The organism is Paenibacillus sp. J31R109, from assembly GCF_059692055.1.
Genome location: NZ_JCAUAR010000004.1, coordinates 1 through 114,281, shown reverse-complemented (window position 1 = coordinate 114,281; position 114,281 = coordinate 1). Strand labels below are relative to the sequence as shown.

Below are 114,281 nucleotides of genomic sequence, written 5' to 3'. Positions count from 1 at the left end.
ATAGGTCGTGAAGGGGATTATGTATTATTATGTATGGATACAAGTCTTTAGACCTAGTTGGGAGGCGGACGCAGCATGGACGATACCCCCTTAAGTCGCAGGTCATTCCTCAAGCATAGTCTATTGGCGGTTGGTTCACTAGGGTTGTTAACGGGACTGGGTGGTGCATATGGTATATTCGGTGAGCCGAATTGGATCCAGACAACGACGGTCAAACTATCCTACAAGCGTTACCCAGCTTCGTTCGCAGGTATGCGAATCGTACAATTCAGTGATACACATATTAGCAAATATTATGGCTTATCTCAATTAACCAGATTGGTAGAGCTGCTGCAGAGACAAGAGCCTGACATCCTTGTGTTTACTGGCGATTTATTTGATTCCAGACATGGCCAAATATCGAGTGACGTGATTCCAATTCTATCGCAGCTTCAAGCGGCGCATGGTAAATTTGCGGTGCTAGGTAATCATGATCTGCGAATGGATGCGGAACGAATCACAGAGGTACTGGAGCAATCTGGTTTTAAAGTACTCGTCAATGAAAACCATCGAATCAGTCGGGGGGATGAAAGTATTCATATCGTCGGTGTAGATGAGATGTTCCATGGTACCCCTAATCTACCACTCGCGCTACAAGGGATAGAGGAAGATGAATTCGTCCTCTTGCTCGCACATGAGCCTGATTTCGCTGACTTGGCTTTGAAACACCCAATCGATTTACAACTTTCCGGCCACAGTCACGGCGGACAGATTCGTATTCCTTTCTATGGCAGTGTGTTCACACCAGATCTAGGTCAGAAGTACTCAATGGGGTTGTACAATTTCGATGGAACTGAGTTCCATGTGTACACTAATCGCGGTATCGGTACGACTTTATTGCCTATTCGATTTAATTGCCGACCAGAGATTACTGTATTTGTCCTCGAGACGAATTCCATATAAACGCAAAAACTCCGCAGCACACTGGATGCAGCGGAGTTTTCTATTAATAGCAGAACCATTTCTTCCAGATATCATAGGAATCTTCACATTCAATATCTTCATAATCGAAATCATCCCAACAATCTTCCCAATCATAATCGTCCCAGCCGTTATTGTTGTTATTGTTGTTATTGTTGTTGTTATTGTTGTTATTGTTGTGATTGTTGTTATTATTGTTGTTGTTGTTGTTGTGATTGCCCTTATCTTTGTCCTTGTCTTTGTCTTTATCTTTGTCGTTGTTGTTGTTGTTGTTGTTGTTGTTATTATTGCTGTTCGTGTTGCCATATGTATTTGAATTGAAAATTTTACTTAAATTATTCATGAATTGAGAAAGTAGACTATTCTTCTGTGAATTTCCGTTATCATAGCCTGAAGCAAAGGCTGATGCAGGAAATAGAATGGTAGTCAATAGGATAACAATAAGAGGTATTCTTAGCATTTTTTTGAACATAGGTGGCGCAACCTCCTTTCTTAGTAGTATAGTAGTATCATATTATTGTTCTTTATTAAGAATTATACATTAATTTTTCGGGTTTGAGAACAGTGAAAGGCATAGATCATTTCTTAAATTTATGATACAATATGTAACATAATAGATGTAAAGGGAGTGGTATGCCAAAAAAATGATATATTTCCCCAATGATAGATACATAACGTAACATATTCTATGAAACTAATTAAGGTATTGTGAGGTGCTATGCATGCAAGTTGTTCAACCCATCAGAGAACAGGAAAAGATTGAGCAGATTCAAGAAGTGTTGAAAGAGCAATCAGTGCGTGACTGGCTTCTGTTCACAATTGGGATTAATTCAGGACTTCATCTGAGTGATATTCTCTATTTAAAAGTGAAAGATGTGACGGATCGAAATGTGGTAAGCGTAAAAGAGGAGAAAACGGGGAAAGTAAAGACATTCCAGCTTTCTTCGCAGCTGAAGGCTTATATTAAGGAATATGTCCAGTATATGGATGAAGACAATTTCTTATTTCCTTCTCAACGCACCGGCTACCCTATTAAGAGAATACGTGTGTATCGGATTCTAAATCAAGCTGCAAAGCAAGTAGGCTTAACTGATATAGGCACGCATACCCTTCGTAAGACCTATGGCTATCATTACTACCTCAAAACGAGAAATGTCTCTGTACTTAGAGATTTATTTAATCAGTCAGCACCATCTGTGACTTTAAAGTATATCGGTGTCAACAATTAATCAAAGGCTGAGCGTTGCAACCAGTTAGTACTTATTCTAACGAACGCTCAGCCCTAACAAAAGCAATGAATCGTCTTGCTTCCTCCGCGGATAGTCGCTTGCCATCCACAGTTAATGAGAACTTTTGTAAAATACCCTCATCTGTTAAATCAAGATTTTCGACAAAATCACGCACATCGGCATCTAAAACAGTTTGTTGAGCATTAGTACGCCCAAGCAAATAGTCAATAGAAACATTGAAGAAGTTAGCAATCTTATTAATAGTCTCATAATCGGGTTCGCGGCGATTCGTCTCGTAATGAGACAGTGATGCCCTAGAAATACCTATTTTAATTGATAAATCCTCTTGGGTTAGGCCTCTTTTTTCGCGTAAGAGTGCAATACGATCTCCATACTTCAGCTTGATCAGTCCTCACTGTTCATAATCATTCAATTATTATATCCACTATCATTAACGAAATATACCAGAAGACAATTATATCAAAGCTAAGAATCATTTGACTAGATACAAAATGTATTCGAAATAACTTGAAACCTCTTGATAAGTTACGAAATGTATCATATAATGAATATTATATACATATTGTAACAGGTTACGACAATTAGTCATAGATTAAGGGGTGGTTATAAATGATTATTTTTGAAAAAGTATTTTGTGTCGAATGCAACGCAATCGTAGATAAGTGTGAGGCCAAGAAGATTTTTAAGACAGGCTACTATCATACGACAATTCCTTTGGCGCACTGTATCAAGTGTGATACGGTACAAACGATCTATTTTCCAAGCTTTATCGAAGGTATGACTGCTGCAAGTTGGATTTGAACAGATAAGGCGGGATCAACTTGAGAGGCTTAAAATGGTTGTGTAATCACAAATAAGCCACGTTCTCTTAAGTAAAATAAGAGGCGTGGCTTATTATTTTGTCATATTCTCGTGTTTTATGGGGATAAATAACTTCCTTGTTTTTCTATAATCGCGATGATACAATACGTATCTGAATAAATAGATAAGTTAAAGGGAGTGACTACATGCGTCGTTGGGTAGTTTACACTGCAGGCTTTCTCTTTGTTGGATTCATTGGGGGAGGATTAGGACTTTATTGGAAATATGAGCCTGCTCATCACTTTAAGCATATTGATGTACCGGTATTAAGTGAGCCATCGACATCTCTTTCTGTTAGGGGGGAAGCGGCGTTTGTTCAGTCGAATGCATTTGTGGAGTCAACGCCTCAAGTTACGCAGCAAGCACCTCCAAAGCCGATGAAATCATTCAATGTGCTTATCCTGGGTACAGATGCAAGAGGTGAGGAATACGCAAGGTCTGATGTTATTATGGTTCTACACATTGTTCCGAGTACACGTAAAATCATGATGATATCCATCCCTAGAGACAGTCGCGTCTATATCGAAGGTGTTGGATACACCAAAATCAACCATGCACACTTGCTTGGTGAGATGAAGGGAGGCAACGAGGAGGGGACGAAGAAAGCCCTTCAGACGGTATCAAACTTTCTGGATGTGCCCATTAATTATTATATAAAAACAAATTTTAAAGGTTTTGAAGATTTTATTGATACCATTGGCGGTGTCCAAGTTGAAATTGCAAAGGATATTTATTTATTTCATTCTCAAGTAACCTTGCTTCAAGGTGTACAACATATTGATGGCAAATTAGCTTTAAGCTTAGCTAGAGAACGCTATGCTTTTGCAGATGGGGACTTCGGCAGGCAAAGTGAGCAGACACAACTATTGAAAACAGTAGCTACAGAAATCTTAAAGCCAGAGAATATTGGAGAAATTGCGGGTTTGCTAACGAAGGTGAAGAAGGATATCGTGGATACCAACTTTGAGGATAACGATCTGATTAGCTTAGCTTGGTTATTTAAAGGAATGACAGCAGAAGATTTTACAAGTAAGCAAATTCCAGGTCGAAGCGGTTATGAAATGGATCCTATCGTGCATGTAAACTTGTATTACTGGATTCCGGACATGGTAAAGGTGAAGGAAATTAGCAATACGCTGCTAAAGGAATAAAGCTACTCAGAGAACGGTGAACCTATCATAAACATGACATGAAGTGTTTTTGACATTATATTATGATTTTTACAAAAATATCTTATTACAAGATCGCCTGATTCTATCAGACATGGGTGCGCTTCCAAGATTTCATAAGCTCTAACATGCAGGATTCTTAGCATAAACACGGATTTAAAGGCATAACTTTGAAAACAAAAGATGTTATTTTCATGCCTGTAATACAAGTCTTTGAGAAACTAATTATTAGTCATAATTAAGAAAAAATGTCATAAAACATAACATGATCAGGAGTGGTGTTCTTTTATGGTCAAAGAAAAGCCAGTAACACTTGAGATTAACGATGTTTTAAGTCATTTGGGACTGGATATGCAACAGTTTCTGTTGTGGAAAGAGAGCCAGTCGAAGAAAACCCTCCAAGTAAATCAAGGCATTGCTCCCTCAATCACAAGCGATAACACACGTCGCACCGCATCCAAATAAACCCCTAAATAAACGTTTACTTACACCGCTTTATCGCATATGAAAGTTAGCACTGTGTATACTCAAATCTATTGTGATACAAAATGTAACATGGAGGAGGGGAATAGATGACTACAACATTTGCAGATGAATCTGAATTGTTTTTGAAATATCCTTGTTATGGTCTGATGAACCTTAAGCAAATTAACAAACAAATGTTGGATTCTAAGTATACCCCTTTTAAAGTGATTGACATTAGTCCTTCACGAATGGGCTTTAGTTCTTATTTAAGCCTACCCATAAATGAAAATGTGATTTGGCGCTTTCAATTTAAGCTACATAGCGAAGTGTTATCCTTGTGCGGGGTTCTTCGTGAAAAAAGCTTATTAGCAAATGGATATATCTACGACGTCGAGTGGCTGGAGGAAGATCTATTTACAGGAGCAGCTGTGCTCCAATCCTTAAGTTTCTGGGAACATCAATTTAAGTATGATTTTGACAAGGCTGTACGTGGCTATGCCAATGTAATGGAGTTAGCGAATACGACAAGCATGGATGTCTCATGTTAATTGATACGCACTGTCACATTTTACCTGGTCTTGATGATGGCGCTGGAAGTCTGGAAGAAGCTATTGAAATGGCTATACAGGCCTCCAGCGAAGGCATTACAACAATTATGGCTACCCCTCACCATGGTGATGGAAAACACGATAATAAAGCGAATGACGTTGAATCCGCGGTACAAGAGCTCAACGCTGCACTGGAGAAACATCAAATTCCGGTTCAAATCCTCCCAGGCCAAGAAGTAAGAGTCTCCAAGGAGCTGCTTCTTGATTTGGATGCAGGGCGAATTCAAACCTTGAATCGCAGCCAATACCTATTGCTCGAACTACCCTCAACTGGGATTCCAAGTTATTTTGATGAAATGCTGTATGAACTGCATGTTCTAGGACTAACCGTCATTCTGGCACATCCAGAGAGACAGTTGGATTTTATGCGCAATCCTCGCTTGCTTTACAACTACGTGCAACAGGGGTGTCTGTGCCAAACAACCTCGCAGTCCATCATGGGGCTATTTGGCCGTAAAATACAAAGGTTCGCTATGTATATTTGCCAATCGCATTTAGCTCATTTGATCGCCTCGGATGCACATAATTTGGCCAGTAGGAGGAGTACTTTGGCAGAAGCTTATTCTTACTTAGAAAAGATTCAGGGTCGTAAAGCTCTGGAGCAGTATTCAATGAACGCAGCATGTGTCATACAGAATGAAAGGATTGTGCCGGAGAACTATCCGTACAAACAGAAATGGTGGTTTCTAACAGTACATTAACGATTGGGGGTCACTATGGAAATCGAACTCAGACATTATTTGACCATTGTTCAAAAAAAGATAGGGTTAATTGCAAGCATTGTGCTTCTGGCAAGTGTAGTTACTGGGCTTGTAAGCTACTATGTGATTGCTCCTCTTTACGAAGCGAGTTCTAAGATTATCGTCAATAAATCGACGGATATCCAAGGCAGAGATAATCTCGATTACGATTCCATACGGACAAATGCATTGTTGATTAAGACGTATAAGGAAATTATTTTAACCCCTGCCATACTGGACAGTGTTGTTACGAAGTTTCCTGATCTTGGTTTAACAAGTGCTGAGCTCAAGGAGATGATACTGGTTAGCTCAACCGTGGATACGCAAGTGATGACCATATCCATTAGAAGTATTTCCGCTGAGAACGCAGCTAAGACAGTAAATGCTGTCTCCGACGTATTCAAGAATACGATTCCTTCCATTATGAAGGTAGATAATGTTGTCATTTTAAGCGAAGCAAAGCCTGAGGATAATCAAGGTCCTGTTTCACCGAATATGATCATGAATGTGGCGATTGCTTTCGTAGTGTCACTAATGATGGCTATTAGCCTCGTATTTCTCTTGAATTATCTGGACGATTCTATTCAGTCGGAAACCGACATTGAACAATATCTTGGTTTACCTACACTCGCTACCATTTCTAAAGTAAAACCAGAAGATATGCAAAACAAAGCACTTTCTAAATCACATAGAAAGGTAGGTGATACGGTCTATGCGAACGCTAATCAATAAGCATCAGCTCATTACGGAATTGCATCCGAAATCACAAGTGTCTGAATCGTATCGGACCTTAAGAACAAACATTCAGTTCTCATCGATTGATCGCGTCTTGAAGACCATCTTAGTTACATCAGCACAGCCTGGTGAAGGCAAATCAACGACAGCTGCTAACTTAGCCGTTGCCTACGCACAAGAGGGAAAGAAGGTACTGATGGTTGATGCGGATTTACGAAAGCCTACCATTCATCATTATTTCGGTATGTCGAATCGGTATGGTTTGACCAGCGCACTAGTAAACCGAACCCCATTCGATGAGTTCATCAGTGAAACGTCGATTGAGAATCTATTCTTGATGACTTCAGGTCCAATTCCTCCGAATCCATCTGAATTGCTCATGTCGCAGAAGATGACTGCTTTATTAGAAGAAGTGGCAGCCAAATTTGATGTTGTTATTATTGATTCGCCCCCTACACTAGCTGTTGCTGATGCACAAATTTTGGCAACAAAATGCGATGGCGTCGTCATGGTCATTTGCGATGGGAAAGTAAAACGAGATATGGCTAGGAAGGCTGTTCATAACTTGGAACGCGTTCAAGCGAAGATTCTAGGCGTTGTTCTCAACAATAAGCGTCAAAGGAAAAGTGATGCAGCGTATTACTACTATTATGGAAATAAGGAATAATTAGATTCCAAAGACGCTAAATAGAGAGAAAAGCATTAGGAGGAGTATTGAATGGAGAGAACCGTAAGGAAAGCAATTATTCCTGCAGCTGGTTTAGGAACCCGATTTTTACCCGCAACGAAAGCGATGCCGAAAGAAATGCTGCCCATTGTTGATAAGCCGACCATTCAATACATCGTTGAAGAAGCTATTGAATCAGGTATTGAAGACATTATTATTGTAACGGGCAAAGGAAAGCGTGCCATCGAAGATCATTTCGACAATGCGTTTGAATTAGAATACAGCTTAGCGGAGAAAGGGAAGATGGAGCTTCTTGAGGAAATTCTGAGGCCCGCCAAAGTAGACATTCATTATATTCGTCAGAAGGAAGCGAAAGGACTCGGTCATGCTGTTTGGTGTGCACGTCGCTTTATTGGTAACGAACCATTCGCTGTGTTGCTAGGTGATGATATCGTAACGGCAGACGTACCTTGCTTAAAACAACTGATGAATCAATATGAACGAACGCAATGTTCCGTAATAGGCGTGCAGCCTGTTTCTGAGGAAGAAACCAAACGCTATGGCATCATTGATCCTGTGAATAGGAATGGAAAGTTGTATCAAGTTCGCAATCTTGTGGAGAAACCACAACCAGGGACAGCACCTTCCAAACTGGCTATTATGGGACGATATATTCTTACGCCGGAAATATTTGAATTTCTCGACCTTCAGGAACGTGGTGCAGGAGGAGAGATCCAACTGACGGATGCCATTTCGAAACTGAATGAGATACAGAATGTGTATGCCTATCATTTTAATGGGATTAGGTATGATGTGGGTGAAAAGCTCGGGTTTATTCTCACTTCGTTAGATTTCGCCCTTCGGAATAATGAGCTTAGAATGCCACTACTACAAGCGCTCAATGAAGTGCTGAAACGTGAAAAGTCACCTCGTGCGATTGGTTAGGAGGGAAGCGAATGTCTAAATTATCCAACGATTCATCGGTGATCGAGGCAAACCAATACTATCCTAGGACAAAGTGGAAAAACGCAGATAGTTCAATGGTTTACTATTTAATTGCTAAACGAGTATTGGATATTCTAGGTGCATGTTTTGGACTGCTTTGTTGCTTGCCCTTGTTCATTGTGCTGGCTATACGTATGAAGATCGAAGATCCAAAGGGACACATATTCTTTTATCAGCAGCGCGTAGGTAAAAATGAAAAAGTATTCAATATGTATAAGTTGAGATCGATGGTATCGAATGCAGAAGAACTTCTTGCGGATCTACTCGATCAGAATGAAATCGAAGGCCATATGTTTAAAATGAAAGAAGACCCCCGTATTACCAAAGTTGGCAAATTCATGCGAAAAACCAGTATGGATGAACTGCCACAATTATGGAATGTGTTGAAAGGGGAAATGAGTTTAGTAGGCCCCAGACCGCCACTACTTCGCGAGGTTGAGCAATACAGTTCCTACCATAAGCAACGGTTACAGGTTACTCCTGGGTGTACAGGGTTATGGCAAGTTAGTGGTCGGAACGAAATTGGATTTGAGGAAATGGTGGAATTGGATCTGACATATATTCGTGAGCGAAGCATTTCATTTGAACTAAAAATTATTCTGAGAACATTTAGCGCCTTACTCGGCTCCAAAAATGCGTATTGATTGAAGTCTGAATTCGTCCATTTGAATGAGGATAACTGGGTATACCTTGCGTTTCCCAGTTATCTCATAAAGGAGAGAGCTTAGATGAAGATTTGTTTAGCTAGTTCTACTGGCGGACATTTGGGGGAATTGAAGAAGATCATTCCAGCAGTTGATGAGCATAATTACTTTATTATTACAGAGCAAAGTGAGATGAGTCGCACGTTGAAATACGAAGAAAGGGTTTATTTCCTAGCGCAGCAAGAAAGAAAAAATCTCTTTCTAATCCTTCATTTGCTCCTTAATTTGTTTATGTCCCTGTATATCTTAGTTAAAGAGAGGCCAAGAGTCATTATAACTACCGGAGCAGGGGCTGTACTTGGACTCTGTTTATTAGGAAAACTGTTCGGATCGAAAATTGTATATATTGAAAGCTTTGCTAAAGTGTATACAGCGAGTGTCACTGGAAAGCTAATTTATAAAATAGCAGATCAATTTTATATTCAATGGGAGCAATTAAGAGAAGTTTATCCGGATGGGACGTACAGGGGGAGCTTATATTGATCCTAATCACCGTAGGTACCCAGAGGTTTCAATTCAATCGATTATTACGTGCCGTAGATCAATTAGTAGAAGAAGGCGTACTGACAGATTCCGTTATCGCTCAGATTGGTTATTCGGATTATAAACCTAGACATTATACGTATTCCGACTTTTACAAACTTGAAGATATTGACCAATTAACGAGAGAATGCGACGTATGCATTACGCATGGTGGAATCGGTTCTATTCTCAATGCGCTTAAATATGAAAAAAAAGTAATCGTGATGCCTAGAAAGCGAGTATTGGGCGAACACGTAGATGATCATCAATCCGAAATTTCATCTGCTTTTCAGGAGAAAGGATATATTCGGGTTGCAGAAGATGTGGATCAATTAAGATTACTTATTTCGAAGATCAATCATGTGCACTTTACCACATACATACAAGAGGAATCCAACCTCCTTTACGCAATTAAGGCTTATATTCAAACCTTAGAATAGAGGGAGCCAGATGAAATCGAAGATACTTGTTGTAGGTTCATCGTTAAAGGATATGGGTGGCATCGTTACGGTCATTAGAAATATTGAGCAATCGAATCTCACGGAAAGCTACGAGCTTACTAGAGTGGAAACTTACGTTACCGGGAGCGTCACGGCTCGATTATACATTTTCATCATAGGGCTGTTTCGCTACCTCTATCAGTTGTTATGGCATAGGCCAGATCTCATACACATTCACATGTCCAATGGTGGAAGCTTTTACAGAAAATCCATTCTGGTGATGATTGGGAAACTAGTCAGAGTACCTATTATCCTGCATATACATGCAGCAAGCTTCGATGATTTTTATAATCACAATAGGTTTCAAAAGAGGTATTGTCAGTTCATACTAAATCATGTTGATTTAGTAGTGGTTTTATCGCAAGAATGGAAAAATTATTTCTCAACAATTGTTCCTATGCAGAAGATAGAGATTCTCTATAATGGGGTTTTTAAAATGGAGGAGCTGATTCATCGGACTCATACGACAACCACTTGTCTTTTTCTGGGGAGATTAGGTGAGCGCAAAGGAACGTATGATCTGCTGCTAGCTATTAAAAACTTGAGGGAAAAAGGTGTTGCTTGTAAGTTTCTGCTAGCTGGTGATGGGGAAATTGCTGAAGTGAAACAGCTCATACATGAATATCAAATTGAAGATAGGGTAGAGGTACTAGGTTGGATTAACGTAAATGAAAAGGAAGAATTGCTGCGCAACGTTGATATGTTAGTCCTGCCCTCCTACAATGAAGGGTTGCCAATGGCCATTTTAGAAGCTATGAATTATTCATTGCCGGTTATCTCCACTTACGTTGGGGGAATACCTGAGGTTATTCAACATGGGGAAAATGGTTATCTCATTGAACCAGGTGATATTGAAGGGCTAACCCAATCATTGGAAATGCTGATTAATGACCAGAACAAGATTGTAACTATGGGAGAGAAGAACAGGACATTGATTCATAATCAATTTGATATCAATATTCTGATGAAAGAGTTATCACACATGTATCAACGACTTATTGTGAAATGACAAATAGCATCTAAAAGGAATGATTCATAATGAGTCTAACGATGAGATGTATCTTGTGTTTTTTCTTATTCATGTTTGCCCAGGATCTAGTAACCATCCATATGAACAGCACGTTAGGCAAGTATTTCTCATACATGGATGAATTATTCATTATAGGAAGCTTGAGCATCATGATCGTTACATCTAATTTTAAAATTAAAAAAAGTACGTTGATTTTATCGCTAATCACGATAGGCGTTTTGTTTTTCGGGCTGTTGTCTAGTGCGATTAATCAAGTGCCTGTAGGTACGACATTCGCAGGTGCATTATTAACGATTAAAGGTTTTTTATTATTTTTTATTTTTAAGAATCTAACGAGTAACGACAATAATAGTCAGCATTTGATACGGTTTTTGAAGGTGCTTGGTAGTATGGCTGCTGTTTTTGCGGTTGTTGATCTCTTGTTTCACGAGCAGTTTCGAGGTTTCCTACACACGAATAGTCTAGTAGATGCGAGATCCAATTTAGTCAGTGTGCAATCCTTTTTTATTCATCCAGGTACCTATGGTTGGTTTATGGTTTTTGTAGGTTTGTACTATTTATCGCATTATCTCATCCAAAAGAAAAAGAAATCACTCATCCTTACGATTGTTTTTTTTGCACTTGCTTTTCTTTCACTGCGATTTAAGGTGTTGCTGGCGATAGCCGTTATCCTAACTTTGGTTGCCATGAAGAAGCGTTTATACACGGCAGCACTTGCGTGTGTAGGCATCCTTATCTTTTTGTTTTTTGGAGACATGATTTACAATCTCACCATGCTAACCATTGATCGATACATATCGGTAGATTATATGGACTCCGCTCGTAAGGCTTTGTATCACACGGGTTTTACAATTGGTCTTCATGAATTTCCGCTAGGTGAGGGATTCGGGAGATTTGGGAGTTGGATGGCTCGAGTGGACTATAGTCCTGTTTATTATGAATATGGTTTACAAAGCGTATACGGTTTGAGCCCTGATGATCCGAAGTGGGCAACCGATACCTACTGGCCATCGATTATTGGCGAGGTTGGTATTCTCGGATCCATTCTATTTCTATCTTTCTTTCTCTATGTCATGAGAGGTATTTATATCAAATTACATGATACGAAAGTTAGCAAGAATGGAAGAGTATTTCTTCTCTTCTCGTTGTTTATCATCATTCAGAGCTTGGTTGAATCATTAGGCGAACAAATATTTAATGGCTCTCCACAGTATATTTTTATATTTGCAGTCATGGGAATGGCGGCTTCTCAAGTTGAAAAAGGAGATCACCTACTAAGTAGTCATACAAGTGTACAACTCTATGCTAAAAGGAAGTATGCCTATGACTCGAGTCCTGTTTAAAACAGGGTTAGTCTTATTTTTAATCACAATCATAAGTAAGCTACTCGGATTTTCAAGAGAAATATTGATAGCCAAAAACTATGGGACTTCTTCACTGGCGGATGCCTATTACATTGCGTTGACGCCAACTATGTTAGCCATTACTTTCTCCTTCACACTTAGCAGCGTATTTCTTCCCCTCTTTGTTACTTTCGCTTCTGATAAAAGAAAATCGAATTTATTTACAAACAATGTGTTATTCCTGTTTTTGGCGATTTTTATTGTGGCTTATACGTTGGTAATCGTTTTTACACACCATTTTATTCATCTACTTGCCCCTGGCTTAACAGACGAAGCGGAAGTCATGGCCGTAACGCTCGTGAGAATCTTATTTCCTCTCGTATTTATTGTCATAGCCATTCAGATCTATACCTTAATGTTAAATACATTCCATGATTATATGGCCTCAGCAGCTAGCATCCTTCCCAATAACCTCATAATTATTACCTATCTTTGGTTATTTGCAGATAAGTACGGTATTGTGGGTGTCGCTGTTACAACACTGGTTGCTTATGTTATACAACTTGTCATACTTTTCATACTGTTGAAGGGTCATCAATATAAAGTTGCTAGATATGTAGAGCCTTGGAGTTCAAACTCTAAGAAATTCTTGCTGTTGCTGTACCCGATCATGATTAGTTCTGGCTTCACGCAGTTTAACTCTGTCGTGGACCGGGTATTGGCTTCAGGCATTTCAGAGGGGGCCATTGCTGCACTGTCCTATGCCTTTAACTTAAGGGGGATCGCGACAGGCATCTGTATTACACCCGTCATTACTCTAACATTTCCCGAACTATCGCGGCTTTCGCATAACGAAGATTATAAGAAAGTGAGCACCCTTACCCAAAATAGTTTATTTGCACTGTTCATCCTGCTTATGCCGTTAACCGTTATTTTTATGTCTTTTAGTCATGTCATTGTCCAAACACTTTTAGAAAGAGGAAGCTTCGATGCACAAGCCACAGCCATGACTTCGACTATTTTCTGGGCTTATTCCATAGGGATTATTGCAATTGGGTTCAGGGAGGTCACATTGAGAGCTTTCTATAGTTTCGGAGATACGAAAACACCGACGTATGTGATGATTACTGGCACATTGGTAAATATTGTTCTTAGTTATATCTTTGTAAAAAGCATGGGGGTTATGGGGATCGGATTATCAGCAAGCATTTCATTTATCCTCACAGCTGTTATGACGGCTATTTTACTCAAAAGGAAACAAGCCTCCATATGGTCGAAAGAGTTTATAAGAAAAGTAATGAAACTAAGTGTCGCCATGTGTGGATGCGGCTTAGTCATCTATTTACTAAAGTTGGTTCCTTTATTCGGAAGCTTAATCGTAGTGAATAGATATTACTCAGTATTTGGTTTAAGTTTATACACGCTGTTAGCCTACTTCACTTTTATTGCTCTATTACTTGTCATGAAAGAAGATGACCTTATCCTCTTCATGAAAAAGCTAATCTTTCGTAGGAAAAAGGAGATGAAGCTAGGATGAATATTTTAATTATTAATGCCCATTCCTCTAAGAATAAAGGAGATGCAGGCATTGTGCTTTCGATGATTGATGCGATAAAAAAACACAATATCGATTGCAGCATTAGAATTCATAGTAGATTCCCTGAGATTGACAATGAATTTTATGAAGAACAAGTTTACTCTTGCGTGGATAATGTTTCGATTGATCCCGATACATCAAAAATAGAAAAGATCGGATCAGTCCTGAGGCTGCTGCCTTATTTAAAGAATCTAAGAAAAATAAAATCACAAGATTATGAATGGGCGGATGTGGTGGTCAGTTGTGGAGGGGGATTCTTACTCTCGCACAGATTTAGTGTTGCGCTTATGCAACATTTGGTTCAGATTAAAACCGCTTTTAACTACGGCAAGCCAGTTGTTATTTATTCGCAATCCATTGGCCCTTTTTATAACACCTATATGCAAAAGTTGGCGAAGGAGATTCTCGATCAGGTTGATCATATCTTTCTAAGAGAAGCTGTTTCCAAACGATGGCTTGAGAAAATCGGGTGTAGGAACGAAAATGTGGTATTAGTGCCTGATTCCGCTTTCTCCATGCAGGAAGTTATTTCTCCAAGGATAGATAGCATGATGGAGGAAATCAAGGAATCACACGATGGTCCCATTATCGGGTTTACAGTTAGGGATTGGAATTTTCCAGAGGTGAAAGATGTGCAAGCTTATAGGGCTAAGTATATTGGAAGTATCCGATATGCGATTCAACATATTCATCAAGTGTACAAGGGAAAGGTATTGTTAATGCCTCAAGTGCTTGGGCCTAATGCCTTTAACGATGATAGAATCATCAGCAGAGAAGTGCTAGAAGGAATGGACACTCGACATGCTGAGTTATTGGCTTTTGATTTTCACCCCAGGGAATTAAAGTATTTATACTCTAAAATGGATATGTTTGTTGGGACTAGAATGCATTCGAATATTTTTGCCCTCTCCAATCATATCCCCACAGTCGCTATCAATTATGAACATAAAACACGAGGCATTATGGAGATGCTTGGCTTAGATGACTATGTTGTGGATATCTCGGATATTGAACCCGATTCCTTCATTCAGATGATCGACAATTGTTGGCTGAATAGGCAGGAACTAAGGGTTAAACTTGCTAAAGAAATTCCTCTTGTTGTGGAAGAAGCAGAGTTGCCAGCCCAAATTCTTAAAGTGCTATAAAAGAACTTAACCAAATGGATAGATAAAGGGGGGAGAGGCCTTGATTACTTATTTAAGAGCTGACATTCTTCGATATGTAAAAGTAGGAAATCACGTTAGTTTATTATCTAAAATGAAAATGCTAATTCTTCATGAGCCCATGTGGTATCTCATCATCTATCGAGCAGGGAGTTATGTGAAAGAGCATGTTAAGATTCCAGTTATTAAACAGTTGTTATATATCTTCTTATTTATCCTTCATAAAGTCTTTTCAATCGTGATGGGCATTCAAATTCCGCTTGGAACCAAAATTGGCAAAGGGGTCTATTTACCTCATTATGGTACGATCGTGGTTCATCAAGATACGATAATTGGTGAGAATTGCAATATTGGACAAGGCGTTACGATTGGGATTGCCGGCAGAGGGGAAAAGAAGGGGGTTCCACAAATCGGAAATAAGGTATATATTGCACCTGGAGCTAAGATTATTGGGAAAATAAGGATAGGTAATAATGTGATGATTGGCGCAAATTCGGTCGTAACGAAAGATGTACCCGATAATGCTGTTGTTGCAGGTGTTCCAGCCAAAATTATTAGTTACAAGGGATGGGAATAGACATTTTTAAATAGCGGTTGTCCGTCGCAAGCTAGCGCACAATAGCTCAAAAACACGCCCTCTTGATGTAAGAGGGCGTGTTTTCTTCATAATTTTAAACCAACAAATGCTTAAACGCACTATAATCAATCTCTTGCTTCTCCAAAAAACTCGTCAAACTCCGATAATCCCGCTTAGGCGTCGCCAGTATGTAGCCCTCGATGCAGTGATCCCTTGTAACTTCCTCCGCGTTAGCCTCTAAAGCGACTTGTCCGATACGCGCGGCAATGGAATGCTTGGCAATATCACGGAAGGCTGTTGGTACAGGTGAAACCAATTGGTCGAGAAATGCTTTGGAATCTGACGTCCAGAGATGCCGTGAGCTGTCCACGTAATGATTTTGCCAATCGAGTTTGGACTTGCCGTCCTCTTTGGGAAGGACCTTAATAAACTTGCGGAACATGAAGAACCCGCCGATGGACATGAAGGCAAGCAACACGCATACCCAGAAAATGATGAAATACATAAAGAAATCATTCGCCATTTATTTGTCACCTCACTAACTTGCTTCAAATAGATAGTAAGAATTATACCTTATTTCTAGATTTCTTGCGACAATACGAGTAAAATAGGAGGGTAGCAGCCACTAATAAAGGAGTTATGAATTATGCCGAAAATTGGATCACACGTTTCGTTCTCAGATAAAGGCTTGTTAAATGCAGCTGAAGAAGCCGTTTCCTACGGATCATCCACGTTTATGATATATACGGGCGCACCGCAAAATACGCGTCGTAAACCGATTGAAGAACAGTATATTGAAGAAGGCAAAGCTGTGATGGACAAGCATGCGATGAATGAAATTGTCGTTCATGCCCCTTACATTATCAACTTGGGTTCTTATAAGGAAGATACGTTCGAGCTTGCTGTACGTTTCCTTCAAGAAGAAATCCGTCGGACGGATTACATTGGCGTTCGCAATATCGTGCTTCATCCTGGTGCTTATACAGATAAGGATGCGGACTATGGGATCGCAAGAATTGCTGATGGCTTGAACGAAGTGCTTGCTGGTGTTAAAGATACGAACGTTAACATTGCGCTGGAAACGATGGCTGGCAAAGGGACCGAAATCGGTCGCAGCTTCGAAGAAATCGCTGAGATTATGGAACGTGTAGAGTTCAACAACAAACTAACCGTTTGTATGGACACTTGCCATATTCATGATGCAGGCTATGATATTGTGAATGATCTGGACGGTGTTCTGCACCATTTCGATCGCACGATTGGGCTAGAGAAATTAGGCGTTATTCACTTGAACGACAGTAAGAATCCACGCGGCGCAAGCAAGGATCGTCACGCACCGCTAGGATCAGGATGGATTGGTTTTGAAGCAATGAACAATATTGCTAACCATGAGAAGCTGCAGCATTTGCCGATGATTCTAGAGACACCTTGGATCGGAAAAGAAGACAAGACACAGCGTCCGATGTACGAAGCGGAAATTGCATTGCTTTCCGGTAACCTAAGTGGCCGTTTTGGCGGCGAGTTCCTGGATCAAGTGGAGCGAATTGACTTTTTGATGAACAAAAAAGATATTCACTACCGCGATTTCGTTATTAAAACATGGGAACTGCTTAAAAATGATGCAAAAGCGAAGAAAGCAGATGGACGCGAGCCATTGGAGCGCTTATATGATATTCTTCATGAGGAACGCCTTTTCGCTGATCTTAGTGAAGAACAAATTAATCAACGATTGATTGTCTGGCTTGCTGGAAATGACATCTTGAAGAAAGCCTAAGCTTACAGAGACAGATATCGCTAGGGGGATACAAATGGAAGCGGGAACCACGAATAGCTCAAATCGCCGGGAGAGCGAATTGATGAATAGAGCAAGAATGCTTATTTCTTGCCCAGATCAGCCAGGTATTGTAGCAGCCGTATCACAATTTCTATTTGAATATGGGGCAAATATTGTGCAATCGGATCAGTACACGATGGATCCAGAAGGCGGCATGTTTTTCATCCGAATTGAGTTCGATTTAACAGAGTTGGCAACTCGTGTGGAGAAGTTAAGAGCTGATTTCTCAGTTGTTGCTGACAAATTCAAGATGGACTGGAGTCTGTCGCTAGCTAACCAGAAGAAACGGATTGCGATCTTCGTCTCGAAGGAAGACCATGCCTTGCTCGAATTGTTATGGCATTGGCGTGCAGGGGATCTGAACGCGGACATCGCGATGGTGATCAGCAACCACAATGATATGCGATCACTAGTAGAGCCTTTCGGAATCCCGTTTCACCATATTCCGGTTACCGCGGCTACGAAAGCAGAGGCTGAACAGCGTCAACTTGAAGTCATCGGCGATGGCGTCGATGCGATTGTACTTGCTCGCTATATGCAGATTGTTTCCCCTTCATTTATCCAAAATTACGCAAATCGCATCATCAATATTCACCACTCCTTCTTACCTGCTTTTGTAGGCGGTAAGCCTTATGCACAAGCGCATAACCGCGGAGTGAAGATTATTGGTGCGACAGCGCATTATGTGACGGACGAGCTAGACGCTGGACCGATTATTGAACAGGACGTTCAACGCGTGAGTCACCGCGATAATGTCGAGGATTTGAAAAGAATCGGCCGTCATATTGAGCGTATCGTGCTTGCTCGCGCGGTAGCGTGGCATGTGGAAGATCGGATTATCGTTCACAATAATAAGACGGTTGTTTTTAACTAAAAGCCAGGTTGTACCCATTTATGGGTACAGCCTATTTAGATATAGGTTAAAACTCTAAGCGTTTTAATGAGTTATTGTGGCATTGCCTTAAAGCAAATGGTACAATAATGCAAGCGACAAATGTCACTTGTATGTACAAGTTAGAGATTGATGAAAATACAGAAACATATGGAGGGAATCTTCGAATGACTGCATCAACGAAAACAATTGAACAATTAGCCGTGGACACGATCCGTACACTCGGTATCGACGCGGTTGAGAAAGCAAAATCCGGCCACCCAGGTATGGTAATGGGAGCTGCTCCAATGGCTTACGTGCTGTGGAAACAGCATATGAAACACAATCCTTCGAATCCTAAATGGGTCAACCGTGACCGTTTCGTTCTATCTGCTGGACACGGTTCCATGCTTCTATACAGCTTGCTTCACTTGTGCGGATATGATCTGCCAATGGAAGAAATCAAGAACTTCCGCCAATGGGGAAGCAAAACGCCTGGTCACCCAGAGTACGGTCACACAGCTGGTGTTGATGCTACAACGGGTCCACTTGGACAAGGTGTGGGTATGGCAGTCGGTATGGCGATGGCTGAAGCACACTTGAGAGAGACGTACAACAAAGAAAACTTCCCAGTTATCGATCACTACACGTACGCAATTTGCGGCGATGGCGATATGATGGAGGGCGTTTCCTCTGAAGCCGTTTCCCTTGCAGCTCATTTGAAATTGGGCAAATTGATTATGATGTACGATTCCAACGATATCTCGCTGGATGGCGAACTGAACATGGCGTTCTCTGAAAACGTGCAAGCACGTTTTGAAGCTTACGGCTGGCAAGTTATTCGCGTTGAAGAGCAGAATGACCTTGCTGCGATCTCCAAAGCGATTGCAGAAGCGAAAGCTGACACAACACGTCCTACGTTGATTGAAGTGAAAACGACAATCGGTTTTGGTTCCCCGAACAAAGGCGGTAAAGGTGGTCACGTTGGACCTCACGGATCCCCACTTGGCGGCGACGAAGTAAAATTAACGAAACAAGCATACGGCTGGCCGGAAGAGCCGGATTTCTATGTTCCGGACGAAGTTCGCGCACACTATGCGGAAATTCAAAAAGAAGGTACTGCAGCTGAAGAAGCTTGGAGCAACCTTTTGAACGAGTACATCAAAGCTTACCCAGAGCTTGGCAACCAATTCAGCGCTGCTGTGAATGGTGAGCTTCCAGCTGGTTGGGATGCTGATCTTCCTACATATACGACAGAAGACAAGCCTATGGCTACGCGTGTTGCTTCTGGTAATGCAATCAATGCCGTTGCAGGCAAATTGCCACAATTGATTGGTGGCTCCGCGGATCTAGCGAGCTCCAATAACACAATGATTAAAGGCGAATCTAACTACAGCGCTAGCAACTATGCTGGACGCAACGTATGGTTCGGTGTTCGTGAGTTCGGTATGGGTACAGCAATGAACGGTATGGCTCTTCACGGTGGGGTAAAAGTGTACGGAGCAACTTTCTTTGTATTCTCCGATTATCTACGCGCATCCATCCGTCTTGCAGCTTTGATGCAATTGCCAGTGATCTACGTGCTAACGCATGATAGTATCGCTGTTGGTGAAGATGGACCGACGCATGAGCCGATTGAACAACTTCCGGCACTTCGCGTAATTCCAGGCATCACAGTTATCCGTCCTGCTGATGGTAACGAGACATCCGAAGCTTGGCGTTATGCGATCTCTGAATCCAAAGGTCCAGTTGCGCTTGTCTTGACTCGTCAAAACTTGCCAATCCTTCCAGGTACGGTTGAAGGAGCAAAAGCGAACCTGCGCAAAGGCGGATACGTGGTATCCGACGCTGCAAACGGTCAACCAGATGCGCAAATCTTGGCAACAGGATCTGAAGTACAACTAGCTGTCGCGGCGCAAAAATTGCTGCAAGCTGAAGGCATCAACGTTCGCGTTGTTAGCTTGCCGAGCTTGGAATTGTTCGAAAAACAATCCAAAGAATACAAAGATTCCGTTATCCTTCCAGACGTGAAGAAACGTCTTGCTGTTGAGATGGCGTACCCACTTGGTTGGGAGCGTTACACAGGCGACGAGGGTTCAATCCTTGGAATCTCCACTTTCGGAGCATCCGCGCCAGGAGATACGGTTCTTAGAGAATACGGCTTCTCACCTGAAAATGTTGCAGCACGCGTGAAAGCATTGTTGGGTTAATTCATTAGCTGGGGCTCAGTTCATCTGGGCCTCGGCTTGCATTTATTCATAGCCATTTTAGAGGGGGAACTTTTAATCATGTCTAGCTTTGAAAATGTAACTGTACTTACGAAAGCCAATGTTTATTTCGATGGCAAAGTAACAAGCCGCACTGTGCAATTCGCAGACGGCACGAAGAAAACACTAGGCATCTTGCTTCCAGGTGAATATGAATTCGGAACAGACACGAAAGAAATCATGGAAATCCAAGCTGGTGAGCTAAACGTATTGCTTCCAGGCAGCACAGAGTGGATTACGATCAATGGCCAAGGTGAATTCACCGTGCCAGCGAACACGAAATTCAAGCTCGAAGTGAAAACAGTGAGCGATTATATCTGTTCGTATATTGCTGAGTAATCAAATAACTCGAAGCTTTTAACCGCAAAAACCATACATCATTTTGGACATTATGTTCAATGGATGTATGGTTTTTATTTTTTGGCTGACCAGCTGTAAAAGGACCGGATCTCCATCTGCAACACCTCTTCAATATCGGTCATGCGAATCCATAATTGTTGGATCTCAGGGGGATCCTGGAGTAAGATCGTATGTCGTTGCTTGATGCGGGAGAGGCTGATGCCGAAAGAAGCAGGACGTGCAGGATTGACAACAAGGTCCTCTAGCAGCACGGTGATTCCAGCTTCTAGTTCGGGGATTTCTTCGATATGCAGTTGTTGAAAAGGAGCACTGATCGGTATGTAAAGGGTGGACTTACTAAAATCAAGTTCGTTAGGCCGAAACCGAAGCGCCATAATGAGTGGTTGTATATGTTCTTCATGAAAGTCATAAAAGACGGCTAGTTTGACGATGGGCCATTCCCCCTTTTTGCTTTAAATGTTCCAGCTTGTTCATGATAGCGCGGGTTGCATCGGACCAGTTGGCTGGATTGTACGTCCTCACTTGACTCTGAGTAAACTGTTGGTATTCATAATCCAGAATCCCTTGCAGAACCCGCCGCTGAATCTGTTCGACCCGCTCGTTGGCAAGTCGATAGGTCACCTGAAATTCTTCTGCCAGAAAGGCGACCATTTCACTTTTTTGCTCAGGCAGTGACAATTTCTTCAACATAGACATGGGAATAGCCGCGTAAAGCTGAAATGAGGAGGCATCCTGCTCCTGCCAATCGACATAGCGATCGGGCATAACCATTTGGTTGCCGGAGTGGCGAAGCACATGACAAAGCTCATGCAGGAAGTCCTCCCACTGTTCTTTGACGGATAAGCGGCGGTCCACATTGATGCTGAATAGTCCATTTTTTTCAATAGCCATACTGTTCATATCCATCGTATAAACCCAAATATGCAGCTTGGCAGCCAAATTCGTCATATTGAGTTGAGTTGGTGATGTAATGCCAAGTTGCGTATATAAAGCTTCTACCCACTGTTCAAGGGAGGTCGGTTGGTAATGAGTGAACAGGTGAATACACCTCGCTTTTCTCAAAAATGGAATGTATGTTCGCTTATTGGGGCTAAAGAAAAGCCCATAAGGGCTTGCTTAATAAATTACTGCTCGCTGTCAGGTGTTCGAGACTGCTGCTGTTCTTTGATGAAGTTCCAGAAACGAAGCATCTCATCGCGGCGCTCTTTAGGGGCATTTTTGAAGTCTTTAAAAAATAAGCTAACATCAGGGTCATCGACTTCGTCAACTCCTGCTCCAGATAGTCCGTCGAGTGACTCCTCTTCCGTTGGAGCAAACCCAGCAAGCAGCAGAAGCTCGTCCTTCTCAGCAATACTCAGCGTATCGGCTAAGGCGATAACCGTTTCCCGTGACGGGCTGAAGCGATTATTTTCTATGGAGTTAATAAACGAATAACTAACACCGGACCGTTCGCCAAGCTCTCTGAGGGAATAATTGTTCATTTTTCTCAGCTGCCGGATTCGATTACCGAATTGCACCATATCTTTCATCGTTTGATCACCTGATTCTATTGTAAATGGTGAGCGGTGCAAAAAACAAGGGGAGATCCCTAAAAAGTTTTGAATATCAAAACTTTTTGTGTTGAAATTTTAAACAAGACAACGTATGATGTGTTTAGAATTACAAAACAAACAAATTTTAGGAGATGATCAAGGGATGCTAGAACGTATTTTGAATATAGAGAAAGAACAAATTGATCGCCGGGCAACGCGAAGAAGGGTAGAAAGTGTGCTTGAAGCCGTGCGTATGTATCGAGTGATGGGGGATTTAAGAATAGGAAATGAAGCTATTTCCGCTAGGAATCAATGGTTCAAAGTGGCGGAGCACACAGCTCCTTACCAGGCGGGATCAGATGAACACATGCGAGGTATATGTGAGGAAGTGGAGCAGGCCATATCTCGGCTAGATGAGCAAGAGCAGGGAATTATCCGGGAACGTTATTTAAAAAGAAAAAAGACGTTCGATTTTCTGTTGTATCATGAGCTTAATTTGAGTGAGCGTACGTATTATCGGATGAAGGCGAGAGCGATTGAGAAGCTAGCGTACATGCTGCGGTTGGAAGTGAAGCTACAACAAGGATGACTGAGAGTTGGCTGTTTATTGGCAGTTCACCTAAAATATGGCATGGTATGATCGTTGTGTAGCCAAGTTGGGGAGGTGAAGTTGCTAAACAGGATGTTGAAAAATCGTTCCTGCTATCCAATCATTGGTGAGACGAGGGGCTCGTAAAGGAGTGAAATACGTTTTGAAAAGAAAAAAATGTTTTGAAATTCAAAACAAAACGAAATGAAGCGGAAAGGAGGTGAGAGATTTGAATGATTAACTTGGCTGATCAACTAGTTCAATATCTCCACGCTAATGATGAGGGAACGGTAGGAGTTGACCTTTTCATTGACAGCTTGCCGACAACGCCAGACGAAGTGATTTGGTTCACTCATTTGGGTGGCAGTGCTGAATTCAAACTGGATGTCCCAGAAAGTTGGCGGAAGTTAAGTTTACAAACTAGAAGCGTAACCTCGGCTGGTGCAAATGAGCGAATATGGCGCGTGATTACCAAGTTGCTTGCACCCGATGACGGCGTCATCGAGGTCGATAATAAGTTGTACACGGTACAAATTACGTCATTGCCGGCTCTACAGGACAAGGATGCGAACGGCAGATACGTGATGAAATCAGCCTTGATTCTACGGCAAGTGCAACCAGTTGCAGAGTCGTGGTTGGGGGCCATCTCCCAATTTACGGAGGCGCTGCTCGGACCGCAATGGCACGTATATCGAGGATTCAATGGCACATGCCGACCCGCTGTGTCGTGGCAGTGTACAAGCTGGCAGAGTGCAACAGCATCTCAAAGTACTGCACAGCTTACCAAACAATATGTTGGGCAGATTGCGGCAAGGTCGGCAAGCGAGTATCAGTTGGCTGCTCAAGTTCTATTAGTAGGGCTGGCCGAACAGGTTAAATTGCCGGTAACTGGTACGGAAGGCAGATGGTTAACTGTAGTGAATTCGACGATTGCGATGCGGTCAGGAGATTTATCTACAGGTGTACTGACGCTTACCCTAAAAGGAGCAATTGCCGCTCCGCAAAGCACGCTTCCGCTGATGGCAGCCGTGCACACAGAAACACAAATTAATAGCTGAGGTGATTTTTATCAAACAAGGATTAAGTTCTACGAAAGGTCAAACAGAAGAAAACACAGCGGAAGCTGTGGGTTACGCAAAGGAAGAGCTAATCAGCTATTCACAGGAGCTGTTCGCTTGCCCGCCAGAGGTGCTTATTGGGGCGCTGCATGGTAAGAAGGAAACAGCATTCACCATTGCTGAGACGAAACAATTCATTCAAAACTTTTTACAAAGGAAGGTGCAAGAATAATGGCGGGTGGAACTTGGAGTGGGACGGATCGTCCGGTATTGCCGGGCTTTTATATGAATTTTGAGGCGGCGGCCTTAAGCGCGATTGAACCAGGTAGTCAAGGAACAGTAATCATCCCGGTGAAGGCCAATTGGGGAGCTGTACGTCAGTTTGTGGAAATTACGAGCGAGCAGGGCATCTACGATGCTTTCAGTATGGATCAGTCTGATGCTGCGACAGCTCCACCTGTGTTGAAACTGGCTTTGCTGGGCAAGCCGAAAAAAGTATTGGCATATCGAATCGCCGATGCAACAGCAGCGAAAGCGAGTGTAACGCTGAAAGATTCGGCATCAGCGAATGTGTTGAAACTTGATGCCAAGTATGAAGGAACACGAGGAAACAGCTTCTCCGTTATTGTACAAACGAATGCGGTGGATTCCACACAGAAAGATCTAAAGCTGCTTGAAGGCACCTCTGTGCTGAAAACATTTACTTTCGCAGGCAGCTCAGTTCAAGCGGCTGCTGATGCGATTAATCAAGATACGAGTAACGTATGGTTGATGGCAACTGTGCTTGCTCCAGGTAATGGCACGCTAGCCGCTGTGGCCGGCAGTGCACTTGCAGGAGGGAATTCCGGTGTAAGCGGCATTGCGGCAACCGATTATGTGAATGCCTTGAGCGCGATGGAAACGCAGAATTTCCATGTGTTGGCGCTGGATGGCGTTACGGATACGAGCATTCAAGCTTCTGTCGTCGCTTGGACAGCGAGACTGCGCAGCGAAGGCAAAGGCATCGTGACCGTGCTCGGCGGATCTTCCGCCGACGATACAGCGGCCGATGCCATTAGCCGAGCTGTGACGAGGAGTGCGACGTACAATCACGAGGCCATCGTGAATGTTGGAACAGGAGCGATCCTAGCGGGTGCGAGTTACAGCTCGGCGTATATTTCCGCGTATGTGGCGGGCCTCATCGCGGGTCAGAAGCTTAGCGAATCGACGACGTACGCGGTCTCACCATTCAGTGATGTGACGCGCCGCTCCACACGCAGTGAGCAAGAAAATGCCGTGAAAAATGGCGTGTTCCTGTTAGTTCACGACGGCCAGAAGGTGAAGGCACTGCGCGGTATGAACGCACTGAGCACGTTGCGTCCAGGCCAGAATGCGGCTTGGAAGAAAATTCGTACGATTCGTGTTATGGACACGATCAATAACGATGTGCTGCGTACAGCGGAAGATAGCTACATCGGGAAAGTGAACAATACGGAAGAGGGACGTCTCGCGCTTGTGGAAGCCGGCAAGCAATACTTGCAGGCACTAGCACAAGCTGGTGTGATTGAAGCGCAAGGTTTCGATGTGTATTTGAACCCAGCCTATTACGGACAAGGATCTGTACTCACGCCTGCTCCTGATCAAGTTTATATCAAGTGGGAAGCGAAATTAACGGATGTTATGGAACAAATTTTTGGCACTTTTATCGTAAATTAAGGGAGGCATATTGATGAGTTTAGATGCGAGTAGAGTTATTTTAGGCACATACGGAAGTGTATTTATTGCGGGTGAATGGCAAACGAATTTCAACCATTTGGAAGCCAATGTAGAAATTCAAAAGAAAGAGCTTAACCTGGCAGGCGATCCGTGGGTTCGTCATAAGAAAGGCGCTATGAAGGGGACGGGCTCGATGAGTGGCTTCAAAGTCACAAGCGATATGATTGCCCGCGGATTCGAGAAATTCAGTCTTGTTTCTAAACTTGGTGATCCGGATTCCTACGGCTTTGAGCGTATTACGCTGAATAATGTGATGTTGGACAAGCTTCAGTTAGCGAACTGGACGGCTGGTGAGGAAGTGAAAGAAGAAGTTTCGTTTACATTTGAAGGCTATACACTAAATGACCCGATTAAGGCGATTTAATTTCAACTATTTGAAGGAGGACATACCTAATGTTGACTGATGAACAAATTTTGCAAAAACTGCTTGAGGCGGATCAATTGCCAGAAAAGACGTTAACCCTTTCCCGGGTTGGCGTCCCCATTATTCTGCGTGGATTAACTGGGAAGCAGGTGTTTGCACTGCGTGAACGCTGTACAGAACGTTCGGATCGTCGAGGTGTCCAAACCGATCGGCTCGACGAAGAGCAGTTCAATGTCGCACTTATTGCCGCTGCTACCGTGTCCCCCAACTGGGGAGACTCTCGCTTGCTGACGAAGTATCAGGCCAGTTCTGGCGAGGAAGTGATCAAGCGAATTTTGCTTGCTGGCGAGCTTTCAGCGCTGGGGGATGAAGTGCTCGATCTGAGCGGATTTAACACGACGCTGGACGAAGTAAAAAACTAATAGCCTCCGGGGGGCTCCCGGCGATGCTCCATGCGATGTGGACGCGTCATCATTTGCTCCCCGGAGCATTTTGGAAGCTGCCTCGCGGGGAGCAGCTATTCCTGCTGGCCAGCTTGGAACTAGAGCTGGAGCAGGAACAAGCGCTGCAGCGAGAGCGTGAACGCGCAAGGAGGTGAGAGCCATGAGTGACATGGCGATGGCAGGCAATTTAGCAAGAGTGACAGCTGCGCAAGATGGGCTGCGAAGAGCTGTCGATCGGACTAGTTCAGCTGCACAGCGGCTATCAGGGTTATTTGATAAAGCTGGTGAAGCTGGCGCAAGACTCAGTCAAGTGACTGCAAGACCGACGATTGCTGTGCGGGATTATTATTCTTTTGTGATTGACCGGTTGCTGCTGCAACTGGCGGATTTGGGTCACACGAAAGTCGAAGTGAAGCTGATCATCAACGACCAGGTGATTGGTGCAGCGAAACAGCTGCGGCAATTGCTGACTGGGCTGGGCGGGACGTTATCCGTTGGCATGCAGGGCGGGGGCTCGGCGGGAGCGAGTGCATCTGCATCAGCTTCCGTATCGATGGTCACAGTGAAAGCAGCACCTGAGAAGAAAAGTCCGATAGATACTTGGATTGACCGCCTAGTGAGAATAGGTGAGGCGCTGAAGCTGTTTGGCGAAGCTTTTAGTGCTTTTGGTGATGGAAGCAAAGGTATTCGTGAAGGACTTCAAGGGATAGGTGAGGCATTCAAAAGTTTTGGTGCTGGCATCGGCGAAGGAATTAAAAGCATTGGCGCAGGCATCGGGGATGGTCTCACAAATGTCGGTGCAGGAATAAGTAGTATCGGCGACGGACTCAAAGGAATTGGCGCAGGGATTGGCAGCATTGGTGACGGTTTCAAAGAAATCGGTGCAGGGATCGGTGCTGGAATAGGCAGCATTGGCGAAGGAATTAAAAGTATCGGCGCAGGTATTGGGGATGGACTCACAAGTATCGGCGGGGGATTTAGTAACATTGGCGATGGAATCAAAGGGATCGGTGCGGGAATAGGCAGCATTGGCGATGGACTTCAAGGGATCGGCGCAGGAATTGGTAGCATAGGTGATGGACTTACAGGAATCGGTGCGGGAATTGGCAGCATAGGCGATGGAATTAAAAGCATCGGAGCCGGCATTGGGGATGGACTTAAATATATCGGTGATGGAATCGATAGCATCGGTGCGGGACTAGGTCGTATTGGTGACGGAATCACTGGGATCGGCGATGGGGTCAAAAGCTTCGGAGAAGGTATCAAAGCAGTAGGCGATGGCGTTAAAAACTTCGTTGAGGGGATCAAATCGATCGCTCAAAGCTTGAGTGCATCCGTTAAATCAATGGCAGATAGCTTTAAATCTGTTGTAAATAGCGTTAAATCTATGGTCGAAAGCATTAAATCTTTGCAGGGACTATCCTCGGGAAAAGGCAAGCTTGAAGGGAATAGTACAAAATGCTGCACGGATGCAAGTTCGAAGACTAGATCTAAGGCAGGCACGAAAACAGAGGCCAAGATGGGTACGACAACCAATCTGCAAGGGGATCGTACAACAGAACCAGTAGGTAACAGGAGGACGATGCCAATTGCTGCTGAGGTTGCGCTAGATGATAGAAATCCAGCGAGAGTCAATTCAGAAGGACACCCCGACGGACATCCTGAAGGACGACCGCCAGCTTCTTCGAGGGGACGATTAGGTAAGTTGTTTAAAGGCGGCTTGAAGATGGCAAAAGGAGCTAGCAAAGCGGTAGCACCTCTTGGTATTGGTCTGGCAGCTGTGGATGTGCTGACATCAGAGAACAAAGCGGGAGCGGCGATTCAAGCAGGTGCAGGCGCGGGAGGCGCTGCTCTAGGTGCTGCGCTTGGATCAGCTATTTTGCCGGTATTTGGAACTGCAGTTGGAGGCATGTTGGGTGGCTATCTCGGAGATAAAGCAGGCTCTTTTATTGCGAATAAATTTTTTGGGAAGAAGAAACCAGTGCAAGAATCAGAGTCCAAAACGTCTCTTGTACCTCAAGGGCGCGAGTCCTTGGCGGCAGATCCCGCTCAAGCGGTTTCTGCGGTGAATTCTTCGGCAGCGCAAGCTGCCCCTCCGAACCAGTATGAAGTCAAAGTGGATGGCGTAGCGGTTCATTTTCCAAAAGAGGAAGTTGATAAAGAGAAATTAGCTTTTACGATCGGGCATCAAATTGTGTCGCAAATGAATGCGGCGATGCAAAACCGCTCAGAGAATGGGGGCAGCGCTTTTGGCTATTGAGGAAAGGGTTATCAAAGCTATGGATATCACGTTGGAGGATCCAACTGGCTTGAGAATGCATTTTCCAGTTAACCCATCAGAAGTGAACATTCGCCGTGACAAAAGTTTTGAGACGATCACGATTATTCATGGCGGGGAACTAGATGTGCCGCTAGGTGTAAAAGTGAAGGAAATCGCCTTCTCCTCCTTTTTTCCAGCGGTATATGATGCTAGCTACTGTAAGTACCAACCGCTGCCTAACCCCCAAACAGCGATGAATCAACTCAATACATGGATGGAACAACGTGAGCCCCTTCGCTTAATTATGACGGAAACGGATGTGAATGTGCTTGTCATGCTTTCTGCTCATAATAGTAGCTTCAAAGGAGGTGAACCGGGTGACGTGTACTTCGATGTGACTTTTCGCACATGGCGTGACTATAAAGTGAGGACGCTGGCGGAGCGCAGTGGCACTTCTGGCGGAGAGGCACGACCTGATATCAAACCTGTGTCCACAACGTACACGGTTAAGTCAGGAGATTCTCTATGGGCGATTGCCAAAATGAATCTCGGTTCCGGCAGCCGTTGGCAGGAGATTTATGATATAAATCGAGCGTTAATTGGTGATAACCCCGATGCTATCCAAATCGATCAAGAGTTGGTGATGCCCTAATGGCCGTTTGGACGAGTGGATCTTATGATATTTGGCTGGATGAGCAGTATGCTTTAGGGGATTTGATTTATGAAATGACGTTGGAAGAAGCGCTCGACGAAATCTCCTATCGGGCGCAAGCGACGATCGTGGTGACACCGAATTTTCCTGGGATAAAGCCAGGTCAAGCTGTTCGTGTGCTAGGCAAGCCATATGGCGGGGCAGAGCAAGTGGAGTTGCTGCATCCAGCCGTTGTGTGGCAGTGCGAGAACAGTTATGAGCGAATGGATCGGCTAACCGTCACCATGTATGATCGGACGATTTATTTGGCTAAATCGGAGGATGAGTATGTATTTCCAGGCGGTATGAAGGCAGATGAGCGCTTACGCAGGTATGCTGAGGATTGGCATATTCAGCTTGGTCAGTTACCTGACACAGGTATCAAGCTTGCCAAAGCGATGTACCGTTCGGAGAACATATACGCCATGATCATGAAGGATCTCAAGGAAACAGCCAAGAAAGGCGGCCCGATGTACCGTCCACGCATGACAATTAACGGGCTGGAGCTTGTGGAAATTGGCAGTAATGCAACGGTGTGGTCCTTGGAGCCGAGTGAGAATGTAATGAACATTATGCAAAAGCGGACGCTCGAAGGAGCCGTTACGAAAGTGAAGGTGCTCGGCACGAAAGCGGCAGGGGATGACGCCGCAGCGCAAGTGTTGGCGGTAGAAGAAGGAGAGATTGCGGAGCTAGGTACGCTGCAAAAAATCGTCCAAGACAGCAGCTTTCAATCCGTTTCCGAGGCTAAAGAAGCTGCGCATGCGATGCTTACAGGTGTGCAGGAGACCATTAGCGTCACATCGCTGGATATTAACACCATTCGCGCTGGAGATAAGGTAGATTTGGCGGGAAGTGGGATGGAGCTCATTGCGATGTCGGTAAGACACGAGTTAGGGGATCCCGGCAAAATGGTACTGGAACTCGGCAGTCCCGAACTCGTCAGAAGGAGGTATTACATGAATGAATCCGTATAAAAAATTGGCTACCTTATTGGACAGTCGGATGTCTGGTCATGCCGCATCAGCGGTATCTGGTTTACCGGCGGAATTAGGCACAATGACTGCTGGTGGATTGAAACTCGATCGTTTTAAGCACGAAATCGCAGATTATTATGTGGCGGATTGGATGGCTAAGCTTCATCTGCCTAATTTCGCGCTAGCGGGCACGGTTTCAGGCTTAACCAGCGGCAGTGTTCCCGTAGCGGGGCAGGGTACGTTTGCTTTTTCAGAGTCGGAGATTGAGGATGTGCGAATGGAGTTTCAGCATGGCTTGAAGCCTGGGGACCGCGTGCTCGCGATTCCAATTGATGATGGCAACGATGCCGTGATTCTGTGTAAGGTGGTGAAATAGATGCCGAATTTATTTCCGGTAGTTGGCGCGAGTTCTGGGACTGGGGTTGGAGTTGGAACAAGAACGGAGGCATTTTTGGCAGCTGGCAAAAAGGGAGCGATTCCCTTCGGACGCAGTCCGAAGTTTGACCATTCCGTAGGTGAGTTCGTAACGACCCCAACGGGGAAGATCGCGGAATGTGTGGGCACCGAAGCTTGGCTGGAATGGTGCCAAAAGGCGCTGCGTTCGCGACGGTACACCCATCTAGTGTATTCTCGGGCCTATGGCCAGGAGTACGATGATTTGATTGCCCGGCATTTGTCGCGTCAAGCGAATGAAATGGAGATTTTACGTATGACGACGGAGACTCTGAAGGTCGATCCGCGTACGGCGGATGTTCGCCATTTTACATTTAATTGGGAAAAAGAGGGGTGCTCATTTCAATGTGAAATCGTGAACATACGTGGCGAGCAAAAGAACATAAAAGGAAGTGTGGTGATCAGTTAATATGGCAAGTTTACCCGATTATTTGGTAGAACAGACAGAAGAAGAGATTCGGAGCCGTATGTTAGTCAGTTTGCCTTCCGATTTGGACAAGTCAGAAGGTTCGTATATCTGGGATGCTTTGGCTCCAGCTTCCATAGAGTTGGCACTTGCAGCGCTGCAGTCACAGGAGGTTCTGCGAAGAGGATTCGCGGGAACGACCTTTGGACCGTATTTGGACTTACGCTGTGCGGAGCGAGGTATTACGCGCAAAGATGCAATCAAGGCTGTCGGTCAAGTGAAATTTACAGGCGCTTCGGGAACGGTTGTCCCACAAGGATCGCGGGTAGGTACATTGGCAGATAACATTCATGGTACGTCGTCCGTGATGTTTGAGACACTGGATGCAGTATCTGTGGATAACTCTGGATATATGATGGTATCCGTTTCGGCAGTTGATGGTGGTACGAAAGGAAATGTACCGAGTGGAGCTGTAAGCCTTTTGGTAACGCCAATTGTAGGTATAACGAGTGTGACGAATCCCGCGCAGATGACAAGTGGAGCGGATGTTGAAAAAGACGACTCACTGCTCAATCGTTATTACGCCAAAGTGCGTTCTCCTGGTACAAGTGGGAATAAAGCTGACTATTTGAACTGGGCGCTCGATGTGGCTGGTGTGGGTGCCGCACAGGTTCTGCCTTTATGGCAGGGACCAGGTACAGTCAAAGTTGTCATCATCGGCACGGATAAAAGGAGTGTTCCTGCTTCCATCGTCACAGCCGTGCAGCAGTACATTTACCCTGCTCCACCACTGGTGGGGAAAGCTCCGATTGGGGCGGTCGTCACTGTGGAGGCAGCTGATGAGGTTGCGATTGACATTCAGGCCGATCTTACATTGAACGGAACAAGGACGTTGGTACAGGTGAAAAATGATTTCACTGAGGCCGTTCGCGCCTATTTATACGAACTGGCATTCTCTAGTGATCCCGCGGTTCGCTATGTGCGCATAGGTTCCTTGTTGCTAGACACGCCGGGCGTGCAGGATTATGTCAACTTGCTGATGAATGGCGGCAGCTCTAACATCACGATCAACGTTGGGCAAGTTGCCGTTGTGGGGACGGTGTCGCTAGTATGACACAAGTGACTTCAACAAGCGGCAAGCGGATGCTGGGCTACTTGCCGGATTACTACGAGACATCGCGCGTCATGGGCTCGATCCTGCAAGCCCAAGGGGCAGAGCTCGATCAATTGCGTGTCTCCTTGGAGGAGACATTGGGGCAATTTTTTGTCAGCTCTGCGACGTGGGGGCTGGACGCTTGGGAAGCTGAACTCGGCATCGCATCAGTGCCTGGTAAGCCCGACGATCAGCGTCGGTCCGTGATTAACGCCAAGCTGCGAGGCGTCGGCACCGTCACTGTGGATTTGATTCAGAGCGTGGCCGAAGCGTATGACCGCGGGGTAGTGGAGGTTACGCAGGAGCCGGCTTCGTATCAGTTTACGGTGCGGTTTGTGGATACGTTGGGGACTCCGCCTAACATGAATGATTTGAAGGCTGCGATTGAGGATATTAAGCCGGCTCATTTAAACGTTGTTTATTCCTTCCGCTACCTAATGCTTTCAGATATTGAGGCAATGACAATTGCACAAATAGAATCAACAATGCTTGACCAAATCGCATGGGGGTGATTCGATGCCGAATCCAAAGACAAGTAACTTACAGTTAAACAAGATTGATCGCAGTTCGCCTTCGACTACTGCTTTTAACACTAAGCCAATTATTGATGACAATATGGATATTCTGGATGCAGCAATAGCGGCTAAAGCTCCAGTGAATAACCCTGCCTTTACAGGGACGGTTACATTGCCGGCTGATCCGACTGCAGCGCTGCATGCTGCGACGAAGCAGTATGTGGATGCTCAGGTGGCGATTGCGAAGACTTATGCCCCTTAAGTGAGGTTATTCTTAGAAAGGGAGTTAAATTGAAATGACGGCGTTTAGCAATGTTGTTTTAACCACAGTTTCTAGAGGTGTTGTTACTGTAAATCCGACAACTGGGAATTACGTTAAAACTAATCCCTACATCAAGTCTATGGGGATGTGTTCGCATGGAGATAATTACCTAGTTGTTGATGGACAGGGACTTGACTATTGTTCGTGAAGTTATTCGAGAGCATAAGTTATACGAGTTGCATGATTTAGCTGTAGTTGAAGATAAAATTATTATCGCCGATTCTAAAACCAACACGCTCAGACGGTACACTGTCGAAGGCATATATTGACTCTTTATTTCTTTGTATTGAACGCGAAAGAGACATAGCTCATATAAACTGCTTTAAGATTCAAGGGAAAACAATTTACTTATCTATGTTCGATGTAAGCACGCTTTCAATCCCAGTTGAAGGACTTGATACAGATCAAGCAAAGGTGGCTTCCTTAAATGCGGCATCCAAGCTTCGTGAAGGAGATAAGAGAGCAGGCTATGATACAGGTGTTGGGTACAGCAGTATATAAACATATTAGCCTTTGTCCAAGTGATAGATGCATTTTCTAGCAGAAGATTACATCTTATTCAACGGCATTCCTATACTCACTATTGCGCCAGTTGGTTTAAATTGAAGTTGAGGGAAGGACAACTTAGAGAATATGTAAACGAGAATTGGGAAGTTTTAGGAATATCAAGCAAGTCTGTAACCCCCAATAGATTCTATACATTCACAAATCACCTTCATAGGTGTGGATACCCACTTCGGATTCATACAGGTTTCGGCGGATCGCTTGAGCCGCGTTTGATCCTAGCAATGATTATGAATTACCACTATAAGAGAGGTGGGGTTGAACATGGGATTTACTAAGCATCACCAGAATGGAATGCTGTTGGCGCGAAGCCTTCACAGAGTAAGTTAGATACAGGGTTGATACCGTCTGAAAAGCCGCCCGCTGATTGGTTGAATTGGTTACAATACAAGGCGTACCAAGCAATCAAGGAAATGCAACAGAATGCGATCCATAAGGATGGTACGGTAACCTTTACAGCACCTATAGCGGTTAGGCTAACAGCAGACCCAACGGACAACATGGACGCAGCGACTAAACAATGGGTACTGGCTCAGGTAGCAACGGCTAAGAACTATGCCCCTTAATTAAGGGGCTTTAACAAAGGGGATAAATCGAATGAAATTAACGGTAAAAAGTTTTCCTGACAAAATTGGAAACTATATAGAATTATCCGATATATCCGAACTAATAAAACTCCCTGTATTAAAGTTCATGCCTATTGAAATGGTAAAAAATTTGAGTATACCTGTCTTTACTATGTTGTTAGATAACGCACCTTTGACAAATAGCAAAAAAGGAATATTCGTTTACAGTCGTACACAATTTCTATATGAAGGTTGTACCGCTACAATCAAACGGTTAGGGGAGTTTGACAGCGAATGGCATATGGATAATGCCGTTGATTGGTTCGAGGATAGGGATATTTTTCACCTATTTCAAACGGAATCGGATACGCCTACAGAGTTCAACAATAATGGTTTTTCGTTAGACGTACAAGACACTATTTCAAAATTAGAGTTACGAAAACTAATCAACGAAAGAAAAGAAGAATTAGGAATTTCGGGGGAGAAAGTTGAACCTAACAAGTTCTACACTTTTGACCGACACTTGCACAGAGCAGGAGTGCCAGCGAAAGATTCATTTCGGTTTATGTTCGGAATAATCGAATCAGATTACGTACAAGAAAGAGCGCATGAGCAATACATTGACAACAAATCTTATGTTTATGTAGGAACCCAAAAGACACTCAATATTGAGAACAGGGACGGGGAAATCATCATCCATAAGGAAGGGAGAGAAATAAGTTATGGCTGATTATTTAGCTCAAACAACTATAACTGGTGCGTACTACAAAACTAACGTGGCTGAATTGGCTGACGGTTCTTTAGTATTTGCTATATCTCAGAATATATCGCCTTATTATATGATTTTTTATAGATCAACTAATAACGGTCAATCATTTTCTGAATATTGTAGAGTTAAATGGCAAGTCTCAGGCAACTATGTTTATAGCTACATGCACATTTCAGCAAGAGGAACGCGTGTGGTAGTAGGTTGTTCATTCGGGGGAGTATCTGGGGTACTTGGTATTGACCTAAGCATTGTTCCACAAGGCGCAGTTTATGACACTATAGGCAATAATAATATCGCAGGTACATGGGGAGCTATTTTCGGTGGGGGATCAGGTTCCACAGTATTCTCTCTCTTGTTAGCATCCGATAATAGATTATACGTTAGTTGGTTTCAATGGCAGGATTATGATGGAGAAGATGATGTTTATTACTATCAGCATAGTTCTACAGCATGGGGAGCAGGTTCAGGTGTTTGGTTAGCAAATACTAATACCAATCTCACGAGCTATACCGTAGAAGAATATGGTGGATATGTTATATTTTCTTCACAGTTAGCCGCAGTCGTGAGAATGCCATTGAATGGTAGTGGCGCAAATGTCGTAAGCACCAATCCTACAACTATAACATTCGAGGGAGCCTTAATGCAGCACCCGACAGATGGATACTTATACGCAATTTCATTCACTGGAAACAACAATTTTAGTTTGTACAGGACAAATGCAGTTAGTGGGGCAAGTATTGTGTGGTCGTATGTATCGGGCGGATCATTTCCCGCAGGCTATACAACTTATGGCGCGCAAATGGGTGCCAATGGACTTATACAAGTAATGGGTATTTCCTCATACACAGTTTCAACGCAGATGATCAACACGGCGGGGAGTGTTGTTGAAGCTACAACCATTCGTTTAGTCTCGGGCAGTTCACCAACAATGCCATTTTTTAACGGTCTATTGGGAAAAATGAGTGGTCACAATAAAGTAACGTCTATAAGTGCTAACTTTCAAAGTAACCCAAGCATTGTACATACATGGACAAGGACATTCAATGCCGCACCTAACCCGCCTACAGTAACAAGCCCAACGACAGGGAGTTACACAAATAATAAAAGACCAACAATTACTTGGACGTTCAATGATTCGGATGCAGGGGATACGCAATCAGCCTTTGAAATCGCCCTATCAAAAGACGCTTGGGCAACATGGCACACGACAAGCAGCGTTGTAAATTCTTCCGTGAAATCATGGACACCAACCGTTGACCTTCCTGATATAAATTCATGGCAAATAGCGATTAGGACAGCCGATAGTAGCGGAGTATGGAGTGATTGGGGTTATGCAGGGTTATTTACTATTGATACTGTAGCGCCTACAATCGGCGGCATAACGATAGGTGAATACGTAAACACGACAGCTACAAAACGTTACACAATCACAGGAGTAACAGATACAAGCGGAATAAACGCGGTAACTTGTTATGTATCAGCTACGGATTTATCTACGTTTTCGGGACCATTTACCGCTACCAACGCGGGCGGCGGCAGTTGGTACTTTGACGTTACTTCGGCGCATTGGTCAGGACAAGGGCAACATTTAGTTAGATTTTGGGTTTATGATAATGCAGGAAATCAAAGTTACAAAGAGACTACACTATGGATCGATTCCGTGAAACCAACAGCGCCGACACAAACAAACGGGGTATTGTACGCAACATCTAACGGTGTATCATGGTCAGCCTTTGCAGATGCGGCGCCTTCATCTGGACTTTTACTAACCACCATAACGTTAGAGAGATGGAATGGCAGTGCGTGGGTTGTAGAGTCGACATATCCAAAGAGCATCACAGGGATAGCATACAGCTTTACAGGTCTTACACCTGCTACGCAGTACCGCTGGGGTGTCGTTTTTACAGACAACGCTAGCAATGCAAACGCGTTAAATTACACGACATTTACTACGAATTCCTATGCGGTATCAACAATTTTAAACCTAGCATCTAGTGGTTTTCTGTTGAATCAGAAGCCTAAGGTTAACTTTTCAGTAACCGACGCTAACAATGCGACGTTAAGTAATTTTCACATTCAAATAAGTACGGTTAATTCGTTTGCTTCAACCGTTTTAGATACAACTTCTGGATCGAATTCAACGGGATGGGCAGCAACCAGCGTATCTAGCGGTTTAACGAACAGTTACACCCCACAAAGTAACCTTGGAACTGGCTCTTTTTATGTAAGAGTTCGAGCGCACGATGGAATCGAGTGGGGAACTTGGAGCACGACAGTCAGCTTTACAATACATGCAGTCAGTTGGCCAACGATAATAGCTGATACCGACACCACTATAAGCAAAAGAACAATCGACAGCATTCGGATTGCTGTTAATAATGTTAGGCAGGCTCGGGGATTAGCCACAATCAACTGGACAGACACAACGATTAATGATTGGAGTAGTCCGAATAAGACGGCCATACGCGCGGTACATCTTACGGAATTAAGACAAGCCATTGGGGATATGTATATCACCCAAGGACTTAGTGCTCCGATTTGGACAGATACAACAATAACAGCTTCCACTACACAGCGTAAGGGGAAACACTGGAGTGAACTCAGATCAAATTTAATCGGTATTTAATTATTTTTAAGACTATAAATCCCACAAGAAAGGAGCACAAACGCATGAACCAAATCAATTTCAACCTATTCACAGCCACTCTCGGATCAATAGCCACCTACGCCTTCGGCGGGTGGAATGAGCTCATAGGCCTTTTCCTCATGGCGATACTCGTCGATTATGTCACGGGTATGGCGGCCTCCATCAAAGAGCAGCAGGGCCTCAACAGTCAAGTTGGTTTTTGGGGCCTTGCGCGCAAAGGATTGATGTTGCTTGTCATTATGCTGGCGCATCGTATGGACATTCTCTTGGATACAGATTTGATGATGACGGGCGCGATTTATTTTTACTTGGCGAATGAACTCATTTCGATTACTGAAAATTATCGACGTTTAGGTCTGCCACTTCCCACCTTTTTGAAGCAAATGATTCAAGTATTGCGAAGCAAAGGGGAAGGGCTATGAGCAAGGACATGTTTATTGAGCAAATTGCTCCTGCCGCACAAGCGGATATGCGGTCATTTGGCATTTTGGCTAGTGTGACCATCGCACAAGCTATTCTAGAAAGCGGCTGGGGTCGTTATGCCCCGGGCAATAATTTGTTCGGCATTAAAGGAAGCGGGCAGCTGCAGACTACGCAGGAATTCATTAACGGCAAATGGGTACAAATTATCGATGGTTTCCGAGTGTACGAGAGTTGGCACGATAGTATTCAAGACCACTCCTTCCTACTTGTTAGTAACCCAAGGTATGCACAGGTATTAAATGAACGAGATTATCGAAGAGCGAGCTGGGAACTGCTTCGAGCAGGATACGCAACAGATCCGCAATATGCGGACAAGTTAATTCGGATTATAGAAGGGAGCGATCTGACTCGTTTCGATCATACTACAGAGGAAAGGGAGTATGTGATGAGTCCGGAAGATGCCAATAAAATTATTACCTTTTTGTCTGCCGCATGGACAAGCACGGAGGATATCGAAGCTAGGGAAGAATTCCACCGGCTAGCCAATGAGCTACGTAAAGTGTCCGGGCAGATGTGAACCATCGGATTGCAGTATAAATAAAAAAAAGGTACCCACAGTCTGAACACTTTTTCAAAGTGTCCAGACTGTGGGTACCAGTGTATTCCATCTAAGGAGGACACCGTGTTCTTTTCTTATTAGTACGTCTTACACCGCACTCCCAATATGATCCTCAATATACTGCTCCAACTTAATCCTTACATATGGCGGCAGTCCCGAGAGCATGCAACCGTAGCGGAAGCTGCGTCCTTCGGTCACGATGCGAATGACCCGACCCGTGATTGGCGGCAAGCCAGCTTCTTGTGGGAAGTGGATGACGACGAACATATCGGGGGCAAGCAGAACATCCGTTGTGATCTGGAGTCCACTTTCGGACAGATCGAAGAGAGTGCCATCGATGTTTTGCCCGGAGAAAGAACCTTCTTGCTCCCATTGATAGATGGACAGTTTCAAGTTAATATCCAGCTGAACCCGTGTATTCTTGCGGCGTTCACGACCCGAGAGTGGAGAAGCGGCTTTCACCGGTTCCGCAACAACAGGCGCACTAGGCTTAACAACAGCTTGTCCCATCCATTCCTCGTAGCACTTAATGACAGCGCTAAGATCTTCTTCGCCTAAGCCCTTGCTTAGGCCGATTTGGAACAGATTAGTCGCAGATTGCAGCATGGGTGTCGGCAACTGAAATTTACTGGTGATTTCTTGCGCGAGGAGCAAATCCTTCAGCATCAGCTTCAAAGAGAATTGATTGCTGAAATCGCGATCGAGTATTTTCTCGCCTTTGAGCTCGACTTGTTTACTATTAGCTCCACCGGAGCGGACGATTTCTAAGAATTGGCCAGGGTGAATCCCAGCTTTCGTTGCAATGGACATGCCTTCAGCAAGCCCTGCTAGGTTAATACCGACCATCGTATTGTGCGCGAGCTTTGCATAAGAACCAGAACCACTTGGACCTAAGTAAAGTGCTTTGCTGCCAAGTGCGTGGAACAATTCGAGCTGCTCCTCGAACACTTCTTTACTGCCGCCGACCATGAACGTAAGCGTACCTGCTTCAGCAGCAGGCTTCGTACCTGTCACAGGCGCATCGAGGAAGTCGACGAAGTGTGCAGCGAGCTCTTCTGCGAGCTTTTGACTTGTTTGAGGAGATACGGTGCTGGAATCAATAATCGTGAGTGCAGGGTGAATACCGCTCAGAATGCCCTGTTCACTGTAAAATGTCTCAAGCAGCGCAGCATCATTGCTAAGCATTGTGAAAAGCACATCTGAATGGCGAGCGACTTCCGCAGCAGTAAGGGCAACTTCAGCACCCATTTGCTCTAGCTCGTCCACTTTGCCAGCAGTTCGATTATACACAGTTACCATAAACCCTTTTTGAATAAGGTTAGCAGCCATGGGCTTACCCATTGTGCCAAGTCCAATAAAGCCGATACGTTTCATGTCCTCACCTCTGACTTCATTTTAGCATGGGAATTAATACCTGTGAATTCCTTTCTCACTTGCTTTTGGACAAGCAAATAAGTATGCTAGGAAAAGGTGAAAAATAGAGATGGAGGCGAACCTATTGAGTAAAAAACTACAATTTGATTACAGCAAAGCACTATCCTTTTTATCGCAACATGAGGTCGATTACTTGTCGGCTCAAGTGGAATTAGCCCACAATCAACTACATAACAAAACAGGTGCTGGCTCCGATTATTTGGGCTGGGTGGATCTTCCTGAGAACTACAATCGTGAAGAGTTTGCTCGTATTCAATCAGCTGCGAAGCAAATTCAATCGGATTCCGAGGCGCTTGTCGTGATCGGTATTGGGGGCTCTTATCTAGGTGCACGCGCGGCGCTAGAAATGCTGTCTCATTCCTTTTATAATATTTTGCCAAGGGATAAACGTAAAACGCCTGAGATTTATTTCGTAGGAAATAATATCTCTTCGACATATGTCACGCACTTACTTCAATTGCTTGAGGGCAAGGATTTCTCCGTGAATGTGATTTCCAAATCCGGTACGACGACGGAGCCAGCGATTGCTTTCCGTATTTTCCGCGAACTATTGGAGAAAAAATATGGTAAAGAAGCCGCTCGTAAACGGATTTATGCAACAACGGATCAAGAGAAGGGTGCGCTCAAAACACTATCAAATGCTGAAGGATACGAGACTTTCGTTATTCCAGATGATGTGGGTGGACGTTATTCCGTACTTACAGCGGTTGGTTTGCTTCCAATTGCAACAGCAGGTATTGACGTTGAAGCGATCATGAAAGGTGCAGCAGATGCACAGCAAGAATTCTCCAATCCGAAGCTTAGTGAGAATCAAGCTTACCAATACGCAGCAGTTCGTAACTCTCTGTATCGTAAAGGGAAAACGATTGAGATCCTAGTGAACTATGAGCCATCCTTGCACTTCGTTTCGGAGTGGTGGAAGCAATTGTTCGGGGAGAGCGAAGGGAAGGATTACAAAGGGATTTACCCTGCTTCTGTAGACTTCTCCACAGATCTTCACTCCATGGGACAATTCGTTCAAGATGGCAATCGCATTTTGTTCGAAACGGTTATCCAAGTTGACCAAGTGGCTGATCATATTACGATCGGTACAGATGCAGATGATCTGGACGGTTTGAATTTCCTAAGCGGCAAAACGATGGATTTCGTGAACAAGAAAGCTTTCCAAGGCACGATGCTTGCGCACACTGACGGTCAAGTACCGAACCTGATCGTAACTTTGCCAGATATGACGCCTTACTCATTCGGATACATGGTCTATTTCTTTGAAAAAGCATGCGGCATCAGCGGTTACTTAATGGGTGTGAATCCATTCGATCAACCGGGTGTTGAAGCGTATAAAAAGAACATGTTTGCTCTCTTGGGCAAGCCTGGTTATGAAAAAGAAAAAGCGGAACTCGAAGCTCGCTTAGAGCAATAATGCGCCGTAAAAACGAAAAACGATCAATCCTATCGGATAGGTCGTTTTTTTGCACCTCTTTTTCCATTATTTAGATGGTAAATTTTCTTTCCATATTGTCGAAGTCGAGGCATGTGTGTAGAATATAGTGAAACAGTTGTTTCCTTCTACCGAGAAAGGTTGGCTATGCTAGCACATTATAAAACAATCCATTCGTATGGTTCGTCTGAGATTATCATCAAGAAGTCACGTTTCATCGGTCATGCTAAACCCGTAGATTCAGAAGAAGAAGCAATCCAGTTTATTGAAGCGATCAAGAAGGAACACAGGTCGGCGACGCATAATTGCAGTGCGTATGTCATTGGTGAGCGGGATCAAATCCAGAAGCAATCCGATGATGGAGAACCTAGCGGAACAGCCGGGAAGCCGATTCTGGAAGTAATGAAGCATCAAGGGCTCAAGAATACCGTTGTCGTAGTTACTCGTTATTTTGGTGGCATCATGTTAGGTGCTGGCGGACTTATTCGCGCTTATGCGGATGGGGCTGTGGCAGGCATAGAAGCAGGAAAGCCGATTTATAAAGTAAATCATCAGCTCGTGCTGATTGAAGTCGATTATACATGGTATGGCAAGCTGGAAAATGAACTGAGAAATCAAGGGATGCTGCTTGGGGACATCGAGTTTACGGACAAAGTGACCGTTCCTTGTTATCCTTTGGCTGCTAAAGCGGAAGCATTTATGAACTGGGCAACTGATGTTACACAAGGTCAAGGCGTAATCGTCGCTGGTGAGAGCGAGTACATCGTTCATGAGAGTTTGCCTGAATAGGCAGGCTCCCTGAATGAAAACCAAACAAAATTTCATATGAGCTGAGGATGCGGAGGGATAGGAATGGCTAGGAAAGCAGTCGCGCAAGAGCTTAGCAGAGAACGAATTCTTACGGAGGCGCGGGAATTATTCGCTACTTTCGGCTATCGCGCTTTAACGATGCGAAGCATTGCTAAAGCAATGGGGTACAGTCATGGGGCGTTATATTACCATTTTAATGAGAAAGCTGAATTATTTTATGCACTAATTAAAGACGATTTCGCCTCACTTCTGCAACGTCAGAAGGAAATGATCGTTCGTGAGCATGGGTTTAGCGTGAATTTGCTCCAAAAGTTAATGATGGAATTCGTCTGGTTTGGATTAAGCAACCCGAATCACTACGAAATGATGTTTATGATTAACGAGCCAGAACTGCAGCAGTACTCACGTACCGAACAAGCTCAGTGCTTGGATATGTTTGCGATTGTCATTCGTGAAGTTTTGAAAGACCAGCCAGGATTAGAGAGCCGCAAGTATACGCTTCCGTGGAATATATTTATGTCCTTACATGGCTTTATCTCTTATTGCATTCAGTTTAAACTTTCTTACGAAGAAGCACGCAAATTGGCTGATGAGCATATCCGATTGATCTGTGTCAGCTTGGATGTGGATTCCATAGAAGTTCAGCGTCCGCTTGTCAAAATGATTGGACAAAACGTGCGGAAATCCAACGTTATATAGAAGAAATGAAGGAAGCGAGACGATCTGTCTAAGCTTCTTTTTGTTTATTGGGGCAATCTGTATTTTACATTACCCCCTCTGTGCTTTAAAATGATGACAAGATACCGAGGGAAGGATGAGCATATACGATGGATTTGACGACATGGTCGGAAGAGAACGTTGAATTTATGTTTGAGGAAATTAAGAAAAAGTTGCGCATGGCGACTGGGGGATCTATCAAAGCCTCTAATGTTAAAGAAGAAGTCTACGAGGATCTGAAGGATCTCTATGATATGGTAGCAAGCAAGGATCGTTTCAGCATTAGCGAGATTGATGCGATCACGACCGAGCTTGGCAAAATTCGCAAAGCCTAATGGGTTCGACATTATCATAAGCCAAATTAGTAAGCCGCTGTTTCTGACGTTGTGTCGGGAGGGGCGGTTTTTTCTGTTTTCGACTGAAGCCCGGCCCCAACCCCGACCCCGCTCTCCAATTCGAAATAACTGGATTTTCTACATCTAATTCATGCCCAATCCTAGGGTCGTGGTTTCATTCGCAAAGCTGCTACTAGGTACAATAGAAGCGTCACGCCGAATAAATTCCAGAAGCTCGGTAGGCTCACTAGTGTCAGATAGAGTCCATAGGGAAGTGACCAGATCAAAGTCACAATTAGCAGCTTCTTATTCCCTAATAAGGAACCAATCAATCCGAGTCCAGCTGGTGCAAGTATCATCACAAAAAGGATCAGCATAGTACTCCTGCTAACTACTACGTCGGAGTAGGGATTCCAAAAAAGGAACCAACAGCAAAGCAGAATACTGCTCAATGATGCACAAACGCCAAGGCGAGAAATTGAACTTGTCATTGTAGGAATAGCTCCAAACGCCAATCATTACATTGCATAAAATGTCCTGGTGGGTACTCGAATTCACACTCAGATCTAAGGGTGAAACTAAGTTTGCGACACACCGCATTTGAGGCAGGATTGTGAATGGAAGGAAACGCATGCATCCATCGATACTTAGCACCCAAGTTTACATGAGAAATAGCTGCCTGCAAGGCGCTGCTCGCTATCCCTCGCCCTTGGAAGGTAGGAAGCACACTCCAACCGATTTCATAGACATTTTCACCTTGCCAATGGCTATCCCAGTATCCAATACTACCGACGGTTTCAAGGTTAGGCAGCATAACGATGCTAAACATATGTCCTTTACCTCTTTCGCTTAGGGTAAGATACCGGTTGTGGCGAGCGCGAAGCTGCTCTTCCGTTTCGGGGCCTCCAAGATGCTCCATCATCTCAGGAGCATTGCTTAGTCGAAGGAGTTCGAGATTCGATTCGGACCAAGGGACGATGCTAACTTGTGAGGCGTTCATTTTCTCAGACATGTTCTCACTCCTATCTATTTCGCTGTTATCGCTATTGTAATAGAACATACGTTCCGCATCAAGGGAAGTATCCACTCTCATACATACTATCACAACGACTAGGACAATATAGGTAGAAAATGGTACAAAAGGAGAACATGTACATTGACGCAACATGGAGAGGCTTCAACTGCCGCTTTACCGCAATTCCCCCAATCATTCTGGCTTGATTCTGTGGACAAGATCCCCCAATTTCCTAACCTGACAACCGATCTAAAGACCGATGTCGTCGTTATTGGTGCAGGGATTACCGGAATTACCACAGCTTATTTACTCGCGAAACAAGGTGTTAAGGTTATTTTGCTCAATGCAGGACCTATCCTTGAAGGTACGACAGGACATACCACGGCTAAAGTTACTACGCAGCATGGACTTATTTATCATGAGTTTCTTGCCCATTTTGGCGAGGAGAAGACTCGTCTTTATTATGAAGCGAATCACGAAGCATTGATGCTCGTCAAACAAACGGTTGATGAATTAGGCATCGAGTGTCAATTTACCGAAGATGACGCGTATCTGTATACATGTGATGATGCGTATTTACAGCAATTACAAGATGAATACCTGGCATATGGACAGATGCGAATAGGCGGCGACTATCTGGAATCAACCCCTCTGCCGTTCGAGACGAAAGCAGCAATAAGGATCAAAGATCAGGCCAGGTTTAATCCTGTACCTTACCTAATCCGACTGATGCAAGAGATCCTGCGGCTTGGCGGTCACATCTATGAAGGAACAACGGTGGTCAGTGCCTCCCATGAGAAGCCTTCTATTGTCAAAACAAAGCAAGGTCATCAAGTCACTTGTAATTACGTCGTTACCGCCTCGCACTATCCATTCAACGACATCCAGGGCGCATACTTTACTCGTCTGCATGCAGAGAAATCATACGTCATTGCTGCGCGTACGAAGCAAGCATTCCCCGGGGGGATGTATCTAAACGTCGAGCAACCTTCTCGCTCTCTCCGTGCTGCCACCATACAAGGGGAACCTGCGGTACTGATTGGCGGGGAAGGGCATAAAACGGGGCAAGGGCTGTGTACCCATCAGTATTATGAGAATCTACAGAAGTTTGGAGCGGATACCTTCGGGCTGCGGGAGATCCTATACCGTTGGTCAGCGCAGGATGTGTTCACATTAGATAAAATGCCCTATATAGGGCAGCAATTTTCCGATGCTCCTCATCTCCTCATAGCGACGGGTTATCGCAAATGGGGGATGACGAACAGCATGGTAGCCGCAATGCTGAATACGAAAATAATCCTAGGGGAGCAAAGTCCCTATGAAGATGTGTTTACACCGCATCGATTCCATGCGGATCCTAGCGTCAAAACATTTATCATGCAGAATGCGAACGTGGCGAAGCATTTTGTTGCTGGGAAGTTTGATTTAGAACATAAACAGCCTGAAGAGTTGTCGCCGGATGAGGGTTCTGTTGTACGTGTGAAAGGCAAGCGAGCTGGTGCTTACAGAGAACCCAATGGGGAACTGCACGTTGTTGATACGACTTGTACCCATTTGGGATGTGAAGTCGAGTGGAACGACGCGGAGCGAACATGGGACTGCCCGTGTCATGGTTCCAGATATTCCTTCCAAGGGGATGTGATCGAAGGACCCGCCAAGAAAGCATTGACCAAGCTATCAGTAGAGACATGAGCGTATTTTTATGTAAAAATGGACAGCTATCCATGCGATGTTACCCCATTAGCCATACACTGTAGAGCAATGTATCTCTGCTCACGTGAAGGAGGTGGACGTTCGTGGCATCCAGAATTCGTAAAGAAGAAGTACGTAAATTGATCGGAAAAGATATTTTGGCTGTTAAAAAAGATGGTACACAAGTGACTGGCAAATTGGTGCGGATCAGCGGGAACACGTTGATAGTTGCTCCACAAAATGGCAAAAAAGTTCAAGTAAAAGCGATTATTCCATTGGTTTTATTTGATTTGCTGGCTATTGGTACTGCACCTTATGCGTATGGTGGATTTGGCGGTGGCTTTGGAGGTTATGGTGGCGGCTTTGGCGGTGGCTTTGGTGGCTTTCCGTATGGTGGCGGCTTTGGTGGCTTCGGTGGTCCAGGACTCTGGTTCTGAGGATGATCGAAATCGAATAGGCATGGAAGACTCTCTCCTTCAGGGGAGAGTCTTTTGTTTTGTTGACTCCCTCATTTTGAGATTAAAGCACCAATTCGCTGCTTCTTGAATAGGCTATGATACAACTTTATGGCAGAGAAACCGCGGACAGGGAGTGAGCAGCATGCCGAGTTCCATCGTGTTTAACATGATTAATATTAATAACCAGAATACGAATGCCACGATTGGGATTGGAGAGAATGCCCAATCCAGTTGGGATTCCCATAGCAAAAACAATTACGGCAATGGTGAATTCATCGGTAATTCAGTCGCCTGCAACTTCGTCAATACCATCTTTGATAATGACTTTATCGATGCACCAATTAATGATCAGGACTTTAAACCAGCCATAACGAATCAAGCTTAGGGAAGGGTGGTAGTACGCCATGATGAATCTGCCTGGCCCCCTAGATCCACCTTTGATTCAATTTGATTCGATTCATGTCAATTCAATAACCGATGGTTCTGGTATATTCATTGGCACGAATGCACAGGTGAACTGGTCAACGAGTGGTAAAAACAATAGCGGCCTTGGTGAAGTGAGCGGCGAACATAATATAGTATGGAACAATGTGAATACGGTTTACGATAACGATATCATTGATGCGCCTTATACCAAAGGTGATTTGATCATTGGTCGTGTTTGAAAAAAAGCTCCGCGACAGCCTTATTCGGCCGTTGGCGGAGCTTTCGTCGTTGCTTCTGCCGGAGCCGCAGTAGCAGCCGCGGTGTTGGTGGTAAAGCCTGAAGCCTGTGCTTGAACAGTTATCATTTCCTGCAGCCACTCCGGTGTTTCATTATCACCGACATTGAGCATGTCGAGGAAATCGGAATCGTTCAGCATCGAACGGGTACCCACCAATTGGTTATGATCGCCTTCGACAGCGCCGAAGCCTTGAACCGTTTTTTGATTGCTCTGAAAATCAGTAGGCCAGTTATTTCCCATATTGATGCAGGATGCACTTTCGACGGATCCAATACGAATTGAACCGATGATAAAAGTTGGAGACATGAACGACGACATGGTAATCACCTCATCTTTACACTTTAGACTGGGGAGGGGTATAGCGGTAGCCCGTCGAGGTTCGCTCGGGTCCAGAACCCTCTTGCGCGGAAGATGCATGCGATACAGCGTCAGTGGATCGCTCTGATTTGGATTCTCTAGTTACTTGTGTACGTTGGATAGCTTTATCGACCGTATCATCATGCGATTTCCCATTCGGCTTGGCACCGAAATTGTTTCCTAAATTCAATGAACCACTCAATTCCTTAATATCGAGATGGTCGAGTCGAAAAGTCAAATTTTCAAGAACAGGCTGGTGGACGTGAAGGTTATCGATATGTATGCGTGGGTGTTTGGTGGAGAGGTCAGCTAGCTGATCTTCAAGCTTCCGCAGCCGTTGTTCCAAGAGATGGATGGTTTGGGCATGCACGGATGACGACGGTAGAGCTTCTGCTCTCGTAGGGAGTGGTGTTTTGGGTGTGGCAGCAGATGGGGCTGATGATGGCGGCGAAGCTTTCTTTTTTTGAAACCACATAGGTCAGATCAGCTCTTTCGTGAAATCGGTATAACATCAAACTTATCATTATCGAGGACCGTATGTTTCCCGCCTATCACCACAGTATGCTCACCACTTATTTCGCCTAATCCTTGATTACTTTTCGCAGAATGCCTTCTGCCACTGATCCGATTACTGCCTTTATTTACACTGGAATTCTCTGATATGTCATCGATATGAATGGATTTAAATTGGATCCGAACCATCGTTATTCCCTCCAAATCCTCTAATTCAGCGTCTCCTTTCCATGTATATGGGGACAAACGCAGAATCATTTCTCTTTTTGCAAAAACAAAAAGATCACCGTGCACGCCAAGAAGGGGCGTCGGTAATCTTGATCAATCGTTGTCTCACGTAAATTGTATCGGGATGACCTTCTCGCCATCGGGTGGAGCAAGTGGAATACGAATAATGAGCAATCCATTATGATATTGCGCTCGCATCCCATCGGTCAAAGCCCTGCCAGGCAAGCGGATCGCGCGCTCAAAGGTACCGAAATAACGCTCGGACAGCCGCATCTGCTCATCGCTGACCTGATAAGGCCGAACGAGCATGCCTCGAATCAAGAGTGATTGGTCACGAAAAGATAGCTGGATGTTCTCAGGGGACGACAATCCGGGTACCTCCGCAACGACAACGAGCTCTTGTGATGTCTCATACATATCAATTCTAGGTCCGGTTAGTGGAATAATACTGGCAATATCCTGCCAGAAATCAGGACCAAGTACATCGCCAGCTTGCGCCGACAGTCCCTTCCAATCGGGCTTTGACGAACGATTGCCTGGAGGATTCATCTGCCATCATCACCTGACTTCACCATTAAAAGTAGAGCCGCGAGCAGCTCGCTACTAGTTTATGTGCAAACGCGGCAGATTATGGCTGACTTCTAGACTTCGGACATGTGGACTACTGCCGCGGCCGCTGATTAGCAAGCTGCTGCTGGGCCATGCGCACAAGCTCACGGACCATTGCACCACCGATGGGGCCTCCTACTCTGCCGGCATCTTCTGAGCTCAGCTGCCCGTTGTAGCCTTGCTGCAAGGGAACACCTAGTGTGCGTGCAACTTCATACTTCACAAGATCAGGCCGTTCTGGATTCACGGCGTATCCTTGATCTTTCATAACTTGGGCTTTCAGAAGCCCTAAGCCATGTTCGGATCCGGGTACCATAGCCCGGTTTCTTCTTCTTCGTGACATCGTCTATCACCTCTTAGGTGTTAGGATGCCCTGTCCTTTTCGGATCATGAGTACGAAAAGTGAAATATTTATGCCCGAGATAATTGCCAATCGTGTACAATCCATTGCCTACGAGTATGGCGCCATTATGGAGCCAGCCTGTATGGACAGTCGTCAGATAGGCTCCTAGCACATCGGCAAGCAGCCAGCTGACTCCGTAAGAGAATCCGTAACAGACGAGAATAACAATGCCAAACTTCCACCAACTGCTGCCGACACTGGTATTTGAGCGAAACGTAAACGTGCGGTTGAGCAGATAACTTACCACAGCGCCGATCGTATTGCCGCCAAATGTCGATATCCAATAATTGAGATCCAATAAGTTAAAAAGCACAAAACTGATAGACAAGCCTACCAGCGTATTGAACACACCGACGAGTAAGAAACGAGCGAAGCTGCCTGTTAAGAATGGTTTCAAGGAAGTCATCTAATTACCGCCTTGAAGAAGCAGGTTGAACCGATGAATTCGCGGTTTCGTCAGCCAGTGTATGCTCCCTTAGTTCCTTTTCGATAACAAATAGGGGACGCTGCTTCACTTCTTTATATATTTTACCTATGTATTCACCAATCAAGCCGATCGCAAGGAGCTGCACACCACCGATGAACCAGACGGATAGAATAAGCGAAGTCCAACCCGTTACGTTTGCACCTAGTAGTTTGCCTACAATCGCATAAATAGCAGCAACCACGCTAAGTGCGAAAAGCATAAAGCCCATCACGGTAACCAAACGGATCGGAGTTACGCTGAATGAGGTAATGCCATCGAAGGCAAAAGCGAGCATTTTGCGCAGCGGATATTTGGATTCACCAGCAAATCGTTCTTTTCGGTCATAATAGACCTGTGTGGAGGGAAATCCTAGCAGAGGGACTAGGCCGCGAAGGAATAAGTTAACCTCTTGGAATTTTTCCAAATTATCAAGCGTGCGTTTGCTCATTAAGCGGAAGTCCGCGTGATTGTAATGTATTTTCACACCTAAGGATGTCATGAGTTTATAGAAGCCTTGAGCGGTAGCTCGTTTAAACAAAGTATCTGCGGAGCGATCTTGACGAATACCGTAGACAATGTCATAGCCCTCGTGGAATTTCTTGATAAATTCACGGATGACCGATGTATCATCTTGGAGATCCGCATCGATGGAAACGACGCAGTCGGAGTACTCTTTCGCTTGGAGAAGCCCGGCAAGTAAAGCACTTTGATGACCGGCATTTTTGGCGAGCTTAAGCCCCGTTATGAACGAATTAGCAAGATGAAATCGCTCAATCAACGACCAAGTTGCATCTTTGCTGCCATCATCGACAAACAAAACCGTACTATTGGGGGCAATCAATTGATCCGTAATCAGGGAATCTAAGACCTCACTAAGTTGGAAAACGGTTTCCGGGAGCACTTCTTCTTCGTTATAGCAAGGGACCACGATGGTCAAAATCGGTTTAGACACAGTACTCGTCTCCGTCCTGAATAGAGAATAGATGCAAATCATAGCTTAAGGTTTAATTATAGCTAAAAGGACAATAAAAAGTAAGCGGCCGGAACGGAAATCATCGTCCCAGCCGCTCATGCTTATCTATTTTACCAAATCAATTTTACCAACCAAATCCAAATGTAGCTAGAACGATAACTAAGAGGACGTATAGAACGAGGACTACAGCAGTGCTTGATCCGCCAGCAGGGTAACCACAACTCATGTCAATCCCTCCCTTCACAAGATTACTATATGTGATCTGACTAGAGGGTGCATGGATGAATGCCCTGCATGCGGAGAAATAATTGGGCAACGTGTCCATTTTATGGGACTAGATCGGAGAGTTCACACTGGTAGTATCCTGCAACATGAAAGAAAGGAGGTAATCAAACACATGCTTTACGAGGAACGTCAACCGGATGAGACATTGGCGCGATATGTGAAATGTTATTGGTATTTGGAACGAGATTACAGTGCAGTGGAAGAAGGAGAAACCTTGTGGCCAGATGGCTGCCAAGAGTTGATTTTTCACTTTGGAGCTGAGTATTCCGTAGGTGGTCAGGTTCTGCCGAGTGCTTTTTTTATCGGTACGCTTTCCCAGTATCATCCGCTTACAGCGGAGGGTCCGATTCGTTTATTCGGAGTTCGGCTGCTGCCATGGGGGTTGCGAGCTTTCAAAGAGATGGATCATCGCACGTTGATTGACAAGTTTCTTCCGCTCGCAGCGATATTTCCTGAACACGAATATGAGCTTGCCGAGCTAATTGGGCAACTGGCAGAGGCTGAATTGGACAAGGGAGTTGCGCTATTGACGGCTTATTTGTACCGTCATTTCCAACCAGAAACCAAGCATACCGCTATGATTAATATCTTGTCCAAGCTTTATCGAACACCAATGGAGCAGGATGTTCCTATCAGTGTAGCTGAGAGCGGCTACTCCCAGCGGCACTTTGAGCGCATTTGTGCAGAGCTAGTCGGCATGTCGCCTAAGCGGTTAAATGCCGTGTCACGTTTTAATCTCGCTCGTCTTCAAATCTTCTTCAATCCGACGGTGGATATCGCTAGTTGTATGGGGCAGTTCGGCTACCATGATTATGCACATTTTTCCAAAGAGTTTAAAAGATGCTTGGGGATTACCCCCAAGGAATATAAAAAGTGGCTTTTGCGTCTTAGGGAGAGCGGGGAGGGGAGTGAACCCCCACCTACGACAAGGTTTCCCACTTTGCCCACATTTCCCTAGGGTTCAACTCATAGATTTCTTTTTCGCGGAACATGAACTGGTGCATAATGAACTCGCGGCGCAGGGTTGCAAAATCCGGATGATAATTTTTTAGTAGCTCATTTAATTCTTTCTCGGTATAGGAACGGCCTTTCTCTAGCCCCGTAACCATATGTTCGAGAACAATTAATTTCTTCTTAAGCTGAGAAGGAATGTGTTTGAGCTTTCCATCTAACGTGAAAAAATTCCGTATAACGGACTGTTTCAAATTTGAGTTTTTATCCGCGATTTCCATGGATGCGGGCATCTCCTTTTTATTTTTGAAAATAAGATCAGCGGTCGCTTGACCGTGACTGCGGATGAACGCGTCATTCAAGGTGAAATAGATCGTATTTTTGTCGCGACGTTCATGAATCAGGTTGGCTTCGCGAAGTTTGGCAGCGTGATGGGTGACGGTTGCTGGGCTTACGCCTAACTTCTCAGAAAGTGTTAGCCCGTTAGATTCCCCGTCCGCAAGCAAAATGAGCATTCGTATACGAGTCGCATCGGATAGTGCCTTATGGTAGGTGATGATTTTATCCAGTTGCATACCTGGCAGCTCCTCACATTAATTTAATGTATATCTAATTAGATAATATTTAAATTAGATAAGTATGTCAAGCATGAAAGTTTCCTTCTGGGCGAGCCTCATGTAAAATACGAAGATAGACGTCAAAGTTTAAAGGGGAAAAAGTAATGATGCGAATACTTGTGATGACAGCAGTCGCTGCTGAACGAGATGCCATACAACGGGGTCTTGGACAGGATAGCCGATTTGAATATGCATTAGCTGGCGTGGGCATTGCCGCGGCAGCGGTCAATGGTGCCCTCGAGCTTGCCAAAGCTGACTATGACCTCGTGATTATCGCCGGTATCGCCGGCGGTTTCGCAGGTCAAGCAGAAGTAGGCTCGCTGGTGATCGCGAGCGAGATCATCGCCGCTGATCTCGGCGTTGAGCTGCTGGACGGCTTCAGCAGCTTGAACGAGCTGGGCTTCGGCTCAACGCGGATCAGCGTTGCTTCCGAAGCCGAGCGCGTGACGGCGGCGCTGCAAGCCGCCGGCTTGAAGGCGCAAGCGGCGCCGGTGCTGACGGTGGCAACGGCCACCGGAACAGCGGCAACCGCCGCTGCGCTGGCGGCGCGCGTGCCTGGCGCTGCCGCCGAAGCCATGGAAGGCTTCGGCATTGCGACAGCAGCGCAGCAGCGCGGCGTGCCTGTGTTGGAGATCCGCGCGATCTCCAACGCGGTGGGGCCGCGAGACCGAGACGCCTGGCGGATCGGTGCGGCCTTACAAGCTTTAGAATCAGCAGGTTCAGTCATAGCGGAGGTGCTTTAAAATGAAAATAGCGTTCTCACCTTGTCCCAACGATACCTTTGTTTTCCATGCCTGGGCACATGGCTTAATTCCAGGTGCCCCAGAGCTCGATGTCCTCTACGCAGACATCGATATTACGAACCGTCTGGCTGCCGAAGGTACGGGCCCAGACGTGCTCAAGATCTCCTACGCAGCACTCCCGTGGGTGCTGCAGGACTACGCCCTGCTGCCCTGCGGCGGCGCCTTGGGCAGAGGCTGCGGCCCGCTTGTGCTGATGCAGCCAAGCGCTGGACAAACACCAGACCCGGCAGCACTTAGCGGCCGCCGAGTCGCTGTGCCAAGCGAGCGCTCGACTGCGTACTTACTGTTCCGCCTATGGGCCGAACAGAATGTACCTGGCGGCGTAGGCGAAATCGTGGTCATGCCGTTCCACGAGATCATGCCCGCCGTGCGGGACGGCCTCATCGATGCCGGCCTTGTTATTCATGAAGCGCGATTTACGTACCCGTCGTTCGGGTTAGCGCTTCTCACCGATTTGGGCAGCTGGTGGGAGTCCGACACCGGGCTGCCGATCCCGCTGGGCGCCATCATTGCTCGGCGCACGATGGATGTGGAGGCGCTCGCGGGCTGGGCTCGCGCCTCCGTTGAATACGCGTGGGCGCATCCGGAAGCTTCGCGCGACTACGTCATGCAGCACGCGCAGGAGATGGACCCACAGGTCGCGCAACAGCACATTGACCTGTACGTCAATGAGTTCACCGCTGATCTGGGTGATAGCGGTTATGGCGCTGTTTTGACCTTGCTTCAGCGTGCCGCTGAGGCAGGTCTTGTGCCGCAGATGGATTATGCGGCTTTATTGAAATAACCCAAAAAAGCTGTCTTCCCCGTAGATAACATCTACTCGGGAGACAGCTTTTTTACTACCTAACGCTACCCAATCACATTCACAGGCGTGCCCTGTGCAAAACTCCGCGCATTATTGCCTGCAACAGCCATCAATCTAGCTCTGGCTTCCTTCGTTGCCCAAGCAATATGCGGCGTAATAATCACATTCTGCGCATGCAGCAAGGGATTATCTGGCTTTGGTGGTTCCACCGTCAAGACATCTAGCCCAGCACCAGCGAGGCGACCTTCATTCAAAGCTTGGGCGACATCGGCTTCATGAAGGAGGCCGCCTCTAGCGGTATTAATTAGAATAGCGGATGACTTCATCAAAGCGATTCGATCTGCATTGATCAACTCATTCGTTGCTGGGGTAAGTGGACAATGCAAGCTGATCACATCAGCGCGCTGTAGCAACTCTTCAAGCGATACCCACTCGATGCCTTCGACAAGCTGAGGAACACTTCGTCCGCTGCCTGTAGCAACGACCTTCATCCCCATAGCCCTAGCGATAAGTGCCGTTTGTTTGCCGATCTGACCAAGTCCGATTAGCCCCATCGTTTGACCGCTTAACTCTACTAGCGGGGATTTGCTGTAACTGAAATCGATCGATCTAGCCCAGTCACCTTGAAGCACACTGTCGCTATGGCGCTGAATACGATGGCAGAACTCCAAAACCAAGGCGAAAACCAATTGAGCAACCGAATTCGTGCTGTAAGCTGGCACATTTGTTACGAGAATGCCGTTCATTTTCGCCGCTTGGATATCTACAATATTGTAGCCAGTTGCCAACACACCAATATATTTTAAATGAGGCAGCTGCTCCAACGTTTGTGCAGAGAGAGGAGTCTTATTCGTCAGCACCATATCTGCGTTAGCTGCACGTTCGACGATTTGGTTTTCTGCTGTGCGATCATAGACAACGAGCTCCCCAAGCGCCTCGAACTCACTCCAAGTTAAGTCTCCTGGATTTAATGCGTATCCATCAAGTACCACAATGTTCATCCCCGTACACCCTCTCCATGTTTTAGGCCATCTGTTTCGCTTATCCTCAAGGCGTCAAGGCGTTATTTTTTTACACCTGGCTCTTTAAAAGGGTTCAAAAACACCTTCGGAATATGCGTCTCAAAACGCATTAACTGTCCTGTTGTCGGGTGCAGAAAGGCTAGCACACGCGCATGCAGACCGAGTCGATTGATCTCCTTCGATTTAGAACCATACTTTTTATCCCCAGCAACGGGATGCCCGATATCCTGCATATGCACGCGAATTTGGTTTTTACGGCCCGTCTCCAAGTTCACCTCAAGCAAGGAAAAGCTTTTGTTCGCTTGCAGCGTTTTGTAATGCGTGACCGCATGTTGACCATCGTTCGGGTATGGGGTGGAGAACATTTTGAGTGATTTCGCGTGCTCTTTGAGCCATGAAGAAATCGTGCCCTCTGGCTTACGCACCATGCCTTCCACTAATGCGACATACGTCCGCTCCTTGACACTTTCTTGCCAAGTGTTTTGCAAATGCTGCTGTGCCTGTTCGTTTTTGGCAAACATCATTACGCCGGATGTGTCTCGATCTAGACGATGAACGACAAAAATCCGTGACTTCGGATCATGATTCCGCACATGCGCCGTAAGCTGGCGATAGGCCGTAATTTGATTCTCCTGTGTATCCGTTGCAATGGATAGAAGGCCAGCATCCTTTTGAATCACAATAACATCGTTATCTTCGTGTAAAATCGTCATGCCAGCCAGCGGAATATCCTCCACGACTTTATCCTTATTGATCGTGACCGTCATTTCCGGTTGCAAAGGGTAATTATAAGCCGTGACCGCTTTGCCATTGACAGCGACTTGTCCACGAGCGAGAATCGCTTTGACCGCATTTCGACCTAGACTCGATAGCTTTTCTAATAAAAAGGTCAGAAGCTCAGCAGGCTCCTTCACCGTATACTGGCGAGTACTCGATTCCTGACTACTCTTACCTGTACCCGCTTGAATGGAATGGCTTTGCGCTTTATGCGTACCCAATTTGGGTCTGTGACCCCCGGTGGATTTTGGACGCGAACCTTGTTTTTTTTGCATATTAAAATACCTCCTAGTACGATGGCTTACCTTCCGGTCAGTTCATTCGACATCCAATATACCACGTTCGTAAAAGCAAATGAAATGGCTGACGCGAACGCTACAGCTTTTGAATCGTGCTTCCCATGAAAAAATCTCCCTGCAGCCGCACATGTTCAAAAGGTAAATGCGGATTCGCAATCCGCCATAGCATGCGATCTGCTGCACGATAGCCAGCCTCACGAATCGGCAGTTGCGGGCGAGAACAGAGCGGCAGCGTGTCGATCTGTTCATTCAACAGCGCAACCAGCGAGCATTGCTGCGGCACATTTACGCCTAATCGGCGAAGTGTGTGATACACGGGCGCAGCTTCTTCATCAATACCGCAAATGACAGCCGTAGGTTGATGCAGCTGATATTTCCGCTCAAAATCGTGCAGCCACCCCTCCGAACCATCTCGCTCTATCGCGTGATCGGCAGGATCTACGTTGACCCCAGCTTCTTTCATCGCTTCTGTGAAAGCCTGCCAACGGATAACGAATCCGCGTTGATCTTTCGTGTCACCTACATAAAGGATGTTTCGGTGGCCCATGCGCACCAGCCTTCGAACCGCCTGATAAACAGCCTCATACACATCCCAAATGACACTATCCACCTTCGACTCCGGTGGCGGGAAATTCAGCAGAATCCGGGGGATTTGTAGTTCCAGCAGCTTTTGTTCCAAGAGATCAAAGTTCATTCGTGGTGCGATAAAGACCCCTTCTGCATACAGTAAACCTTGCTCCTCAGCCCAATCATTGAATTGCGATGGTTTCAGTTTAGGTGGTATGAGAAGTGGTTGGACCGTGTGCCCGAATTCCATGAAGCGTTCATGCAAGCCTTGCAGCAGCAAGCGATTAAAGTTTAATGATTGTTTGTTTTGGACGAGTACGAACCTGCGCTGTACAACGGGATACGGTGAGATGAGATCTTGTTGAAGCGTTACTTTTTGGTCTTTGGTCATATAGCCAAGCTCGCGCGCGAGTTTGAAAACTTCACTTCGTGTCTGCTCTGACATACCAGGTAGACCTCGCAGCGCTTTGGATACCGTTTGAATCGTTAAGCCTAGCTGATCGGCCAAATCGTAGAGCGTAATTCGTTTGCGCATTCGTCTGAGATGTCTCCTTTTCTGATACCTTCTGTATCTCTAATTTTAAACTAATTTGATACTAAAAAGAAGGTTAATTTTAAACTACACTAGGAGAGAAGCAAGACATAGAAGCATTCGGCAAACCAAACAATGAACCTAAGGGAGCGAAGTCAGATGATTAAACAGATAGAAGCAGATGTGGTAGTTGTAGGAGGAGGACCAGCAGGGGTTAATGCAGCCATTGCAGCAGGTCGAAGCGGGGCCAAGACTGTTCTAATTGAGAAATACGGTTTCATTGGCGGGATGTCCACCGCAGCACTGGTATATCCTTGGATGACGTTTCATACAACGGATGGCAAGCAAGTCATTGCGGGTCTCGCGCAAGAAATTATTGACCGCCTGATGGCGATGAATGCATCCCCAGGACATCTTCGGGATACCGTTGGATTCGTGAATACCATTACACCTTATCACCCTGAAATATATAAGGTTCTTGCCGTTGATATGCTTAAAGAAGCGGGTGTTAAGCTGCTCTTCCATAGCTTTGTCGATCATGTGGAAACCGTGGACAATCGCATTCAATCTGTGCAGCTGACGTCCAAATCCGGCCGAATTGATGTAAGAGGCAAAGTGTTTATTGATACAACAGGAGACGCTGATCTCGCGTATCTGTCAGGTGCTCCGTGCCTAAAGGGGCGTGACGGGGATAAAGCGACACAGCCAATGACGATGAAATTCAGAATGCGCGGTGTGAATCTGCCTGCCGTGAAACAATACATGATCGATCACCCGGATGAGTTTTATAAAAAGACGCCTTTCTCTGAGCTCGCTGATCTCCCTCTGTCTGGTGTGCTAGGCTATTTCAAGCATTGGAAGGAAGCGAATCTGCCGATCAATCGCGATCAAGTCCTGTTCTTCACGGGTCCGGAGGACGACGAAGTACTGGTCAATACTACGCGTGTGCAAGGGCTGGATGGCACCAATGTCGAAGACTTGACGGAAGCCGAAGAGCTTGGCCGAAAGCAAGTGCTGATGGTCGCTGAGTTCATGCGAAATAACCTGCCTGGCTTTGAAAAAGCCTCCATTTCCAACGTTGGCGCACAAATTGGTATTCGCGAAACGCGCCGTATTGATGGTCAATATGCGCTGCAAGTGGATGATGTCGTGCAAGGTCGTCATTTTGATGACGTTATCGCACGCAGCGGGTACCCGATTGATATTCACGATCCATCGGGCAAAGGTGTAACCGCAGCATGGGTCAAAGGGGACGGCGCCTACGATATCCCTTACCGCTGCCTGCTGCCGCAAAAAATCGAGAACCTGCTCACCGCAGGTCGCTGTATCTCCACCACACATGAAGCGCTCGCGACGACGCGCCTAACGCCAAGCTGCATGGCTACAGGCCAAGCTGCAGGTTCCGCAGCAGGGCTCGCTGTGAAGCATGGCGTGCTGCCAGCAGAGATTAACGTTGCCGAACTGCAGGCCGTCCTTGAGAAGGATGGGGCTTTGTTGAAGTAGATATAACTTGTGTACCCCCAGTGTCGTGTTTGATGCTGGGGGTTTTTGATGTGTGTTTGTAGGAGGCCGCCGTCCCATCTTCCCTATCCTCCCCAACCCAACTCCCCCCACCGAATACACCTCCACAAATCAGGGAACACTAGCACACATAGCTTACGTGTGAGAGGCGGTTTCTTATGCTTTTATACCAATTAACGCAATGGTTCGAAGAACGCAGCACCCTGCAACAATCGCTGCAACGTGAACCGGCAGAATCAGCCGATGCCATCCATCAGAAAATTCAGGAAGTCGAACAACAGTTGTACGCTCACGCCGAACGTTGGAAAAATGCCATCGAAGAAGCCTCCTACTTGCAATTCCCCTATGAAGCCCCACATTTGGACGACGATATGGTCCTCTAAGAACGCTTTATTTGTCGGAACGACTGTCCCCATTTGCTCAAAACACTGCACAAGTCGTCCCGCATGGGAGGGCTTTCCTTTGTATTTCCGTCGTTTTCGTGTAGAATTAAAAGGCACGATAACCCAGAATAGAACGAGGTTTTTTTCATATGAAGGTACTTGTATCCACACTGAACGCCAAATTCATTCATACCTCCTTGGCTTTGCGCTATCTGAAGGCGTTTTGCGAGAAGGATTTTGATGTTGAAATATCTGAATATACAATCAAAGATCCCGTCATGAACGTCGTCTCCGACATCTATCAGAAAGCGCCAGACGTACTAGGATTTTCCTGTTACATATGGAACATCGAAGAGACGATCAACATTATCAAAATGATTAAAAAGATCAGACCCGAACTTATCATCGTCCTCGGTGGACCCGAGGTTTCTTACGATACGGACTACTGGATGGAGCGCATTCCGGAGGTTGATTTCATCGTGATGGGCGAAGGGGAAGAAACGTTCCATCAACTGCTCACCGAAATTTCAACGACGCGTAAATACCATTTCGTCTATGGTGTTGCCTACCGCAAGGAACAAGAAGTGATTTTGATGCCGGGTAGACCGAAACTGAAGCTAGATGATATCCCGTCGCCGCATCGGTTCAAGGAAGATCTTCCTAGCCTAGCCAATCGTGTCGTCTATTTCGAGACGAGCCGTGGCTGCCCGTTCTCCTGTCAATTCTGCTTATCGAGTATCGAGGTAGGCGTGCGGTATTTTGATATGGAGCGGACGAAGGCAGATCTGCTGTACCTGATTGATTCGGGCGCCAAGTTGATCAAATTCGTGGATCGTACGTTTAACATCAAGCGGGACTATGCGATGGAAATCTTCGAATTCCTCATCCAGAATCACCGCGGCACCGTGTTCCAATTCGAGATTACGGCGGATATCATGCGGCCAGAGGTTTTAGACTACCTAGCTGAAAATGCCCCGCCAGGCACGTTCCGTTTCGAGATCGGTGTGCAATCGACGAACGACACGACGAATGACCTCGTGCAGCGGAGGCAGAACTTCTTCAAACTGAGCCGCACCGTGTCTAAGGTAAAAAATAGCCTCAAAATCGATCAGCATCTTGATCTCATCGCAGGTCTGCCGGAAGAGGATTACAACTCGTTCCGTAAGACGTTTAATGATGTATTTGAGCTAGGACCGGAAGAACTGCAACTCGGTTTCCTCAAAATGCTGCGGGGCACAGGCATGCGTAACGATGCCCATAAATATGGCTATATTTATATGGACCACGCGCCTTATGAGATTCTCGGCAACGACATCCTACCTTTCACCGACTTGATTCGAATCAAGCGTGTGGAGGATGTGCTCGAGAAATATTGGAACGCCCACCGGATGGATCATACGGTGAAGCACTTGATCGCCAAAGAGTTCGCTTCGGCGTTCGACTTCTTCCAAGAATTCGGCGACTTCTGGGAAGGCCGCGGTTGGCAGAAGATCGGGCATCAGCTCGAGGATCTGTTCACTCGTTTGCACGAGTTCCTGCTGCATCGCGGGACGAACAACATGCACATCATCGAAGGCCTGATGAAGCTTGATTACTTCCTCGGCCATAAATATAAGCCGCGCAAAATCTGGTGGGACTTCACCTTGGAGAAGTCCGAACAGAATGCGTACCTCAAGCTGCTGGCAGAGCAGCCTGAGCTCGCAAGCGGAGACTTCGCCAGTCTCCGCATCAATGAAAAAGACCTCCACAAGCATGCGATGCTTGAGGTGTTGCCGTTTGCTTTGCAGACGTATCTGCAAAGCGGCGAACTCGACGAAAGCAGCAAGGAGCTGCTTGTCGTTCATTTCCCGCCGGACGCGCAGAAGCCGGCGTCCTACTATACGATGCCGTTGCAGCAGCTGGCAACGATCTAACTTCAAGTCCCTCTTGCGCCTAGCGCGAGAGGGATTTTTTTCGCATAAACCGATTGAACACGCGCCCATCTGGGTAATATAGGGTAGTTGAAGAAGATTGAAAACTGAAAGGAGAGCTAGCTATGATCGAAACCAAAAACGCACAACTCGAAGAGCAAATCATCCAAGTGCTGAACGCCAATCAAGTGTGCTCCTTTGCGACAATTGACGGTAACAAGCCAAAGGTGCGCTATATGGCTTTGTTTCATGAAGGATTAGAGATTTATTTAACGACGAGCAAAAAAACAGATAAGGTGGAAGAACTTCAGGAAAACCCTCATGTGCATATTCTTGTGGGCTATGATGGCAAATCAACGCCGCATATTTTGCAAATTCAGGCAACAGCGACGATTTCTTCGGACAATGCGCTTCGGGAGAAGCTATGGAAAGACGAAATGAAAAAATGGTTTGACGGACCGCATGATCCTGACTATGTCGTGATGGACGTGTCCCCGTACTATATGGAATATTCGAGTCATGGCTCTGAGCCGCAGATTTGGAAGAAATAGCATTGATTCGCAGCCTACTGAACATTTCCCTAAAAAATCCATTGACCACAGGTAAGGTTCAGTGATAAGATTATAAAAATTTACCTATGGATCAATTTAAGGAGAGTATTTGAGCTACGCTCAAAAATCCCTATACTAGGAGGAAGTGTAAAGTGGCTACGTATTATATGGAACCATCGCGTACGTTTAGTGAATTTCTGTTGATTCCTAACCTGACGACGAAGGCATGTACACCGGCGAATGTAAAGTTGAAGACCCCGCTAGTTAAGTTTAATAAAGGTGAGGAACCTGCAATCTCACTGAATATCCCGTTTTCTTCTGCTGTCATGCAAGCCGTATCCGATGATGGAATGGCTATTGCATTGGCGCGTAGTGGCGGGATTTCGTTCATTTTCGGCTCTCAGTCGATTGAAGAACAAGCTCAGATGGTGCGCAAGGTAAAAGGGTACAAGGCTGGCTTCGTTGTAAGCCGCTCCAACTTGACGCCTGAACATTCACTTAGTGATGTGTTGGCATTGAAAGAAGAGACAGGCCATTCGACAGTTGCGATTACCGATGATGGGACAGCGAACGGAAAATTGCTCGGGATCGTAACAGGTCGTGACTACCGTAAGAGCCGCGACTCGCAAGATCGTAAAATTTCGGAGTTCATGACACCTTTTGAGAAGTTAATTTATGGCAAGTCAGGGATTACGTTGTCCGAAGCGAACAATCTGATCTGGGATCACAAGCTGAACTGCTTGCCGATTGTGGATGAGAACGGGCAACTCGACACGCTCGTTTTCCGTAAGGATTACGATGAGCACAAAGAAAACCCGATGGAACTTCTAGATAAGAATAAGAGCTATATTGTCGGCGCCGGGATCAACACGAAGGATTATACAGAGCGAGTTCCTGCGCTAGTTGAAGCGGGCGTAGATATTCTTGTTATCGATTCTTCGGACGGTTACAGCGAATGGCAGCATGAGACTGTGCAATATGTGAAGCAGAATTTTGATGTCAAAATCGGCGCAGGTAACGTCGTTGACCGTGAGGGCTTCCGCTACCTTGTAGAGTCAGGCGCTGACTTTATTAAAGTAGGAATCGGCGGCGGGTCCATCTGTATTACGCGGGAACAAAAAGGAATTGGCCGCGGCCAAGCTTCCTCTGTAATGGAGGTTGTTGAAGCGAGAGACGAGTACTTCAGAGAAACAGGGATCTATGTTCCGATCTGTTCCGATGGTGGTATCGTACACGACTACCATGTGACTCTTGCTTTGGCGATGGGTGCTGACTTCGTTATGTTGGGTAGATATTTTGCACGTTTCGATGAGAGTCCAACTCGCAAGCTGAAAGTAGGCAACAATTTCGTGAAGGAATATTGGGGCGAAGGTTCCAATCGTGCACGTAACTGGCAACGTTACGACACTGGCGGCAAGAGCAAGCTTCTATTCGAAGAAGGCGTAGATTCCTACGTTCCTTATGCGGGAAGTCTGCAAGAAAACTTGGACAAGACATTGGGTAAAATTAAGTCCACCATGTGCAATTGTGGTTCCTTGACGCTGGATGAATTGAAGCAAAATGCAAGAATCGCGCTCGTATCCGCAACATCACTCGTTGAAGGCGGAGCACACGACGTAATCCTGAAAGAAAGCAGCCTGACGGAAGAACACTAACACCGATAAATAAAAGCTCTCTGACAGTGCCCGTCAACCGCGGCTGCTATCAGAGAGCTTTTTTCATTACTTACAGATATCTATTATGGCAAATAACTGCGAATTACCGTCATTTTGCCCTCAAGTGAGTAGCTGCCCAAATCAGCAGGAAGTAAGAAACAGTCCCCTGGCTTCGTCGCGATTTGACCGTCTGCCCATTGCAGCGTTCCGTTACCTTCTGCGATCACAAGGATTACGAAGCTTTCTGGCGTCGTTGTGAGTTCCCATTGCGGACCTACCAGACCTTTTTCCACCGTGAAAAAAGGAGATGAAGCGAGCGTCAACCATGTGCCGGCTTCCGTCAAATCTGTCTTCATGCGTGTGGAGCCTGAACCTTCATACGCGATGACATTGAGGGAATCCTCGATGTGAAGTTCACGCATTTTGCCATCCAAGCCTGGACGGTTGTAATCATACAAGCGGTACGTTGTATCCGAGTTTTGCTGAATTTCAGCTACGAGCACACCTGCACCTAACGCGTGAACCGTTCCAGCCGGTATGTAGAAGGAATCTCCAGCTTCGACAGGAACTTCTTGCAAGCAATCCATAATGCGGTTCTCCGCAATTGCTTCTGCAAGGCTCTCCCGCGTTACCCCTTCTTTCATGCCATATATAATTTTGGCGCCTGGTTTCGCATCGAGAATGTACCACATTTCAGTTTTGCCAAGTTCACCAGCCGCAAGGTTTTCGTAGTGATCATTTGGATGGACTTGTACAGACAGATCGTCTTCACAATCTAGCAATTTAATTAGGAGTGGAAAACGGCCGTTTTTCTCAGAAAATCCTTTGGTGCCGAAAAGCGTTTTGCCGTATTTCTCACGAATTTCGTCCAGACCTAAGCCAGCTAATTCGCCATTGATGACTTTCGTAGTTCCGTTCGGGTGATCGCCGATCATCCAGCCTTCACCGATTGCGCCTTCCGGCAGCTCAAAGCCGAAGCGTTCGAGGGTTCTGCCTCCCCAAACACGTTCTTTCATTTCAGGTTGAAATTGTAACGGGTATGATTTCAAAACAATCCCTACTTTCCCCTAGTCTATTCTATCATTCTGTCATTTATACCACTCTAGCATTATATCATGTGGCTATCTTTTTTCTAGAGCCAAGAGATACGGCGCGGAGGCGCTGCGATTGGCAAATTGATACCGCAGCACTTGAAACGCTGCGAGCGGCAGTTGAGAAGCCCAGCGCTCGACCGCTGCGGCTTCTTCGGACCCGCCATCGTGGCCGCTGTACAGCACGATGGTCACGATCCCGCCTTTGCGCAGCAGGCGGAGGGCGGCTTCGAGAGCAGGTATCGTCGATGCCTGCTCGGTGATGATGGCGGAATCGGCTCCCGGCAGGTAGCCGAGATTGAAGGTGACCGCGGCGACCTTGCCGTGGCGGTCTTGCGGCACCGCCGCTTCCATGAGCGCATGGCTGCATAAGCTCATGTGCACTTGGGCGTCTGGCTGCTCCTTCGCCAAACGTTCACCGGTTTGATCCAGCGCGGCCTGCTGGATATCGAAGCCGTAGACGCTGCCGCGGGGTCCTACGAGCTTCGCCATGAACAAGGCGTCCACGCCAGTGCCGAGCGTGGCATCTATAACGGTATCACCAGCCTGGACGCGTTGTCCAATTAGCTGGTGTACATAACTCAGAACTGAAACGAATCCCATGTGTGTAGTGCCTCCGATTTTCATTTGTAACTACGCGGCAGCGGAATGTCACGCAATAAGACCCTTTTCGGGCCTTATTCGCATCCCCGAGCGAGTGGAACGCGGCTTTAACGCCCCAAAAGGGCGCTAAAGCTCCCGCTTTCGCTAACAGCAGCGGTACTGCTGCGAAATAAGTCCCTTTTCGGGCCTTATTGGCTTGCCCGAGCGAGTGAAACGCGGATTTAACGCCCCAAAAGGTCGCTAAAGCTCCTCGCTGTAGCTCACTATAAAAACAGAGCATCCCAGTTCCCTTACATCAGGACGGGATGCTCTGTGCTCTATCAAACTTTCCCAGCCCAATACTTTCCTTGCCACGTATTTCGTTCCGTAAGCAATTTATCAAAAGCGTTCAACACTTCCCACTTCTTCAAACTCCACATCGGTCCGATTAAGAGATCCCGCGGGGCATCCCCTGTGAGGCGATGAACGATCATTTCAGGGGGCAAAATTTCAAGTGTATCGACGATCAACTTGACGTATTCATCTTTCTCCAGGAACTGCAGCAAGCCAGCTTCGTATTGCTTCACCATTGGGGTTTTGCGCATGAGATGAAGCAAATGGATTTTGATGCCTTGTACATCCATTTGAGCAACAGCTCGTCCAGTATCCAGCATCATGTCATGGGTTTCCCCAGGCAAGCCATAAATAATATGCGCACACACACGGATATTATGTTTGCGCAGTTTGGCTACTGCATCTAGATAACATTGGGTATCATGGGCTCGATTAATGAGTACGGATGTGGATTCATGAACCGTTTGTAGACCCATCTCAATCCATAAATAGGTGCGTTGATTCAATTCTGCCAAATATTCAATCACATCATCCGGCAGGCAATCCGGCCGCGTTGCAATGGACAAGCCTACGACACCAGGCTGTTTTAAAATCTCTTCATAATACTCTCGCAACTCTTCAACAGGCGCATAAGTATTCGTATAGGCTTGAAAATAGCCGATATAGTTGGCTTCAGGCCATTTTTGATGTTGCAAATCACGGATCTTATTAAACTGTGTGACGAGATCATCGCGGCGGCTTCCTGCGAAATCTCCTGATCCTCGCGCGCTACAGAAGGTGCAACCGCCTGTGGCAATCTTTCCGTCACGGTTCGGGCAAGTGAAGCCAGCATCTAGCATAACTTTGAAAACTTTACCCCCGAAGGCATCGCGCATTTCATAATTCCATGTATGGAAACGTTTATCTCCCCAAAGCTGAGGCGATTCCTGAATCGTTGTAGACATAGGACATGTATCCTTTCTTTCTGTTGCTTCTCCATAAACAGCGTTGTCGTCGTTTATTTTGTTTCACCTATATTGTAGCGAAATTTACACATGAAAGCGACCCCTGCCTTTCCAACAAGTCCCCCGATAAAACCTCTCATAAGCGAGCATTATAACCTTGCACCACAATTACAAGCTGAGAGGGGAAATGGACTACATGAAAAAGTTTCGTACGATAACTTTGGCGGTAGCACTGACGACAGCTTTAAGTATGGGGGCAGCAAGTGCTCAGGCCAAGAATGTGGATACGGGCAATGCGATCGGAAACGGATCACCAATTGGGACATTGGGGACTACGACATCAACGGGATATATGGGAAGCAATTATGATGCGACTTCACCAGGGATGGGGCTTGGTGGCGGCATTGGCTCTCAGAATTTTAGTGGGAACGGCACGAACGGGGTTTATAACGGGAATTTGACGAACACGAACACCTACAATGGCTATGGAACAACTGAAAGAGGCACAGGTGTCATGGACCATATGAATGGATATGGAACCAATCCAATCGAAAAAGGAGCTAACGCGGTTGAACGAGGTGTACAGCGCGGAGCCAATGCAGTCGAGCGGGGGGTAGACCGCAGCGCGAACATGGTCGATAGAATGAGCACGAAAAGTATAGGAACAACCCCGCCAAGCACTTATAGCACTAATTCTTATCGAGCTAATGCAACAACGGATAATAATAATAGCAGTAATTGGGGTTGGTTAGGTCTAGTTGGTCTATTGGGCTTGGCTGGATTACGAAGCAGTAATAGTAGAAGAGACGAAAGCTACAAATAAACATTTTGATCTGCTATACGCGAAGCACCTTCCATTTCGGAGGGTGTTTTCTTTCATTCTTCCATTCATCTACTAGAGGAAAGCTTTGATTTTTTCTATAGAATCGACTATGATTTGTATTCGAAAGCATGTACGTGTAGGAGGCAAATGAATAATGCGTTTACGGGGTAGAAAAGGGATTAGAGAAGATATTGAACGTCAAAAAGAACTCGTTGTATTAAATGCCAAGGATTACAAGGGCAAATGGGCCGAGTTATTCGGAAATAATAACCCAATTCATGCCGAGCTTGGTATGGGCAAAGGGCGCTTTATCAGTGAAATGAGTAAAAAGTATCCCAACATTAACTTTATCGGTGTGGATATGTATGATGAATTGATTCGGAAAGCAAGTGAGAAAGCTAAAGTTGCTCACGAGATTACAGTGGAAACGGAGGAGGATGCTGTACTAAGTATTCCTAATCTGAGATTGATGCTGTTCAATATCGAGCATATTGAGGAAGCTTTTGCAGAAGGTGAACTGGAGCGGGTTTATTTGAACTTTAGCGATCCTTGGCCAAAGAAAAAGCATGCACGCAGACGTCTAACGCATCCGGGATTTGTTGCCAAATATCAACAAATTTTGAACGCAAAAGGCGAAATTCATTTGAAAACTGATTCGCAATCCTTATTCGAATTTTCATTGAATTCCTTCGCGGATATGGGCTTAAGAATGCGCAATATTTCGTTGAATCTTCACGTAGAAGGGATCCATCCTGATCATGTGATGACCGAGTATGAAACGAAATTTGCAGGCCAAGGCATGAATATTCATCGATGTGAAGTTGTGATTGGACAAGAAGCTTTGTCCACACACCAAGAGCAGTTGAAGCAAGCCGCGGCATCTGCCCTAGCTGCGGAATCAAAAGAATCAGCCGAATAAACTGCAAAACAGACTAATCCATGTTGCCAATGTGCAACCAAGATAGTCTGTTTTTTTTATCCTAAAAGCGCGAGAATGACTTCAGATCCATCCCCCGCAGGCAGGTGACTCTTTTTATGTTGATTGGATAAGCGTTTGGCTTGCACATCTGCATAGCGGCTAACCAGCATGGACAACCAATGAGAGATTGTAGCTGCCGATTGGATGGATTCCCCAAAGCCATGTCGGGTGAAAAACTGGACGTTTTCTTCTTCTTGGCCTGGCAAAGGATCATAAAATAACATAGGAATTGACTTGGCAAGTCCTTCGGAGCACGTCATCCCGCCGGGCTTGGTAACGAGCAAGTCGGACACTTCCATTAATTTACCTATCTCTTGTGTAAATCCGAGCAAATGAATATGCGGATGTTGATACCGCGGATCAGCCGCTAGTTTGGAAATGGCTTTCTCATTATGCCCTAAGCAGAAAATAAATTGAATCTGATCTCGCCAGGCAAGCAAATGCTCACTTAAGGAATCTCCGCCGATCAAGCCCCAACCACCGCCCATGACCAATACGGTTGGCGAGGAAGAGAGCCCGAACTGTTGTCGAATCAACGTTCGATCGTGCGCTTCTCGAAAGCTGGGATGTACGGGGATTCCTGTTATTTCGACATGTGCAGCCGCGATGCCATGAACGATGAGCTTATCCTTTACATCCTCGGAAGACACCATGTATTTATTAACCTCACGGCTGATCCAGGTCCCATGTACATCGTAGTCCGTGATGACTGTGCATAGGGGAATGTGCAAGCCTGCTCTTTTTAACCGCGAAACGACAGCACTTGGAAAAGGATGCGTACATACAATGGCTTGCGGCGCCCAGTGACGAATCATAGCTGCCGTTTGTGCATAGAAAATGCGATGAAGCGCAAGCTGAGTCAGCGGATTAAGTGATTTTTGATATTGTAAACGGTATAAGCGACCATATAATTTCGGTTGTTTCGAGATTGTTTTTTTGTAAGCACTGAAAACCCAAGAAGCCAACATGGGATGGAGGAAGGATCCGAGCTCAACGACACGTGTCTCGATCGACGAACAGCGCTGTTCTAAGCTGCTGGCTAATGCGAAAGCGGCTTGTGTATGACCGGCACCAAAACCTTCGGAAAGGATGAGAACTCTTCTTTTTTGCGAGAATGGTTGTGCCATGAATTACCCCCAGAATGCGACTGTTAGTAGCGACGCCGTCGTTCCTAATAAGCAGCCTACAATACAATCGGATGGATAGTGAAGTCCCAAGTAAATCCGTGAAAGACCAACGAAACCTGCAAGCGGGATCAGGATGAGTCCTAGCATGGGTATGGCATATACGAAAGGAACAATAACAGAGAAGATAGCCGTGGTATGTCCAGAGGGAAAGGAATGATCGGTTAGAGGATTTCTATGGGTTATGGCTTGTGGATGAACAAGATAAGGACGTAGCCTAGGGTATTTTTTTTTCATAATCGCAACGGGAATATGACTGGCTGTCAAAGCAATCAGCGCTTGAAGACCCGCTATACGCAACGAACCTTGACCAAAACATGCCAAGCAGAGCGAGACCATAATAGCAGCTGTGGCACCGCCTAAATGTGTGATTCTCGTAAAAAAATGATCGAGGAAATGATGTTGAATTCGTTGGTTAACGAAGTGAAATAGACGTGTTTCATGATGTTGCAGCCAAAGGACAACTTTACTATTCATGCGCAACCGCCTCCTTCTCATTTGAATTTCTCTCTATCTCTATTGTACGAAGGATTTATTCGAGGAAGATTAACGGACTGATAAATATTCCTGCGTAGAATTTAATGTTGCACTAATCTGGCGTTAACATTTCTATGCTAGGATGACAAATAGCTTAGGGCCCGAGTCGGCACATTTTCTGCAGGATGTCTAGTAATTGTTCCCTTTATTTGGAGCGGTTATCCCGCTTGAGTTATGCATGATTTGTCCTTCTTGTGAACGACGGACTCTTTTGGACTTTGATATACGAATGTTGTTATGGTGGAAATGGCTATCCATTAACAGGTTATTTAAGCAAAAGTTGTCAGCGTTCTGTTGATTGACTTATAATAATGACGTTGCCACTTAGAAAAGCTAGTGTTCGTCTAAATGGTGAACTTTTGGTACACAATAAATGAAAAACGATGAAAACAAGACATTTTTGACCTGATTTCAAGCGCATGCTCTATTCCGTGTGTGCAAACCTCCTAAATTTCAAAGAACTGACGCTTTTTCGTAGTTTGCAGACTTTGACAAACAGGGGGAAAGAGAGGAAAATCTAAAACGATTGTTTCACGTTTAGATTGTTAACATGAATGACCTGTACATAAAAGCACTAAGCATACAAAAAGATAGCTGACGTGCACAAAAAAAGGGGGACTTTGCTTCATGCTAGACAAGATTATGCTTTCCGTTCAGGTCTTTTTGGCTTTGATCGGTGCGTATCAGTTGTTTTTAACGTTTTTTGGTTGGTATCGTCCCAAGAACAAAAAGATGTTTGCTCCGCAGAAATCGTTTGCTGTATTGGTTGCCGCCCATAATGAGGAACAAGTTGTTGGGGCCTTGATTGAGAATCTGAAGACCTTGGATTATCCGAGAGAGATGTATGACATCTTCGTGATTTGCGACAACTGTACGGATAACACGGCTGACATTGCTAGGCACCACGGGGTGTATGCGATGGAACGCCACAACCCGAACCTGAGAGGGAAAGGGTATGCAATTGAATGGATGCTCAAAGAGTTATGGAAACGCGAGCGCCAGTATGATGGCATCGTAATGTTCGACGCGGATAACCTAGTGAGTCCGGATTATCTAACTCACATGAATAATGATCTTTGTTCAGGTTCCCGCGTGATCCAAGCTTATCTAGATACGAAGAATCCGAATGATTCATGGATTACAGGTTCGTTTGCAATCTCGTTCTTCTATGCGAACCGTTTTGTCCAAACGCCGCGTTCCAATCTAGGGCTTGCCAATTACCTTGGCGGGACGGGCATGTGCTTCGACTCCGCTTTATTAAAGCAAGTTGGCTGGCGGGCAACAAGCTTGGTTGAGGATCTTGAATTCTCCATGATGTGTGTGCAAATGGGGATTAAACCTACGTATAACTACGATACGCGTGTCTATGATGAAAAACCGCTAACGTTCAGTGCTTCTGCAAAGCAGCGTCTGCGTTGGATGCAAGGTCACTTTGAAGTGGCGAAGCGTTTCTTCTTCCCATTGCTATGGCAAGGCATTAAGACGGGTAGCTGGGTGAAAATTGACGCGGCGATCTATTCGGCGAATGTATACAACTTCTTCTTCGGTGCCATTCTAACGGTTATGTTGTGGATTCAATCGATGACTGATCATGGAACTGCTAACTCAGCGTTGGTTCATGTGAACCCTGTGCTGATCAATTCAATCAGCTTGGCGATCTATGTGCTGCTTCCGATGGCGATGTTGATTGAAAAGGCAAACAAGAAGACTTACAAGTACTTGCTGCTTTACCCGATTTTCATGCTGTCTTGGTGGCCAATTACGTTCTATGCGTTCTTCACGCAAAACAACAAACAATGGAGCCACACAGAACATACGCGTGTCATTCGATTGGATGAAATGAAAAGTAAACAAGTGAGTTGACTTTTCTAGAATGAGATGATATTATATTTCGAGTAAAGCAGAAGCGCCCGCTTCTCACCTGACTAACGTAACGTTGGCTGGTCTGAATGAATCATCATGTACATTCAATAGGTTTGTTATAGACCTGTTATTGATGAAGATGTGGGCCCACTGTGCCCGCATCTTTTTTATATTTGGAAGAGAGTTACATACTTTATGGAGGTGGAACACAATTAGCAAAGACCATATGATTAATGACGAGATTCGTGTGAAGGAAGTACGCCTTATCGGGGCTGACGGAGAACAACTTGGTATTACACCAATTCGCGAAGCTCTTCAAATTGCACTTGACGCGAACCTTGATTTAGTAAACGTTGCACCGACGGCGAAGCCGCCTGTCTGCCGCATTATGGATTACGGCAAGTTCCGTTATGAAACGCAAAAGAAAGAAAAAGAAGCTCGTAAGAACCAGAAGATTGTGGATATCAAAGAGATTCGCCTAAGCGCGACGATCGATGAACATGACTTCCAAACGAAGCTTCGCAACGCAGTTAAGTTTCTTGGCGAAGGCGATAAAGTGAAAGCCAGCGTCCGTTTCCGTGGTCGTGAAATTGCGCACTCGGAGATTGGTCGCAAAGTGCTTGAGCGCCTTGCTACAGAAACTGCTGAAATCTCCTCGCAGGAGCGTGCTCCTAAGCTTGAGGGAAGAAGCATGATCATGATCTTAACGCCAAAAGCGACAACTTAGGCGAGTATACTAAATTAGGAGGAACAACAACATGCCGAAAATGAAAACACACAGCAGCCTGAAAGGCCGTTTCAAAATCACTGGCACAGGCAAAGTGATGAGATACAAACAAGGTAAGAACCACTTGCTTTCTGGTAAATCATCCAAGCAAAAACGCGTATTGTCCACGAACCCAGTAATGGCTCCTGGCGATGTACGTCGTCTGCAACAACAATTGTCCCTTATCAAAGGTTAATCGTTACTTAGCTTAAACACGGAACATCATTTATATATCCCAGGAGGTAGTTCACAATGGCAAGAGTCAAGGGCGGATTTATTCGCGCTCACCGTCGTAAGAAAATTTTGAAATTAGCAAAAGGTTATTTCGGTTCCAAACACCGTTTATTTAAAACAGCTAAAGAGCAAGTAATGAAGTCATTGGTATATGCATACCGTGACCGTCGTCAAACAAAACGTAACTTCCGTAGACTTTGGATTACTCGTATCAATGCAGGCGCTCGTCAAAATGGCTTGAGCTACAGCAAATTGATGCACGGTTTGAAATTGGCTGGTATCGAAGTTAACCGTAAAATCTTGGCTGACCTAGCTGTGAATGATTCCAAAGCGTTCAACGATTTGGCAACAGCTGCAAAAGCGAAAGTAAACGCGTAAGCGATAAGATACGCCAAAGAGCTTGTCCCCATTAGGGGGCAGGCTCTTTTTTTTGCGTCATGCGTCAGATGAAGCTTGTGGAGCTTGGATTTTCCGAAAGAGCATCACGATAAACATGAGGGTTGGAATGACAACCTGGAATAGGGGGTAGAGCTTCACACTGATTCTAAGTCCGAGCCATACGTGGATGGTATAGTTGGGTTCGAAGAAGGAGGAGATGAAGATGAGACTGCCCACGATGACAAGCCAGGTGGCTTTTCGAAGTGAGGGGAAAATATGTGCGAAGGCATAAACAGCCCCCCAGAAGAACGTTGTCATTTTGACGAACAAGCCAAGGAAAAGCAGGAGGGTGACGAGTACATCCAGTCGCTCGAAGATATCGCCAACTTCAATGAGCTGTACCGTTTGCAAAAAGGGCAACGTGCTGTTGGCAGCAAGTGTGGTGCCGAGTACCGTAATATTGATGACATTCATGAATATTAAGAAGAGGGAGACGATGGTGTAAGCCGTAAGACTTAGCTTCTTCACTTTTCCTTGCTCAGGCAGCATGTGCCATACCATGAAGAAGATGATGGTTTGCCCGAAAGGGAAAGAGACCATATCAGGAAAAGCGGCATGAAGGACGGGTTTAAAGCCATTTTCCAGGACGGGCAGTAAGTGATCTAGTTGAATGAGATGAGCGATACTAATCAAGAAAATAAGCAAGCCATAGCTGATAGCCAATAAGGGAAGCAGCGCTTCGGTCACGCGGAACAGCGTATCCACACCCATGAGAATGGCATAAGAAGCTAATAGCAGAATGATCATCATCGTTATGTATTTAGGTGTTGTGTTCAGCAAGGTTAAGTTCGAGATTTCTCCGAAATCGCGGACGTTCCTCATGGATTCATAGGCAAAATAGATGGCAAAGGAAATGCCGATGATGGTTCCAGCCATTTTTCCGAAGCAGAGCCGCAGGAGTCCGATGATGTCTTGATCGGGTGCGCGTCGTTGAATCGTGACAAACATGAGCAGTAAGAGAAATCCAAAGAGAGCTGCAGCAAGCATAGCGATCCAGGAGTCTTGTTTGGCACTACTGCCTAATGCGAATAGCGGGGTGCTCCCGATTTCAAATAGGATAATCATAACGACGAGTTGATAGTTCGTAATGCGATCTTCGATGTCCTTCGGCCTCCTTTCTCTGCTAGTGGCTCACTCTCCGGGATCTTTGATCATTTTCGAGAATGATTGGCCACTCATGCCGATTCTGGCTATTTTCACCCTAACCTCAGACTCGAATTGCAGGTTCGCAAATTGCTCATCCCAATCAGGTTTAATTTGCTTCCAGAATGTAGGGTCATGCTTATGAATCTTATCTGCGAAGTGAAATACATCGAGATTTTTCTTGACTGCGCTCTGAAAGGCTTCCGTCATGAGACGAGTGATTTCTGCGCTTACGACCCCTTCGAAAGCTTGTAACTCCTTCGGCTGCGTAAGATCATTCATACAGGCATTCTCATTGATGGTGCCCATGGTATCTACGTCGACATGCATAATTAAGCGTCCCGTGCTGGAGCGTATGTATTTCATTTTAGTCTTATTACGATCGATTCGAATTGCCGCTTTGATGTCTCTACTGTCTTTGGTACATCCAAAATACAAGGTTGTTCTTTTGATTGTATTGCGAATCCAGCTTATGCCATATTCTTCACTCGGTGTAAACCAGCCGGCTAATTTATCTTTTTTGAAAACAGCCATTCTGCCAAGTTTCAGCTTATTGCTGAAGGAGGTTTTTTTGAGAGCAGCAATCGTGTTGTTCTCACCTTCTCCAGAAATGGTGATTTCGGGAACGAGCGTATAGGGAGCGTCACTGGCGATAGTCGTCATCATTTGATAGATGGATACCTGCTTAAAAGTGGAGCTATTCATATCTTCGTTTCTAATCATGTTTTTAATGGCAGCACCGGGTACTTTTTCTAAGGGGACAATTTGTTCCAGGATTTTTCGCCCTTCGCCACTCGTTATCAGTATCCCCACCGTCTCGCGTGAATCAGAATTGCGCAGATAGACATCCAGTAGTTGGGAAATGCCTTCTTTGGCAGCCTTTTCTCCGATAACAATCACACGATTGTGAGCAAAAAATAGCGATCTTGGCATTTCTAAGCTGGATTCTTGGACAGCAGCACGAATCGAACTGCCGCTTGTCGAGAAAACCATGACAGGTGCCTGCTGCCCAGGGCTTCCGCCCGTATTGGGATTGGCGATGGATTGCGGGATAACGACCTGATACGAAATGGTCCAAACTTTGCCGTCCCAATCTACAGCGGTTGCAGAAGTTATAGCAAGTTGGTTCAATTCTTTGCGATCCCAACAGCCGGTGAGTAGTAAACAGCAAAAACTGAGGATCATCAGACGCTGCATGCTACTGTTGCCATACAGTTTCATGGCGATATCCTCCCCGAGAATGTCTTAGTAGCGATCTCTTTTAGGTGGAGAAGGCTTATCATAGGGCTTATTTCTTGTTGCGTTCGAGCGCGTAAACGGACGTATGCCTGTTAACCAACGCGGTACTCGAAGTAACGTATCTTTAATATGGCTAGCAGCGAGTGGGGCGACTGGTGTCAAATAAGGGACGCCGAACGACCGGAGTGATGCTAGGTGAATCAAGATGGCCATGCAGCCGGTCAGGATGCCAAATAAGCCGAAGGAGCCAGCGAGCAGCATAAGCCCAAAGCGAATTAATCGGGCAGCAACAGCCATATTGAGTGCAGGCGTTACGAAGTTCGAGATAGCCGTAAAAGAAACGATGATAACCATGGCGGCAGACACTAATCCAGCTTGTACAGACGCTTGCCCAAGCACGAGCGCTCCTACAATCGAAATGGCGGAACCAATAACACGCGGCATGCGTACACCAGCTTCACGAAGTACCTCAAAGGTGACTTCCATGAGCAATGCTTCTAACAATGCCGGGAAGGGAACGCCTTCACGCTGTGCGGCCAAGGAAATGAGCAAGGTCGTTGGCAGCATTTCCTGATGAAACGTTGTGATGGCGATATACAGTGCTGGAAGCAGCATGGAGACGAAAAACGAGATATAGCGAACACAACGCACGAATGTTGCAATATCAAAGCGTTGATAGTAGTCCTCACTTGATTTCATGAAGCTGAAAAAAGTGACGGGCGCTTGTAAAACGAAAGGTGTCCCATCGACTAGGATGGCGATCTGACCTTCGAGGATGCCAGCAGCAACAGCATCTGGGCGTTCAGAGTTCATAATCGTTGGAAAAGGGGAGTACGTTACATCCTCAATATATTCTTCAATATAGCCACTTTCTAGAATGCTGTCCGCATCTATTCGCTCTAATCGTGATGTGGCTTCTGTGACGACACGTTCATTGGCAATGCCCTCCAGGTAGGCAATGATGACCTCAGTTTGTGTATACCGACCGATGCGTAAGGAAATAAAACGAAGATCAGGAGATCTGATTTTTCTCCGTAATAAAGAAGTGTTCGTTCGAATATCCTCTGTGAAGCTTTCCTTTGGGCCACGGACGACGGTTTGTGTTTGAGGTTCTTCAATGGCTCTCGTTTCCCAACCTGAGGTGCCTGCGATAATCACCTCGTCATAGCCATCCGCAATCAGGATGGTATTGCCACCTAGAAGGGCAGCGAGTACAGCAGTTCCTTCCTTGCTCATGGTTAGTTCACTGATGGTAATCGCCTGACACAACAAATCATGGAAGCATAGATCTTGCTGCCAATAGGAGGCATTCTCATGAGCGCTGAGCAGCGGCTTGGTCACATGTTCATTCAAAATCTCATTCTGCACGAGTCCATCGATGTAAAATAAAGCGACGCTATTCGTTTCTGGATATACACCGATTTCTAGTTGTCGATAGTACACATCTGAGCTTTTTCCTAGTTTATCTTTCAGCCATTTGACATTGTCTTGTAAGGAAGTAGACATGGGGAAAGGGACTTGCAGAGACGTCTTCATCGTTGGCCTCCTCAGAACTTTCCATAGAATTGGTATTATCTTCTCTCACTTCCCAATGTTTTATTCGAACTACCTATTGACTATTGGCCTTCGGATGCATATAATAATCTTTAATCATATTTGATATGGTGAAGCATACGAATGAATCGCTATGAAGAGGAAGAAGTAATAAGGGCACTTATGCGCAGAGAGCGTTGGACTTGCTGAAACCATCGCCTTAATCCCTTACGTACGAAGTCACCTCGGAGCTGTTTTCCTGAAACATGCGAATGTTCGCACGTAGTAGGGAGGACCGGGAGAGCACACGTTATCGTGCTGAGGGTAATGTTCATGATTGAGCATACCTGCTAAGGTTATGTGCTGTGAGGCATATAGCAAATTTGGGTGGTACCACGGAAGCTTAAACCCCTTTCGTCCCGTTGAACACGTTACGTGCGTGTCCGGGATGATAGGGGTTTTTCTTATTTTCATGGCATGGTAGACGATAACACGAATTGACTTTTCGAGAGGAGGATCACAATGAATGTTCAAACTGAACCAAAACGCTCTAAAGAAGAACTAATTGAAAAGCTGACGCAGCCAGACCTGATTACAGGTTCCGAGATTTTGCTAAGAAGCTTATTGCTGGAGGGTGTGGATTGCGTCTTTGGATATCCAGGCGGCGCGGTATTGTACATCTATGATGCGATGCACGGTTTTGATGATTTCAATCACTTATTGACTAGACATGAGCAAGGCGCTATTCACGCAGCTGACGGCTACGCTCGTTCAACTGGCAAAGTTGGCGTATGTATCGCAACTTCCGGACCGGGGGCTACGAATCTAGTCACAGGTATTGCTACAGCATATATGGATTCTGTTCCTCTAGTTGTTATTACAGGTAACGTTGCAACGAACTTCATCGGTACGGATGCTTTCCAAGAGGCTGACATTACAGGTATTACAATGCCAATTACGAAGCACAGCTACTTGGTAAGAGACGTTAATGACCTGCCGCGTATCATTCACGAAGCATTCCATATTGCGAACTCTGGACGTAAGGGCCCGGTTCTCATTGACATACCAAAGGATGTCTCCGCTCATAAAACGATATTTAAGCCTGCAAAGGATCTAAGCATTCGTGGTTATAACCCTACGGTGCAACCGAATAAACTGCAAGTTGATAAACTGATCAAAGCCATTGAAGAGGCTGAACGTCCAGTCATCATTGCAGGTGGCGGCGTTGTTTATGCGGATGCTTCCAAAGAATTGATCGAATTTGTTAATAAAACACAGATTCCAGTTGCCACAACTTTGCTTGGTTTAAGCGGCTTCCCTAGTGCTCATGAGCTATGGCTCGGTATGCCAGGGATGCACGGAACATTTACAGCGAATACTGCGATTCAAAATGCAGATCTTCTCATCTCCATCGGTTCCCGTTTCGATGATCGGGTGACGATGAATTTGAATGGTTTTGCTCCAAAGGTAAAAGTAATCGCTCATATCGACGTAGATCCAGCTGAAATCGGCAAGAACGTGAAGACGGATATCCCATGCGTTGGTGATGTGAAAGCCGTTCTGGAGTATGCGAATACGAAAGCGAAACCTGCGAATAACGCAGCATGGATTGCTGAGCTGCAAGAAAGCAAAGAGAAGTTCCCGTTGAAATACGGCGAAACCGAAACTGAGCTTAAACCGCAATACGTTATTGAAATGATCAGCGAAACAACGAAAGGTGAAGCGATCGTTACAACGGACGTAGGTCAGCATCAAATGTGGGCCGCGCAGTTCTATAAATTCAAAAACCCTCGCTCCCTAGTAACATCAGGTGGACTTGGAACAATGGGCTTCGGATTCCCATCGGCGATCGGCGCTCAAATGGGGAACCCGGATAAACTAGTTGTTTCCATTAATGGCGACGGCGGCGTTCAAATGTGTGCGCAAGAGCTTGCGATCTGTGCGATCAACAACATTCCGGTTAAAGTTGTTATTATCAACAACCAAGTGCTTGGGATGGTTCGCCAATGGCAAGAGATTATTTATGACAATCGCTATAGTCACATTGACTTGGCAGGAAGCCCTGATTTCGTGAAGCTTGCAGAAGCTTACGGCGTGAAAGGCTTGCGCGCAACGACGAAAGAAGAAGCGAGAAGAGTATGGCAGGAAGCCCTCGATACACCGGGGCCTGTCGTTATTGATTTCGTCGTACCGAAGGGCGAGAACGTGTTCCCAATGGTTAAAGCGGGCGATACAATTAGTGACATGTTAATGGGGGATTCGGAATGACAACTAAACATACAGTTTCCGTACTCGTAAACAATCAGCCTGGTGTCCTGCAACGTGTATCTGGTTTGTTCGGACGCCGTGGTTTTAACATTGAAAGCATCACCGTGGGAGAGTCCGAAGAAAACGGACTTTCCCGGATGGTTATCGTAACCACGGGTGATGACAACACATTGGAGCAAATCTCCAAGCAGTTGTACAAGTTGATTGACGTTATCAAGGTTGTTGATCTGAGCTCCAATCCAATGGTAGCCAGAGAACTCGCACTTATCAAAGTAAATGCTGAACCGATCATGCGCCCAGAAATTCTTGGTATCGTAGAAACATTCCGTGCGGCAGTTGTCGATATCGGTCCTGCTTCATTAATCGTGCAAGTTGTTGGAGATTCAGATAAAATAGATGCTATGGTCGAATTGCTTCGTCCTTATGGCATTCGTGAGCTTTCCCGTACGGGCGTTACTGCGATGATTCGCGGTTCGGTTAAATAAATTTTTACCAGGAAAAGCCAAGAGATCTATCAGCAATAACTTCTCCTTGAGTGGGGGTTTCAGCGAGGTACCACGGTAAATCGTTGAAACACCCACTCAAGGGGTAGACAAAACGGATTCATTATATCAAAGGAGGATTTATTCGAATGGCAGTTACTACTTACTATGAAAAAGATGCAGACTTAGCGGTACTTAAAGGTAAAACGATTGCGGTTGTTGGTTATGGTTCCCAAGGGCACGCACAAGCACAAAACTTGCGTGACAGTGGTTTGAACGTTATTATCGGTCTTCGTGAAGGCCGTTCATGGAACGCAGCTAAAAACGATGGTTTCGAAGTTGTATCTGTAGAAGAAGCAGCACAACGCGCTGATGTTATCCAAATTTTGATGCCGGATGAAACGCAAGCTCGCGTATACAAAGAGTCCATTCAACCGAACATGAAAAAAGGCGCAGCAATCATGTTCTCCCACGGATTTAACATCCACTTCGGACAAATCGTTGCTCCTGAAGGTACAGATGTATTCTTGGTAGCTCCTAAATCCCCTGGTCACATGGTACGTCGTACGTACGTTGAAGGCTTTGGTGTACCTGGTCTAATCGCAATCGAGAAAGATGCGACTGGCAATGCAAAAGCAATCGGTCTTGCTTATGCAAAAGGTATCGGCTGTACACGTGCAGGCGTTATCGAAACTACGTTCAAAGAAGAAACAGAAACAGACTTGTTCGGTGAGCAAGCAGTTCTTTGCGGCGGTGCTTCTGAACTAGTTAAAGCTGGTTTCGAAACATTGGTTGAAGCGGGCTATGCACCAGAAATGGCTTACTTTGAGTGCTTGCACGAATTGAAATTGATCGTAGATATGATGTATGAAGGCGGACTTGCTTCCATGCGCAGCTCCATCTCCAACACAGCAGAATACGGTGACTATGTAACAGGTCCTCGTATCATCACAGCTGAAACGAAGAAAGAAATGAAAGCAGTTCTTACTGACATCCAACAAGGTAAATTCGCTCGCGACTTCATCTTGGAAAACCAATCCAACTTTGCATTCATGAACGCTACGCGTCGTAACGAAGCAGCACACCCAATCGAGGTTGTTGGTTCCCAATTACGCGAAATGATGCACTGGATCAAAAAATAATTATTAGGCATTATTGAATTTTATAGCTATACATTCCACAGGGAGTGATTGAGGAGAATTTCCCAATTGCTCCCTGTGAATACTATAACGACTTGGAAAAATGATACTCACAGGAGGTGACATGGTGCGTAAAATTTATATTTTTGATACAACCCTTCGTGATGGAGAGCAATCACCAGGTGTGAACTTGAATATGCAGGAGAAGGTCGAAATCGCTTTGCAGCTGGAGAAGCTGGGTGTGGATCGTATGGAGGCTGGTTTTCCTGCGGCATCCCCAGGAGATTTAGCTGGCGTGAACGCGGTCGCTAGAGCGATTAAGAACGCTTCTGTTATCGGCTTGTCCCGTGCGAGAGAGAATGATATTGAGGCTGTACGTGAAGCGCTTCAAGGTGCACAAGATCCATGCATTCATCTATTCCTTGCCACGTCTCCGATTCACCGTCAGCATAAGCTGCGGATGGAGAAGCACCAAGTGCTCGAAACAGCTGAAGCTGCGATTAAATATGCGAAGAAGTATTTCAGCAAAATCGAGTTTTCACTCGAGGATGCTGGGCGTACGGAGCTGGACTTCATCGCTGAAGTGACGAGCATGGCGATTCGTGCTGGCGCATCTGTTGTGAATATTCCAGATACGGTCGGCTATATGACACCGTATGATTACGGTAATATTTTCAAAATGCTGAAGGAAACAGTCCCAGGCATTGAAAAAATTCAATTGAGCGCGCACTGCCATGACGATCTTGGCATGGCAACTGCGAACGCGCTCGCAGCTGTATTGAACGGTGCTGATCAAATTGAAGGCACCATCAACGGGATTGGCGAGCGCGCAGGGAACACCTCGATCGAGGAAGTTGTCATGGCGCTGGAAACACGCCAGGACTTCTACCAAGCGAAAACTTCGCTTGTGTTGAACGAGATCTACCGCACAAGCCGTCTTGTCAGCAAGCTGACAGGCATGGTGGTTCCAGGCAATAAGGCGATTGTTGGCGCTAACGCCTTCGCGCATGAGTCCGGCATCCATCAGGATGGTATGCTCAAAGAAAAAACAACGTACGAGATTATGTCTCCTGAAACGATCGGCGTGAAGGAAAGTAAGCTCGTTATGGGGAAACACTCCGGACGTCACGCGTTCCGTGAGAAGCTCATTGATCTTGGTTACGAACTCGGCGACGAGCAAGTAAACGTGGCTTTTGCCAAGTTCAAGGATTTGGCAGATCGTAAGAAGCAAGTCGAAGACGAAGATATCCGTGCTCTAATCGAAGAAAAATTGATTGAGACTCCGGAAATTTTCGCGCTTGGCACGCTTCAAGTTGCCTACGGTAACCAAATGACACCAACTGCAACGGTTCATGTTCGCTTTCAAGATGGCAGCGAAGTGGCTGAGAGCGCGGTAGGCAATGGTTCCGTTGATGCGATTTACAATGCGATTGATAAAGCAACGAAAGAAAACGTCGAACTGGATGACTACTCCATCAAATCCGTTTCACACGGGAAAGATGCGCTGGGTGAAGTTCACGTTGTTCTGAAACAGGATAACGTGTCCGTACAAGGACGCGGTATTTCGACGGACATTCTGGAAGCAAGCGCGAAGGCTTACCTAGACGCTGTGAACAGACTAATCGATAAACGCAAAAACCCAACAAGTAATAGAAGCAACGTAACGTTAATATAAGCTCTTAGCTATTATGGCAACCCGGATTAGCACCTCACCTCCATGTATCGAGGAGGGGTGCTTTCTACAAATGCGAAAGGATGCGTCCCTGTATGAAATATCGATTTTCTAAATCGTTGGAAGGCTTCTCATCGTCAGCAGTAAGAGAAATTCTTAAGTTGACGCAAGGGAGCTCGATTATTTCCTTTGCTGGCGGATTGCCTGCTGAAGAGTTTTTTCCCTTAGACGCGGTTAGCGAAGCGTTCACAAGAGTTATTGGCGGCGGAAAGTCTGCGCTGCAATACGGGTTAACAGAAGGCTACAAGCCTTTGCGCGAATCCTTATGCAAACGGATGGCAGCGAAGAACATGCTGGTTACCCCAGACGAAATGCTGTTAACGACGGGGTCACAACAAGCAATTGACCTTTTGACACGCGTATATATTGATGAAGGCGATGTTATCCTTGTTGAACGTCCGACCTATTTGGCAGCGATCCAAGTGTATCAAGCCAAAGGCGCGAAAATCGTCTCAGTCGATAGCGACAATGACGGCATGATTCTCGAGGATTTGGCAGCTAAAATTGCACAGTATAATCCGAAAATGGTCTATGTCATTCCAACCTTCTCGAACCCAGCGGGTCGTGCGTGGAGCTTGGAACGCCGCCAAGGCTTGCTGGATATTTGCCGCGGTGCTGACGTACTGATTCTGGAAGATGACCCTTACGGGGAAATCCAGTTTGACGAGAGCGAAAGCTACCCGACTGTCTATTCGCTAGGTGGCAAAGCAGAAGGCGGGAATGTTGTATACACGAGCACATTCTCCAAAACCGTTGCACCTGCTTTCCGTACAGGCTGGATCATGGGTGATGAGTCAATCATTCGTCAAGTTGCTCGCTTCAAGCAATCGGCGGATCTGCATTCCAGCACGATTGATCAGCAAACGTTGTATCATTTGCTTGAGCATTTTGATCTGGATGCTCATATTTCCTTGATCCGTGAACAGTATCTGGATCGGATGAAGTTCATGTCAGGACTGCTCACAGAGTTGAACTGGCCGGGTCTGAAATGGGAAGAGCCAAAGGGCGGCATGTTCATTTGGGTCGAGCTTCCTGAGCAAATTAACGCAGCCGATTTGTTAAAAATCGCGGTGAAAGAAGGCGTTGCCTTTGTTCCCGGTGCTACGTTCTACGCGGAGAATCCGCAGTACAACACCATGCGCCTGAACTACACGCATACGGACAAAGAAACGACCGTTCTGGGCATGAAAAAGCTCGCAAAGGCGATGGAATCCTATTTGCAAAATGCATAAGCGCAGCACCCAAGGCCGTTGGCTTTGGGTGTTTTTTTGTGCGCCGCGCGGGCGCCGGCTGCGCGATCGAGAGCGAGAGGAATAGCGCCCCTTTTGGGCGCTATTGAAGTGCTCGCGGCGCACGTGGGCACAGATAAGGCCCGAAAAGGGCCTTAAAGCGAGGCGTGCCGGCTGCGTCGGTCGAGAGCGAGAGGAATAGCGCCGCTTTTGGGCGCTATTGAAGTGCTCGCGGCGCACGAGGGCACAGATAAGGCCCGAAAAGGGCCTTAAAGCGAAGCACACAGGCTGCGCGATCGAGAGCGAGAGGAATAGCGCCCCTTTTGGGCGCTATTGCAGTGCTCGCGGCGCACGTGGGCACAGATAAGGCCCGAAAAGGGCCTTAAAGCGAGGCGCGCCGGCTGCGTGATCGAGAGCGAGAGGAATAGCGCCGCTTTTGGGCGCTATTGAAGTGCTCGCGGCGCACGTGGGCGCAGCCACTCACCTAACCATCTGGCTGGCAACTGTGGGGTGTAATTGATAGAATCTAATCCGTTGCTGCCCTTCAACCACGGGGATGAGAATCTGCTTCTCTTTCATCTGGTGGAGGATGTTCCTTGATTTCTTAGATCCGAACTGCAAAAGTTCAGAAACATGACGAGGAGAGATCGCTTTTCCTTGTGAGAGGGCTAGCCGACAAATCGCTTTTTCAACGATACTTAGCTCCCCATATTGTTCGCTCGCCCCATGCTGTTCACTGAAATATTTCCCAATAAATTGCAGGATGATCTGCTCGCACATACGAGGGCGATTCTTCACATCATCATATGAAAAACGCAATATTTTCCATCCGTCGATCATCATATGATTTTGACGAATAAGTCCATCGGAGAATTCTGTTCGACTGATCTGGCTGGCGTGGGTGGTGTACCCATCAATTTCGATAGCAAGCTTCAGCCCTTGTCTGATGTAGGCAAAATCGATATAACGAGTTCCATCTCGGAAATCTTTAATTTCAAATTCAGGATGCAAATATAGAAACTCACCTAATGCTCTCCACCACACTTGTTTCAAAAATAATCGCTCGGCATGACCATGCCCTTCCATTAATCTGCGCAATCTTTCACCTTTACGTTTGCTAAAATGTTCCTGCAGGAATGTCTCATAAGATGTATCGAATACTGACATAATGCAATTCGCCTCCTTTTTAGAAAATAAAGAAGCCGCTCCCTAGCATCAGCAAAAGCTGAACTAGAAAAGCGGCGTGTGCTTCACTACCATTTTTATCCACTTTATCATAGAGATAATAGCGTTAGCAAGTTGGATTTTGAGTCCGTTGACTTGGCATTATTTTGAAACTAAGATGGAAATAGGATGTGATGAAAGGGGACCTTCACGAAATGAGTAAGCCCTTAAAGCCGATCCACCGAAGTCGAGCCAGGATATATCTAGGGATCAAAGCGTATCGTTTGAAACGATATTTGGCCTGGTTTTTCGATGGGAAACAATATGCAACACGTAAACAAGATCAATTGCTGCCAGAGGTAGCTTTTACGCATCGTACCCCTCTTTTAAGACAATTGAAGGATGTAGATATGTGGCTCCAGCATAATAAGGTGATCAACTTGAAGGTAGCAGTCAAACAGTTAAATGGTGTGATTCTACAGCCTGGTGAGACTTTTTCCTATTGGCGCTTAATTGGCAGTACTACCCGCAGGAAGGGGTACGTTGATGGGATGGTTCTCTTTCATGGGAAGGTGAAGACGGGAGTTGGGGGCGGTTTATGCCAGCTTTCGAATCTAATCTACTGGATGACCCTGCACACGCCGCTTACGGTAACGGAGAGGTATCGACATAGTTATGATGTATTTCCAGATGCGGGGAGATCGCAACCTTTTGGGAGTGGAGCAACGTGTTATTACAATTACTTAGATTTGCAGATTAGGAATGAGACACAAGAACCGTATCAGTTGAAGATCCATGTTTCGGATACCCATTTGGTTGGTGAATGGCTTACACTTAGCCCTAATTTACATCGGTATGAGATACATGAAAAGAACCATAGAATTACGCGGGAATACTGGGGTGGATATGTCAGGCACAATGAAATTCACCGCAGAGTCTTGAATAGAGAAGGGCATTTGGTAAGGGATGAGTGGGTGACGGATAACCATGCGATTATGATGTATGAACCGTTGCTGACCGCTGGGAATGACGATAAAATTTGATGAAATCTTAATCATTTATATGGTAATAAAATACAGTAATGGTGAGGGCCATCATAGCATATTCAGCTTCCGGATTGTATCTTATAAACTGTGTCGTTTATATATTACAAGGAAGAGGTGAACGGTGTGAAGTTCCTAGTTCTCATTCATGTGTTGTCTGCCATTATCGGAGTTGGTCCAACTTTTTTTGCTCATGTGTTGCTTAGAAAAGATCAAACGCTTGAAGAGTTACGGATGTCCTTGCGCGTGGGAAGTCGATTGGAAATGTTTCCGAAAATCGGCGGCAGCCTTGCTGTGCTAACAGGTCTATTGTTGATTTGGTTAGGCGATTATGGCTCTATCATGCAAATTTGGTTGATCGGCTCGCTTGTGGCTTATGTCATCATTCAAATTATTGCTATCGGCTTTGCAACGCCTAATCAGAAAAAACTCGGAGGCTGGGTGTTGGATCCTTCTAATCAGAAAGCGACTTCACTCCCCGGTGAGCAGTTGCTGCTATGGGTTAAGGCCCGGAACTATTTCTATGCGGCATCTACGGTGGGTGTCATTTTGTTCATCTTCATGATTATTAAACCTAGCTAATGTGTTATCCCTTTCTTGCCTAAAACAAGAGAGGTTTTTTTTATAACTCGCATTATAGGAATAAACTATCAAAGCGATAGCTTTTATATCTAAAGTAGGGTGTTATCTTATGGTACAATGAGGTCAGGATATAAACGATTGGAAGACTAACAAACTAGGTTTGCTAAAATAAGGAGTGAATGATTGTCATGGCTGATGTTAAAAAGATTGCGGTAATCGCTGGGGACGGTATTGGTCCAGAAGTCGTTGCAGAAGCAGAAAAAGTATTGAAGCGTACGGAAGAATTATTCGGCTATCAATTTGAAACAGAACACGCGCTTTTCGGTGGTATCGCGATTGATGAGAAAGGTACACCTCTTCCGGAAGAAACATTGAAAGTCTGTCAATCCGCAGACGCTGTACTTCTTGGAGCCGTTGGTGGTCCGAAATGGGATAACAATTCCAAAGAGCTTCGTCCAGAAACAGGTCTTCTAGGTATTCGTAAAGCGCTTGGCTTGTTCTCCAACATTCGTCCTGCGTTCATCTTCGATTGCTTGAAAGAAGCTTCTACATTGAAACCAGAAGTTCTTGAAGGTACGGATTTGATCGTTGTTCGTGAGTTGACTGGCGGTATTTACTTCGGTGAGAAATTCCGTCGTGAAACAGCTAACGGTCAAGAAGCGGTTGATACTTGTGCTTACAGCGAGAAAGAAGTTGAGCGTATCGCGCGCCAAGCGTTTGACATCGCACGCACACGTCGCAAGAAACTTGCTTCTGTTGATAAAGCGAACGTACTTGAAACATCCCGCCTATGGCGTGAAGTCGTCATCCGCGTATCGGCTGACTACCCAGATGTTGAGCTTGAGCACGTATTGGTTGATAACTGTGCGATGCAATTGCTTCGCCGTCCGTCCTCCTTCGATGTTATCGTAACTGAGAACATGTTCGGTGACATCTTGAGCGACGAAGCAGCGATGCTGACAGGTTCCATCGGAATGCTGGCATCCGCTTCCCTTGGCGAAGGTGCATTCGGCTTGTACGAGCCGGTACACGGATCTGCGCCTGATATCGCAGGTCAAGGTATCTCTAACCCAATTGCAACAATCCTTTCCGTTGCTTTGATGTTCCGTTTGACGTTCGGCTACCACGAAGCTGCGGATTCCATCGAGCGCGCGGTGAAAGAAGTGTTAGACGCTGGTCACCGTACTGGCGACATCGCAGTAGATAAGAGCACAGCAATCGGTACATTGGCAATGGGTCAATTAATCGTTGACGCTATGCGCAAATAATCATACAAATAAGCCCGTATTTTCCGAAGCGGTTTTGCTTCGGGAATGCGGGCTTTTTTACAACAAAAACGTATGCAGAGAGATGAATGTGTCAATCGATGGTACTCCCTATTGGATTAAAATAATTATTATCTAGTATACGATCTAATTATTGACTTTCAGGTAGGTGGATGGTACCATTTTATACGGATAATATAGAATTTAGATAGATTTTGAGGAGGAATTATACCCATGGCAGAACGTTTAGTTGGTAAACAAGCTCCTGATTTCACAATGGAGACAGCTACAGGTGATGGTACAGGATTTGGTAAAGCATCTTTGTCTGATTACAAAGGAAAATGGTTAGTTCTTTTCTTCTACCCATTGGACTTCACATTTGTATGTCCAACTGAAATCACAGCGATTAGCTATGCTGCTGATCAATTCAAAGCATTGGACACTGAAATTCTTGGTGTTTCCATTGACAGCATCCACACTCACAAAGCGTGGATCAACACACCAATTAACGACAACGGTCTTGGCAAATTGGCATTCCCACTTGCTGCAGACATCACAAAATCCGTTGCACGTGACTATGGCGTTCTAATCGAAGAAGAAGGTATCGCGCTTCGCGGTCTGTTCATCATCGATCCAGAAGGCGAATTGAAATACGAAGTTGTTAACCACAACGACGTAGGTCGCAGCGTAGAAGAGACACTTCGTGTGCTTCAAGCGCTTCAATCCGGCGGATTGTGCCCAATGAACTGGAAACCAGGCGACAAAAACTTGGTTGTTAAATAAGTTTTAACTCAATAGGAAGGCCCCTCGGTTAGCATGCGAATGCGGGCGGAGGGGCCTTTCTTTATAAGGAGAACAGACGATGGATGACAGGATGACGGAAGATTTGTATTGGATACGTCAAGAAGGCAATGAAGCGGTTATAGGGTTAACCGAGCATGCATTAGAGAAATGGGGCATGATTCTATACATTGAACTTCCAGAAAAAGGTATGAAATTAACGGAAGGTGCGTTCATGAGCTCCCTTGAAACCGCGGTAGATGAACACGATTTATTCTCTCCTGTAACGGGTGAAGTAGTCGCTGTGAACATACTGATCGAGCGGGCAACGGGAATACTCTATGAGTCGCCGTATGAGAAAGGCTGGTTATTCCGAGTAGCGTTGGCTTAGTCCCCGCCGCCTCCGCCACCATCGCCACCACCACCGCCAGAATCTCCGCCTCCGCTACTCCCTCCGCCACTATCGTTAGATGTTCCGTGATCACTATGACCTCCATGGTGGTGACTTCCATGATGACTTCCATGATGATGACCACCATGATGACGATGATCCTCAAATGAAGAGGAATCGCTAGCAAAGCCGCTATAGCTAGTGTCATGGTTGTCATGTCGACGCCTGCGCTGGTTCCTGTTGCGAGATTCGTGGGAGAAAGCAGAAAAAAGAAAGATAACGACAATTACGAATATAAAAATAGTGATGATAGTTCCCATACACAACCTCCTTGATAATTAAACAGGCTGATTTGGTTAAGAAAGGGCTAGTCCGAATCGGAGTCTCCTGAGCTTCCCGAATCGCCAGAGTCGCTGGAATCACCGTAATGGTCATCCCCGTGACTGCTGTGGTGATGGTTGTGGTGACCGCGCTGAGGGTTATGATCATAGACAGATGTGTCATGCCAGTTACTTGAATCGCTTGCAAGAGCTCTTTTTCTACGAGATTTTCCAAGCGGAGGAATGTCTAATTTCTTCATTTTCATACTTTTCCGAATGCGGGAGAATATCACATAAAGCAAATAAAGAATGATGATACATAAGATATAGAAATTTAAATTCCCCAGAACCAGATCCCCCTATGGTCGAATATGAAAGGAGGACAAGATTTACTCCTGTCCTCCGTTTACTATCGTTTACTTTCCTAAAAGTTGTTTGTATTTGTTTAAATATTTGACCACAGTCAGTACATAAGTCGCATGGGACCAAGTAAGAGGAGCAACAGACACCGGCTCGCCGGAGAATGGATCCAATTGCTCGGACAATACGCCGCTTTCCATGGCGTGCTTGACGACCCACTCCAGCGTTTTGCGCGGAGCTTCAAGGTCAGCAACCGTTTTGGCGTACTCAATTTCCCATTCAGCAATCCAGAGTGTACAGATAATCCAAGGATTCCCTGGCACTTTTTCAATGTCTGTCGAGCGTTGGAAGTAATAATCATGATGATAACGGGCTGAGCCGCCGACTTCGGTTTTGATCATGAGACCTTCTTTGTTAGCTTGCATCGTGCTGACCACACGTGGATCATCAGCAGGCAATACACCAAACTCAAAAATGCCGTACACAGAGCTTTCCAGCGTCATATCTTTGACCCATTGACCGTCTTCCATATACAAGCCGCGAACGAATCGTTGTTCACCTTCGTCCCAAAGATGCTTCAGGATGCCGGATTTAATTTTCTCCGCGGTATGCTTGTAGCGATTGCTCCGCTCTTCATCCCCAAAGAGGTTGCTGAAGTTGGAGGCAGCGATCAAGCCACCATATACAGCAGAGGCTGTAAAGGTGTAGATTCCGTAACGTTCCTCCCACAAATCGTAGCTCGGTTTAGGTAAGTTCAGTTCTTGATCAATGTAAGTGGACATAAATCTGGCTGCTCGACGGATCAAATTGCGGTATAACGATTGCGCAAATTCCAAACTTCCATTCTTCTGGAAATCCTGCCAGAGAGCGTATAAGACGAGCGCCGTTTCATCTTCCTGAATTGGAAGCTGCACGCGCCCAGAATGAATGTAGGGATGCCAACTGGAGCCCACGGTTCCGTCTGGATTATATTTGTGATGCAGGTATCCTTCCGGTGAAAGCACGTTTGCGCAGAAGTTAAAAAATGGAATAATCATTCCTTGGTAACCAGCCATGGACATGGAGTAAGCGATTAATGCACCATCACGTGGCCACATGTAGCTGTAATGATCACGGTTGCTTTGCATGATATCAGAATCATTCGCTGCAATAATTGCCCCGTTAACATCGGTTTGCGTGCGAACGAGCAAAAGGCTTTGTTTGAAGAGGCGTTGCACTTCAGGTGTGAGATCGAAGTAGTCGCGCTCGATTTTGTTCGCCCAACGCTGCCAATAGACCGTCACACGATCAAGCAGCTTGCCAGGGTGGCTGTCTTTGACGTAGGCGTCGAGCTTTTTAACTTCCTCCAGATTCTTGCCTGCGCCCATCCAGTAGTAGAGGGTTTGGTCTCCGTTAGGAGGAACGAAGAGTCGGAACGAGATCGTACTATCGACAGAGCCCTGTGCAATGGCATTCCCCATCAAATGACCATCTTCCGCATCGCGCCATGTGCCTTCGGCGTTATAGAATCTTTTGACACCAGTAGAATATTGAAATATACCTTCTGTGCCGGTGCTGCCGTTAAACATAAAGTAACGATCTTTTTTATAATGAAAGACGGTATTCGTTGAAGGGTAATAAGCGGCTGTGTCGCCAACCTCCGTCTCATTAATGAGCAGATCCTGGTTGAAGAACATGCGTACTTCACGAACCGTATTCGTGTGATTGGTAATGTGAATTCGCTTCAAATAAATATCCTCACGCTGGTGAACGCCGTCATTCATAAGAAGAGTTACACCGAGGCCGGGATGTGTAGCTGTCACTTCTGTGACAAGGGAATCCTCCACATACGCGAGCTTGAATTGCCACTCAGGGGCATTCAGCCATGCGAAGTCACCATCTACCCATACACCAACACGGCACTGATAACCGCCAATATGGTTAAGCTGGCCTACGAAAGGATAGTACAGATCCCGCATGTAGGAATGCTGATCGAGGTTAATAAGGAATTTTCCATTTCCGATGACCAGATGTCTTGGCAATACAATCACTTCCCCACTTATTTGTTTGATCGCGCATTCAGATCCCACCAAGAGGACTGAACGATAGAGCACAAGTCTTGCAATTAGGTTACCTAATTCTGACAAAGGAATCAATGATTCTTTGAAAAAAAACTGAAAATTCTTACTGGTCACGCTTACATTTGGAGAAGATCTCCAAATTACTTGATTATTTCCTTTTGATGCGGGGAATGACTGATTGAAGGCAGCTTGTTAGGAGATGACAGCCTCGTAAACCTGAATTGTCAAAGATCCGATTTTCCCCCAGTCATAATGACTATGAACAGTACGTAAAGCAGTTGAAGCAAGCTTAGTGGCATACTGTGGCTGATCTAAAAGCTGAATGATTTGTGCAGCTAAAGCCTTACTGTCGCCTGGAGGACATGTACATCCGTTTACCCCATGGCTAACAATTTCACTGAGGCCTCCGACACTAGAGACGATAAGAGGTGTCCCACTGGCCATAGCTTCTAGTGCAACCAAGCCAAAAGGTTCATAGAGACTTGGAAATATACAAACCTCTGCCGTGTCTAAAAGTAAGCTTTTATCAGCCTCATCCAGAAAGCCTGGGAAGCTAACCCGATCTCCTAGGCTTGCAGCGAGTGCCGCCAAGGCATCATGCTCCGGACCCGTGCCAGCAATAACGAGCTTGGCTTCCGGGAATTTCGCGAGCACGAGCGGCATTGCGGCTAGAAGGGTGTGTATACCTTTTTCATAGACAAGTCGACCTAGAAAAGCAAGAATACGTTGCGGCTTACCCGTAGCGGTTATGGCGTTTGTAAGCTGAACATGCAAGGTTGGCCGTGATGGTTCGGAAGTACGAAAGAAAGCAACGCCGTTGGGAATGGCAGATATTTTGTGGGTAGGAATATGAAAGAGAGCCTTGATCTCCTGCTGCATGGATAGACTGCAAACAATAAGGTGATCAGCTGCTTCAGTTAATTTACCTTCTAGGGTATGAATCCGCTTCTGAAGCGGTGACTCTAATTTTCCAAGGTTTCGTCCTGTTTCTGTTGCGTGAATCGTTGCTAACAGCGGGAGTTGCAATTGTTGCTTAGCAATATGCGCTGTGTAGTAAACTAGCCAATCATGTGCATGCACCACATCAAAAACGTAGCCCTGCCGCGATAATCCTAGCATGAGGTCTGTAAACGCCATATTCATTTGGAATACACGATCCAGGAAATGCAGGGAATCTGCCGCAGGGAGTACTTCCGCACGATGAAGATGGACCCCTTCTGAAAGTTCGTAGGGCAGACATCCAGGAGCTTCACAGGTGATGACATGAACGGTATAACCATCGGAAGCGAGCTGTCTGGACAAATCACAGACGGCTCTTGCAAGACCGCCTATGACGTGTGGCGGGTATTCCCATGCGAGCATGAGAATACGCAGTTTGGATGATGGGCTGGGTTGTACAACCTCTGTATGGGACGCAACGGCAACTTCTTTTAAAGGAACGAAGGAATCTATATGCACTAGCGAGCGTTGAATGTTCTGCTTGGCAGAAGATGACTGAAAAATGAGATAATGAAGTTCTGGTAAAAAAGGAGACTTCCGTTCTAAAGCGTGAACCAAAGTGGACAGCTCTTTGTCAGAGACAGCTTTATCTAGGTTATTCAGTAAGTGATGAAATTGAGATAAATGCGTTTCAATCCGCTTCTTCGCATACGAAGGAACGGTATCTGCATCCAGTATGAACGTCCAGTCGCTGCTCTGCGCGAGCATAAGCTCCCGCGCAGCTTGATTCAGCGCCCGCAGCTGCAAGCTGCTAAGCGCTGCCGGGTCATGGTGCTTCTGCGCAGCCAGCACCATGCGATCCTCCGCCGCGTGCAGCAGCGGCGTAACCCACTGGCTGCGCGGCTGCAGCCAGACCTCGGCATAGCCGCCGCGACCCCAGCTCGACACCGGTAGCTCCGCTACGGTGGTCGGCGCATGGGCGGCGGCGTAGCCGCCAAGCGTAGTCGTCTGCACGACTACGCTTTCATCACTGCGCGCAGCAAAGCCGCGCAGCACAGCTTCAAGCCACTGGTGGCCTTCGTACCACCAGTGTCCAAACAGCTCGGCATCGTATGGACATACGATGACCGAGGGCTCCGCAGGCGCCGCATCCGCGCCTGCGCCTAGGGCCGTGCGCCGCTCCGCGAGGCGGCGCACCTGCTCGACCCGGCTAGCGATGAAATGCTCAGCATCCTGCTGAGCTTTCTGAGCGGCGCGCGCCGGGTTGTAGGGCACTTTGGCGTCAGCGGCCGTGCCGGTGACGCTGTAGTACTTGAAGCCCGTGTTGATGCGTGCGCCATCCGGCAGCACGTAGGGCTTCAAGTACGCCCACTCGGCGCCGCCATCGCGGCCGAGATCGTGACCAATATCGCGATAATATTCGCGATAGGCAGGGTCGCCGGGATATCCGGCCTCGGCGCTCCATACGTTGGCGCCGGCTTCAGGATCCCGAGCGAATGCACAAGCGCCGCCTGGCGTGCGCAGCGGCAATCCTTCGATGTTCGCCGTTTCATCGCGGCGTGCTAAGGTGTGCGCATGCGTCTCTACGACGAAGTAGCGAAGACCCAGCGCTTGCAGGTGAGGTTCAAGCGCAGGGGTATAGCCGCACTCTGGCAGCCAGATGCCTGCAGGAGCAACGCCGAAATGCCGTCTGAACTCCTGTACAGCCGCCTCCAGCTGTGCGCGTAACGTGGCATCGTGCTTGACCAGCGGTAGAAACGCATGTGTAGCGGCACAGGTTATTACTTCTAAGCAGCCTGTACTGCTGAGGCTGCGGAATTTCGCAATAAGGTCGCCGTGCAGACGATCATATAAGAGCTTGAGCCGGTGATAGTGATCGGCATACAGTTTGGCTAAGGGGCCGAAGTCCTCATCGCCCCACAGACGAATCACTTCTCGCTGCCCCAGCTCGCAAAGCGAGGAGAGGTGCTTGCGAAGTCGCAAGTGCAGCCGGGAATCCTCCAGCATGGCAAGCAGTGGAGGAGATAAGGACAGCGTAAGGCGGAAGGGGACTCCTTCTTCAATAAGTCTCTCCATCATGTCGATGAGAGGAAGATACGTATCGACAACCGCCTCGAAAAACCAGCGTTCTTCCAACGTAATCTCAGATGCCTGATGGCGAACATAAGGGATATGGGCATGCAATAGCAAAGCAACATGGCCTTGTACGGTAGTGCTCAATCAGTATCGCCTCCGGATTCCATATCTACAAGGTAAGTGTTCTTCGGGACATACACCGAATAGGCCGAGAAATAGGCATGTGCATCAGACGTTACTTGCTGTAAGAGAAGAGGCGCCAGCTGGTAGATGTAAGGTTGATCAGATTCGGCTGGATGCTGTGCGTTAGACAAGCTTAGCTCTGGAATTTGAATCGTATTGGAATGAAGGAGCGGAAGGAAACAGCCTTGTTCATTCCGGATACCAAGACTTGCAAAGTACGACTGACCGGAAGTTAACCCGCGAATAAAGCAGGAATCTTCTTGGGGAAGTAATAGCTCTGAGACCCGTTTAACGGGCTGCTGCAGCTTGGTGAATGACATGCTGGGAGAAGGATCTCCGACTTCATGAAATCGTAGGGTGGGAGTTAATGAACGCCAGTCCTTCTGGAAGTGCTCCTGAAGAAGCAATTGCTTACTAGTTGAGAGCTGCCAATAAATGAACTGCACGACAGGAGATTGTGCGAGTAAATAAAGTGAATCGCGATCATTGGCAAAGGGGCGTGCTTGAATAGAGATCAGACTCACCTTTTCTAGAGTTATCAGAATTCAGAGTTCATGAAGCAAGAGGACTGTATAGGTGTAGTAAGAAGAGCAATTTGTGTTAATCCTATGTTTTATTGTAGCATATGCACCATATAAACCAAAAATCTCCACCCATATAGAAAGGGAGGAGATTGCTTGCCTACCACTAGGGGTTTGCTCGTCAGGCTTGCATGAGGGGAAAGAAAATCTTATGCATCACTCGGCTGGCATGTTATCTTCCATGAACCTACTTTCCGTAAGCTTCATTAGAGAATCATACCGATTCGCCGATGTGAAAACATAGAGATACTCATCCTGTTTTACATTGGTGTAGGAGGCTCTGAATCCGGTATGATACTGAACTGTCATGCTGGAAGATTGATCGTCATACTGCACAAAGGCAATCTGTCTGGAAACACTCGGAATCATATTCACGCCGCTCTCCCCTTCATCTTAAGAATTCGGACAACACGTATTGGATCGATCATTACTATAATTATGCTTATTCAAACACATTTAGAATGATTTGACATAAGCTAGCTCTCATATGAAAAAGGAATTTCACACATTTGTAACGAATATATTAAAGGAATCCGGTGATTGACGAAGCATATGCTTACGAAGAGAGTTTTGCCAAGGCAAAACTTTAAGGAGGGAATTCCATGAGTTTTTGCTGTGGAGCCAGTATGATTGGAACGAAAGGTACTTTGAAGCACGTACGTACACAAATTCACAATGTGCCCATTCTCTTCTGCCCGGTATGTCACCATATTGAGGTTCACTATTTGGTGGAGAATGAATATGAAATTCTCGCCGAGTATGCGCATGGGGATGGAGCTGCAGAAGTCGATTTTATAGAATACGTAGATGGCAAAGATCATATGTTGCACGATAATTGTGTCAATCACGAAGGGGAAGAGCCGCTCGATATCGTTCGCTGTCAAATTGACATGGCGCTAGATCTTCTAGGCTTCGCCAAAACCATTGCCGATCAAGAATGGGAAGAGCAACTTATGAAACGATTGAAAATGCTTAGCGCACGCCGCGACAAGCTAAAAAATAAAAAAACCTCTAAGAATTCCTAGAGGCGTTTGGAAGACAAAAAAGTACGCAATAAACGCATCCGTCCATGTAGACGGATGCGTTTATTTGATTTCCTGAAGCAGCCTAGCGAAATCCTTTTGCAAATCGCGGCTCAAAGGAATTTTGACGGAAGTATGTCTTAAATGAATGACAAATCTCCGAGAAGTGGGAAACCCGCTTTCCTTCACGAAGGAAACGACGTGCCTTAGATTGACGAGATAGCCCTTGAAGGGGCTGAACAAATGTGTCGTACTCTGAGCTAAAATATCAGATAAATTAGAACTGGATTCCATTTGAGCACCATTCACCAAGTGGATTCTGGAGAGTCGTTTGTCTTCCTTTTCAACAAAAAGAATGGCGTCTTCGGAAATAGGGAGTTGCGATTTTTGATTTTTAACTGTAATCCATGTAGCTGAAGTAGGTTGTGGTTCCAGCGATATACGGCTTCGCTCCAGTTGGATTTCAGCAATAGTTTTGCAAATAGCGGCTTGAAATTTCGGCAGAACGACAGGCTTAGAGAGAAAATAGACAGAATCCAGCTCATGGAAGGCCGTCAAGATATGTTCGGTATTCGTTGTTCCACTAACCATAATGACCTTCATTTGGTATCCAGAAAGGCGTAAAGCTTGAACAACACTGATCCCATCCAAATTACCTTCAAGACCAATATCCATGAGTAAGATATCTGGCTGCAGTTTATCGTATTCCCTCAGAAATTGCTCCCCGTCCGACACGTTGGCAATGACCTGCAACCCACATTGCTGACAATAGCTTTCAAGCAATTGCCCTACCCAATAATTATCTTCTACGATCGCGACTCTAAAGCGATGCTCCATTCCTTAAATCTCACTCCAATCCTTTCTATATCTCTGTAAGGACCATGTCATCTTATACTCAGAAACAGCCAACTTAGTCCACTTCGACCGCAAAAATGCAGTTATCCTGTATAGTTCTAAGTGGAGTTGAAAATCGTTCGCTGCGCTGGATAATGGCAGCACTGGGAAAAGAGGGAAAGGCAATTGTTTACAGGGGAGAAGTTGATTCTATCCGTACTTCATTTTATTCCCATGCTCTTTTTCTCATTAATGTTATTTAGGCTTCGTCTTAAGCCTTATTGGAAACAACTATCGCTTGCTATCGTAGCAGGATCGATACTTACCGCCAACAATCCGTTATTGTTCGCTGCTATTATCTGTATATTACTTATGGTTGTTTGGAAATATCGGTTCGTACCCGCGTTACTTATGGCACTTTCAGGCTATGTGATGTGTGCCTTTATTTCGACAACGGTCATCGTTAGTCTTAATTCCACGCAATCGGCCGAATTTTTGGAGATGAGAAACAATCCAGTCATCGTCAATGCAACTCGTGCTATTGTGGTAGTTGTGAAATTTGTTATTCTTTTTGGTTTGTATAAATTTCGTTTAGGTTTTACGTTTCTGTCGAACTATACGAAAATTCCGCTTGTACGGGAGAATATCGGTGTATACCTGTTCATTATTGTAGTACTGCTAGGACTGATCTACCGTCATTCCTATCCAGCAAGTGTGTATAGTGTAGCAATGCCAATTCAAATGTTGAGTATGGCAGTTATTCTTTTCCTTTATACCATGTTAGGAAAAGAACTTAGTTTTCAAAGATGAAGCACATGCGGAAGATGATGCCGATGAATCGATAGCAAGACCATTGTTACAAGCGATATAATCGAGTATCATTTGATGATATTTTTTCTGCGGAATGGCTGCTGCAACAATATAAGGTGCGTGGTCATAGATGTCAAAATAAAGTCTGCCCTCAGCGGGGGCATACTTTTTTATTTTTTTCAGATTAACGAAAAGATGCATATCCAACTTCACAAAGTTGCGCTCAGTTAACGTTTCAATGAAATGGGTGAAGGCCACAAGAGATTCGACCTGCTCCTCTTTCATACCCTCTTCAGAGACATAAAGAATGGATTGAATGCCGAATTCAACATACCAGATATTGTCTAAATTCACTTCAGCCGGTTTTGACCAAGTGGAAGTTTCTTCTAGATATCCTGCCTTTTTAAGTAAATCCGTATACGGATACTGATAAGCTTGTGCCAACTTCCTCAATGTCTCCGGAGAAGGCTTAATGACATCATTCGTAGTTCGATTTCTTCCTAGCTCCAAATCCCTGATATATGCATGTGATAGGCCGCTTTTGTTAGCTGCTTTACGCAAAGAAGCTTTGCCTCGTAACGTTTCAAGAAACTTACCGAAATGATTGTTTGCTTCCATATGAACACCCCCCTGTCTTACCACATCAGATTAGAAAAATCTCCAGAAGATAAGCCTTCCAAAAACGTCCATCTCATTGGTAATAAAAGTTACCTCTATTCACTGTCAGTCATCCGAGATGACATATCGATAGAGGTTATCTTAATATTATAAAGGATTGATAAAGCAATTGAAACCGTAAACAAGGGTTTATTTGCCAGTAGGTGCTCATTTAGAGATCTATGTTATAATGAATCAGCAATTTATTTATAATTTTCATCATGTGTACCCCCCTAATTGATATACATAAGGACGAAACTACTATACTGTGAGGTGGAAAGGTGCTACTGGTACTATTCAAAAAGTTTCTGGGAAAGAATGAGTCCCATGGAAAAAATGAACCGCAAGCCTCTTCACTTGAGGTCACTATACATCAAATCCAAACGGGAGACCTACGACTAAGGAATCAATTTATTGCGGACTATCAACCGTATGTAGCTAAAGTAACGAGCAGATTCTGCAAACGATTTATTGATCCCGCACGGGATGATGAATTTAGTATTGCATTAGCGGCCTTTAATGAAGCTATTAACCAGTACTCTTCGGTCATGGGAAGGTCTTTCCTAGGTTTCGCAGAGACCGTAATTAGGCGAAGGCTAATTGATTTTATTCGTAAGGAACAACGCTTTAAAGGGCAAATCCCTTATAGCTCGTTTGATCAAGAAGATGATGAAGACAACTTAATGAATCCGATTGAGGTTCATCAAGCGATTGAAGCCTATGAGAAGCAGAAGGGCTTAGAAGAAAGACGAAGTGAAATTATCGATTTTAATCGCTGTTTAAGTGATTTTGAAATTAATTTCTCGGAGTTGACAGATGCCTCTCCGAAGCATGACGACTCAAGGCAGATGCTGTTCGGCATTGGCCGTACACTTGCACAGGATTCAGAGCTTATGCGCACTCTGTTGACGAAACGACAGCTGCCGATCAAAGAGCTGCTCGAGCAAGTCCAGGTTTCAAGGAAAACTTTGGAGCGAAATCGTAAGTACATCATTGCAATTGCACTTATTTTTAACGGTCCTTATCCGTATTTACGGGATTACTTACATATTCGTGATGACGAAAGTTGAATGAAAGGAAGAACAGCGCATGAACAAGGGGATCGTAATGGAATTAAGCGACAGCTCCATTATTGTAATGAATTCAGAGGGTCGGTTTGATAAGCTGCCTAGAGGGACGCGCAGCTGTGAATTGGGAGAAGAGATTCTCTACGCGCCGATGAAGCGTCGGTTGCAAGTACCGCAAATGGCTATCGTGTCGGCACTAGCTGCAGCGATTGTCGTATGCTTCGTCTTGGTTTCTACCTTATCTGGAGGTGTACCAGCTAATGGCGTAGTTGCGTACGTAACCATTGATATTAATCCCAGTATTGAAATTGGCATTGATGATCATGAGATTGTTCGTGATCTTCATGGGCTGAATACAGATGGTGAGGATTTAATTCAAGCTTTGGTGTATGAGGGCAAATCTTTGGAGGATGTCACGTCTGATATTCTCGATAAAGCGGAGCAAGGGGCCTTGGCTAAAGGGGAAGGAGATATTATTATTTCTTCAACCGTGGTGGAATCCAAAACAACAGTGAGTGATGAAGCTATTGCCACGAAACTAAAAGCTCAAGTTGCCAAGCATATCGAGGACAGCCACCCCGATCAGGTGAAAAACTACGAGGTGCAAGCATTTGCTGCTCCCAAAGAAGTTAGAACGGAAGCACAAGCGAGTGGTGTATCCGCAGGGAAATATGCAATCTATCTCAACGCTGTTGATAATGGTGTGAAGGTTTCACTGGATGACATTAAAACGACATCCATTCATCAGCTTGCCAAAGATAACGGTGGTATTCAATCGTTTGTTAAACCAGATAAACCGATTGATAAGACTTCTTTGCAAAGATTGCTCGCTGACGAGAAATCCGGCAAACTGAGCGAACGTGCACAACAGACTTCGATTGTTTCCAAATCGGATACGGGGCGTTCATCAACAAAAGATGATGATAAAAACGGTAAAAATAACAATGGCAAAGGGAATGGGAGTACTGCCCCAGGGAAAGTAACCAATAAACCAACGCCACCGCCGCTATCATCGAAGAATGATAGAGATAATAATAACAAGAATGACAATAACGGCAGAAATAATAACAACAACAATAATAATAACAGCAATAACAATAATGGTAAGAACAACGGAAATGATAAAAACAATAACGATAACAACAATAAAGATGATCACAAACCGACCCCAAAGCCTGATCGTAAAGATGACGACGATGGGAGACCCAGTATAACGAAGAAACCAACAGCAACATCAACACCAAAGGCAACACCAACGCCGAAGGCAACCCCGACACCTAAGCCAACTACTAAGCCTACAGTGAAGCCGACAAGCACGAGTAAACCTACGGTGAAACCCTTTCAAAGGGATGACAACGGGAAATTCCCTGGTGTGAATTGGGGCTGGGGAGATAGAGACCGGGACGATAATAATAATCAGAATGAAGGAAGACGATAAGTCTCCTTAATGGGTAGTTAGATCGGAAAGAAAAGCACTTGAGACCATCGTCTCAGGTGCTTTTGTATGTAATCTGCTTCTAGCAGAACATGGAAAGTGGAACTGACTTGTATTACAATATTGAAGTGACGTATTGGCTCTTGCGGGAGAGCATAGAGGATCGAGAAGTAATACTGCTGGCGTGTCAGCGAACCTAAGGGGGAATAGGGTTTTGAGATATTCGACGTTCGGAAAGTCAGGTTATAAAGTATCGTCACTGGGATTCGGTGCAATGAATTTACCAAGTGTACCGTTAGAACAAGCAAGAGAAGCGCTCAATTATGCCTTGGATCATGGCATTAATTATATAGATACGGCTGCTGCCTATAGGAATAGTGAAGAAATTATTGGAGAGTGTATCTCGCATCGGCGACAGGACTATTTCCTAGCGACAAAAACAGGAGCCCGTGATTATGCAACGGCGAAAGTGGAAATTGAGCGCAGCTTAGTGCGTATGAAGACGGATTATGTGGATTTGTTACAAATTCACTATGTGAATAATGTGACAGAATACAAGAAAGCGATGGAAGTTGGCGGCGCTTACGAGGCAGCATTAGAAGCTCAGCGAGAAGGGAAAGTACGCTTTATTGGTATTTCCGGACACCGACCAGATCTTCTTGTGAAATGGATTGCGAAGGGGCAATTCTCGCAAATTTTGTTTCATCTGAATTTGGCGCAGCCTTTCGCACTCGATGAACTGATACCTAAAGCTGCTGAGATGGATTTGATGCGGGTAGCGATGAAGCCCTTATCTGGCGGCTTCATTCAGCCTGTAGATCGGGCGATCCGCTATCCGTATAGCCAAGATGTACATGTAACGATCTCAGGGATGGTCAGCATCAAAGAAGTGCAGGAAAATTTGGATGCCCAAAAAAAGGAAGTTGGGCCAGAGGAGCGTCGTGAGCTAGAGCAGCTTGCTATAGAGCTAGGTGAACATGATTGCAGACGGTGCAACTATTGCTCCTGTCCGCTCGAAATCCCAATTCCAGATGTGATGATCGCGAGCAAGTTTAGGGAGAAATTCGGTTTGCTGCCGAAAGGGGATGGATTTTTCCAGCGTCATCAGGAAAAAATAACAAACTGTGCAGACCATGATCCTTGTAAAGTAGTCCCGCTCTGTGAAGCGAAGTGTCCATACCAACTCCCGATGTCGTCGGTTGTGCAGAAGGCGGCTTCGTTTTATTAAGGGGAGTGTGGGAATTAAGCGGGAGTTATTACAGGTTTGATGGGAATAGAAATACGGATGAGAGTAGGGATCAATGCCTATGTTTACAAAAATAACAGACATTACAACGGGTGTGTACACCTCGTTGTTGGAAAATAGAGAAGGAGCAGACGCGATTCTCGTCTGCGTCACAGAAGCGGAGCTGCGCCAGGATGGTGTCCTCGGCTTGCCGCAGCTCGACCAGGCCCTTGAGCGCATGCGCGCAAAGGGCCTATTCACGGGCGCCTCAGGCGAGCTCGAGGCGCTGCCGACCCACGGGCTGCTGCCGTACGCGTACGTCCTGGTTGCGGGGCTCGGCCCGGCAACCACGCGCGATACGCTGCGCGCAGCCGCGGTCTTCGCAGCGCGGCGGATGCTCGCGCTGCAGTTCGAAAGCTTGGCGCTGAAGCTGCCAAGCGGCTTTGACAGCCGGTCAGCCGCCTCGGCGCTGACCGAAGGGCTGCTCCTCGGTACGTACCGCATTGCGGCGTACCGCAAGAACGAGCCTGCGCGCGCGGAGCTGCGCCAGGCGGTGCTCTTGACAGAAGCGGCTGCGGATTCAGCGCTTCTGAAGCAAGCGATCGCAGCCGCCGAGGCGGTTGCGGAGGGCACGAACTATGCCCGGGATCTCACGAACCTCCCGGGCAACAAGCTTGTGCCGGCTTCCCTCGCTCAGGAAGCCATGCAACTCGCCCTGCACTACGGCTTCGCTTGCGAAGTGCTGGACGAGCACGAAATCGCCGCCCGCGGGATGGGCGGCCTCAAAGCGGTGGGCGCTGGCAGCGTCCACCCGCCTCGCATGATCACCTTGCGTTACACAGGTGATCCCGATAATGCCGACGTGCTGGGCCTCGTCGGCAAGGGCGTGACCTTCGATACCGGCGGTATCTCGATGAAAAAGCCCGACGGCATGGAAGAAATGATCAGTGATATGGGCGGAGCCGCCACACTGTTAGGTGCCTTGCACGTCGTCGGACAATTGAAGCCGAAGGTGAACTTGGTTGTGGTCATTCCGGCAGCGGAGAATATGACGTCGGGCAGCGCGTACCGCCCAGGAGATATCGTCAAGATGCTCAGCGGGCATTCCGTGGAGGTGCTGAATACCGATGCGGAGGGTCGTATTATTTTGGCAGAGGGAATTACCTACGCGAAAGCGCATGGAGCGACCCGTCTGATCGATGTAGCGACATTAACGGGGGCTATCCTAATCTCGTTTGCCGATATCGCGACTGGGGCTGTGACGAATGATGATGAGTTCTTGAAGCCATTGCTACAAGCCGCGACAGCAGCAGGAGAGAAGGTTTGGCAGCTTCCTAACTACCCTGAATACCGTGCGATGCTGAAGAGTGATGTAGCGGATATCAAAAACGCGACCTCCTCCGACCGCTGGGCAGGCGCGATTACGGCTGGTTTGTTCATCGGTTACTTTGCTGAGGAAACACCTTGGATCCATCTGGATACCGGTGGTACGGCTTGGCTTTGGTCGGCCAAAGGCATTGAACCCAAAGGGGCAACAGGTGTGATGGTGCGAACATTAGCCGCATACTTGTGCGGTGAGCAGCTTACTTAGCCTTGGGATCCAATAAAAAATCACCCGCGAGGGAGACTCCTCTGACCTACCTGTTAATGTAGGCGGAGATCTCCAACGTTGGGTGATTTTGTGTTTTCTAGTGAGTTGTTAAGCGCCAACTTGTTGCCCTACAGAAGCAGGCTGGTTAATGTTGGTTTGTTGCAACTCTTGAATATCTGAGATACGAATAATAAGACGGTTTACTTCATTGGTTGTATAAGAGAGTTGTTCTGTGCGTTGTTGCAACTGTGACAAGGAGATGCCGATCCAATTCTTCTTGCGGCGGTGCGTGAGCAGATCAAATTTTAGAACAGTAAGCGTTGCTGCCAATGGATCGGGCTTCACATACACATCTTTCATGTTATCTGCCAAATTGAAGAAAAGCTTGCCGCCATTCCATTTGATATAGCCTGGTTCAAAAAGGATTACAAGAAAATCGGAATCTCCGCTATCCTTGCTCTCCATTGTAATGAGGCGTACAGGGCCATTAGCTTTAATATATTGATTCGAACGGATATCTGGTAGAAAAGGAACGACTAGAAGCGGGCAAACACTAGCAATATACAAATAAGTAGTTGACTCAGACTTGATAGAGAGTACAATGAAAGTCAAAAAGAGCAACAAGGTTGCGATTAGACCCAAAAGTTTAAGTTTCATAGGTTTACGATGATCCCGCCTGACGTGATAGATTAGGTAGTCCCTACTATTTTACCATAAGCGACCCATAGGTTGTAAACTATTAGATCCTGCTAACCTTGCGAGACAGACATAAGGAGGTTTATGCCTTTGAAATTATTCGATCCGAACGCGCGTAAGCCGAAGAGAAAGATGTCCACCTACCGTAAAAGCTTATTCGTCGCGACATTCGAAGGCTTTCCTGCTGTCATTATTTTTCAACTGTTGGGCGGTCCATTCTTAACCGGTTATTTGATTTACTTAGGTGCAAGCTCAACCGAGATTGGTTTTATTCTGGCTATCACAACCGTCGTCAATATCGTTCAAATCGCGATGGCAGTCGTCATGCAAAAATTCCGTAATCGAAAGCGTATGCTCATTATTTTTGGATCTACGCATCGAATATTATGGGCTTGTGTAGGTCTTATTCCATTTGTTTTACCGCAAGAGTATTGGGTCATCACGTATATGATTCTGTACACCGCTGCTCATCTAGGGAATGCGGCTGGGGGAATTGTGTGGACATCGCTCATTAGTGATGCGGTTCCAGGACCGATTCGGGGACGTTATTTTGGACTGCGAAACACCATCTTGGGGGGAGTAAGCTCGCTGGCGCTTTTCATAGGCGGTCAAATTCTTGATACATATCCAGGTGAGCAGGGCTTTACCTATATTTTCATGATTGTCAGTGTTTGTGTGGTGTTCAATGTGATTGCGTACTTTATGTACCCGAATCCGCCTTTCGAGCCATCAACCGCTTCGAATCCTGTAGGCATGATCCAGAAACCATTAATGGACCGCGCTTTTCTCAGAGCTATTATTTTTCTTGCCGCCTTCCTTTTCGTACAAGGGCTGACTGTGCCTCTTTTTTCCTATGTGATGCTGAAGCTGATGAGCATTTCCTACGGGACGGTTTCCTATATAACGGTGGTACATACCTTAGTGATGATGGCTAGCTATTATGTGTGGGGCAATCTGAATGCGCGATTCTCGGCTCAAACTTTGCTGTTATGGTCTTTGCCGATTATTGCCTTGGCCTGCTTATTATGGGGAGCGATCGCTTTTATACCAGCTGTTGTTGTGCTGTTTGCCGTTCATATTGTGCTTGGTATCGGTTTGGGCGGCTTCAATCAGATGGTATTTGCTTTTACAATTGGAGATACTCCGAAGAGTGAGCGTCCCATGTACATTGCGACATACTCGGCGATCACGGGATTCGCAGCTTTCCTAGGACCTGTTGCAGGCGGGAAAATATATGCACTAATTGCTGATCAACCTATGTGGGCTCAGGTATATGGCGTATCCACGGTGGTCGGTGCTATTTTACTCATACTTGGTTTATGGGTAGGGCGTTATGTATTACGAACACAAATAAGGAGTGGCGTGTAACATGTCTAAAAAGAGAATTGGCCTTATCGGCTTAGGAGATATTGCGCAAAAAGTATATCTACCGTTGCTGTCCGTCAATGAGCAGGTAGAGCTTGTAGGTATCATGAGCTCTACAGCAGCAACCGTTGAACGCATGAAGACGAAGTATAGGATTCCGTTCGGAACAACGCAGTTGAATGAACTATTATCCCTTGGTTTGGATGCCGTATTTGTACATAGCCCGACGTCAACGCATTTTGATATTGTAATGGCCTGCATGGCGCATGGGGTAGCGGTTTATGTGGATAAACCACTTTCGTATACGTGGGCAGAGTCGGTGGAAATGGCAGCGTATGCGGAGCAAAAAGGCGTGCTGCTTGCAGCGGGCTTCAACCGTCGCTATGCGCCGTTATATATCGAGGCAAAAATGTGGTTGCAGGAAGCGGGAGGTTTTGATGTGGCTTCAGCCGTCAAGCATCGTACCAAACTTCAGGGGCATAGCGCCAAAGAGACGCTGTATGATGATCTGATCCACATGCTGGATACGTTACTTTGGTTAGGGGATAGTCCTTATGAGGTGACGGCTTCCCATCAGCAGGTAGATGACAGCGGCAAGTTGCTGCATGCATCAGGTATGCTCGGTTTCGGTTCTGCCACTGGCTCATACAGCATGGTGAGATTAGCCGGTGTTGACTTGGAAAAAGTCGAGCTGCACGGCAGCGGCAGATCCGTCGAGGTGACGAATTTGGAGTCAGCGGTCTTTTATGATAAAAATGCTGCCCCCCGCCTGCGCACCTTCGGCAGCTGGGATACCGTATTGGAGCGCAGAGGCTTCGCTGGCGTCGTTCAGCATTTCTTGCATTCGCTGGATGATCCGAATGCGTGCGGTATTCGTGCGGATCTTGTGCTGGCTTCGCACGAGTTGGTGGAGAAGCTGTCGGTTTGATAGAGCGCGCAGCGGAGAGATAAAAGCGGAAAGGCAAAGCGGAGAGGTAAAAGCGGAAAGGCAAAGCGAAGAGGCAAAAGTGGAAATAGCGCCCCAAAAGGGCGCTATTGTTGTGCCGTGAGGCGTCGGGCCGCAGGATAAGGCCCTTGTGGGGCCTTAAAGCCGTGCCGCGAGCGCTGCGGAAAGGCAAAAGCGGAAATAGCGCCCCAAAAGGGCGCTATTGTGTTGCGTGAGGCGTCGGGCCTTAAAGCCGTGCCTGCCAGCGCTGCTGAAAGGCAAAGGCGGAAATAGCGCCCCAAAAGGGCGCTATTGTTGTGCCGTGAGGCGTCGGGCCGCAGGATAAGGCCCTTTTTGGGCCTTAAAGCCGTGCCGACGAGCGCAGCAGAGAGGCAAAAGCGGAAATAGCGCCCCAAAAGGGCGCTATTGTTGTGCCGTGAGGCGTGGAGCGTCAGGATAAGGCCCTTTTTGGGCCTTAAAGCCGTGCCCGCCAGCGCAGCGGAAAGGCAAAAGCGGAAATAGCGCCCCAAAAGGGCGCTATTGTTGTGCCGTGAGGCGCCGGGCCGCAGGATAAGGCCCTTTGTGGGCCTTAAAGCCGTGCCGGCGAGCGCAGGTTTCAGTCTTTTTACCCGCAGGTACAGTTCAGAACCGGCTTCCGAGCGGCCAATGCCTCATCCATCCGACTGACGACGGTTGTGTAAGGGGCATTTTTAACCAACTCTGGCGTCTCTTCAACTTCTTTGGCGATGGCGATCATCGTGTCGATGAAGCTATCTAAGGTTTGCTTGCTTTCGGTTTCTGTCGGTTCGATCATGATGCATTCCTCCACGCTGAGCGGGAAGTAGATCGTTGGCGGGTGGTAGCCGAAGTCGAGCAATCTTTTAGCGATTTCGAGTGTACGTACACCCAGCTTCTTCTGGCGATTCCCGGATAGCACGAATTCGTGCTTACAGAAGCGGGGATGCGGTACGTCAAAATAAGGCGTTAACCGAGCTAGCATATAGTTGGCGTTCAGGACGGCGTACTCGGATACCTTGCGCAGGCCTTCTGGCCCAAGTGTGCGGATGTAGGTATAGGCACGAACTAGGATACCGAAGTTGCCGTAAAAGCCTTTAACACGACCAATGGACTGTGGATAATTGTAGTCGAAGTAGAAGCTATTATCTTCCCGTTTGGCAACAAGCGGCGTCGGCAGAAAAGGTATCAGCCGCTCTTTGACGCCGACAGGGCCAGCGCCAGGGCCGCCGCCGCCGTGCGGTGTGCTCATGGTTTTGTGCAGGTTGAGATGGACGACATCGAAGCCCATGTCTCCTGGCCGCGTGATGCCCATAATGGCATTCGCGTTGGCGCCGTCATAGTAGAGCAGCCCGCCTGCGGCATGCACAATTTCGGCGATCTCGACGATTTGTTCTTCGAACAAACCGAGTGTGTTCGGGTTTGTGAGCATGAGAGCGGCGGTATCTGTACCGACGGCACGGCGCAGCTCGTCGAGATTCACGAGGCCGCGCTCATCGGATTTGATCGTGACGGTTTGGAAGCCAGCGACCGTCGCACTTGCAGGATTCGTGCCATGCGCAGAATCTGGACAGATGACTTTGGTACGGTGCTCACCACGGCTCTCGTGATAGGCGCGGATCATCATGAGCCCCGTCCACTCGCCATGTGCACCAGCTGCAGGCTGTAAGGTTACCCGATCCATTCCGGTGATCGCTTCAAGATCGTGCTGGAGATTGTATAGCAGCTCCATGGCACCTTGTATCGATTCCTCCGGCTGATACGGATGAATATGAGCAAAGCCGGGGAAGCGGGCGACGTCTTCGTTGATTTTGGGATTATATTTCATCGTACACGAGCCTAATGGATAGAAGCCATTATCCACACCGAAGTTGCGACGAGAAAGTGCCGTGTAGTGGCGGATGACATCGACTTCATATACTTCGGGCAGGTCAGGTTCGACTTGTCGCAGGAATTTAGCTGGCAGAAGCTCATCAATATTCACTTCTGGAACGTCCGAGTCTGGTAAGGAATAAGCGACACGCCCTGGATGGCTCATTTCAAAAATGAGTGCTTTTTCGTTGTTCATACGAGTTCCTCCAATGCAGCTGCGAAGGCATCGATATCTTCGCGTGTTCGTTGCTCGGTGACGGCGATTAGCATATGGCCAGCTAGTTCTGGATAGTCGCGGCCGAGGTCGTAGCCGCCGATGATTTGGCGCTGAAGGAGCTGACGATTCAGCTCCTCGATGTTCGTGCCGTCCGGCAGCTTGACGGCAAATTCATTGAAGTAGCTGCCGGTGAACGGCAGCTCTAACTTAGGTGACGCGGCAAGGCGATTGGCCGCGTAGTGCGCTTTACGGACGTTCAGCGTGCCGACGTCCTGAATGCCTTGCTTGCCCATCGTGGACAAGTACACGGATGCGCAAAGCGCGAGCAGCGCTTGGTTGGAGCAGATGTTCGACGTGGCTTTCTCACGTCGTATATGCTGCTCCCGCGCTTGGAGCGTAAGCACGAAACCGCGCTTGCCATCGCGGTCCACGGTTTGGCCCACGATGCGCCCCGGCATGCGGCGCATCCAGCTCTCCGCGACGGCGAAGTAGCCGCAGCTCGGTCCACCCAGCGCAGCTGGGATGCCGAGCGGCTGGCAATCGCCGACGACGATATCAGCGCCGAGCTTGCCCGGCGCTTCGAGCAGCCCGAGCGTGAGCGGATTGGCGCTCACGACGAGCAGTGCGCCCGCGCCGTGCGCGAGCGGCTCCACAGCCGCGATATCCTCCAAGCAGCCGAAGAAATTCGGCGATTGGAGGATGACGGCGGCAGCGTCACTCTCGAGCTTGGACGCGAGATCGTCAAGATTCGTGACACCTTCGGGGGTCACGGAGATCTCGACGACGTCCAAGTTCAGCCCGCGGGCGGTCGTGCGCAAGACGGCGCGCGCCTCCGGGTGCACCGCGCGGGACACGAGCAGACGGCTGCGCTTCGTCGCGCCGCTGGCTAGCGCGCCTGCTTCGGCCAGCGCGGTTGCGCCATCGTACATCGAGGCGTTCGCTACGGCCATGCCGGTGAGCTCACAGATGTACGACTGAAATTCAAAAATCGCCTGCAATTCCCCCTGGCTAATCTCCGGTTGATAAGGCGTATACGCGGTGTAGAACTCCGAGCGTGAGATCACATGATTGATCACCACCGGAAGGTGATGATCATAGATGCCAGCGCCGAGGAAGCTGGCGTAGCGCTGAAAATCCGCATTACGCCCCGCCAACTCGCGCATATATCGGAGTAATCCCTGCTCACTGAGCGCATTCCCCACTTGCAGTTCACCTTGAAACCGCACCCCCTGCGGAATATCGCTAAACATCTCTTCCATCGAGGAAATGCCGATTGTATCCAGCATTTCCTTTTGATCCTGCTCCGTAATAGGCAAATAACGATGTTTCATATCCGAAAATGCTCCTTCCGACCCGAATTCGGGGATTATTTCTTTTTATGAAAAGGGGTAGAGACGACCTGAGCTTTCACTTGTGTGCCTCTGATTTCAACGAATACTTCCGTTCCTAGAGCGCTATACGCGGAGTCGATTAAAGCTAAGCCCACATTCGTTTTGTATGTTGGAGACTGTGTACCTGTTGTTACCTCACCAATCTGTTTACCTTCGGCGTATACAGCATAATGCGGACGAGGAATGCCGCGTTCTTGCATTTCAATGCCAACGACCTTGCGGGGCACACCGTTTGTTTTTTGCTCGAGTAGGGCGTCCCGTCCAATGAAATCACCTTTATTCAACTTTACAAAAAAGGAAAGGCCCGCCTCCAGTGGCGAAATCTCCGAGGATAGCTCCTGCCCATAAAGGGGGAGTCGCGCTTCGAAGCGAAGCGTATCTCTAGCACCTAATCCTGTGGGGATGAGCCCATGCTCGGTTCCTGCCTCCAGCAGTTCCCGCCATAGGGGGATGGCATCCTTTTGATCGATGTAAAGCTCGAAACCATCTTCTCCTGTATACCCCGTACGGGAAAGCAGCGCTTTCACATCTCCAACTTTTACCTCATGGAGGAAATGGAAGCATTTTAACTTCTCAACTGGTGCGTCGGTCAATTTAGCTAAAATGTATAAAGCCCGTGGTCCTTGCAACGCTAACAGGGCTGTCTCAGTGGAAATGTTGGTCAGTTTGACCTGACCTGTCAGGTGCTGCTGCAGCCAAGCGATATCTTTGTCAATGTTGGAGGCATTGATAACGAGCATGTAATCATCGTCGCTGAACTTGTATACGAGTAGATCATCAACCACACCGCCATTTGGATAACATAGGAGGCTGTACTGGCACTGTCCTTCCACCAGTTTGGACACATCATTCGTCGTGACGTGTTGTACAAATGCGAATGCATCCGGGCCTTGAACACGTACCTCACCCATATGCGATACATCAAAAAGCCCCGCCTGCCCCCTGACAGCATCATGCTCTTTTTGAATGCCAGTGAACTGTACGGGCAGCTCCCAGCCGCCAAAATCAATGATTCGCGCGCCATACTCCGCGTAAATCGGGAAAAGCGGTGTTCGTTTCAGCATGCGTATAACCTCACCTTCAATCGAGTGATTTTCCGTTGGTATTATTGCCGGAAACGCAAAAAAAGAGCAAAAGGTATGCAACACAAACATACCTTTTGCCCCTGTCCTTTGTACCTGAGAGTTGCCTAGAACGGATGAATCTATATGCTCAACCGTTAAGTTTCCCCTTGGGTGTCCGATTTCTCGTGATTAACGAGTGTTCGAAGCTCTCCAGAGTCGCGTCCGATACAGGTCCTTTTGCCTGAGAGATTCACCACATTGGGCTTACTCCTTCGGCGCTGCCAACATTCTCCACAGTCTCTCCCTGTATCCTCATTCGCCAATATTTAATTAGCCTACTTATCCTCATTATGAGCCTAAATCGGTATGAATTGTCAACAGTAACTTTTAGGTTGGCAGGTAGTCATCCGCCTGTTTCATATAGGAATTGTACCCTCCATGATGTCCGTCTTGACTTTGATGTTCTCTGTAGATTAAGCTATAAGCAAAATTTGTAAGTAAGTGAGGCGTGGACTGATGAGTAACGTACAAGCCAATTTGTTATACACCAAAGAGCATGAGTGGGTAGAGAAGCTATCGGATACGGTGGTTCGCATAGGGATTACTGATTTTGCACAAGATCAATTGGGGGATATTGTATTCGTGGAGCTTCCGAAGGTAGGTGCTTCTGTTACTGCGAATGAGAGCATTGGCAGCGTGGAATCGGTCAAAACGGTTTCGGACATTTTCTGCCCAGTATCAGGCAAAGTAACGGCTGTCAACAGCACGCTGGAAGGCTCGCCAGAGCTCGTGAACAATGCGTCTTTCGGTGAAGGCTGGATGGTTGAGGTTGAAATTTCAGGACCAGAAGCATTGGAAGGCTTATTAAGTGCTGCGGAATATGGTTCCTATATCGGTAACGACTAAGATTTGAAGGCAGAACAGATGGAGGGTGTTCCATGCAATTTGGGCAAAAGCAACCGCAGGATCCGAGTGATCGTGTTCCTCCTGGGCAAACGCTGACACAAGGCTGGCCTGTGCTGCATTATGGGTCTGTGCCCTACTACAACGACATGAGCGAATGGGATTTACGTTTGTTCGGTTTGGTGGAGGAAGAGTTCACCATTTCGTATAACGATTTCATGGCGCTGCCGCGTAAGGAATTTGCTAACGATATCCATTGTGTCACCACATGGTCCAAGCTGGATAATGTGTGGGAGGGCATTGCTGTGTCCGAACTCATGAGCAAAGTGAAACTGAAGCCAGAAGCAACCCATGTGATGTTGCATGCCGAGCATGGATGGACGACGAATCTGCCACTGGCAGATTTCCTCTTGGAGACCTCTTTTCTTGGCATCCGGCATAACGGCGTAGAGCTGACACCCGACCACGGAGCACCCGTAAGGATGGTGGTTCCGCATCTCTATTTCTGGAAAAGCGCCAAATGGCTGCGAGGCATCGAGTTCATGGCGAAGGATAAGCCGGGATTCTGGGAGCGGAATGGTTATCATATGTATGGAGATCCCTGGCTATCTCAACGCTACGACTTCGACTAAATCCTGAACTTCATATCAACAATCACAGCTTCTACAATAATATTGGGGCCGCCATGTGCGGTCTCTACTTCTGTA

The 114,281-nt window shown here is 46.2% G+C and carries 125 protein-coding genes, 1 riboswitch and 1 other annotated feature; of the genes, 83 read left to right on the top strand and 42 right to left on the bottom strand.

What is annotated here, in order from left to right; translation table 11 throughout:
• The first annotated feature begins 75 nt into the window (after positions 1–75).
• Positions 76–942, top strand: a complete 867-nt coding sequence (locus AC58QT_RS13500; protein WP_497409418.1) for a metallophosphoesterase — start codon at positions 76–78, stop codon at positions 940–942.
• Between the two features lie 43 nt (positions 943–985).
• Here AC58QT_RS13500 and AC58QT_RS13495 read toward each other — a convergent pair whose 3' ends face one another.
• Positions 986–1,432 (bottom strand): hypothetical protein, encoded by a 447-nt coding sequence (locus tag AC58QT_RS13495; protein WP_497409417.1) that lies wholly within the window; start codon positions 1,430–1,432, stop codon positions 986–988.
• Positions 1,433–1,682: 250 nt separating this feature from the next.
• Between AC58QT_RS13495 and AC58QT_RS13490 the strand changes: the two genes are divergently transcribed.
• Positions 1,683–2,189 carry a tyrosine-type recombinase/integrase gene (locus AC58QT_RS13490; protein WP_497409416.1) on the top strand — a complete coding sequence of 169 codons (507 nt, stop codon included), beginning with the start codon at positions 1,683–1,685 and terminating at the stop codon, positions 2,187–2,189.
• A gap of 31 nt (positions 2,190–2,220) precedes the next feature.
• Here AC58QT_RS13490 and AC58QT_RS13485 read toward each other — a convergent pair whose 3' ends face one another.
• Entirely contained in the window at positions 2,221–2,589 is a 369-nt protein-coding gene (locus AC58QT_RS13485; protein WP_497409718.1) for a helix-turn-helix domain-containing protein, read from the bottom strand.
• 628 nt (positions 2,590–3,217) lie between these two features.
• Between AC58QT_RS13485 and AC58QT_RS13480 the strand changes: the two genes are divergently transcribed.
• The 15 genes from AC58QT_RS13480 (at position 3,218) to AC58QT_RS13410 (ending at position 15,896) form a co-directional block, all read left to right on the top strand.
• Positions 3,218–4,222, top strand: coding sequence for an LCP family protein (locus AC58QT_RS13480; protein ID WP_497409415.1), 1,005 nt, complete (start codon positions 3,218–3,220; stop codon positions 4,220–4,222).
• Positions 4,223–4,528: 306 nt separating this feature from the next.
• Entirely contained in the window at positions 4,529–4,705 is a 177-nt protein-coding gene (locus tag AC58QT_RS13475; protein ID WP_497409414.1) for a hypothetical protein, read from the top strand.
• A gap of 107 nt (positions 4,706–4,812) precedes the next feature.
• Positions 4,813–5,253, top strand: a complete 441-nt coding sequence (locus AC58QT_RS13470; protein ID WP_497409413.1) for a hypothetical protein — start codon at positions 4,813–4,815, stop codon at positions 5,251–5,253.
• The gene (locus AC58QT_RS13465) at positions 5,247–6,014 is read left to right on the top strand and encodes a tyrosine-protein phosphatase (RefSeq protein ID WP_497409412.1); all 768 of its coding nucleotides are present in this window, start codon (positions 5,247–5,249) and stop codon (positions 6,012–6,014) included. Before AC58QT_RS13470 ends, AC58QT_RS13465 begins: the two co-directional genes overlap by 7 nt.
• Before the next feature lie 15 nt (positions 6,015–6,029).
• Positions 6,030–6,785 (top strand): YveK family protein, encoded by a 756-nt coding sequence (locus tag AC58QT_RS13460; RefSeq protein WP_497409411.1) that lies wholly within the window; start codon positions 6,030–6,032, stop codon positions 6,783–6,785.
• Positions 6,766–7,455 carry a CpsD/CapB family tyrosine-protein kinase gene (locus tag AC58QT_RS13455; protein WP_497409410.1) on the top strand — a complete coding sequence of 230 codons (690 nt, stop codon included), beginning with the start codon at positions 6,766–6,768 and terminating at the stop codon, positions 7,453–7,455. Before AC58QT_RS13460 ends, AC58QT_RS13455 begins: the two co-directional genes overlap by 20 nt.
• 51 nt (positions 7,456–7,506) lie before the next feature.
• Positions 7,507–8,400 (top strand): UTP--glucose-1-phosphate uridylyltransferase GalU, encoded by an 894-nt coding sequence (gene galU, locus AC58QT_RS13450; RefSeq protein ID WP_497409409.1) that lies wholly within the window; start codon positions 7,507–7,509, stop codon positions 8,398–8,400.
• Positions 8,401–8,411: 11 nt separating this feature from the next.
• Positions 8,412–9,104, top strand: coding sequence for a sugar transferase (locus AC58QT_RS13445; RefSeq protein WP_497409408.1), 693 nt, complete (start codon positions 8,412–8,414; stop codon positions 9,102–9,104).
• A gap of 84 nt (positions 9,105–9,188) precedes the next feature.
• The gene (pssD, locus tag AC58QT_RS13440) at positions 9,189–9,647 is read left to right on the top strand and encodes a PssD/Cps14F family polysaccharide biosynthesis glycosyltransferase (protein ID WP_497409407.1); all 459 of its coding nucleotides are present in this window, start codon (positions 9,189–9,191) and stop codon (positions 9,645–9,647) included.
• Complete coding sequence (pssE, locus tag AC58QT_RS13435) at positions 9,644–10,126, top strand: PssE/Cps14G family polysaccharide biosynthesis glycosyltransferase (RefSeq protein WP_497409406.1); 483 nt, start codon at positions 9,644–9,646, stop codon at positions 10,124–10,126. Before pssD ends, pssE begins: the two co-directional genes overlap by 4 nt.
• A gap of 10 nt (positions 10,127–10,136) precedes the next feature.
• Positions 10,137–11,195: a glycosyltransferase family 4 protein gene (locus tag AC58QT_RS13430; RefSeq protein ID WP_497409405.1), complete on the top strand. Its 1,059-nt coding sequence runs from the start codon at positions 10,137–10,139 to the stop codon at positions 11,193–11,195.
• A 170-nt stretch (positions 11,196–11,365) separates the two neighbouring features.
• Positions 11,366–12,559 carry an O-antigen ligase family protein gene (locus AC58QT_RS13425; protein WP_497409404.1) on the top strand — a complete coding sequence of 398 codons (1,194 nt, stop codon included), beginning with the start codon at positions 11,366–11,368 and terminating at the stop codon, positions 12,557–12,559.
• On the top strand, positions 12,540–14,096 hold the full coding sequence (gene murJ, locus AC58QT_RS13420) for a murein biosynthesis integral membrane protein MurJ (RefSeq protein ID WP_497409403.1): 1,557 nt from the start codon (positions 12,540–12,542) through the stop codon (positions 14,094–14,096). The genes AC58QT_RS13425 and murJ overlap by 20 nt, the downstream gene beginning before the upstream one ends.
• Positions 14,093–15,301: a polysaccharide pyruvyl transferase family protein gene (locus tag AC58QT_RS13415; protein WP_497409402.1), complete on the top strand. Its 1,209-nt coding sequence runs from the start codon at positions 14,093–14,095 to the stop codon at positions 15,299–15,301. Before murJ ends, AC58QT_RS13415 begins: the two co-directional genes overlap by 4 nt.
• Before the next feature lie 40 nt (positions 15,302–15,341).
• Positions 15,342–15,896 carry a serine O-acetyltransferase gene (locus AC58QT_RS13410; protein WP_497409401.1) on the top strand — a complete coding sequence of 185 codons (555 nt, stop codon included), beginning with the start codon at positions 15,342–15,344 and terminating at the stop codon, positions 15,894–15,896.
• Positions 15,897–15,990: 94 nt separating this feature from the next.
• Here the strand turns inward: AC58QT_RS13410 and AC58QT_RS13405 are convergent, their stop codons facing one another.
• Positions 15,991–16,419, bottom strand: a complete 429-nt coding sequence (locus tag AC58QT_RS13405) for a DUF2621 domain-containing protein (RefSeq protein WP_497409400.1) — start codon at positions 16,417–16,419, stop codon at positions 15,991–15,993.
• A 123-nt stretch (positions 16,420–16,542) separates the two neighbouring features.
• On the opposite strand from AC58QT_RS13405, the gene AC58QT_RS13400 reads away from it, so the two are divergent.
• The 4 genes from AC58QT_RS13400 to ppnP all read left to right on the top strand — a co-directional run bounded on the left by AC58QT_RS13400 (position 16,543) and on the right by ppnP (position 21,207).
• Positions 16,543–17,670 (top strand): deoxyribonuclease IV, encoded by a 1,128-nt coding sequence (locus tag AC58QT_RS13400; protein ID WP_497280843.1) that lies wholly within the window; start codon positions 16,543–16,545, stop codon positions 17,668–17,670.
• Positions 17,671–17,704: 34 nt separating this feature from the next.
• On the top strand, positions 17,705–18,604 hold the full coding sequence (gene purU, locus AC58QT_RS13395) for a formyltetrahydrofolate deformylase (RefSeq protein ID WP_497409399.1): 900 nt from the start codon (positions 17,705–17,707) through the stop codon (positions 18,602–18,604).
• Between the two features lie 185 nt (positions 18,605–18,789).
• The gene (tkt, locus tag AC58QT_RS13390; protein WP_497409398.1) at positions 18,790–20,811 is read left to right on the top strand and encodes a transketolase; all 2,022 of its coding nucleotides are present in this window, start codon (positions 18,790–18,792) and stop codon (positions 20,809–20,811) included.
• 78 nt (positions 20,812–20,889) lie between these two features.
• A complete protein-coding gene (ppnP, locus tag AC58QT_RS13385) occupies positions 20,890–21,207 on the top strand; it encodes a pyrimidine/purine nucleoside phosphorylase (protein ID WP_310501303.1) in 318 nt (105 codons plus the stop codon).
• Between the two features lie 74 nt (positions 21,208–21,281).
• On the opposite strand, the gene AC58QT_RS13380 is transcribed toward ppnP, so the two are convergent.
• From AC58QT_RS13380 to AC58QT_RS13370, 3 genes are all read right to left on the bottom strand, one after another.
• On the bottom strand, positions 21,282–21,602 hold the full coding sequence (locus tag AC58QT_RS13380) for a hypothetical protein (RefSeq protein ID WP_497409397.1): 321 nt from the start codon (positions 21,600–21,602) through the stop codon (positions 21,282–21,284).
• A 31-nt stretch (positions 21,603–21,633) separates the two neighbouring features.
• Complete coding sequence (locus tag AC58QT_RS13375) at positions 21,634–22,290, bottom strand: ImmA/IrrE family metallo-endopeptidase (protein WP_497409396.1); 657 nt, start codon at positions 22,288–22,290, stop codon at positions 21,634–21,636.
• A gap of 62 nt (positions 22,291–22,352) precedes the next feature.
• Positions 22,353–22,757 carry a helix-turn-helix domain-containing protein gene (locus AC58QT_RS13370; protein WP_497409395.1) on the bottom strand — a complete coding sequence of 135 codons (405 nt, stop codon included), beginning with the start codon at positions 22,755–22,757 and terminating at the stop codon, positions 22,353–22,355.
• Positions 22,758–22,923: 166 nt separating this feature from the next.
• Here AC58QT_RS13370 and AC58QT_RS13365 point away from each other — a divergent pair, with 166 nt between their 5' ends.
• The 20 genes from AC58QT_RS13365 (at position 22,924) to AC58QT_RS13270 (ending at position 39,289) form a co-directional block, all read left to right on the top strand.
• Complete coding sequence (locus AC58QT_RS13365) at positions 22,924–23,349, top strand: ArpU family phage packaging/lysis transcriptional regulator (RefSeq protein ID WP_497409394.1); 426 nt, start codon at positions 22,924–22,926, stop codon at positions 23,347–23,349.
• Positions 23,350–23,582: 233 nt separating this feature from the next.
• Positions 23,583–24,407 carry a minor capsid protein gene (locus tag AC58QT_RS13360; protein WP_497409393.1) on the top strand — a complete coding sequence of 275 codons (825 nt, stop codon included), beginning with the start codon at positions 23,583–23,585 and terminating at the stop codon, positions 24,405–24,407.
• Between the two features lies 1 nt (position 24,408).
• Positions 24,409–24,639, top strand: coding sequence for a YqzN/YkzM domain-containing protein (locus AC58QT_RS13355; protein WP_497409392.1), 231 nt, complete (start codon positions 24,409–24,411; stop codon positions 24,637–24,639).
• On the top strand, positions 24,639–26,102 hold the full coding sequence (locus AC58QT_RS13350) for a phage tail sheath subtilisin-like domain-containing protein (protein WP_497409391.1): 1,464 nt from the start codon (positions 24,639–24,641) through the stop codon (positions 26,100–26,102). Before AC58QT_RS13355 ends, AC58QT_RS13350 begins: the two co-directional genes overlap by 1 nt.
• Before the next feature lie 13 nt (positions 26,103–26,115).
• Entirely contained in the window at positions 26,116–26,526 is a 411-nt protein-coding gene (locus tag AC58QT_RS13345; RefSeq protein WP_310501295.1) for a phage tail tube protein, read from the top strand.
• Between the two features lie 29 nt (positions 26,527–26,555).
• Positions 26,556–26,948 (top strand): phage tail assembly chaperone, encoded by a 393-nt coding sequence (locus AC58QT_RS13340; RefSeq protein WP_065857630.1) that lies wholly within the window; start codon positions 26,556–26,558, stop codon positions 26,946–26,948.
• A gap of 23 nt (positions 26,949–26,971) precedes the next feature.
• The gene (locus AC58QT_RS13335) at positions 26,972–27,124 is read left to right on the top strand and encodes a hypothetical protein (RefSeq protein WP_310501294.1); all 153 of its coding nucleotides are present in this window, start codon (positions 26,972–26,974) and stop codon (positions 27,122–27,124) included.
• A 5-nt stretch (positions 27,125–27,129) separates the two neighbouring features.
• The gene (locus AC58QT_RS13330) at positions 27,130–29,229 is read left to right on the top strand and encodes a hypothetical protein (protein WP_497409390.1); all 2,100 of its coding nucleotides are present in this window, start codon (positions 27,130–27,132) and stop codon (positions 29,227–29,229) included.
• Between the two features lie 19 nt (positions 29,230–29,248).
• Positions 29,249–29,881: a LysM peptidoglycan-binding domain-containing protein gene (locus AC58QT_RS13325; protein ID WP_497409717.1), complete on the top strand. Its 633-nt coding sequence runs from the start codon at positions 29,249–29,251 to the stop codon at positions 29,879–29,881.
• Positions 29,881–30,894, top strand: a complete 1,014-nt coding sequence (locus AC58QT_RS13320; RefSeq protein WP_497409389.1) for an XkdQ/YqbQ family protein — start codon at positions 29,881–29,883, stop codon at positions 30,892–30,894. The genes AC58QT_RS13325 and AC58QT_RS13320 overlap by 1 nt, the downstream gene beginning before the upstream one ends.
• Entirely contained in the window at positions 30,881–31,270 is a 390-nt protein-coding gene (locus tag AC58QT_RS13315) for a hypothetical protein (protein ID WP_497409388.1), read from the top strand. The genes AC58QT_RS13320 and AC58QT_RS13315 overlap by 14 nt, the downstream gene beginning before the upstream one ends.
• Positions 31,271–31,756 (top strand): DUF2634 domain-containing protein, encoded by a 486-nt coding sequence (locus tag AC58QT_RS13310; RefSeq protein ID WP_497409387.1) that lies wholly within the window; start codon positions 31,271–31,273, stop codon positions 31,754–31,756.
• A 1-nt stretch (position 31,757) separates the two neighbouring features.
• Complete coding sequence (locus tag AC58QT_RS13305; protein ID WP_497409386.1) at positions 31,758–32,867, top strand: baseplate J/gp47 family protein; 1,110 nt, start codon at positions 31,758–31,760, stop codon at positions 32,865–32,867.
• A complete protein-coding gene (locus AC58QT_RS13300) occupies positions 32,864–33,418 on the top strand; it encodes a putative phage tail protein (RefSeq protein ID WP_497409385.1) in 555 nt (184 codons plus the stop codon). The genes AC58QT_RS13305 and AC58QT_RS13300 overlap by 4 nt, the downstream gene beginning before the upstream one ends.
• A 4-nt stretch (positions 33,419–33,422) precedes the next feature.
• The gene (locus AC58QT_RS13295; protein ID WP_497409384.1) at positions 33,423–33,683 is read left to right on the top strand and encodes a hypothetical protein; all 261 of its coding nucleotides are present in this window, start codon (positions 33,423–33,425) and stop codon (positions 33,681–33,683) included.
• Between the two features lie 962 nt (positions 33,684–34,645).
• A complete protein-coding gene (locus tag AC58QT_RS13290; RefSeq protein WP_497409383.1) occupies positions 34,646–34,873 on the top strand; it encodes a hypothetical protein in 228 nt (75 codons plus the stop codon).
• Between the two features lie 31 nt (positions 34,874–34,904).
• Entirely contained in the window at positions 34,905–35,603 is a 699-nt protein-coding gene (locus AC58QT_RS13285; protein ID WP_497409382.1) for a hypothetical protein, read from the top strand.
• On the top strand, positions 35,596–38,268 hold the full coding sequence (locus AC58QT_RS13280; RefSeq protein WP_497409381.1) for a glycoside hydrolase family 78 protein: 2,673 nt from the start codon (positions 35,596–35,598) through the stop codon (positions 38,266–38,268). The genes AC58QT_RS13285 and AC58QT_RS13280 overlap by 8 nt, the downstream gene beginning before the upstream one ends.
• Before the next feature lie 44 nt (positions 38,269–38,312).
• Positions 38,313–38,711, top strand: a complete 399-nt coding sequence (locus tag AC58QT_RS13275) for a phage holin family protein (RefSeq protein ID WP_497409380.1) — start codon at positions 38,313–38,315, stop codon at positions 38,709–38,711.
• Positions 38,708–39,289, top strand: coding sequence for a glycoside hydrolase family 73 protein (locus AC58QT_RS13270; protein ID WP_497409379.1), 582 nt, complete (start codon positions 38,708–38,710; stop codon positions 39,287–39,289). The genes AC58QT_RS13275 and AC58QT_RS13270 overlap by 4 nt, the downstream gene beginning before the upstream one ends.
• 129 nt (positions 39,290–39,418) lie before the next feature.
• Here AC58QT_RS13270 and AC58QT_RS13265 read toward each other — a convergent pair whose 3' ends face one another.
• Entirely contained in the window at positions 39,419–40,705 is a 1,287-nt protein-coding gene (locus tag AC58QT_RS13265) for an NAD(P)-binding domain-containing protein (protein ID WP_310501284.1), read from the bottom strand.
• A gap of 124 nt (positions 40,706–40,829) precedes the next feature.
• On the opposite strand from AC58QT_RS13265, the gene AC58QT_RS13260 reads away from it, so the two are divergent.
• From AC58QT_RS13260 to AC58QT_RS13245, 4 genes are all read left to right on the top strand, one after another.
• Positions 40,830–42,185, top strand: coding sequence for a glucose-6-phosphate isomerase (locus AC58QT_RS13260; protein ID WP_497409378.1), 1,356 nt, complete (start codon positions 40,830–40,832; stop codon positions 42,183–42,185).
• A 165-nt stretch (positions 42,186–42,350) separates the two neighbouring features.
• Complete coding sequence (locus AC58QT_RS13255; protein ID WP_497409377.1) at positions 42,351–42,992, top strand: YigZ family protein; 642 nt, start codon at positions 42,351–42,353, stop codon at positions 42,990–42,992.
• Between the two features lie 63 nt (positions 42,993–43,055).
• Positions 43,056–43,712: a TetR/AcrR family transcriptional regulator gene (locus tag AC58QT_RS13250; RefSeq protein ID WP_497409376.1), complete on the top strand. Its 657-nt coding sequence runs from the start codon at positions 43,056–43,058 to the stop codon at positions 43,710–43,712.
• A gap of 128 nt (positions 43,713–43,840) precedes the next feature.
• The gene (locus tag AC58QT_RS13245; protein ID WP_310501280.1) at positions 43,841–44,065 is read left to right on the top strand and encodes a DUF1128 domain-containing protein; all 225 of its coding nucleotides are present in this window, start codon (positions 43,841–43,843) and stop codon (positions 44,063–44,065) included.
• Between the two features lie 161 nt (positions 44,066–44,226).
• Here AC58QT_RS13245 and AC58QT_RS13240 read toward each other — a convergent pair whose 3' ends face one another.
• Together AC58QT_RS13240 and AC58QT_RS13235 are read right to left on the bottom strand one after the other, a co-directional pair.
• Positions 44,227–44,442: a hypothetical protein gene (locus tag AC58QT_RS13240; protein WP_497409375.1), complete on the bottom strand. Its 216-nt coding sequence runs from the start codon at positions 44,440–44,442 to the stop codon at positions 44,227–44,229.
• 110 nt (positions 44,443–44,552) lie between these two features.
• Positions 44,553–45,077, bottom strand: a complete 525-nt coding sequence (locus AC58QT_RS13235) for a GNAT family N-acetyltransferase (RefSeq protein ID WP_497409374.1) — start codon at positions 45,075–45,077, stop codon at positions 44,553–44,555.
• A 144-nt stretch (positions 45,078–45,221) separates the two neighbouring features.
• Here AC58QT_RS13235 and AC58QT_RS13230 point away from each other — a divergent pair, with 144 nt between their 5' ends.
• From AC58QT_RS13230 to AC58QT_RS13215, 4 genes are all read left to right on the top strand, one after another.
• Positions 45,222–46,772: an FAD-dependent oxidoreductase gene (locus tag AC58QT_RS13230; RefSeq protein ID WP_497409373.1), complete on the top strand. Its 1,551-nt coding sequence runs from the start codon at positions 45,222–45,224 to the stop codon at positions 46,770–46,772.
• Positions 46,773–46,876: 104 nt separating this feature from the next.
• On the top strand, positions 46,877–47,209 hold the full coding sequence (locus tag AC58QT_RS13225; protein WP_310501276.1) for a hypothetical protein: 333 nt from the start codon (positions 46,877–46,879) through the stop codon (positions 47,207–47,209).
• A gap of 163 nt (positions 47,210–47,372) precedes the next feature.
• Positions 47,373–47,615, top strand: coding sequence for a spore germination protein (locus tag AC58QT_RS13220; protein ID WP_310501275.1), 243 nt, complete (start codon positions 47,373–47,375; stop codon positions 47,613–47,615).
• Positions 47,616–47,634: 19 nt separating this feature from the next.
• Positions 47,635–47,895 (top strand): hypothetical protein, encoded by a 261-nt coding sequence (locus tag AC58QT_RS13215; protein ID WP_310501274.1) that lies wholly within the window; start codon positions 47,635–47,637, stop codon positions 47,893–47,895.
• Between the two features lie 20 nt (positions 47,896–47,915).
• On the opposite strand, the gene AC58QT_RS13210 is transcribed toward AC58QT_RS13215, so the two are convergent.
• The 8 genes from AC58QT_RS13210 to AC58QT_RS13175 form a co-directional block, all read right to left on the bottom strand.
• Positions 47,916–48,272, bottom strand: coding sequence for a hypothetical protein (locus AC58QT_RS13210; protein ID WP_497409372.1), 357 nt, complete (start codon positions 48,270–48,272; stop codon positions 47,916–47,918).
• A gap of 16 nt (positions 48,273–48,288) precedes the next feature.
• The gene (locus AC58QT_RS13205; protein ID WP_497409371.1) at positions 48,289–48,786 is read right to left on the bottom strand and encodes a hypothetical protein; all 498 of its coding nucleotides are present in this window, start codon (positions 48,784–48,786) and stop codon (positions 48,289–48,291) included.
• A gap of 8 nt (positions 48,787–48,794) precedes the next feature.
• Positions 48,795–49,013 (bottom strand): hypothetical protein, encoded by a 219-nt coding sequence (locus AC58QT_RS13200; protein WP_497409370.1) that lies wholly within the window; start codon positions 49,011–49,013, stop codon positions 48,795–48,797.
• A gap of 144 nt (positions 49,014–49,157) precedes the next feature.
• Entirely contained in the window at positions 49,158–49,601 is a 444-nt protein-coding gene (locus AC58QT_RS13195; protein WP_310501270.1) for an Hsp20/alpha crystallin family protein, read from the bottom strand.
• A 112-nt stretch (positions 49,602–49,713) separates the two neighbouring features.
• Positions 49,714–50,004, bottom strand: a complete 291-nt coding sequence (locus AC58QT_RS13190; protein WP_497409369.1) for an alpha/beta-type small acid-soluble spore protein — start codon at positions 50,002–50,004, stop codon at positions 49,714–49,716.
• Positions 50,005–50,017: 13 nt separating this feature from the next.
• A complete protein-coding gene (locus AC58QT_RS13185) occupies positions 50,018–50,470 on the bottom strand; it encodes a GtrA family protein (RefSeq protein WP_497409368.1) in 453 nt (150 codons plus the stop codon).
• A gap of 4 nt (positions 50,471–50,474) precedes the next feature.
• Positions 50,475–51,482 (bottom strand): glycosyltransferase family 2 protein, encoded by a 1,008-nt coding sequence (locus AC58QT_RS13180; protein WP_310501267.1) that lies wholly within the window; start codon positions 51,480–51,482, stop codon positions 50,475–50,477.
• A gap of 145 nt (positions 51,483–51,627) precedes the next feature.
• Positions 51,628–51,729 carry a YjcZ family sporulation protein gene (locus AC58QT_RS13175; RefSeq protein ID WP_310501266.1) on the bottom strand — a complete coding sequence of 34 codons (102 nt, stop codon included), beginning with the start codon at positions 51,727–51,729 and terminating at the stop codon, positions 51,628–51,630.
• Positions 51,730–51,900: 171 nt separating this feature from the next.
• On the opposite strand from AC58QT_RS13175, the gene AC58QT_RS13170 reads away from it, so the two are divergent.
• Positions 51,901–52,746 carry an AraC family transcriptional regulator gene (locus tag AC58QT_RS13170; RefSeq protein ID WP_497409367.1) on the top strand — a complete coding sequence of 282 codons (846 nt, stop codon included), beginning with the start codon at positions 51,901–51,903 and terminating at the stop codon, positions 52,744–52,746.
• On the opposite strand, the gene AC58QT_RS13165 is transcribed toward AC58QT_RS13170, so the two are convergent.
• On the bottom strand, positions 52,709–53,314 hold the full coding sequence (locus AC58QT_RS13165) for a DUF2087 domain-containing protein (protein ID WP_497409366.1): 606 nt from the start codon (positions 53,312–53,314) through the stop codon (positions 52,709–52,711). The genes AC58QT_RS13170 and AC58QT_RS13165 overlap by 38 nt on opposite strands.
• Positions 53,315–53,460: 146 nt before the next feature.
• On the opposite strand from AC58QT_RS13165, the gene AC58QT_RS13160 reads away from it, so the two are divergent.
• Positions 53,461–54,099 (top strand): futalosine hydrolase, encoded by a 639-nt coding sequence (locus AC58QT_RS13160; protein WP_497409365.1) that lies wholly within the window; start codon positions 53,461–53,463, stop codon positions 54,097–54,099.
• A gap of 1 nt (position 54,100) precedes the next feature.
• Positions 54,101–54,943: a 1,4-dihydroxy-6-naphtoate synthase gene (locus tag AC58QT_RS13155; RefSeq protein ID WP_497409364.1), complete on the top strand. Its 843-nt coding sequence runs from the start codon at positions 54,101–54,103 to the stop codon at positions 54,941–54,943.
• 65 nt (positions 54,944–55,008) lie between these two features.
• Here AC58QT_RS13155 and AC58QT_RS13150 read toward each other — a convergent pair whose 3' ends face one another.
• The 3 genes from AC58QT_RS13150 to AC58QT_RS13140 all read right to left on the bottom strand — a co-directional run bounded on the left by AC58QT_RS13150 (position 55,009) and on the right by AC58QT_RS13140 (position 58,164).
• A complete protein-coding gene (locus AC58QT_RS13150) occupies positions 55,009–55,965 on the bottom strand; it encodes a D-2-hydroxyacid dehydrogenase (protein ID WP_497409363.1) in 957 nt (318 codons plus the stop codon).
• 62 nt (positions 55,966–56,027) lie between these two features.
• Complete coding sequence (locus tag AC58QT_RS13145) at positions 56,028–57,038, bottom strand: RluA family pseudouridine synthase (protein WP_497409362.1); 1,011 nt, start codon at positions 57,036–57,038, stop codon at positions 56,028–56,030.
• A 100-nt stretch (positions 57,039–57,138) separates the two neighbouring features.
• Positions 57,139–58,164 (bottom strand): LacI family DNA-binding transcriptional regulator, encoded by a 1,026-nt coding sequence (locus tag AC58QT_RS13140; RefSeq protein WP_497409361.1) that lies wholly within the window; start codon positions 58,162–58,164, stop codon positions 57,139–57,141.
• A 156-nt stretch (positions 58,165–58,320) separates the two neighbouring features.
• Between AC58QT_RS13140 and AC58QT_RS13135 the strand changes: the two genes are divergently transcribed.
• From AC58QT_RS13135 to AC58QT_RS13115, 5 genes are all read left to right on the top strand, one after another.
• The gene (locus AC58QT_RS13135) at positions 58,321–59,664 is read left to right on the top strand and encodes an FAD-dependent oxidoreductase (protein WP_497365959.1); all 1,344 of its coding nucleotides are present in this window, start codon (positions 58,321–58,323) and stop codon (positions 59,662–59,664) included.
• A gap of 176 nt (positions 59,665–59,840) precedes the next feature.
• Positions 59,841–60,065 (top strand): hypothetical protein, encoded by a 225-nt coding sequence (locus tag AC58QT_RS13130; protein ID WP_310501258.1) that lies wholly within the window; start codon positions 59,841–59,843, stop codon positions 60,063–60,065.
• Positions 60,066–60,214: 149 nt separating this feature from the next.
• Positions 60,215–61,978, top strand: a complete 1,764-nt coding sequence (locus tag AC58QT_RS13125; RefSeq protein WP_497409360.1) for a B12-binding domain-containing radical SAM protein — start codon at positions 60,215–60,217, stop codon at positions 61,976–61,978.
• A gap of 122 nt (positions 61,979–62,100) precedes the next feature.
• Positions 62,101–62,526, top strand: coding sequence for a pyridoxamine 5'-phosphate oxidase family protein (locus tag AC58QT_RS13120; RefSeq protein ID WP_497409359.1), 426 nt, complete (start codon positions 62,101–62,103; stop codon positions 62,524–62,526).
• A gap of 152 nt (positions 62,527–62,678) precedes the next feature.
• A complete protein-coding gene (locus AC58QT_RS13115; RefSeq protein ID WP_497409358.1) occupies positions 62,679–64,181 on the top strand; it encodes an IMP dehydrogenase in 1,503 nt (500 codons plus the stop codon).
• A gap of 83 nt (positions 64,182–64,264) precedes the next feature.
• On the opposite strand, the gene AC58QT_RS13110 is transcribed toward AC58QT_RS13115, so the two are convergent.
• The 3 genes from AC58QT_RS13110 to mnmL form a co-directional block, all read right to left on the bottom strand.
• Positions 64,265–65,230 carry a type I phosphomannose isomerase catalytic subunit gene (locus AC58QT_RS13110; RefSeq protein ID WP_497409357.1) on the bottom strand — a complete coding sequence of 322 codons (966 nt, stop codon included), beginning with the start codon at positions 65,228–65,230 and terminating at the stop codon, positions 64,265–64,267.
• 72 nt (positions 65,231–65,302) lie between these two features.
• Positions 65,303–65,875 (bottom strand): tRNA 5-(aminomethyl)-2-thiouridylate-methyltransferase MnmM, encoded by a 573-nt coding sequence (mnmM, locus tag AC58QT_RS13105; RefSeq protein ID WP_497409356.1) that lies wholly within the window; start codon positions 65,873–65,875, stop codon positions 65,303–65,305.
• 320 nt (positions 65,876–66,195) lie between these two features.
• Positions 66,196–67,152, bottom strand: coding sequence for a tRNA modification radical SAM protein MnmL/YtqA (gene mnmL, locus AC58QT_RS13100; protein ID WP_310501252.1), 957 nt, complete (start codon positions 67,150–67,152; stop codon positions 66,196–66,198).
• Between the two features lie 196 nt (positions 67,153–67,348).
• Between mnmL and AC58QT_RS13095 the strand changes: the two genes are divergently transcribed.
• On the top strand, positions 67,349–67,975 hold the full coding sequence (locus AC58QT_RS13095; protein WP_497409355.1) for a WGxxGxxG family protein: 627 nt from the start codon (positions 67,349–67,351) through the stop codon (positions 67,973–67,975).
• Positions 67,976–68,129: 154 nt separating this feature from the next.
• Positions 68,130–68,894, top strand: coding sequence for a tRNA (guanosine(46)-N7)-methyltransferase TrmB (gene trmB, locus AC58QT_RS13090; protein WP_497409354.1), 765 nt, complete (start codon positions 68,130–68,132; stop codon positions 68,892–68,894).
• A gap of 56 nt (positions 68,895–68,950) precedes the next feature.
• On the opposite strand, the gene AC58QT_RS13085 is transcribed toward trmB, so the two are convergent.
• Both AC58QT_RS13085 and AC58QT_RS13080 read right to left on the bottom strand, forming a co-directional pair.
• Complete coding sequence (locus AC58QT_RS13085) at positions 68,951–70,081, bottom strand: MGDG synthase family glycosyltransferase (RefSeq protein ID WP_497409353.1); 1,131 nt, start codon at positions 70,079–70,081, stop codon at positions 68,951–68,953.
• Positions 70,082–70,084: 3 nt separating this feature from the next.
• Positions 70,085–70,615: a phosphatase PAP2 family protein gene (locus tag AC58QT_RS13080; RefSeq protein ID WP_497409352.1), complete on the bottom strand. Its 531-nt coding sequence runs from the start codon at positions 70,613–70,615 to the stop codon at positions 70,085–70,087.
• Between the two features lie 687 nt (positions 70,616–71,302).
• On the opposite strand from AC58QT_RS13080, the gene AC58QT_RS13075 reads away from it, so the two are divergent.
• From AC58QT_RS13075 to rplT, 4 genes are all read left to right on the top strand, one after another.
• Entirely contained in the window at positions 71,303–72,538 is a 1,236-nt protein-coding gene (locus tag AC58QT_RS13075) for a glycosyltransferase family 2 protein (RefSeq protein ID WP_497409351.1), read from the top strand.
• 29 nt (positions 72,539–72,567) lie between these two features.
• Positions 72,568–72,712 (top strand) — a sequence feature (ribosomal protein L20 leader region).
• A 52-nt stretch (positions 72,713–72,764) separates the two neighbouring features.
• Positions 72,765–73,265 (top strand): translation initiation factor IF-3, encoded by a 501-nt coding sequence (gene infC, locus AC58QT_RS13070; protein ID WP_056609101.1) that lies wholly within the window; start codon positions 72,765–72,767, stop codon positions 73,263–73,265.
• 31 nt (positions 73,266–73,296) lie between these two features.
• Positions 73,297–73,500 (top strand): 50S ribosomal protein L35, encoded by a 204-nt coding sequence (rpmI, locus tag AC58QT_RS13065; protein WP_068666422.1) that lies wholly within the window; start codon positions 73,297–73,299, stop codon positions 73,498–73,500.
• Positions 73,501–73,556: 56 nt separating this feature from the next.
• Positions 73,557–73,916: a 50S ribosomal protein L20 gene (gene rplT, locus AC58QT_RS13060; RefSeq protein ID WP_028553998.1), complete on the top strand. Its 360-nt coding sequence runs from the start codon at positions 73,557–73,559 to the stop codon at positions 73,914–73,916.
• A gap of 57 nt (positions 73,917–73,973) precedes the next feature.
• Here the strand turns inward: rplT and AC58QT_RS13055 are convergent, their stop codons facing one another.
• Genes AC58QT_RS13055 through AC58QT_RS13045 form a run of 3 tightly spaced genes read right to left on the bottom strand, consistent with a single transcriptional unit; the run spans position 73,974 to position 77,894 of the window.
• On the bottom strand, positions 73,974–75,065 hold the full coding sequence (locus AC58QT_RS13055) for a GerAB/ArcD/ProY family transporter (protein WP_497409716.1): 1,092 nt from the start codon (positions 75,063–75,065) through the stop codon (positions 73,974–73,976).
• Positions 75,066–75,107: 42 nt separating this feature from the next.
• A complete protein-coding gene (locus tag AC58QT_RS13050; protein ID WP_497409350.1) occupies positions 75,108–76,340 on the bottom strand; it encodes a Ger(x)C family spore germination protein in 1,233 nt (410 codons plus the stop codon).
• A 24-nt stretch (positions 76,341–76,364) separates the two neighbouring features.
• Positions 76,365–77,894 carry a spore germination protein gene (locus tag AC58QT_RS13045; protein ID WP_497409349.1) on the bottom strand — a complete coding sequence of 510 codons (1,530 nt, stop codon included), beginning with the start codon at positions 77,892–77,894 and terminating at the stop codon, positions 76,365–76,367.
• A gap of 519 nt (positions 77,895–78,413) precedes the next feature.
• On the opposite strand from AC58QT_RS13045, the gene ilvB reads away from it, so the two are divergent.
• From ilvB to AC58QT_RS13020, 5 genes are all read left to right on the top strand, one after another.
• A complete protein-coding gene (gene ilvB / locus AC58QT_RS13040; protein WP_497409348.1) occupies positions 78,414–80,159 on the top strand; it encodes a biosynthetic-type acetolactate synthase large subunit in 1,746 nt (581 codons plus the stop codon).
• Positions 80,156–80,644, top strand: coding sequence for an acetolactate synthase small subunit (gene ilvN / locus AC58QT_RS13035; RefSeq protein ID WP_056609108.1), 489 nt, complete (start codon positions 80,156–80,158; stop codon positions 80,642–80,644). The genes ilvB and ilvN overlap by 4 nt, the downstream gene beginning before the upstream one ends.
• 146 nt (positions 80,645–80,790) lie before the next feature.
• On the top strand, positions 80,791–81,783 hold the full coding sequence (gene ilvC, locus AC58QT_RS13030; protein ID WP_497409347.1) for a ketol-acid reductoisomerase: 993 nt from the start codon (positions 80,791–80,793) through the stop codon (positions 81,781–81,783).
• A 124-nt stretch (positions 81,784–81,907) separates the two neighbouring features.
• Entirely contained in the window at positions 81,908–83,455 is a 1,548-nt protein-coding gene (locus AC58QT_RS13025; protein ID WP_497409715.1) for a 2-isopropylmalate synthase, read from the top strand.
• A gap of 92 nt (positions 83,456–83,547) precedes the next feature.
• Positions 83,548–84,744, top strand: coding sequence for an aminotransferase-like domain-containing protein (locus AC58QT_RS13020; RefSeq protein ID WP_310501242.1), 1,197 nt, complete (start codon positions 83,548–83,550; stop codon positions 84,742–84,744).
• Between the two features lie 477 nt (positions 84,745–85,221).
• Here AC58QT_RS13020 and AC58QT_RS13015 read toward each other — a convergent pair whose 3' ends face one another.
• Positions 85,222–85,908: a putative endonuclease domain-containing protein gene (locus tag AC58QT_RS13015; protein ID WP_497409346.1), complete on the bottom strand. Its 687-nt coding sequence runs from the start codon at positions 85,906–85,908 to the stop codon at positions 85,222–85,224.
• Between the two features lie 212 nt (positions 85,909–86,120).
• On the opposite strand from AC58QT_RS13015, the gene AC58QT_RS13010 reads away from it, so the two are divergent.
• From AC58QT_RS13010 to AC58QT_RS12990, 5 genes are all read left to right on the top strand, one after another.
• A complete protein-coding gene (locus AC58QT_RS13010) occupies positions 86,121–86,948 on the top strand; it encodes a VanW family protein (protein WP_497409345.1) in 828 nt (275 codons plus the stop codon).
• Between the two features lie 126 nt (positions 86,949–87,074).
• Positions 87,075–87,530 (top strand): DUF2269 family protein, encoded by a 456-nt coding sequence (locus AC58QT_RS13005; protein ID WP_497409344.1) that lies wholly within the window; start codon positions 87,075–87,077, stop codon positions 87,528–87,530.
• A 188-nt stretch (positions 87,531–87,718) separates the two neighbouring features.
• Entirely contained in the window at positions 87,719–88,798 is a 1,080-nt protein-coding gene (leuB, locus tag AC58QT_RS13000) for a 3-isopropylmalate dehydrogenase (protein ID WP_310501238.1), read from the top strand.
• A 231-nt stretch (positions 88,799–89,029) separates the two neighbouring features.
• Positions 89,030–89,578 (top strand): peroxiredoxin, encoded by a 549-nt coding sequence (locus AC58QT_RS12995; protein ID WP_310501237.1) that lies wholly within the window; start codon positions 89,030–89,032, stop codon positions 89,576–89,578.
• A gap of 79 nt (positions 89,579–89,657) precedes the next feature.
• On the top strand, positions 89,658–89,966 hold the full coding sequence (locus tag AC58QT_RS12990) for a glycine cleavage system H family protein (protein ID WP_497409343.1): 309 nt from the start codon (positions 89,658–89,660) through the stop codon (positions 89,964–89,966).
• On the opposite strand, the gene AC58QT_RS12985 is transcribed toward AC58QT_RS12990, so the two are convergent.
• From AC58QT_RS12985 to AC58QT_RS12960, 6 genes are all read right to left on the bottom strand, one after another.
• Complete coding sequence (locus AC58QT_RS12985; RefSeq protein WP_497409342.1) at positions 89,963–90,286, bottom strand: hypothetical protein; 324 nt, start codon at positions 90,284–90,286, stop codon at positions 89,963–89,965. The genes AC58QT_RS12990 and AC58QT_RS12985 overlap by 4 nt on opposite strands.
• A gap of 47 nt (positions 90,287–90,333) precedes the next feature.
• The gene (locus tag AC58QT_RS12980) at positions 90,334–90,546 is read right to left on the bottom strand and encodes a hypothetical protein (RefSeq protein ID WP_497409341.1); all 213 of its coding nucleotides are present in this window, start codon (positions 90,544–90,546) and stop codon (positions 90,334–90,336) included.
• 156 nt (positions 90,547–90,702) lie between these two features.
• Complete coding sequence (locus AC58QT_RS12975; RefSeq protein ID WP_497409340.1) at positions 90,703–92,667, bottom strand: glycoside hydrolase family 15 protein; 1,965 nt, start codon at positions 92,665–92,667, stop codon at positions 90,703–90,705.
• 231 nt (positions 92,668–92,898) lie between these two features.
• Positions 92,899–95,865, bottom strand: a complete 2,967-nt coding sequence (locus tag AC58QT_RS12970) for a 1,4-alpha-glucan branching protein domain-containing protein (RefSeq protein WP_497409339.1) — start codon at positions 95,863–95,865, stop codon at positions 92,899–92,901.
• Positions 95,862–96,428, bottom strand: coding sequence for a DUF4912 domain-containing protein (locus tag AC58QT_RS12965; protein ID WP_497409338.1), 567 nt, complete (start codon positions 96,426–96,428; stop codon positions 95,862–95,864). Before AC58QT_RS12965 ends, AC58QT_RS12970 begins: the two co-directional genes overlap by 4 nt.
• Before the next feature lie 213 nt (positions 96,429–96,641).
• Positions 96,642–96,854 (bottom strand): hypothetical protein, encoded by a 213-nt coding sequence (locus AC58QT_RS12960; RefSeq protein ID WP_310501334.1) that lies wholly within the window; start codon positions 96,852–96,854, stop codon positions 96,642–96,644.
• 233 nt (positions 96,855–97,087) lie between these two features.
• Here AC58QT_RS12960 and AC58QT_RS12955 point away from each other — a divergent pair, with 233 nt between their 5' ends.
• Positions 97,088–97,510 (top strand): hypothetical protein, encoded by a 423-nt coding sequence (locus tag AC58QT_RS12955; RefSeq protein ID WP_497280944.1) that lies wholly within the window; start codon positions 97,088–97,090, stop codon positions 97,508–97,510.
• 60 nt (positions 97,511–97,570) lie between these two features.
• Here the strand turns inward: AC58QT_RS12955 and AC58QT_RS12950 are convergent, their stop codons facing one another.
• Entirely contained in the window at positions 97,571–98,344 is a 774-nt protein-coding gene (locus tag AC58QT_RS12950; protein WP_497409337.1) for a LytR/AlgR family response regulator transcription factor, read from the bottom strand.
• Positions 98,345–98,527: 183 nt separating this feature from the next.
• Between AC58QT_RS12950 and AC58QT_RS12945 the strand changes: the two genes are divergently transcribed.
• Entirely contained in the window at positions 98,528–99,151 is a 624-nt protein-coding gene (locus tag AC58QT_RS12945; RefSeq protein WP_497409336.1) for a hypothetical protein, read from the top strand.
• Here the strand turns inward: AC58QT_RS12945 and AC58QT_RS12940 are convergent.
• Entirely contained in the window at positions 99,122–99,769 is a 648-nt protein-coding gene (locus tag AC58QT_RS12940) for a helix-turn-helix domain-containing protein (protein WP_497409335.1), read from the bottom strand. The two genes, AC58QT_RS12945 and AC58QT_RS12940, sit on opposite strands and share 30 nt — an antisense overlap.
• Before the next feature lie 320 nt (positions 99,770–100,089).
• Between AC58QT_RS12940 and sigI the strand changes: the two genes are divergently transcribed.
• From sigI to AC58QT_RS12920, 4 genes are all read left to right on the top strand, one after another.
• A complete protein-coding gene (sigI, locus tag AC58QT_RS12935) occupies positions 100,090–100,878 on the top strand; it encodes an RNA polymerase sigma factor SigI (protein WP_497280951.1) in 789 nt (262 codons plus the stop codon).
• Between the two features lie 19 nt (positions 100,879–100,897).
• Positions 100,898–102,313, top strand: a complete 1,416-nt coding sequence (locus AC58QT_RS12930; protein WP_497409334.1) for an anti-sigma-I factor RsgI family protein — start codon at positions 100,898–100,900, stop codon at positions 102,311–102,313.
• Positions 102,314–102,524: 211 nt separating this feature from the next.
• Entirely contained in the window at positions 102,525–103,538 is a 1,014-nt protein-coding gene (locus AC58QT_RS12925; protein WP_497409333.1) for an aldo/keto reductase, read from the top strand.
• Between the two features lie 73 nt (positions 103,539–103,611).
• Positions 103,612–105,126, top strand: coding sequence for a leucyl aminopeptidase (locus AC58QT_RS12920; protein ID WP_497409332.1), 1,515 nt, complete (start codon positions 103,612–103,614; stop codon positions 105,124–105,126).
• 108 nt (positions 105,127–105,234) lie between these two features.
• Here the strand turns inward: AC58QT_RS12920 and AC58QT_RS12915 are convergent, their stop codons facing one another.
• Entirely contained in the window at positions 105,235–105,783 is a 549-nt protein-coding gene (locus tag AC58QT_RS12915) for a hypothetical protein (RefSeq protein WP_497409331.1), read from the bottom strand.
• Positions 105,784–105,912: 129 nt separating this feature from the next.
• On the opposite strand from AC58QT_RS12915, the gene AC58QT_RS12910 reads away from it, so the two are divergent.
• Entirely contained in the window at positions 105,913–107,190 is a 1,278-nt protein-coding gene (locus AC58QT_RS12910; RefSeq protein WP_497409330.1) for an MFS transporter, read from the top strand.
• Position 107,191: 1 nt separating this feature from the next.
• Complete coding sequence (locus AC58QT_RS12905; protein ID WP_497409329.1) at positions 107,192–108,115, top strand: Gfo/Idh/MocA family protein; 924 nt, start codon at positions 107,192–107,194, stop codon at positions 108,113–108,115.
• Positions 108,116–108,737: 622 nt separating this feature from the next.
• On the opposite strand, the gene gcvPB is transcribed toward AC58QT_RS12905, so the two are convergent.
• From gcvPB to gcvT, 3 genes are read right to left on the bottom strand one after another with little or no spacing between them, the layout of a single operon-like run.
• Positions 108,738–110,195 carry an aminomethyl-transferring glycine dehydrogenase subunit GcvPB gene (gene gcvPB / locus AC58QT_RS12900; protein ID WP_497409328.1) on the bottom strand — a complete coding sequence of 486 codons (1,458 nt, stop codon included), beginning with the start codon at positions 110,193–110,195 and terminating at the stop codon, positions 108,738–108,740.
• Positions 110,192–111,547 carry an aminomethyl-transferring glycine dehydrogenase subunit GcvPA gene (gcvPA, locus tag AC58QT_RS12895; RefSeq protein ID WP_497409327.1) on the bottom strand — a complete coding sequence of 452 codons (1,356 nt, stop codon included), beginning with the start codon at positions 111,545–111,547 and terminating at the stop codon, positions 110,192–110,194. Before gcvPA ends, gcvPB begins: the two co-directional genes overlap by 4 nt.
• 35 nt (positions 111,548–111,582) lie before the next feature.
• On the bottom strand, positions 111,583–112,677 hold the full coding sequence (gene gcvT / locus AC58QT_RS12890; protein ID WP_497409714.1) for a glycine cleavage system aminomethyltransferase GcvT: 1,095 nt from the start codon (positions 112,675–112,677) through the stop codon (positions 111,583–111,585).
• Between the two features lie 213 nt (positions 112,678–112,890).
• Positions 112,891–112,987, bottom strand: a riboswitch (glycine riboswitch).
• 200 nt (positions 112,988–113,187) lie between these two features.
• Between gcvT and gcvH the strand changes: the two genes are divergently transcribed.
• Together gcvH and AC58QT_RS12880 are read left to right on the top strand one after the other, a co-directional pair.
• Positions 113,188–113,577: a glycine cleavage system protein GcvH gene (gene gcvH, locus AC58QT_RS12885; RefSeq protein WP_056609175.1), complete on the top strand. Its 390-nt coding sequence runs from the start codon at positions 113,188–113,190 to the stop codon at positions 113,575–113,577.
• 32 nt (positions 113,578–113,609) lie between these two features.
• On the top strand, positions 113,610–114,206 hold the full coding sequence (locus tag AC58QT_RS12880; protein WP_497409326.1) for a sulfite oxidase-like oxidoreductase: 597 nt from the start codon (positions 113,610–113,612) through the stop codon (positions 114,204–114,206).
• Positions 114,207–114,281 lie beyond the last annotated feature (75 nt).

Coding starts and splice junctions, on each gene's coding strand:
- AC58QT_RS13240 (WP_497409375.1), bottom strand. CDS start 44,442: ATGCTGATCCTTTTTGTGATGATACTTGCACCAGCTGGACTCGGATTG.
- AC58QT_RS13095 (WP_497409355.1), top strand. CDS start 67,349: ATGAAAAAGTTTCGTACGATAACTTTGGCGGTAGCACTGACGACAGCT.
- AC58QT_RS12985 (WP_497409342.1), bottom strand. CDS start 90,286: ATGGGAACTATCATCACTATTTTTATATTCGTAATTGTCGTTATCTTT.
- AC58QT_RS12940 (WP_497409335.1), bottom strand. CDS start 99,769: ATGGAAGCAAACAATCATTTCGGTAAGTTTCTTGAAACGTTACGAGGC.
- tkt (WP_497409398.1), top strand. CDS start 18,790: ATGACTGCATCAACGAAAACAATTGAACAATTAGCCGTGGACACGATC.
- AC58QT_RS12915 (WP_497409331.1), bottom strand. CDS start 105,783: ATGAAACTTAAACTTTTGGGTCTAATCGCAACCTTGTTGCTCTTTTTG.
- AC58QT_RS13010 (WP_497409345.1), top strand. CDS start 86,121: ATGAGTAAGCCCTTAAAGCCGATCCACCGAAGTCGAGCCAGGATATAT.
- AC58QT_RS13135 (WP_497365959.1), top strand. CDS start 58,321: ATGATTAAACAGATAGAAGCAGATGTGGTAGTTGTAGGAGGAGGACCA.
- AC58QT_RS13335 (WP_310501294.1), top strand. CDS start 26,972: ATGCTCCATGCGATGTGGACGCGTCATCATTTGCTCCCCGGAGCATTT.
- infC (WP_056609101.1), top strand. CDS start 72,765: ATGATTAATGACGAGATTCGTGTGAAGGAAGTACGCCTTATCGGGGCT.
- AC58QT_RS13050 (WP_497409350.1), bottom strand. CDS start 76,340: ATGAAACTGTATGGCAACAGTAGCATGCAGCGTCTGATGATCCTCAGT.
- leuB (WP_310501238.1), top strand. CDS start 87,719: ATGGCTGATGTTAAAAAGATTGCGGTAATCGCTGGGGACGGTATTGGT.
- rpmI (WP_068666422.1), top strand. CDS start 73,297: ATGCCGAAAATGAAAACACACAGCAGCCTGAAAGGCCGTTTCAAAATC.
- AC58QT_RS13315 (WP_497409388.1), top strand. CDS start 30,881: ATGAATCCGTATAAAAAATTGGCTACCTTATTGGACAGTCGGATGTCT.
- AC58QT_RS13470 (WP_497409413.1), top strand. CDS start 4,813: ATGACTACAACATTTGCAGATGAATCTGAATTGTTTTTGAAATATCCT.
- AC58QT_RS13350 (WP_497409391.1), top strand. CDS start 24,639: ATGGCGGGTGGAACTTGGAGTGGGACGGATCGTCCGGTATTGCCGGGC.
- AC58QT_RS13295 (WP_497409384.1), top strand. CDS start 33,423: ATGCCGAATCCAAAGACAAGTAACTTACAGTTAAACAAGATTGATCGC.
- AC58QT_RS12920 (WP_497409332.1), top strand. CDS start 103,612: ATGCCTATGTTTACAAAAATAACAGACATTACAACGGGTGTGTACACC.
- AC58QT_RS13015 (WP_497409346.1), bottom strand. CDS start 85,908: ATGTCAGTATTCGATACATCTTATGAGACATTCCTGCAGGAACATTTT.
- AC58QT_RS13445 (WP_497409408.1), top strand. CDS start 8,412: ATGTCTAAATTATCCAACGATTCATCGGTGATCGAGGCAAACCAATAC.
- AC58QT_RS13130 (WP_310501258.1), top strand. CDS start 59,841: ATGCTTTTATACCAATTAACGCAATGGTTCGAAGAACGCAGCACCCTG.
- AC58QT_RS13500 (WP_497409418.1), top strand. CDS start 76: ATGGACGATACCCCCTTAAGTCGCAGGTCATTCCTCAAGCATAGTCTA.
- AC58QT_RS13455 (WP_497409410.1), top strand. CDS start 6,766: ATGCGAACGCTAATCAATAAGCATCAGCTCATTACGGAATTGCATCCG.
- ppnP (WP_310501303.1), top strand. CDS start 20,890: ATGTCTAGCTTTGAAAATGTAACTGTACTTACGAAAGCCAATGTTTAT.
- purU (WP_497409399.1), top strand. CDS start 17,705: ATGGAAGCGGGAACCACGAATAGCTCAAATCGCCGGGAGAGCGAATTG.
- rplT (WP_028553998.1), top strand. CDS start 73,557: ATGGCAAGAGTCAAGGGCGGATTTATTCGCGCTCACCGTCGTAAGAAA.
- mnmM (WP_497409356.1), bottom strand. CDS start 65,875: ATGGGATTCGTTTCAGTTCTGAGTTATGTACACCAGCTAATTGGACAA.
- AC58QT_RS12960 (WP_310501334.1), bottom strand. CDS start 96,854: ATGATTCCGAGTGTTTCCAGACAGATTGCCTTTGTGCAGTATGACGAT.
- AC58QT_RS13185 (WP_497409368.1), bottom strand. CDS start 50,470: ATGACTTCCTTGAAACCATTCTTAACAGGCAGCTTCGCTCGTTTCTTA.
- ilvB (WP_497409348.1), top strand. CDS start 78,414: ATGAATGTTCAAACTGAACCAAAACGCTCTAAAGAAGAACTAATTGAA.
- gcvPA (WP_497409327.1), bottom strand. CDS start 111,547: ATGAAACATCGTTATTTGCCTATTACGGAGCAGGATCAAAAGGAAATG.
- AC58QT_RS13085 (WP_497409353.1), bottom strand. CDS start 70,081: ATGGCACAACCATTCTCGCAAAAAAGAAGAGTTCTCATCCTTTCCGAA.
- AC58QT_RS13365 (WP_497409394.1), top strand. CDS start 22,924: ATGCTAGAACGTATTTTGAATATAGAGAAAGAACAAATTGATCGCCGG.
- AC58QT_RS13195 (WP_310501270.1), bottom strand. CDS start 49,601: ATGAATCCTCCAGGCAATCGTTCGTCAAAGCCCGATTGGAAGGGACTG.
- AC58QT_RS13380 (WP_497409397.1), bottom strand. CDS start 21,602: ATGGCGCTTCGGTTTCGGCCTAACGAACTTGATTTTAGTAAGTCCACC.
- ilvN (WP_056609108.1), top strand. CDS start 80,156: ATGACAACTAAACATACAGTTTCCGTACTCGTAAACAATCAGCCTGGT.
- AC58QT_RS13250 (WP_497409376.1), top strand. CDS start 43,056: ATGGCTAGGAAAGCAGTCGCGCAAGAGCTTAGCAGAGAACGAATTCTT.
- gcvH (WP_056609175.1), top strand. CDS start 113,188: ATGAGTAACGTACAAGCCAATTTGTTATACACCAAAGAGCATGAGTGG.
- gcvPB (WP_497409328.1), bottom strand. CDS start 110,195: ATGAACAACGAAAAAGCACTCATTTTTGAAATGAGCCATCCAGGGCGT.
- AC58QT_RS13340 (WP_065857630.1), top strand. CDS start 26,556: ATGTTGACTGATGAACAAATTTTGCAAAAACTGCTTGAGGCGGATCAA.
- ilvC (WP_497409347.1), top strand. CDS start 80,791: ATGGCAGTTACTACTTACTATGAAAAAGATGCAGACTTAGCGGTACTT.
- AC58QT_RS13270 (WP_497409379.1), top strand. CDS start 38,708: ATGAGCAAGGACATGTTTATTGAGCAAATTGCTCCTGCCGCACAAGCG.
- AC58QT_RS13360 (WP_497409393.1), top strand. CDS start 23,583: ATGATTAACTTGGCTGATCAACTAGTTCAATATCTCCACGCTAATGAT.
- AC58QT_RS12950 (WP_497409337.1), bottom strand. CDS start 98,344: ATGGAGCATCGCTTTAGAGTCGCGATCGTAGAAGATAATTATTGGGTA.
- AC58QT_RS13480 (WP_497409415.1), top strand. CDS start 3,218: ATGCGTCGTTGGGTAGTTTACACTGCAGGCTTTCTCTTTGTTGGATTC.
- AC58QT_RS13460 (WP_497409411.1), top strand. CDS start 6,030: ATGGAAATCGAACTCAGACATTATTTGACCATTGTTCAAAAAAAGATA.
- AC58QT_RS13415 (WP_497409402.1), top strand. CDS start 14,093: ATGAATATTTTAATTATTAATGCCCATTCCTCTAAGAATAAAGGAGAT.
- AC58QT_RS13150 (WP_497409363.1), bottom strand. CDS start 55,965: ATGAACATTGTGGTACTTGATGGATACGCATTAAATCCAGGAGACTTA.
- AC58QT_RS13310 (WP_497409387.1), top strand. CDS start 31,271: ATGCCGAATTTATTTCCGGTAGTTGGCGCGAGTTCTGGGACTGGGGTT.
- AC58QT_RS13280 (WP_497409381.1), top strand. CDS start 35,596: ATGGCTGATTATTTAGCTCAAACAACTATAACTGGTGCGTACTACAAA.
- AC58QT_RS13300 (WP_497409385.1), top strand. CDS start 32,864: ATGACACAAGTGACTTCAACAAGCGGCAAGCGGATGCTGGGCTACTTG.
- AC58QT_RS12995 (WP_310501237.1), top strand. CDS start 89,030: ATGGCAGAACGTTTAGTTGGTAAACAAGCTCCTGATTTCACAATGGAG.
- AC58QT_RS13330 (WP_497409390.1), top strand. CDS start 27,130: ATGAGTGACATGGCGATGGCAGGCAATTTAGCAAGAGTGACAGCTGCG.
- AC58QT_RS13140 (WP_497409361.1), bottom strand. CDS start 58,164: ATGCGCAAACGAATTACGCTCTACGATTTGGCCGATCAGCTAGGCTTA.
- trmB (WP_497409354.1), top strand. CDS start 68,130: ATGCGTTTACGGGGTAGAAAAGGGATTAGAGAAGATATTGAACGTCAA.
- AC58QT_RS13320 (WP_497409389.1), top strand. CDS start 29,881: ATGGCCGTTTGGACGAGTGGATCTTATGATATTTGGCTGGATGAGCAG.
- AC58QT_RS13430 (WP_497409405.1), top strand. CDS start 10,137: ATGAAATCGAAGATACTTGTTGTAGGTTCATCGTTAAAGGATATGGGT.
- AC58QT_RS13465 (WP_497409412.1), top strand. CDS start 5,247: ATGTTAATTGATACGCACTGTCACATTTTACCTGGTCTTGATGATGGC.
- AC58QT_RS13370 (WP_497409395.1), bottom strand. CDS start 22,757: ATGAAAGATATGGTGCAATTCGGTAATCGAATCCGGCAGCTGAGAAAA.
- AC58QT_RS13475 (WP_497409414.1), top strand. CDS start 4,529: ATGGTCAAAGAAAAGCCAGTAACACTTGAGATTAACGATGTTTTAAGT.
- AC58QT_RS13215 (WP_310501274.1), top strand. CDS start 47,635: ATGATGAATCTGCCTGGCCCCCTAGATCCACCTTTGATTCAATTTGAT.
- AC58QT_RS13205 (WP_497409371.1), bottom strand. CDS start 48,786: ATGTGGTTTCAAAAAAAGAAAGCTTCGCCGCCATCATCAGCCCCATCT.
- AC58QT_RS13245 (WP_310501280.1), top strand. CDS start 43,841: ATGGATTTGACGACATGGTCGGAAGAGAACGTTGAATTTATGTTTGAG.
- AC58QT_RS12980 (WP_497409341.1), bottom strand. CDS start 90,546: ATGAAGAAATTAGACATTCCTCCGCTTGGAAAATCTCGTAGAAAAAGA.
- AC58QT_RS13170 (WP_497409367.1), top strand. CDS start 51,901: ATGCTTTACGAGGAACGTCAACCGGATGAGACATTGGCGCGATATGTG.
- AC58QT_RS13120 (WP_497409359.1), top strand. CDS start 62,101: ATGATCGAAACCAAAAACGCACAACTCGAAGAGCAAATCATCCAAGTG.
- AC58QT_RS13020 (WP_310501242.1), top strand. CDS start 83,548: ATGAAATATCGATTTTCTAAATCGTTGGAAGGCTTCTCATCGTCAGCA.
- AC58QT_RS13275 (WP_497409380.1), top strand. CDS start 38,313: ATGAACCAAATCAATTTCAACCTATTCACAGCCACTCTCGGATCAATA.
- AC58QT_RS13325 (WP_497409717.1), top strand. CDS start 29,249: ATGGATATCACGTTGGAGGATCCAACTGGCTTGAGAATGCATTTTCCA.
- AC58QT_RS13305 (WP_497409386.1), top strand. CDS start 31,758: ATGGCAAGTTTACCCGATTATTTGGTAGAACAGACAGAAGAAGAGATT.
- AC58QT_RS13190 (WP_497409369.1), bottom strand. CDS start 50,004: ATGTCACGAAGAAGAAGAAACCGGGCTATGGTACCCGGATCCGAACAT.
- pssD (WP_497409407.1), top strand. CDS start 9,189: ATGAAGATTTGTTTAGCTAGTTCTACTGGCGGACATTTGGGGGAATTG.
- AC58QT_RS13165 (WP_497409366.1), bottom strand. CDS start 53,314: ATGCAACTGGATAAAATCATCACCTACCATAAGGCACTATCCGATGCG.
- galU (WP_497409409.1), top strand. CDS start 7,507: ATGGAGAGAACCGTAAGGAAAGCAATTATTCCTGCAGCTGGTTTAGGA.
- AC58QT_RS13125 (WP_497409360.1), top strand. CDS start 60,215: ATGAAGGTACTTGTATCCACACTGAACGCCAAATTCATTCATACCTCC.
- AC58QT_RS13265 (WP_310501284.1), bottom strand. CDS start 40,705: ATGAAACGTATCGGCTTTATTGGACTTGGCACAATGGGTAAGCCCATG.
- AC58QT_RS12880 (WP_497409326.1), top strand. CDS start 113,610: ATGCAATTTGGGCAAAAGCAACCGCAGGATCCGAGTGATCGTGTTCCT.
- AC58QT_RS13400 (WP_497280843.1), top strand. CDS start 16,543: ATGCCGAAAATTGGATCACACGTTTCGTTCTCAGATAAAGGCTTGTTA.
- murJ (WP_497409403.1), top strand. CDS start 12,540: ATGACTCGAGTCCTGTTTAAAACAGGGTTAGTCTTATTTTTAATCACA.
- mnmL (WP_310501252.1), bottom strand. CDS start 67,152: ATGTCTACAACGATTCAGGAATCGCCTCAGCTTTGGGGAGATAAACGT.
- AC58QT_RS12990 (WP_497409343.1), top strand. CDS start 89,658: ATGGATGACAGGATGACGGAAGATTTGTATTGGATACGTCAAGAAGGC.
- AC58QT_RS13200 (WP_497409370.1), bottom strand. CDS start 49,013: ATGGTTCGGATCCAATTTAAATCCATTCATATCGATGACATATCAGAG.
- AC58QT_RS13075 (WP_497409351.1), top strand. CDS start 71,303: ATGCTAGACAAGATTATGCTTTCCGTTCAGGTCTTTTTGGCTTTGATC.
- AC58QT_RS13345 (WP_310501295.1), top strand. CDS start 26,116: ATGAGTTTAGATGCGAGTAGAGTTATTTTAGGCACATACGGAAGTGTA.
- AC58QT_RS13490 (WP_497409416.1), top strand. CDS start 1,683: ATGCAAGTTGTTCAACCCATCAGAGAACAGGAAAAGATTGAGCAGATT.
- AC58QT_RS13405 (WP_497409400.1), bottom strand. CDS start 16,419: ATGGCGAATGATTTCTTTATGTATTTCATCATTTTCTGGGTATGCGTG.
- AC58QT_RS13155 (WP_497409364.1), top strand. CDS start 54,101: ATGAAAATAGCGTTCTCACCTTGTCCCAACGATACCTTTGTTTTCCAT.
- AC58QT_RS13235 (WP_497409374.1), bottom strand. CDS start 45,077: ATGTCTGAGAAAATGAACGCCTCACAAGTTAGCATCGTCCCTTGGTCC.
- AC58QT_RS13045 (WP_497409349.1), bottom strand. CDS start 77,894: ATGAAGACGTCTCTGCAAGTCCCTTTCCCCATGTCTACTTCCTTACAA.
- AC58QT_RS13220 (WP_310501275.1), top strand. CDS start 47,373: ATGCCGAGTTCCATCGTGTTTAACATGATTAATATTAATAACCAGAAT.
- AC58QT_RS12905 (WP_497409329.1), top strand. CDS start 107,192: ATGTCTAAAAAGAGAATTGGCCTTATCGGCTTAGGAGATATTGCGCAA.
- AC58QT_RS13175 (WP_310501266.1), bottom strand. CDS start 51,729: ATGAGTTGTGGTTACCCTGCTGGCGGATCAAGCACTGCTGTAGTCCTC.
- AC58QT_RS13425 (WP_497409404.1), top strand. CDS start 11,366: ATGATCGTTACATCTAATTTTAAAATTAAAAAAAGTACGTTGATTTTA.
- AC58QT_RS12930 (WP_497409334.1), top strand. CDS start 100,898: ATGAACAAGGGGATCGTAATGGAATTAAGCGACAGCTCCATTATTGTA.
- AC58QT_RS13210 (WP_497409372.1), bottom strand. CDS start 48,272: ATGTCGTCGTTCATGTCTCCAACTTTTATCATCGGTTCAATTCGTATT.
- AC58QT_RS13495 (WP_497409417.1), bottom strand. CDS start 1,432: ATGTTCAAAAAAATGCTAAGAATACCTCTTATTGTTATCCTATTGACT.
- AC58QT_RS13145 (WP_497409362.1), bottom strand. CDS start 57,038: ATGCAAAAAAAACAAGGTTCGCGTCCAAAATCCACCGGGGGTCACAGA.
- AC58QT_RS13080 (WP_497409352.1), bottom strand. CDS start 70,615: ATGAATAGTAAAGTTGTCCTTTGGCTGCAACATCATGAAACACGTCTA.
- AC58QT_RS13160 (WP_497409365.1), top strand. CDS start 53,461: ATGATGCGAATACTTGTGATGACAGCAGTCGCTGCTGAACGAGATGCC.
- AC58QT_RS13255 (WP_497409377.1), top strand. CDS start 42,351: ATGCTAGCACATTATAAAACAATCCATTCGTATGGTTCGTCTGAGATT.
- AC58QT_RS12955 (WP_497280944.1), top strand. CDS start 97,088: ATGAGTTTTTGCTGTGGAGCCAGTATGATTGGAACGAAAGGTACTTTG.
- AC58QT_RS13285 (WP_497409382.1), top strand. CDS start 34,905: ATGAAATTAACGGTAAAAAGTTTTCCTGACAAAATTGGAAACTATATA.